General features: G+C 37.4%; 91 protein-coding genes, 1 riboswitch and 1 other annotated feature (1 of these 93 running past the window's edge). Of the genes, 32 read left to right on the top strand and 59 right to left on the bottom strand.

Going from position 1 to position 85270, the window contains the following annotated elements; genetic code table 11:
• Positions 1-198: 198 nt before the first annotated feature.
• The 5 genes from ACE198_RS15260 (at position 199) to ACE198_RS15240 (ending at position 4611) form a co-directional block, all read left to right on the top strand.
• Positions 199-921 carry an alpha/beta hydrolase gene (locus ACE198_RS15260; protein WP_098572477.1) on the top strand — a complete coding sequence of 241 codons (723 nt, stop codon included), beginning with the start codon at positions 199-201 and terminating at the stop codon, positions 919-921.
• A gap of 111 nt (positions 922-1032) precedes the next feature.
• Positions 1033-1281 (top strand): hypothetical protein, encoded by a 249-nt coding sequence (locus ACE198_RS15255; protein WP_251456436.1) that lies wholly within the window; start codon positions 1033-1035, stop codon positions 1279-1281.
• Positions 1229-1741, top strand: coding sequence for a YjcG family protein (locus tag ACE198_RS15250; protein ID WP_098572476.1), 513 nt, complete (start codon positions 1229-1231; stop codon positions 1739-1741). The genes ACE198_RS15255 and ACE198_RS15250 overlap by 53 nt, the downstream gene beginning before the upstream one ends.
• Before the next feature lie 5 nt (positions 1742-1746).
• Positions 1747-2169 (top strand): GNAT family N-acetyltransferase, encoded by a 423-nt coding sequence (locus tag ACE198_RS15245; RefSeq protein ID WP_375376110.1) that lies wholly within the window; start codon positions 1747-1749, stop codon positions 2167-2169.
• Positions 2170-2307: 138 nt separating this feature from the next.
• On the top strand, positions 2308-4611 hold the full coding sequence (locus ACE198_RS15240; protein WP_375376109.1) for a UvrD-helicase domain-containing protein: 2304 nt from the start codon (positions 2308-2310) through the stop codon (positions 4609-4611).
• A gap of 24 nt (positions 4612-4635) precedes the next feature.
• Here ACE198_RS15240 and spoVIF read toward each other — a convergent pair whose 3' ends face one another.
• From spoVIF to ACE198_RS15205, 7 genes are all read right to left on the bottom strand, one after another.
• Entirely contained in the window at positions 4636-4890 is a 255-nt protein-coding gene (gene spoVIF, locus ACE198_RS15235; RefSeq protein WP_251456753.1) for a sporulation-specific transcription regulator SpoVIF, read from the bottom strand.
• Positions 4891-5059: 169 nt separating this feature from the next.
• On the bottom strand, positions 5060-5179 hold the full coding sequence (locus ACE198_RS15230) for a YjcZ family sporulation protein (RefSeq protein ID WP_098572473.1): 120 nt from the start codon (positions 5177-5179) through the stop codon (positions 5060-5062).
• 107 nt (positions 5180-5286) lie between these two features.
• On the bottom strand, positions 5287-5643 hold the full coding sequence (gene spoVAE, locus ACE198_RS15225; RefSeq protein ID WP_026566163.1) for a stage V sporulation protein AE: 357 nt from the start codon (positions 5641-5643) through the stop codon (positions 5287-5289).
• 4 nt (positions 5644-5647) lie between these two features.
• Positions 5648-6673 carry a stage V sporulation protein AD gene (gene spoVAD, locus ACE198_RS15220; protein ID WP_098572472.1) on the bottom strand — a complete coding sequence of 342 codons (1026 nt, stop codon included), beginning with the start codon at positions 6671-6673 and terminating at the stop codon, positions 5648-5650.
• Positions 6674-7153 carry a stage V sporulation protein AC gene (spoVAC, locus tag ACE198_RS15215; RefSeq protein WP_098572471.1) on the bottom strand — a complete coding sequence of 160 codons (480 nt, stop codon included), beginning with the start codon at positions 7151-7153 and terminating at the stop codon, positions 6674-6676. It abuts the gene before it with no gap.
• A 16-nt stretch (positions 7154-7169) separates the two neighbouring features.
• Positions 7170-7637, bottom strand: coding sequence for a sporulation protein (locus ACE198_RS15210; RefSeq protein WP_098572470.1), 468 nt, complete (start codon positions 7635-7637; stop codon positions 7170-7172).
• 373 nt (positions 7638-8010) lie between these two features.
• Complete coding sequence (locus ACE198_RS15205) at positions 8011-8367, bottom strand: DUF1360 domain-containing protein (protein WP_098572469.1); 357 nt, start codon at positions 8365-8367, stop codon at positions 8011-8013.
• Positions 8368-8498: 131 nt separating this feature from the next.
• Here ACE198_RS15205 and ACE198_RS15200 point away from each other — a divergent pair, with 131 nt between their 5' ends.
• Complete coding sequence (locus ACE198_RS15200; RefSeq protein WP_098572468.1) at positions 8499-9008, top strand: CotY/CotZ family spore coat protein; 510 nt, start codon at positions 8499-8501, stop codon at positions 9006-9008.
• 44 nt (positions 9009-9052) lie between these two features.
• Here ACE198_RS15200 and ACE198_RS15195 read toward each other — a convergent pair whose 3' ends face one another.
• The 3 genes from ACE198_RS15195 to ACE198_RS15185 form a co-directional block, all read right to left on the bottom strand.
• Complete coding sequence (locus ACE198_RS15195; protein ID WP_375376108.1) at positions 9053-9565, bottom strand: CotO family spore coat protein; 513 nt, start codon at positions 9563-9565, stop codon at positions 9053-9055.
• Positions 9566-9687: 122 nt separating this feature from the next.
• Positions 9688-10458: an enoyl-ACP reductase FabI gene (gene fabI / locus ACE198_RS15190; RefSeq protein ID WP_251456444.1), complete on the bottom strand. Its 771-nt coding sequence runs from the start codon at positions 10456-10458 to the stop codon at positions 9688-9690.
• A 100-nt stretch (positions 10459-10558) separates the two neighbouring features.
• The gene (locus ACE198_RS15185; RefSeq protein WP_375376107.1) at positions 10559-12415 is read right to left on the bottom strand and encodes a monovalent cation:proton antiporter family protein; all 1857 of its coding nucleotides are present in this window, start codon (positions 12413-12415) and stop codon (positions 10559-10561) included.
• An 89-nt stretch (positions 12416-12504) separates the two neighbouring features.
• On the opposite strand from ACE198_RS15185, the gene prpE reads away from it, so the two are divergent.
• Positions 12505-13242 (top strand): bis(5'-nucleosyl)-tetraphosphatase PrpE, encoded by a 738-nt coding sequence (gene prpE / locus ACE198_RS15180; RefSeq protein WP_098572464.1) that lies wholly within the window; start codon positions 12505-12507, stop codon positions 13240-13242.
• 32 nt (positions 13243-13274) lie between these two features.
• On the opposite strand, the gene ACE198_RS15175 is transcribed toward prpE, so the two are convergent.
• From ACE198_RS15175 to ACE198_RS15160, 4 genes are read right to left on the bottom strand one after another with little or no spacing between them, the layout of a single operon-like run.
• Positions 13275-14180 (bottom strand): RluA family pseudouridine synthase, encoded by a 906-nt coding sequence (locus tag ACE198_RS15175; protein ID WP_375376106.1) that lies wholly within the window; start codon positions 14178-14180, stop codon positions 13275-13277.
• Positions 14181-14198: 18 nt separating this feature from the next.
• Positions 14199-14993 carry an NAD kinase gene (locus ACE198_RS15170; protein ID WP_098572462.1) on the bottom strand — a complete coding sequence of 265 codons (795 nt, stop codon included), beginning with the start codon at positions 14991-14993 and terminating at the stop codon, positions 14199-14201.
• Between the two features lie 52 nt (positions 14994-15045).
• Positions 15046-15684: a GTP diphosphokinase gene (gene yjbM, locus ACE198_RS15165; RefSeq protein ID WP_375376105.1), complete on the bottom strand. Its 639-nt coding sequence runs from the start codon at positions 15682-15684 to the stop codon at positions 15046-15048.
• 25 nt (positions 15685-15709) lie between these two features.
• A complete protein-coding gene (locus ACE198_RS15160) occupies positions 15710-16072 on the bottom strand; it encodes a UPF0738 family protein (RefSeq protein ID WP_375376104.1) in 363 nt (120 codons plus the stop codon).
• A gap of 122 nt (positions 16073-16194) precedes the next feature.
• Between ACE198_RS15160 and ACE198_RS15155 the strand changes: the two genes are divergently transcribed.
• The 3 genes from ACE198_RS15155 to ACE198_RS15145 all read left to right on the top strand — a co-directional run bounded on the left by ACE198_RS15155 (position 16195) and on the right by ACE198_RS15145 (position 18259).
• Positions 16195-16791, top strand: coding sequence for a CYTH domain-containing protein (locus tag ACE198_RS15155; RefSeq protein ID WP_375376103.1), 597 nt, complete (start codon positions 16195-16197; stop codon positions 16789-16791).
• 201 nt (positions 16792-16992) lie between these two features.
• Complete coding sequence (locus ACE198_RS15150) at positions 16993-17403, top strand: globin domain-containing protein (RefSeq protein ID WP_375376102.1); 411 nt, start codon at positions 16993-16995, stop codon at positions 17401-17403.
• Positions 17372-18259, top strand: coding sequence for a ClpXP adapter SpxH family protein (locus ACE198_RS15145; protein WP_375376101.1), 888 nt, complete (start codon positions 17372-17374; stop codon positions 18257-18259). Before ACE198_RS15150 ends, ACE198_RS15145 begins: the two co-directional genes overlap by 32 nt.
• 599 nt (positions 18260-18858) lie before the next feature.
• On the opposite strand, the gene pepF is transcribed toward ACE198_RS15145, so the two are convergent.
• The 5 genes from pepF to spxA form a co-directional block, all read right to left on the bottom strand.
• Positions 18859-20682 carry an oligoendopeptidase F gene (gene pepF / locus ACE198_RS15140; RefSeq protein WP_375376100.1) on the bottom strand — a complete coding sequence of 608 codons (1824 nt, stop codon included), beginning with the start codon at positions 20680-20682 and terminating at the stop codon, positions 18859-18861.
• A 142-nt stretch (positions 20683-20824) separates the two neighbouring features.
• Positions 20825-22021, bottom strand: a complete 1197-nt coding sequence (locus tag ACE198_RS15135; protein WP_375376099.1) for a competence protein CoiA — start codon at positions 22019-22021, stop codon at positions 20825-20827.
• 99 nt (positions 22022-22120) lie between these two features.
• Positions 22121-23635: a cardiolipin synthase gene (gene cls / locus ACE198_RS15130; protein ID WP_098572725.1), complete on the bottom strand. Its 1515-nt coding sequence runs from the start codon at positions 23633-23635 to the stop codon at positions 22121-22123.
• A 79-nt stretch (positions 23636-23714) separates the two neighbouring features.
• A complete protein-coding gene (gene mecA, locus ACE198_RS15125; protein ID WP_375376098.1) occupies positions 23715-24386 on the bottom strand; it encodes an adaptor protein MecA in 672 nt (223 codons plus the stop codon).
• A 304-nt stretch (positions 24387-24690) separates the two neighbouring features.
• Entirely contained in the window at positions 24691-25086 is a 396-nt protein-coding gene (spxA, locus tag ACE198_RS15120) for a transcriptional regulator SpxA (protein ID WP_026566143.1), read from the bottom strand.
• Between the two features lie 562 nt (positions 25087-25648).
• Between spxA and ACE198_RS15115 the strand changes: the two genes are divergently transcribed.
• Positions 25649-25834, top strand: coding sequence for a hypothetical protein (locus tag ACE198_RS15115; RefSeq protein ID WP_026566142.1), 186 nt, complete (start codon positions 25649-25651; stop codon positions 25832-25834).
• A 68-nt stretch (positions 25835-25902) separates the two neighbouring features.
• On the opposite strand, the gene ACE198_RS15110 is transcribed toward ACE198_RS15115, so the two are convergent.
• The 5 genes from ACE198_RS15110 to ACE198_RS15090 all read right to left on the bottom strand — a co-directional run bounded on the left by ACE198_RS15110 (position 25903) and on the right by ACE198_RS15090 (position 31722).
• Positions 25903-26841: an ABC transporter ATP-binding protein gene (locus ACE198_RS15110; protein WP_251456455.1), complete on the bottom strand. Its 939-nt coding sequence runs from the start codon at positions 26839-26841 to the stop codon at positions 25903-25905.
• Positions 26842-27936 (bottom strand): ABC transporter ATP-binding protein, encoded by a 1095-nt coding sequence (locus ACE198_RS15105; protein WP_098572452.1) that lies wholly within the window; start codon positions 27934-27936, stop codon positions 26842-26844. It abuts the gene before it with no gap.
• Positions 27937-27953: 17 nt separating this feature from the next.
• Positions 27954-28982 (bottom strand): oligopeptide ABC transporter permease, encoded by a 1029-nt coding sequence (gene opp3C / locus ACE198_RS15100; protein WP_098572451.1) that lies wholly within the window; start codon positions 28980-28982, stop codon positions 27954-27956.
• Positions 28979-29911: an oligopeptide ABC transporter permease gene (gene opp3b / locus ACE198_RS15095; RefSeq protein ID WP_098572450.1), complete on the bottom strand. Its 933-nt coding sequence runs from the start codon at positions 29909-29911 to the stop codon at positions 28979-28981. The genes opp3C and opp3b overlap by 4 nt, the downstream gene beginning before the upstream one ends.
• Positions 29912-30024: 113 nt before the next feature.
• Positions 30025-31722, bottom strand: coding sequence for a peptide ABC transporter substrate-binding protein (locus ACE198_RS15090; RefSeq protein ID WP_251456458.1), 1698 nt, complete (start codon positions 31720-31722; stop codon positions 30025-30027).
• 221 nt (positions 31723-31943) lie between these two features.
• Here ACE198_RS15090 and ACE198_RS15085 point away from each other — a divergent pair, with 221 nt between their 5' ends.
• Both ACE198_RS15085 and trpS read left to right on the top strand, forming a co-directional pair.
• Positions 31944-32300, top strand: a complete 357-nt coding sequence (locus ACE198_RS15085) for a DUF3899 domain-containing protein (RefSeq protein ID WP_375376097.1) — start codon at positions 31944-31946, stop codon at positions 32298-32300.
• Between the two features lie 55 nt (positions 32301-32355).
• Positions 32356-32610, top strand: a binding site (T-box leader).
• 48 nt (positions 32611-32658) lie between these two features.
• On the top strand, positions 32659-33651 hold the full coding sequence (gene trpS, locus ACE198_RS15080) for a tryptophan--tRNA ligase (protein WP_251456755.1): 993 nt from the start codon (positions 32659-32661) through the stop codon (positions 33649-33651).
• A gap of 57 nt (positions 33652-33708) precedes the next feature.
• Here trpS and ACE198_RS15075 read toward each other — a convergent pair whose 3' ends face one another.
• The 12 genes from ACE198_RS15075 to ACE198_RS15020 form a co-directional block, all read right to left on the bottom strand.
• Positions 33709-34455: a YjbA family protein gene (locus ACE198_RS15075; RefSeq protein ID WP_375376096.1), complete on the bottom strand. Its 747-nt coding sequence runs from the start codon at positions 34453-34455 to the stop codon at positions 33709-33711.
• A gap of 163 nt (positions 34456-34618) precedes the next feature.
• Positions 34619-35530 carry an oligopeptide ABC transporter permease gene (gene opp4C / locus ACE198_RS15070; RefSeq protein ID WP_375376095.1) on the bottom strand — a complete coding sequence of 304 codons (912 nt, stop codon included), beginning with the start codon at positions 35528-35530 and terminating at the stop codon, positions 34619-34621.
• Between the two features lie 13 nt (positions 35531-35543).
• Positions 35544-36509, bottom strand: a complete 966-nt coding sequence (opp4B, locus tag ACE198_RS15065; RefSeq protein WP_375376094.1) for an oligopeptide ABC transporter permease — start codon at positions 36507-36509, stop codon at positions 35544-35546.
• 129 nt (positions 36510-36638) lie between these two features.
• Positions 36639-38354 (bottom strand): oligopeptide ABC transporter substrate-binding protein, encoded by a 1716-nt coding sequence (gene opp4A, locus ACE198_RS15060; protein WP_375376093.1) that lies wholly within the window; start codon positions 38352-38354, stop codon positions 36639-36641.
• Between the two features lie 74 nt (positions 38355-38428).
• Positions 38429-39397: an ABC transporter ATP-binding protein gene (locus tag ACE198_RS15055; protein WP_375376112.1), complete on the bottom strand. Its 969-nt coding sequence runs from the start codon at positions 39395-39397 to the stop codon at positions 38429-38431.
• Positions 39398-39435: 38 nt separating this feature from the next.
• Positions 39436-40461 (bottom strand): ABC transporter ATP-binding protein, encoded by a 1026-nt coding sequence (locus tag ACE198_RS15050; protein WP_375376092.1) that lies wholly within the window; start codon positions 40459-40461, stop codon positions 39436-39438.
• A gap of 136 nt (positions 40462-40597) precedes the next feature.
• The gene (locus ACE198_RS15045; RefSeq protein WP_375376091.1) at positions 40598-41398 is read right to left on the bottom strand and encodes a DUF2268 domain-containing putative Zn-dependent protease; all 801 of its coding nucleotides are present in this window, start codon (positions 41396-41398) and stop codon (positions 40598-40600) included.
• Positions 41399-41515: 117 nt separating this feature from the next.
• A complete protein-coding gene (gene fabF, locus ACE198_RS15040; RefSeq protein ID WP_098572441.1) occupies positions 41516-42754 on the bottom strand; it encodes a beta-ketoacyl-ACP synthase II in 1239 nt (412 codons plus the stop codon).
• A gap of 45 nt (positions 42755-42799) precedes the next feature.
• The gene (locus ACE198_RS15035) at positions 42800-43732 is read right to left on the bottom strand and encodes a beta-ketoacyl-ACP synthase III (protein ID WP_098572440.1); all 933 of its coding nucleotides are present in this window, start codon (positions 43730-43732) and stop codon (positions 42800-42802) included.
• A 163-nt stretch (positions 43733-43895) separates the two neighbouring features.
• Complete coding sequence (locus ACE198_RS15030; protein ID WP_251456757.1) at positions 43896-44084, bottom strand: ComZ family protein; 189 nt, start codon at positions 44082-44084, stop codon at positions 43896-43898.
• Positions 44085-44176: 92 nt separating this feature from the next.
• On the bottom strand, positions 44177-45016 hold the full coding sequence (locus ACE198_RS15025; protein ID WP_375376090.1) for a hypothetical protein: 840 nt from the start codon (positions 45014-45016) through the stop codon (positions 44177-44179).
• Positions 45017-45095: 79 nt separating this feature from the next.
• On the bottom strand, positions 45096-45818 hold the full coding sequence (locus ACE198_RS15020; RefSeq protein ID WP_375376089.1) for a serine aminopeptidase domain-containing protein: 723 nt from the start codon (positions 45816-45818) through the stop codon (positions 45096-45098).
• 237 nt (positions 45819-46055) lie between these two features.
• Here ACE198_RS15020 and ACE198_RS15015 point away from each other — a divergent pair, with 237 nt between their 5' ends.
• Positions 46056-46241, top strand: coding sequence for a YjzD family protein (locus tag ACE198_RS15015; protein WP_026566124.1), 186 nt, complete (start codon positions 46056-46058; stop codon positions 46239-46241).
• 36 nt (positions 46242-46277) lie between these two features.
• Here the strand turns inward: ACE198_RS15015 and clpB are convergent, their stop codons facing one another.
• Complete coding sequence (gene clpB / locus ACE198_RS15010) at positions 46278-48875, bottom strand: ATP-dependent chaperone ClpB (protein WP_375376088.1); 2598 nt, start codon at positions 48873-48875, stop codon at positions 46278-46280.
• 155 nt (positions 48876-49030) lie between these two features.
• Positions 49031-49210, bottom strand: coding sequence for a YjzC family protein (locus tag ACE198_RS15005; protein WP_026566122.1), 180 nt, complete (start codon positions 49208-49210; stop codon positions 49031-49033).
• Positions 49211-49479: 269 nt separating this feature from the next.
• Between ACE198_RS15005 and ACE198_RS15000 the strand changes: the two genes are divergently transcribed.
• On the top strand, positions 49480-50172 hold the full coding sequence (locus ACE198_RS15000) for a Crp/Fnr family transcriptional regulator (RefSeq protein WP_375376087.1): 693 nt from the start codon (positions 49480-49482) through the stop codon (positions 50170-50172).
• Positions 50173-50211: 39 nt separating this feature from the next.
• Here ACE198_RS15000 and ACE198_RS14995 read toward each other — a convergent pair whose 3' ends face one another.
• From ACE198_RS14995 to ACE198_RS14980, 4 genes are all read right to left on the bottom strand, one after another.
• Positions 50212-50430, bottom strand: a complete 219-nt coding sequence (locus tag ACE198_RS14995; protein WP_375376086.1) for a hypothetical protein — start codon at positions 50428-50430, stop codon at positions 50212-50214.
• Positions 50431-50843: 413 nt separating this feature from the next.
• Positions 50844-51572: a YwiC-like family protein gene (locus tag ACE198_RS14990; RefSeq protein WP_375376085.1), complete on the bottom strand. Its 729-nt coding sequence runs from the start codon at positions 51570-51572 to the stop codon at positions 50844-50846.
• 121 nt (positions 51573-51693) lie between these two features.
• Positions 51694-52242 carry a molybdopterin-guanine dinucleotide biosynthesis protein B gene (gene mobB, locus ACE198_RS14985; RefSeq protein WP_375376084.1) on the bottom strand — a complete coding sequence of 183 codons (549 nt, stop codon included), beginning with the start codon at positions 52240-52242 and terminating at the stop codon, positions 51694-51696.
• A complete protein-coding gene (locus ACE198_RS14980) occupies positions 52230-53495 on the bottom strand; it encodes a molybdopterin molybdotransferase MoeA (RefSeq protein WP_375376083.1) in 1266 nt (421 codons plus the stop codon). The genes mobB and ACE198_RS14980 overlap by 13 nt, the downstream gene beginning before the upstream one ends.
• Before the next feature lie 240 nt (positions 53496-53735).
• On the opposite strand from ACE198_RS14980, the gene ric reads away from it, so the two are divergent.
• Entirely contained in the window at positions 53736-54431 is a 696-nt protein-coding gene (gene ric / locus ACE198_RS14975) for an iron-sulfur cluster repair di-iron protein (RefSeq protein ID WP_375376082.1), read from the top strand.
• 66 nt (positions 54432-54497) lie between these two features.
• On the opposite strand, the gene moaA is transcribed toward ric, so the two are convergent.
• Positions 54498-55514 carry a GTP 3',8-cyclase MoaA gene (gene moaA / locus ACE198_RS14970; RefSeq protein ID WP_375376081.1) on the bottom strand — a complete coding sequence of 339 codons (1017 nt, stop codon included), beginning with the start codon at positions 55512-55514 and terminating at the stop codon, positions 54498-54500.
• A gap of 283 nt (positions 55515-55797) precedes the next feature.
• Here moaA and ACE198_RS14965 point away from each other — a divergent pair, with 283 nt between their 5' ends.
• Positions 55798-56496 (top strand): Crp/Fnr family transcriptional regulator, encoded by a 699-nt coding sequence (locus tag ACE198_RS14965; protein ID WP_098572430.1) that lies wholly within the window; start codon positions 55798-55800, stop codon positions 56494-56496.
• An 83-nt stretch (positions 56497-56579) separates the two neighbouring features.
• Here ACE198_RS14965 and ACE198_RS14960 read toward each other — a convergent pair whose 3' ends face one another.
• Both ACE198_RS14960 and ACE198_RS14955 read right to left on the bottom strand, forming a co-directional pair.
• A complete protein-coding gene (locus ACE198_RS14960) occupies positions 56580-57710 on the bottom strand; it encodes a TIGR04053 family radical SAM/SPASM domain-containing protein (protein WP_375376080.1) in 1131 nt (376 codons plus the stop codon).
• 161 nt (positions 57711-57871) lie between these two features.
• Positions 57872-58180 carry a metal-sulfur cluster assembly factor gene (locus ACE198_RS14955; protein ID WP_098572428.1) on the bottom strand — a complete coding sequence of 103 codons (309 nt, stop codon included), beginning with the start codon at positions 58178-58180 and terminating at the stop codon, positions 57872-57874.
• A 281-nt stretch (positions 58181-58461) separates the two neighbouring features.
• On the opposite strand from ACE198_RS14955, the gene ACE198_RS14950 reads away from it, so the two are divergent.
• The 3 genes from ACE198_RS14950 (at position 58462) to ACE198_RS14940 (ending at position 59726) form a co-directional block, all read left to right on the top strand.
• On the top strand, positions 58462-59274 hold the full coding sequence (locus ACE198_RS14950; RefSeq protein WP_375376079.1) for a Cof-type HAD-IIB family hydrolase: 813 nt from the start codon (positions 58462-58464) through the stop codon (positions 59272-59274).
• A 111-nt stretch (positions 59275-59385) separates the two neighbouring features.
• Complete coding sequence (locus ACE198_RS14945; RefSeq protein WP_180230019.1) at positions 59386-59538, top strand: hypothetical protein; 153 nt, start codon at positions 59386-59388, stop codon at positions 59536-59538.
• Positions 59539-59540: 2 nt separating this feature from the next.
• Entirely contained in the window at positions 59541-59726 is a 186-nt protein-coding gene (locus ACE198_RS14940; protein WP_375376078.1) for a DUF3813 domain-containing protein, read from the top strand.
• A gap of 162 nt (positions 59727-59888) precedes the next feature.
• Here ACE198_RS14940 and ACE198_RS14935 read toward each other — a convergent pair whose 3' ends face one another.
• A complete protein-coding gene (locus ACE198_RS14935; protein WP_335694176.1) occupies positions 59889-60731 on the bottom strand; it encodes a YitT family protein in 843 nt (280 codons plus the stop codon).
• Between the two features lie 124 nt (positions 60732-60855).
• Here ACE198_RS14935 and ACE198_RS14930 point away from each other — a divergent pair, with 124 nt between their 5' ends.
• On the top strand, positions 60856-61722 hold the full coding sequence (locus ACE198_RS14930; RefSeq protein WP_375376077.1) for a DegV family protein: 867 nt from the start codon (positions 60856-60858) through the stop codon (positions 61720-61722).
• 177 nt (positions 61723-61899) lie between these two features.
• Here the strand turns inward: ACE198_RS14930 and ACE198_RS14925 are convergent, their stop codons facing one another.
• Together ACE198_RS14925 and ACE198_RS14920 are read right to left on the bottom strand one after the other, a co-directional pair.
• Positions 61900-62031, bottom strand: a complete 132-nt coding sequence (locus ACE198_RS14925; protein ID WP_081825501.1) for a DUF3941 domain-containing protein — start codon at positions 62029-62031, stop codon at positions 61900-61902.
• A 66-nt stretch (positions 62032-62097) separates the two neighbouring features.
• A complete protein-coding gene (locus tag ACE198_RS14920) occupies positions 62098-62961 on the bottom strand; it encodes a CvfB family protein (RefSeq protein ID WP_375376076.1) in 864 nt (287 codons plus the stop codon).
• A 188-nt stretch (positions 62962-63149) separates the two neighbouring features.
• Here ACE198_RS14920 and ACE198_RS14915 point away from each other — a divergent pair, with 188 nt between their 5' ends.
• Both ACE198_RS14915 and ACE198_RS14910 read left to right on the top strand, forming a co-directional pair.
• Positions 63150-63647 carry a YajQ family cyclic di-GMP-binding protein gene (locus tag ACE198_RS14915; protein ID WP_251456499.1) on the top strand — a complete coding sequence of 166 codons (498 nt, stop codon included), beginning with the start codon at positions 63150-63152 and terminating at the stop codon, positions 63645-63647.
• A gap of 321 nt (positions 63648-63968) precedes the next feature.
• Complete coding sequence (locus tag ACE198_RS14910; protein ID WP_251456501.1) at positions 63969-64841, top strand: SDR family oxidoreductase; 873 nt, start codon at positions 63969-63971, stop codon at positions 64839-64841.
• 28 nt (positions 64842-64869) lie between these two features.
• On the opposite strand, the gene ACE198_RS14905 is transcribed toward ACE198_RS14910, so the two are convergent.
• Both ACE198_RS14905 and asnB read right to left on the bottom strand, forming a co-directional pair.
• Positions 64870-66381 carry an alpha-amylase family glycosyl hydrolase gene (locus tag ACE198_RS14905; RefSeq protein WP_098572421.1) on the bottom strand — a complete coding sequence of 504 codons (1512 nt, stop codon included), beginning with the start codon at positions 66379-66381 and terminating at the stop codon, positions 64870-64872.
• A gap of 113 nt (positions 66382-66494) precedes the next feature.
• Positions 66495-68342, bottom strand: coding sequence for an asparagine synthase (glutamine-hydrolyzing) (gene asnB / locus ACE198_RS14900; RefSeq protein WP_375376075.1), 1848 nt, complete (start codon positions 68340-68342; stop codon positions 66495-66497).
• A gap of 79 nt (positions 68343-68421) precedes the next feature.
• On the opposite strand from asnB, the gene ACE198_RS14895 reads away from it, so the two are divergent.
• Positions 68422-68646 carry a hypothetical protein gene (locus tag ACE198_RS14895; RefSeq protein WP_251456507.1) on the top strand — a complete coding sequence of 75 codons (225 nt, stop codon included), beginning with the start codon at positions 68422-68424 and terminating at the stop codon, positions 68644-68646.
• 102 nt (positions 68647-68748) lie between these two features.
• Positions 68749-69312 carry a DUF2777 domain-containing protein gene (locus ACE198_RS14890; protein WP_098572419.1) on the top strand — a complete coding sequence of 188 codons (564 nt, stop codon included), beginning with the start codon at positions 68749-68751 and terminating at the stop codon, positions 69310-69312.
• A 67-nt stretch (positions 69313-69379) separates the two neighbouring features.
• On the opposite strand, the gene ACE198_RS14885 is transcribed toward ACE198_RS14890, so the two are convergent.
• The 3 genes from ACE198_RS14885 to ACE198_RS14875 all read right to left on the bottom strand — a co-directional run bounded on the left by ACE198_RS14885 (position 69380) and on the right by ACE198_RS14875 (position 71976).
• Complete coding sequence (locus ACE198_RS14885; protein WP_098572418.1) at positions 69380-69736, bottom strand: YisL family protein; 357 nt, start codon at positions 69734-69736, stop codon at positions 69380-69382.
• 137 nt (positions 69737-69873) lie between these two features.
• A complete protein-coding gene (locus ACE198_RS14880; protein ID WP_375376074.1) occupies positions 69874-70782 on the bottom strand; it encodes a fumarylacetoacetate hydrolase family protein in 909 nt (302 codons plus the stop codon).
• 153 nt (positions 70783-70935) lie between these two features.
• Positions 70936-71976, bottom strand: coding sequence for a TadA family conjugal transfer-associated ATPase (locus tag ACE198_RS14875; RefSeq protein WP_483870309.1), 1041 nt, complete (start codon positions 71974-71976; stop codon positions 70936-70938).
• Between the two features lie 155 nt (positions 71977-72131).
• Positions 72132-72218: riboswitch (cyclic di-GMP riboswitch) on the bottom strand.
• Between the two features lie 249 nt (positions 72219-72467).
• Between ACE198_RS14875 and ACE198_RS14870 the strand changes: the two genes are divergently transcribed.
• The 6 genes from ACE198_RS14870 to ACE198_RS14845 are packed head-to-tail and all read left to right on the top strand — an operon-like array spanning position 72468 to position 74469.
• Entirely contained in the window at positions 72468-72689 is a 222-nt protein-coding gene (locus tag ACE198_RS14870; protein ID WP_375376073.1) for a spore germination protein, read from the top strand.
• A 17-nt stretch (positions 72690-72706) separates the two neighbouring features.
• Positions 72707-72937, top strand: coding sequence for a spore germination protein GerPB (locus ACE198_RS14865; RefSeq protein ID WP_098572416.1), 231 nt, complete (start codon positions 72707-72709; stop codon positions 72935-72937).
• A gap of 58 nt (positions 72938-72995) precedes the next feature.
• The gene (gene gerPC, locus ACE198_RS14860) at positions 72996-73610 is read left to right on the top strand and encodes a spore germination protein GerPC (protein ID WP_375376072.1); all 615 of its coding nucleotides are present in this window, start codon (positions 72996-72998) and stop codon (positions 73608-73610) included.
• Positions 73607-73783, top strand: a complete 177-nt coding sequence (locus tag ACE198_RS14855; protein ID WP_098572414.1) for a spore gernimation protein GerPD — start codon at positions 73607-73609, stop codon at positions 73781-73783. The genes gerPC and ACE198_RS14855 overlap by 4 nt, the downstream gene beginning before the upstream one ends.
• A gap of 5 nt (positions 73784-73788) precedes the next feature.
• The gene (locus tag ACE198_RS14850) at positions 73789-74196 is read left to right on the top strand and encodes a spore germination protein GerPE (RefSeq protein ID WP_375376071.1); all 408 of its coding nucleotides are present in this window, start codon (positions 73789-73791) and stop codon (positions 74194-74196) included.
• Between the two features lie 54 nt (positions 74197-74250).
• The gene (locus ACE198_RS14845) at positions 74251-74469 is read left to right on the top strand and encodes a spore germination protein (protein ID WP_251456517.1); all 219 of its coding nucleotides are present in this window, start codon (positions 74251-74253) and stop codon (positions 74467-74469) included.
• 46 nt (positions 74470-74515) lie between these two features.
• On the opposite strand, the gene addA is transcribed toward ACE198_RS14845, so the two are convergent.
• From addA to ACE198_RS14820, 5 genes are all read right to left on the bottom strand, one after another.
• On the bottom strand, positions 74516-78310 hold the full coding sequence (gene addA / locus ACE198_RS14840; RefSeq protein ID WP_375376070.1) for a helicase-exonuclease AddAB subunit AddA: 3795 nt from the start codon (positions 78308-78310) through the stop codon (positions 74516-74518).
• Positions 78303-81797 carry a helicase-exonuclease AddAB subunit AddB gene (addB, locus tag ACE198_RS14835; protein WP_375376069.1) on the bottom strand — a complete coding sequence of 1165 codons (3495 nt, stop codon included), beginning with the start codon at positions 81795-81797 and terminating at the stop codon, positions 78303-78305. Before addB ends, addA begins: the two co-directional genes overlap by 8 nt.
• A gap of 346 nt (positions 81798-82143) precedes the next feature.
• Entirely contained in the window at positions 82144-82698 is a 555-nt protein-coding gene (gene lepB / locus ACE198_RS14830) for a signal peptidase I (protein WP_251456525.1), read from the bottom strand.
• Positions 82688-83353 (bottom strand): TVP38/TMEM64 family protein, encoded by a 666-nt coding sequence (locus tag ACE198_RS14825; protein ID WP_375376068.1) that lies wholly within the window; start codon positions 83351-83353, stop codon positions 82688-82690. The genes lepB and ACE198_RS14825 overlap by 11 nt, the downstream gene beginning before the upstream one ends.
• A 42-nt stretch (positions 83354-83395) precedes the next feature.
• Positions 83396-84331 carry an LCP family protein gene (locus ACE198_RS14820; protein ID WP_098572193.1) on the bottom strand — a complete coding sequence of 312 codons (936 nt, stop codon included), beginning with the start codon at positions 84329-84331 and terminating at the stop codon, positions 83396-83398.
• A 271-nt stretch (positions 84332-84602) separates the two neighbouring features.
• On the opposite strand from ACE198_RS14820, the gene ACE198_RS14815 reads away from it, so the two are divergent.
• Positions 84603-84968 carry a YhjD family protein gene (locus tag ACE198_RS14815; protein WP_375376067.1) on the top strand — a complete coding sequence of 122 codons (366 nt, stop codon included), beginning with the start codon at positions 84603-84605 and terminating at the stop codon, positions 84966-84968.
• Between the two features lie 20 nt (positions 84969-84988).
• On the opposite strand, the gene ACE198_RS14810 is transcribed toward ACE198_RS14815, so the two are convergent.
• On the bottom strand, positions 84989-85270 hold the 3' portion of the coding sequence (locus tag ACE198_RS14810; protein WP_375376066.1) for a competence protein ComK. 321 nt of this gene lie beyond the right edge of the window; only the last 282 of its 603 coding nucleotides appear in the window; its start codon lies beyond the right edge, outside the window; its stop codon occupies positions 84989-84991.

The raw sequence follows: 85270 nt of genomic DNA, 5'->3' as shown, positions 1-85270 counted from the left end.
CGCCCTTGTTAAAGGAACCTCAAACCATTGGTGTGTTTGTCAAGAGCGATTGCGGGTACCTCCACTACAAAAAAGAGAGAAGAAAAAAACTTCAGGTCACTTTTTCATAGAAGTTTTGACACTACCTATTAAAAGCATTTCCACTTTAGTTTTGTTATAATGCAGTGGTAGAGATCGAATCACAGGGGGTTTTATCACATGGAGTTTCCAAAAGGAACCATCAAAGAACTTACCATTTATAGTGCAGAACTTGGAGAGGATGTTCAACTCCTTGTTTATCTGCCAGCAAACTTCTCACCATTATATAAATACTCGCTGTTAATCGCCCAGGATGGCCGAGACTATTTTCAGCTTGGTAGAATTGCGCGATTGGCAGACGAGTTTCTTTTTCAGAGAGAAATTGAAAATTTAATCATTATAGGGGTACCCTATAATGATGTAGAAGACCGCCGCAAGAAATATCATCCCAAAGGCTCTCAGAATCAACAATACATCCGGTTCCTAGCCCATGAATTAGTTCCATTTCTTGACCAAGAGTTTCCTACCTATCAAATGGGCTCAACAAGAGCACTAATCGGCGACTCCCTTGGCGGTGCTGTCTCTTTAATGACAGCGCTTCAATACCCGCATACATTCGGAAAAGTCCTTTTACACTCTCCATATGTGGATGATAGTATTTTGAGCGCCGTTAAAAACTTCTCGGAGGGACAGTTATTACAACTCTATCATGTAATTGGGAATCAAGAAACCGAAGTTCAGACAACAGACGGCAGTCTTAAAGATTTCCTAACCCCGAACAGGGAGCTTTCAAAAATAATTTCAGAGAAACCCATTACATATTTTTATGAAGAGTTTAGTGGTAATCATACCTGGACCTACTGGCAGCCTGATTTACGGCGCGCCCTTAAAATGTTGTTTTAATTAACCCCTATCAACATCATGATAAGTCATTTAATATATTTTGAAAATTTGCTATAATATTAGGAAGGTTAATTTTTGTTTTTATTATAAAGGCTGTGTTAGAGGTTAAAGTTGATTTTTAGCACTCTGTTGATTGGAGTGGAAGGCACGAAGACTCCTGCGGGAGTACGGGGCAGGGGAGACCCCGCAGGAGCAAAGCGACGAGGAGGCTCCCCGGCACGCCCGCGGAAAGCGAAGTGCCTGGAACGGAAATCAACAGACAAGTTTAACACAGCCATTATAAGTTCATCTAAATGGAGGTATACGTATGAAATTTGGAGTTGTTATTTTTCCATCAAAAAAACTACAGGATTTAGCTAATTCCTATCGAAAACGTTATGACCCGCATTATGCTTTAATTACGCCGCATCTAACATTAAAAGATGCATTTGAGGCGTCCGAAGAAGAAGCGAAAGAATATGCTGATAAATTAAGAAGATTAGCTGCCCATCACCAGGCATTTACACTAAAAACTTCGAAAATCAGCTCATTTAAACCCGTAAACAATGTTATTTATTTTAAAGTTGAAAAATCGGACGAACTAACCGCTTTGCATAACGAAGTTAATCAAGAATTTACCGAGCAAAACTTAGAATATGCATTTGTTCCGCATATTACCATTGGTCAACAGCTTTCCAATGATGAACATTCTGATGTATTTGGCTCTCTCCGTATGACAGCGATTAACCATGAAGAAACGATTGATCGTTTCCATCTTCTTTATCAATTAGAAAATGGTTCCTGGACTGTTTATGAAACATTTCGTCTTGGAAAGGAATAGTTTAAGTGAATGTAAAGATTGTTGAAAATCAAAAAGAACTTGAAGATGCTTATTTTATTAGGAAAACTGTTTTCGTTGAAGAACAGGCTGTCCCACTTGAAGAGGAAATCGACTCCTTTGAAAACGATGCAAAACATTTTGTCATGTACCATGAAGGATCTCCAGTTGGTGCTGGCCGCTTTCGTTTCGTTGATGGCTATGGAAAAGTCGAACGAATCTGTGTTTTGAAAGAGGCAAGAAAAACAGGGGCCGGAAAAGCGATTATGAATAAGATTGAAGCCTATGCACGTGAAAACGATATTCATCAATTAAAGCTTAATGCCCAAACCCAGGCCATTCCATTTTACTCGGGACTTGGTTACGAAGTTGTTTCAGAAGAATTTATGGATGCAGGAATTCCACATAAGACGATGGTGAAAAAAATATAACCTCATGAAGCACTTGACGCGGCAGCGTTAAGTGCTTTTTTGGTAATTCCATCAATGTCAAAGAACCTCTTTTAGTTCCTCCAAGGTTTTGATATGATAGAACATGTCTTGATTTTTGGATATAGAGGATAAAAAATTATGAAAACAGCGATTTATCAAAATCAGAATATTGTCCTTGAGCAATTAAGCAGGGAGCAATATCAGAAAATATTTCTTGCCGGAAAAAATGGTCATTTAAGTTGTCCAATCTGTAACCAAAACGTTCGCTTGTTTTTAGGTATACACAAGGAACCACATTTTTTCCATACACATTCACCTGAAAAACATTGTCCAGAGCCCGAAATCGTGATCGATGTCAAGGCTGATATACAACCAACCACTGAATTGAATGGATTTAGCATCCCAAAGGGTAGGACGATTACAATACCCCCGCAAAGCATTGACCAATTCAAAGCCGCTAAAACGATTGAATATTCTGTTCCATTTAACCTGCCAGATAAAAACAATCTGGAGGAACTCTCACCTTTTTTACAACAACTTGCAGGAAATGGAGTTGTTCTTGATGAAAGTCAGGCTGCCGCTGTCAAAGAGACGGATGGCTCACTGTTGGTACTTGCTGGTGCCGGAAGTGGTAAAACTCGGGTATTAACAGTCCGAACAGCATATATGCTGGCTGAAAAACTCATCGACCCGAAAACGATCATGCTTGTCACTTTCACATCAAAAGCGGCAGCAGAAATGAAGCATCGGCTGCTTTCCTATCCACAAATAAAACGCGATAAAATTAATCAACTTGTTACTGGTACTTTTCACAGTATTTTTTATCGCATCCTGATGTTCCACGACGCACATAATTGGTCATCAGACAAACTATTAAAAAAAGAATGGCAGCGTGACAAAATCCTGAAGGAAGCAGGAAAAGAACTTGATCTATCTGAAAAAGAGTTTGCCTATGATTTAGCTCTTCAGCAAATCGGCCTATGGAAGAACTCTCTGTTAATGCCCGATGAAGTGAAGCCCAATACTGATTGGGAAGAAAAAACCGCCTTTTTATATAAAAAATATGAGGCCTATAAGAAAAAAGAGGGACTGTTTGATTTTGATGATATGTTGATTGGCTGCTATCATCTGTTTATCTCATCCCCCTCCCTGCTTGACCAGTACCAAAATCGTTTTCATCATTTTTTAATTGATGAGTTTCAGGATATAAATAAGGTTCAATACGAACTCATTAAACTATTATCTGCAAAACATAAAAATGTTTGTGCAGTTGGAGATGATGATCAAGCCATTTATTCATTTAGAGGAAGTGACCCAAGTTATTTACTACAGTTTGAAAAGGATTTTCCCAATGCAAAAATGGTCACACTTGATCAAAATTATCGATCTTCACATGAAATTGTTTCCTCTGCAAACCAGATGATTGCTGCGAATAAAATCAGAAGACCAAAGAAAATGAAGGCACAGTTTTCTTCAGGAGCACTTCCAAAGTTATTTTTTCCCTATAATGAAGAGGAAGAAGCAACGATGGTTATCACAGATATACAAGAGCGTATTTCTAATGGAGCAAACCCTTCCGACTTTGCCATTCTTTATCGAACCAATGCCGGCTCGCGTGCGGTGTTTGAAAGATTGGCCGGCTCCAACCTTCCATTTAAGATTGACCTAGATGCAGAAGCTTTTTACGATCGTTATATTGTTAGAAGCGCCCTTTCCTTTCTAAAGGTGAGCCTAAATGAGGATGACCCACAGGCTATGTCTGAGATATTACCTTTGTTATTTCTAAGGCAAACGGTCCTTAAAGAATTAAAAGCACAAAGCATCTTGAAGGATTGCAGTATGCTTGAAGCGCTTAGCCACTTAACTACCGCTCATGCTTTTCAAGAAAAAAAATTAAAAAAAGCGGTCACAATTATTCGGGGATTGAAGCATTCACCCCCACACTCAGCACTTGAAAAAGTCGAAAAAGATATAGGCTTCCTTGATTTTTTAAAAAAACGGGGTAACGAGTCAAATAAGCTTGAAAAAGGCTCTGACGATCTAAAAGACTTAAAAGTGGCTGCAAAAAGCTTCGATAAAATTGAAGCGTTCCTTGCTCATGCAGAACATATGTCGGCAATGAACAAAGAAATTAAAAATTTAAGTAAACATTTTCATGAAGCTATTAGTCTTAGTACGATTCACCGCTCAAAAGGTCTCGAATATAAAACGGTTTATATTGTCGGTGCTGTCGACGGCAGTTTACCGCACGATTTTGCACTGGAAGCGTATCGAAATGGCGACTTTATTGCACTTGAAGAAGAAAGAAGATTATTTTACGTAGCGATGACTCGAGCTAAAGATCAGCTTTTTATCTCCATTCCAGAAAATAGACGAGGCAAAAAGGCACATCGCTCGCGCTTTATAGCGCCCCTTAATAAAAAGAAGAAGACCACTTCCTAATTTAGGAAGGAGGTCTTCTTCTTTTTATTTTTTATTAATCATATTAGAGATTGTATTAAGATCCAGTTGCTTTCCATCATTAATAATGGATTTAACAATTTGATCTTCCATTTCTTGACTTACCGGTTTATTTGCAATTTGAGAAACACGACGAATTACATTGCGGACAGTTTTTTCATCCTGAAAATTGGCGTTTTGTAATGAATTAGCTAATTCAAAGATATCTTTCATATTCACGCCTGTTTTCTTTTCAATGTTTTTAAAAAATCCATTATCCATATTCAAAGATCACGCTCCTTCATAAACTACTTCTATTGTATGAAGGATGGGTAATTTGGTGAATAAAATTGGAAAAGCGTACGTGCCTCTAGGCACTATTCAGTAAAAAAAGTGAAAGGGCTGGCTTCTTTTTCAGGCCAACCCATTTCCCTACAGCAAGCACTACCTATTAATAGAAGCTTGCACCAACGATGATTAAAAGGATGAATAATACGACGATTAATACAAAAGTTGAACCGTAGCCAAATCCACCGCCGTAACCGTAACCACAGCCGCCATATCCAAACATAGAATGTCACCTCACTTCTGTAATCTCATTAATAACATATGAAATTACATTCTACTGTGTGTAGGCGCGCCATCTATTTCAGTAAATTGGATTCAAAAATGTTTAGTTTAACCCTTAGGTTTAAATATTAATGCACCGATAAATCCGAAAATAATCGCTGCTGAAACACCAGAGCTGGTCACTTGAAACATCCCAGTCAACACGCCAATAAGGCCATGTTTCTCTGCATCCTGCATGGCTCCATGAACTAAGGAATTACCAAAACTGGTAATTGGAATGGTAGCACCAGCCCCAGCAAAGTCAACGAGTGGTTCATAAAGTCCGAAACCATCTAATACAGCGCCAATTACCACGAGCAAACTCAGTGTATGGCCAGGAGTAAGCTTTGCAACATCAAATAAAAGCTGCCCAATTACGCAGATTAGCCCGCCAATTACAAATGCCCAAAAAAACATTGCTAACATAGGATCACCCCTTATCTTCGTTCATTTCAATAGCAACAGCATGTGCAATACATGGAATGGATTCGTTTTGCTGAAAGCTGAGCGGGGACAGCAATGCACCTGTTGCGACTACTAAAATCCGTTTATATGTACCCTTTTTCAATTGGTTCAATAAATGTCCGTACAAGACTGTTGCTGAGCACCCAGCCCCACTTCCTCCAGACTGTACCGGCTGATCATCCTTATACATTAATAACCCGCAATCTTGGAATTGTCCTCGTTCTAATTCGAGTCCACTTTTGTTTATTAATTCAAAGGCTGTATCATGACCGACCCTGCCTAAGTCTCCTGTAACAATCAAATCATAATAGGAGGGGTCTAATTGCAAATCACGGAAATGAGCAATAATGGTATCAGCTGCGGCAGGAGCCATCGCCCCTCCCATATTAAAGGGATCTGTTAATCCCATATCAATCACTTTTCCGATCGTAGCCGCGGTTGTAACCGGAAATACCTGCCCAGGTTCATTAGGCTGCACAAGTGCCACGCCTGCTCCTGTTATCGTCCATTGTGCAGTCGGCGGTTTTTGACCTCCATACTCGGTTGGGTAGCGAAACTGTTTTTCAACCGCTGCATTATGGCTCGATGCACCTGTCAGGACGTAATTTGCTCCCTGGTAATTTACAACAAATGAAGCCAGTGCCAACCCTTCCATGGATGTAGAACATGCACCAAATAGACCGAAATAAGGAATCTGCATGGTTCTTGCGGCAAAACTTGTTGGTGTTATTTGATTAATTAAATCTCCAGCAAATAAAAATTGGATCTGTTCCTTTTCCATATTTCTTTTATTTAATGCTGTTTTAATCGCCTCTTCTAATAGTAACCGGTGTGCTTTTTCATATGTTTCCTTCCCCATCCATAAGTCTTCATATAGTAAATCGAAATCCTCTGCTAAATTACCATTGGCTTCAAACGGTCCACCAGTAACTCCGGTAGAAGTGATCATTGGCCGATTTGTAAAAATCCATGATTGGTGCCCTTTTAACAATTACAATACCCCCCAAATCACCAGCAGGGTCTTAATCAGTGCCACAACAAATGCCGAGAAAACACCGAAGAGTATGACTGACCCTGCAAGCTTAAACATATTTCCACCCACTCCTAAAACAAAGCCTTCTGTTCGATGCTCTATTGCTGCAGATATTACTGCATTTCCGAAGCCTGTAACGGGCACAGCACTCCCTGCCCCTGCAAATTGTCCAAGTCGATCGTATACTCCAAATCCAGTTAGTAACATAGACAAAAATACCATGGTTGCTACCGTTGGATTTCCTACACTCTGTTCAGTAAAATCAAAATAATAAATATAAAAATAACTGATGGCTTGACCGATCACACATATTATACCGCCAACAAAAAATGCTTTTATACAGTTCTTCAGAACAGGCCGTTTAATTTCATGCTTCTGTTGAAGTTGTTGATAGTTGCGCTGCTGGGGTGTCATATTTTTTTGTTTACTCGTTGCCATCTATTTTCTTCCTTTCTTACTTCAATTCTTTTGTCATCTTAACGATTTCGTTAAAACGTTTTTCAGCTTTCTTCCCTGTATATTTTGAGGATTTCATTTTCTCATCAAGTCTGACTGTTTCTAGAAAAATTTTATAGTCACTTGAGATTGTAAAGTTTTCATCTGGATATTTTCGTTCCAGCATTTTGTTGATATTTTTTTCAATTTTTTTCATTTTAAATCGATATAAATGTTTAACTTTATAAACAACTAGTGTATCTTTCTTTCCTTCCACAACAGCCACATCATATAATTCTGGAAACGAGCTGACATCCTGCTCAATGTCTTTAATCTGATCTTTACTTTTATTCTTTTGTGTTACGATTGGGCTAGGATTCGTTTTTTTCATAAGTGTTAATTGGCTATCCGTAACCTGTTGGTTTTGATCACAGGAGGAAAGTAACATTAAACAAGCAAGTAAAACCCATCGATGAGTAGCTCTCATATGATTCCCATCCCTTGTTCCATTTTATATTTACCGCTACTATATAGTTTTTTCGACAATGATTAAAATTATGAGGAATAACTTTTATTTTATCTTTTGTTTTAGAAAAATAAAAAACTGCCAGCTAATCTGACAGTTCCTCTTACTTACTTTGAAGTTTTTTTCCCACAGCCACAACCTGTTCCTTTTTGCTTTATCGATTTTGATGGTTGATACATGTTAGTTGATTGTGACGATTGAATTGATTGTGAATACTCAGTTGATTGAACTCTCCTTTTCTTTTGACTCATGGATACTCTCTCCCTCGCTCTTAATACTATGTCCACTGCTATAGAATATGAACAACCTATAATCCTTGTCTCAGCGAAAAACACTATTTTTCGATAAAAAACTGCACAATCGACTCCATTATGGATGCACATCCCGCAACCGCCAAAATTAAGATAATTGGAAACGAAAAGTCCGGGAATAACATTGATAAACAAACAATTCCAATGGAAGTCCATATTCCTGTACACCAATAACAGCTAATAAGTTCTCCAAAAAATTTTTTAACTCCCTTATCTTTCGGTACGTAATAAACTTCCATTTCTCCGTACTCATTTTTTTCTTTTATTTCATTGAAAAACGGAACCCGAATAAACTCGGTAATCTTATCAAAAACAAGTAACCTTGTCAGCCTAAAGCTCGCCAGCGATAGTAGAAGTAAGTTTAATAAGGTTATTTTCATTTTAGAGGATCCTTTCAAAGAGCTTTTCTTAGCCTAATTTGCTTAAATAAGGCGATTGTCCGTGTCCCAAGAGTGCTCTGTGAAATATGTTAGTATTGTAAGATAAATATCGGAATAAGGAGGAAAAATAAATGGGTTGTGGAAATAATCATGATTTTCGTCACGGGAATTGCGTTTGTGAAGTCGTTCGTGCCATTAAGGACATCCAGGACAATGCAGTTGAAGAAGACGAATGCCCTGAGTGTTCCAGTTGTTTTGCTGAGCCCCTCGGGTCATTGGTGTCTCCCGTAAGGAGAGATCCTGTCGATACTCGCGTATTTGTATTAAGTACTGCAGATGGCTCTCCATTCCATGCATTCTTTAGTAACGAAAATAATGCATGTGTGTCTATCTACTTCCGTGTAGAAGATGTATTTGATAATTGTTGCGCTACACTTCGTGTGTTAGTACCAGGACGCCGCGAAGGTGGTACTTTCTGTCCAGTTAACTTGGTTTCAGGTGGAGATAAATGCTGTATCAACCTCGATAAAGTTTGTCAAGTTGAACGTTTCCGCGCAAGTAATGACTGTATTACAGTTGACTTAAGTTGCTTCTGTGCAGTGCAATGTATTGCTGATGTAAACTTAGGAATTTGTAACTAAAAATGTAGCCAGTCGGTAAAACGGCTGGCTTTTTTATGTTCCAACTATTTCCCTATCCCAATCAAGATGATATTTGTAAGTTCATGTACGGGCACAGTTTTAGTTGTTTTATCATGAAAGCGAATGGTCACATCTTGACCATCGTAATCGATCAGATACCCTTGATAATTATTTTCCTCCGTAACAAAAACACATGGAGCAGGCGGGAGGACCTTCGGATAGTTCTTTAAATATTCTATGCGTTCTTCTATACTCATTTCTTTAAAAGGCTTAACCCGCTTAAAAGATGTAAGCTGCCTTTTTTGAGGTGGTTTAGATGCTGTACCCTGTGAATTCGTGTGTGGTTTTGTAGATGGATTCTCTATTTTAGATCCTATCTCTTTTTTTGCGAGAGAAATTTCTTTATTATTATTTTCTTCATTTAACGGCATTTCTTTCTCTATGTCCACTAGTAGTTCCTGTTTTGCAGTGAATATGTCCTGCATATTCATGGCAGGAGTTCTTGAAAACGGTTGATGTATATAGAGTAGTGGTCCATTGCTCTTTTTTGTCGACATGCTCAGTACCTCCATTTACGTAATCCTACAATTATATTTATGCGGAATGCCTAATCGCGTTCATACGAAAACTAAGAAATTTCTACATAAAAAGGCCCGCATTATTCTGCGGGCCTTCAAAATTATAGGATATGGTATCCAGAATCCACGTGAATGTTTTCTCCAGTAATTCCTCTTGATAGATCACTGAAGAGAAACACGGCAGTGTCTCCCACTTCTTCTGGAGTGGTTGCTCGGCGTAATGGAGCTCTTTCTTCAATTTCTTTTAAGATGGAATTAAAATCACTTATTCCTTTTGCGGATAAGGTACGAATTGGACCTGCAGAAATCGAATTAACACGAATGTTTTCTTTACCAAGGTCTGCAGCTAAGTAACGAACACTAGCATCAAGAGAAGCTTTAGCTACTCCCATAACATTATAGTTCTGGATGGCACGTTCGCCGCCTAAGTATGTCAATGTGACAATACTTCCTCCCTCAGTCATTAATCCTCTTGCTTCTTTCGCTACAGCTGTTAAGGAATATGAGCTGATATTGTGAGCGAGCAAAAAGCCCTCTCTAGTTGTGCTTAAATACTCCCCGCTAAGTTCTTCTTTATTTGCAAATGCGATGCAGTGTGCTACTCCATGAATGGAACCAACTGATTCTTTGATTTCAGCAAAGCATCTTGCAACTTCTTCATCGTTTGTTACATCACATGGTAAAACAATTGTCCCTTCGGCTTCTAACGAACCTGCCAGTTCTCGGACACTGCTTTCTAACCTTTCACCTGCATAGGTAAAAATTAATCTTGCTCCTGCATTGTGCAATGAGCGGGCAATTCCCCACGCGATACTGCGTTTATTGGCTACACCCATTACTACGTATGTTTTTCCAGATAATGAAAGGTTCATATAAAAAAGTCCTCCTACAATTACACATGATATTAGTACTTGGTACTAATTTTACACTAATTTGTCATAAATGAAAAGTTTCCCTTTTTCAAAAATAAACTCAGGTTTCGCAGAATTCCAATTCTCTTTTCAACTCATCAACATATTCCTTCGAGCCTGTAACGATTAAACGGTCATTCATCTCTAGTTCTGTATCTCCATGCGGAACGATGGAATCCTTTCCCCGAAAAATTCGGACAAAAATAATATCACCCGTAAACGGAAACCTCCTTATTGACATCCCATCAAATTGGCTATTCATCATGACAATTTCATAAAGTCCTGTCTCTTGGTTGGTAAGTATATTGATTAGGGTTGGAGATTCAATCAATGCCCGAAGTAACACTTTTGTCGACATAAATGTAGAAAATACCTCTACATTATGCCCTCGTAAGTTTTCCTCTATATCTGGACTTTCAATTCGCGCAATAACCCTAGATACTCCTCTTTCTTTCGCAACAACGGACAATGCTGCATTCACCTTCTCATCACCAGTTGATAATACGACAACTTCTGATTGAAAGACTTTTGTATTCTCCAACGTTTCGAGTGAATAGTCTGGAATTTCAACGATATCAAATAGTGAATCGGCAATTTGTTTTTCTGATTTCTCCATTCGGGTATGATAAAGGATTGGATCATACAGTCCTAACTTTAATTCTCGTGAAACAGGCATTGTCGTCTGATTGGCACCTAAGAATGCTATACTAACTGTTTTATTTGCAACCACTTCTTTAGGAAATAACTTTTTAAAAACAATGGGTGTAAAAATAGAGGTGATTACTGCCACTAAAATTAGTGTTCCACTCATCTCCGCTGATATGATTTCTAGTCTTTCTCCAATTGTAGCGGCCGCGATGACCAGTGAAAGAGTAGAAGTAAGCAAAAAGCCAGACGCAATGACCGTTTTCAAATCATACCAAATTTTTAATAAGTAAACTGGTAAGAGTTTTGAAAAAAGCAACCCTACTAATAAAAGCGGTATTAATAACAAAAGCTTTTTTTCACTAAAAAGCGACCAAATATCTAAATTTACTCCTACCATCACAAAAAAGATAGGAATCAAGAAGCCATACCCAAAAGAATCTAACTTATGTATAAGCTCTTGGTTGGGTGCTAACAGGGATACAAGTACTCCCGCTAGAAAGGCTCCTAAGATATTTTCAGCACCTACGGTTTCAGAAAGCCCCACTAAAACAATAATTAGTGTAAAAACTGCCCTGGTTCCAATTTGGACGGTCCCCGTTGACAAAGATTCAATAAATGTACGATTTTTAAATCTTTTTCCAAGAAAATAAAGAACGATACCAGCCGCAAACAAAATAAGTAACAGCCACGTATTCCCATGTCCTGATTCATTTAACGAAACAAACACAGCGAGTAAAATCATGGTCACTAAATCTGCAATGACCGCAACCAATAAAATAATTTGGCCGATTCCAGTTTTCATCAAATGGGCCTCTTTCAAGGTTGGAACCACTACACCCAAAGATATCGTCGAAATGATTAGCGTCATTAAAAAGGCATTTTCAATAAAACCTGCCATGACAAAGACAATGGATAGACCGAGAGAGAAGATAAAAACCCCTGCAAAGATTAGTGACGCCACAACAAATGAATTGGGCTCCTTTTTCCCATTTGGAAGCACCTTACGCTTATTTCCTCCAGCAAAAGCTTTAAAATCGATTTCAAGACCGCTTAAAAACATAAGAAAAATAAAACCAAGTGTTGATAAGGTGGAAAGCCAAATATCTTTATGAACTACATCGAAACCACTCTTCCCTATGACAAGTCCCATAATTATTTCAGCGACCACTACAGGGATAAAATTCAATTTAAATCGATGTAAAAAAATCGGGGTGATAAATGCCATTGTTACTACAATTAATAAAGAAATAACTGAAACATTTTGCTCCATATTATGACTCCCTTCATTCATTAGGTAGGAATTCTTTTTATAAAATCCAACGCTTCGACTAAAAATATGGTGGACAAGGAGTTGATCCAATGAAAATTGATGTAATCGGTGATATCCATGGATGTTTAGCAGAATTTAAGGAACTCACCTTAAAGCTTGGCTATAAATGGGAAAATGGAATCCCCCTTCACGAAAACAGAGTACTTGGTTTTTTAGGTGATTTAACAGACCGTGGACCTGCTTCACTACATGTAATCGAAATTGTTTGGCAGTTGGTGATGAAAGAAAAAAAGGCTTACTACACACCAGGGAATCATTGTAATAAGTTATATCGTTTCTTCCTAGGCAACAAAGTTCAGATTGCACATGGGCTAGAAACAACCGTTGCTGAGTATGAATCATTATATAAAAAAGAACAGCAATCCATTCGAAAAAAATTTATTGAACTCTACGAAAACGCTCCACTCTATTTAGTATTAGACAACAAGAAGCTTGTTATCGCGCATGCAGGGATTAAACAAGAATTTATCGGACAATCCCATGGAAAAGTTAAGGATTTTGTTCTTTACGGGGATATCACAGGGAAAAAGCACCCGGATGGTTCTCCAATTCGAAGGGATTGGGCAAAGGAGTATCATGGTGAGCCATGTATCATTTATGGTCATACGCCAGTTAAAGAGCCAAGGTACATAAATAATACGTACAATATTGATACTGGCGCTGTCTTTGGCGGAAAACTTACGGCCTTAAGATATCCCGAAATGGAATTGGTGTCAGTTACATCTACTATGCCATATGTGGAGGAAAAATTTAAACAATTTGATTAGGAGTATTTCTAATACACAAAAAAGGCTGCCTCTTAATCAAGCAGGTCAGCCTCTAATAAGTTAAACATATCTTTAGGTAATGGAGCAGTAAATATCATTTCATCGTTTAAAAATGGGTGAATAAAGGATATTTTTTTACAATGTAGTGCCTGTCGATTTATTTGTGATACATCTCCTCCATATAAATCGTCTCCAAGTAAGGGATGCTTCAAAAAAGACAAATGAACTCTAATTTGATGGGTTCGCCCCGTGTCAAGCGTAAGTTCCAAATGCGTAAACCCATTATATCTCGCAAGAACCTGATAATGAGTACAAGCATATTTTCCATCCTTACGAACTTCCCTCTCAATGATACTGTCATCTTTACGGCCAATAGGAGCCTCTATCGTATCATTATCTTGTTGCATTTCCCCCTCAGCGAAAGCCTCATATGTCCGCTTAACTTGACCGCTCTGCTGCATTAAACTAAACAAATGATGTACATGACGGTGTTTAGCAATCAGGACAATTCCTGAAGTATCCCTGTCGAGCCGTGTGACAATGTGCGTAGTAGCTTGTAGACCACAACGTTGATAATAGCCAATCAGCGCATTTGCCAAACTGCCTGCAGGATGTTCCCGCGACGGAATCGTGTTCATTCCTGCTGGTTTATTCACTACCAACAAATACTCATCTTCATAAAGAATCGGTAAAGGAATATTTTCACCAGAAAGCCCCTCGCTCGGACTTTCACTGGGAAAAATCACCGTTAATTTATCTCTCCATGCTAAACGATAGCGGACGTTTACTTCTTTTCCATTTACTAGGATATTACCACCTTTGAACTTTATATCTGTTAAAGCTGTTCGAGAAATTTCTTTCTCTTTTAAAAATTCCCTAACCAATTTTCCTTCACTGCTCTCACCAATGACCCACTTCATTTGAAATTGCTGAGACATTACAACGACACCCGCCTCTTAATCTGAAATAAAAGAATCATGAACTCTTTTCCAAAAGGGAAATGGGCGGAAGCGAGCAAAGCGAATTTTTTCTTCTGGCACTCTAAATTGAATTGATTTAACATCTTTATGAAGCATTGTCAGATGGTCAATTGTTACCTGAAAATCTGATCGATTGACTGGCTTAAGCATACAATTATGGTGAGCTGGAAGAATTAGCGGCGAGCCAATCGTCCTAAAAACCTTGTTATTAATCGATGCCATCTCCGCAATTTGTAGGGCTGCTATTGATGGATGAATAATCGCCCCGCCAAGGGCCTTATTATAGGCCGTACTGCCTGAAGGGGTTGAAACACATAAGCCATCACCACGAAACCGTTCGAAATGCTGTCCACGAATCTCCACGTCCATAACTAGTGTTCCCTCGACACTTTTTACAGTTGATTCATTTAAGGCAAGATACCTTGATTCCTTTCCAGCATGAGAATAACGAATTATGACCTCTAACAGGGGGTATTCGACAACCTGATACGGTGTTTTCGCAATCGCAATCACTAGTTTCTCAATTTCATCTGGAATCCAATCCGCATAAAATCCAAGATGTCCGGTATGAATTCCAACAAAAGCAGTTTTATCTAAACGGCTGCTATAGCGATGGAATGCATAAAGAAGTGTACCGTCACCACCAATGGAAACAACTATATCAGGTTGGTCTTCATCGTATATAAGATCGAAATCAAGTAAATACGTCCTCATTTTGTGCATTAATATATTTGATTTTTGATCTCCTTTTGATGTAATCGCAAATTTCATAAATTATTGGCTCCTTATGCGAATGGCTTTTCAATCGACGATCGTATTTTGCTCAACCCTTCTCTTCTTGTTTCAATTCTTTCTTCCTTGTAAAAAAGGCCTGGGCATCTTGAATTTCACCACGAATCAATGACATTTCCTCATCTAAACGAAATGCTGCTTCAGCTGCTCTCTGCAGCCGCATTTGAATATCACTTGGAAATAGCCCTTTGTACTTATAGCTCAATGTATGTTCAATTGTCGCCCAAAAATTCATCGCGAGCGTTCGTATCTGAATTTCCGCAAGGATATTCTTTTCACCATGAATGGTTTGAACAGGGTAGCGAATAACAACATGATACGACCGATAACCACTTGTTTTTTTATGTGAAATATAATCTCGAACTTCAACGATTTCAAAATCATTACGATTTTGGAGTAAATCGACAACTGTGTGAATGTCATCAACAAATTGACACATAATGCGCATTCCCGCAATATCCTGCATTTCTTCTTCTAGTCTTTCAAGTGGTATCCCTTTTTGATTTGCCTTATCAAGGATACTTGCAATGGGTTTAACTCTTCCCGTAACGAATTCAATCGGTGAATGAGTAGCATCAAGTTCGAACTGACCTCTCATCCCCTTTAATTTTACTTTTAACTCTGAAACTGCCTGTTTATAGGGGGCTAGAAATTGGTCCCAATGCTTCATGTTTTCACCTCTAAGACAAGTTATGTTAAGAAAATACGCTTTCTACTTTTGTAACCATTTCTTTCCCATAATTACTATTACCCGAAATATTAGTTAGCACATAATTAAATTCATCCTGGAAGTTTTCTAGTTCCTTTTTCTCTTCGTTGAAAGTAACCCATACAGGTAATTTTTTTTCGTTTGCAATCTTTAAGAGCGGCCAGAATTGTTCATGTAGAACGATATATGTATAATCATCTTTATCTTCCATTAAATAAATGAAAGAAAATTGGTCAGAATCTACAAGAATCTGCTCTCCAGGAACCAATTCAAGGATGCTCTCATTTGTTTCTAACATTAGTTTCTCTTCAATTATGTATGACTTTTCGATTAAAATTCTTTTCTTCATTGTTTATACCTCCATTATTCACCACCTTATTTTAGCATAATTCACGATTTCTCCCAAGGATGATGTTGAGGTTAGAAAAGAGCTAATAAAGATGATCCCCCTTTAGAAAGGTTGATGAAAACATGACGCAAAATATTGAAATTGAATTTAAAAATATCCTAACTAAAAGTGAATATGAACGTTTGCTTAGGTTTTTCAAGGTGGATAAAAATCAAATTTTCAAACAGGAAAACCATTACTTTGATACACCAAATTTTTCTTTAAAGAGTAAAGAGACTGCACTAAGGATTCGTAAAAAAGGTTTAAACTACGAAATGACTTTAAAACAGCCAGCAACGGTCGGTCTTCTAGAGACCAATCAAACAATCAGTGAAGATGATGCACAATTGGCCATTCGTACGGGAAAACTTCCAACAGGAATCATTCAACGTCTTATAGAAGAAAGTGAGGTTCCTTATTCAACAATTGAATACTTTGGTTCATTAATAACAGAACGAGTTGAATTTGAGTATCAGCAAGGATTATTGGTATTGGACCATAGTATCTATCTAGATACAGAAGATTATGAATTGGAATACGAGGTTGAAAACTATCAGAATGGAGAGAAACTCTTTATTGAACTTCTAGAACAATTTAAGATCCCTACTCGTTTAACAGAAAATAAAATTCGCCGTTTCTATTATCGAAAATACCTGCAATCAAATGGGAATGAATCTTAATTGTATTTAAATGTAGAAATAATTTAGTTGGAGTTATTTCCAACCTCCTAATTCTTGCTTTTTCTATTAAGAATTGCTTATTTAACATACATTATAAATATGTTTAATTGACAAAATTCCATTTTTAAAGCAATTCATTTGAGATATGAAATATGCATTGATAAAATAAATCTACATACTACATTTAAGGGAGTTGGCAACATGATTGAAAGAAAGCTTTCACCATTTGAATCCATTGGTGAAGAAACATTACACCGTCTTGTGGACACTTTTTATGGCCTTGTTGCACAACATCCTGACCTAGCTCCAATATTCCCAAATCAATTTACAGAAATTGCTCGGAAACAAAAGCAATTCTTAACTCAATATTTAGGCGGTCCTTCATTGTATACTGAAGAACATGGCCATCCGATGATGCGTGCACGTCATTTGCCATTTCCAGTTACCCCTATACGTGCCAAAGCCTGGCTTTCATGCATGTCACAAGCTATGGACAAAATAGGCTTGGAGGGTCCCTTAAGAGATGAATTTTTTTCACGACTTTATCTTACAGCACAACATATGATTAATACGCCTAACGATGGCGAGACAACAGGTGAAGATAGTGAATAGTTCAAAATCTTCGGGTGCAAAGCGGCAATGCAGTGATAAAAAGCCGATTGAGATTTACATGTTTATTGATCCTTTATGTCCTGAATGTTGGGCACTAGAGCCGATTTTAAAGAAGTTGCAAATCGAATATGGACGTTATTTTTCAATTAAGCATATTTTAAGTGGACGATTAGCCGATTTAAATATAAGTAAGAAAAAGAATTTTGAGAATATCGCTCAGGTGTGGGAGAAAACTGCTAGCAGGTCAGGGATGTCATGTGATGGAAGCCTATGGTTAGAGAATCCTGTCGATTCTCCCTACACTGTTTCCATCGCTTTAAAAGCAGCAGAATTACAAGGGCGAAGGGCTGGACTTCGTTTTTTGCGGAGAATCCAAGAGGGATTATTTTTAGAGAAACTAAATGTTTCTAAACTTGAGGTGTTAAAGGATTGCGCTCGGAGCCTTGGTTTGGATGTAGAGGAATTCATGTATGATATCCATTCTGAAAGTGCAGCAAAAGCTTTCCAATGTGATCTGAAAATTACTTCAGAAATGGATGTACAAGAGATTCCTACCCTAGTATTTTTTAATGAAAATGTGGAGGATGAGGGAATTAAGATTACAGGTTCCTACCCATATGAGGTATATGTCCAAATCTTAGAAGAAATGCTTTCTGAAAAACCAATCCAATCTCCTCCGCCGCCTTTAGAAACGTTTTTGAAATTTTTTAAATTTGTAGCATCAAAAGAAATTGCTGTTGTTTATAATATGTCGATTTCACAAATTGAAAAGGAAATGAAAAAACTTCTTTTAAAGCAAGTGGTGGAACAAATTCCAGCAAAGTATGGTACATTTTGGAGATATATCGAACAATGAAGCATGCCTTTCAATGGTATGCTTTATTTTTTTAACAGCTCTGGTATACTGCCTGCTGATTTTTGCTCCAATCAACAGGGTGCCAAAATAAACAGTAAGCTCTAACCTAGCCTTTTCTATAAACAAAAATGCCTTGCAGATTTTACTGCAAGGCATTTTTCTATTATACGAACAAAGGGGATGGGAGAAATTTTTCACTGTCAAACAAAGGGGTTTGTGTTTGTTGTGATCAACTTCATGTATATAATATAGCACGCTATTCTTAAGTGCGGCAATAAGTTTGTGTTTTATTTCACATAATTGTCAAATTATCATAAATTCACGGAATGGACAATAGACATAGGAGTAAGAGTAATGAAAACTCACTTTTATGAGGGGAGCCTGTTTATATGAGAAAATTCCCTTTAATGCTTATGATTGTTTTTATTTTAATTGCCTTCTTTCTTCAAATCCTTGCTTTGTTAAAGATTTTCCCTTTATTGTTAAGTATCCCCATATTATTTGTTTCAATATTTATCTTCGTTAATTATCTTAACGATCGGAAAAAATTTAGAGGATTTTAAAAAGGGATGGCAGCCAGTTTGGCACCATCCCTTTCATTATGCTTGAGTTAATAATTGCTCTAATTCATTCAATTTTTCTTCAAAAACCTTACAAGCATTTTTTATTGGCTCTGCACTAGTCATATCAACTCCAGCTTTTTTCAAAACCTCAATCGGATAATCTGAGCTTCCTGCACTTAGGAAGTCAATATACCTTTTCACAGCAGGTTCGCCTTCTTCTAAAATTTGCTTGCTAAGGGCTGTAGCTGCACTAAAACCAGTTGCATACTGATAAACATAATAATTGTAATAAAAATGTGGAATTCTCGCCCATTCTAATCCGATTTCCTCATCTATCACAATATCTTCTTCGCCAAAATATTTTTTATTTAATGCGTAATAACTTTCAGTTAATGCCTCAGCAGTTAAGGCTTCATTATTTTGTGCTTTTTGATGGATCATATGTTCAAACTCAGCAAACATTGTTTGACGGAACACGGTCCCTCTAAATCCTTCTAGGTAATGGTTGAGTAAGTATATACGTTTTTGTTCATCATCAATTGTTTTTAATAAATAGTCGTTTAAAAGTGCTTCATTACATGTCGAAGCCACCTCGGCAACGAAAATTGAATAATTGCCGTAAGGATACGGTTGTGATTTTCGAGTATAGTAACTGTGCACGGAATGGCCAAATTCATGGGCAAGCGTAAATAAGTTATTTACATTATCCTGCCAGTTCATTAGAATATATGGATGTGTCCCATATGCTCCTGATGAATAGGCGCCGCTCCGTTTTCCTTTATTCTCATGTACATCAACCCAGCGGTTTTCAAAGCCCTCAGTTAATATTTTTGAATATTCCTCACCTAGTGGGGCTAATCCTTTAATGACTAAGTCCTTCGCTTCTTCGTATTTGATTTCCATTTTTACATCTTTAACAAGAGGTGTAAATAAATCATACATATGAAGTTCATCAAGTCCCAGTACTTTTTTTCGAAGCTTTATATATCGATGTAATAAATGAAGGTTGTCGGTTACCGTATTTACAAGGTTGTCGTACACACTTTCTGGGATATTGTTAGCAGAAAGCGCAGCATGTCTAGCTGAATCATACTTTCTTACTCGTGCATTAAAATTATCCTTCTTCACATTGCCGCTTAATGTACTTGAAAATGTATTTTTAAAATCACCATAGGTCTTGTATACAGCTTTGAAGGCATCGTGTCTTACCCGCGGGTCTTCACTTTCCAAAAAGCGAATATAGCGGCCATGAGTAATTTCTACCTCAGTACCATTTTCATCTTTAATAGATGGAAATTCAAGGTCTGCATTATTCAACATCCCGAACGTATTACTAGAAGCATCCATTACCTCGCTGGCTTCTGCTAGCAATGCTTCCTGTTCTGCCGTGAGGACATGGGGTCTTTGCAGATTAATTTCAGCTAGTGCATGCTCATAGAGCTTTAATTCTGATTTTTCACTTAAGAAACTAGTTACTTGGTTCTCATCTAAAGAAAGAATTTCAGGGACAATAAAAGCTAATTGGCTGGCAGCTTGAGAATACATATTTTTCATTCTGTCATCCAGGCCTTGATAAAAAGAGTTTGTTGTATCCTGGTCATAGCGCATATGCGAATATGTATACAGCTTTCCAATTCGTTCTAACAATTTATCTTGAAATTGAAGCGCCTTATATAGCGTCTCTGCACTTTCACCTAATTTCCCTTCAAATTCTTTAATTCCCGGGATTTGGCTTTTTACTTCTTGAAATTCCTTTTCCCATTCCTGATCATTCGAAAAAATATCTTCTAATTTCCATGTATCTTGTTCAGGGATCTCACTTCTTGCAGGCAGTGATTTTATTGCTGTTTCATTTGCCATCCTTCATCCTCCATTCTATATTTACCTGTGATAGGAAGTATCATTACATAGTATTCTCCTTATCTTTCCAATCTCCTTTTAGCAATTCACAGAAAGGAAACTATTTACACCTTTTATAGTATGCCCTTCTGTTAGTTTTCATTTATCTATTCGATAGGAAACGCTGATATTTTTGAAAAAATAAAACCTTCGCTTCTTCTTTTTCGCGATTTGTCCTAGGAATAAATATTTTCTGTTTCAATTGAAATGTGCTTGCTCCCATTTTCGAAATAATACCTAATTGCTCTAACAATAAAAGGTAATCAAGTATCACATATAACGATTTCCCTGTTTTAACCTGTGGTAAATTTCTTAAGACAATTTCTTTTCTACGAATCCTTTTATTGAAATGGAAGGATACTTCCTGCAGGGTTATTAAATCACCAATATTTTTGTTGTCAATACAATCAATAAATAAGTAGGTTTGCCATATAATCGGTGAAGTTTGAATGACTAACGAATGAGGGATTGGAAGGCCAATTTCAGGTGGTAGTAGGAAGAGATTAAGGTTTCTTTTATAAATTTCATGGAGAAATGAATGATGCTGTTTACTAGGATGTAAGGTCCAATTAAGAAGAAATTTTTCAATTTGCTTGTTCCAACTAGAAAAATCTATTTGTTTGTTGATCTTTGGTTCTAATAATTCATTCATGTTCATTTTTCGTATTGGATAAAAAGTATGATGAGCAAAGGCATTTTTTATCGAGTAAGGGGAAACGGATCCAATAAAATGAAATTGCTGTTTTTCAGGGCAATAGGAAGGTATATAAAACATTCCTGCAGTAGACGTTCTTAAAAATAGGTATTGAAAGTTGGACAAAGTAACCATATTATTTCTTTTCGTATGGATTTGGCTGCTAGATATAATCCATATGGGATGATATCCGTTTTGAAGATATGAATTGGTCCTTTTGATAAGTGTACTTTCTGGAATCGTTGAACATTGATACTCTAATGCAAATTTCTCTCCATTAAACTTGAACATTATGTCAGGTCTCTGCTGAATCTCTTTATCATAGTACTCTAATATTGAAGGGATCTTTTGTTTCACCAGCCACTGATACAGTTGACGTTTGCCCTCCATGTGATAAATGGATTCATTCTCATAAAAATCATGACAAACTCCGCCTTGCTTATGGGCAAAATGAAATATGCGCTGATCGCCTAATTTGAGCAAAACGCTTTCCCCACAAATAGGGCAAAAAAATTCTTCCTTACTGCGAAGTTCTAAAAGAAAATCTTTTTTGTAATCAAGGCCAAGACAGATACATTCACCCATTTTTGTTTGAGCCGTTAACAATTATTCCACTCCTCCTTTCTCTATCTAAATTCGTCAAAATTCGATAAAAACCTTTTAAAGCATAAAAAAAAACTCGCCAATTGACGAGTTTTTTATAGTTTAGAGTAACGGCGAAAGTAGTCTCGCCGTCGATTCCAGTACCTTAAAACCAAGATGTCTGCCATCAAAGGTTTCTTTATCCAATTGTTTGGAAAATTCAAGGTCATTTAAATATTCCTCAACGAGCTGTTGTGTGCTATTTGTACGGAATAAGAAAGCATTTACCTCGAAATTTAAATGAAAACTCCTCATATCCATATTGGATGTACCAATCGAGGCCAATTCATAATCAACAATGACAATCTTACTGTGCATAAACCCCCGCTCATATTCATAAACTTTAACTCCTGCGTCCAAAAGTTCTGGAAAGTAAGACCTTGAAGCATGAAAGACAATCCGTTTATCCGGTTTATTTGGTACAAGAAGTCGTACATCAATGCCACTAAGTGCAGCTACTTTTATGGCTGAAAAAATGTCTTCATCAGGAATAAAATAAGGGGAGGCAATCCAAACTGATTTCTCTGCACTTGCAATCATGGAGAAAAAAATATTCTTAATCACACTCCACTCATTATCCGGTCCTCCAGCAATGAGCTGTACCCCGCCATGACTTTCATGATCAATTTGAGGTGATAGGTATTCGGCCGTTAAGAAACTGTGATTGGTCATATAATACCAGTCTTGTAAAAAAATTAACTGCAGCGTTCTTACTGCCTCTCCTCGAAGCATTAGATGAGTATCACGCCAGAACCCTATCTGTTTATTTCTCCCCAGATATTCATCTCCAATATTTAGCCCGCCTACAAAGCCGATATTTCCATCAATGATGATCATTTTACGGTGATTACGGAAATTAAATTTATTATTTAAAAACGGGAGTTTTACAGGTCCAAACGTGACCATTTCAATCCCCTCATTTTTGAGTTCACTAATATAAGATTTTGAAAGCTGCCAAGAACCCACTGCGTCATATAAAAAACGTACCTTAACACCTTGATGGGCTTTCTCAATCAGTAGATTTTTAATTTCCTGCCCAATATGATCGTGACGAACAATATAATATTCCAGATGGATATGATGTCTAGCCTTTTTTAATTGCTCAATAATATGCTGAAAGGTTTCCTCACCGTTTGTTAATATTTTTGTAGCAGTGTCAAAGGAGATTGGGCTATTCCCTAGTTTTTGAGCCAAGTTAAATAATTTCCCTTGATGTTCACCCATTAAACTAAGTTTTTCATCATTTCTCGGATCTTCTTCCCCTTCGACAGTCAAAAAAGCTTGCTTATCTAGGAAATATTTTTTTCTAAACATCTTTTCCTTACGATAGTTTCTTCCAAAGAGGAGGTAAAAAATAAAACCAACCAACGGAAAGCTGCCTAATACGACTAACCATGTAATCGTTTGTGTTGGATGGCGGCGGTTTTCAAGGAAAATTACAAAGCCTATGAATATGACCGACAGTGTAACAAGTACACTCAGGATTCCAAATATTCCACTAGCTAAACGATCCTTAAAGAAAAACCAAAGTATGGATAATACCAACAAAAATAGAATAACCCTTACCGTGTTTTTCAGTGTCCTCACCTGCCAGAATTTATTTCCAAAATAATTAATGCTAAAAATACCGATTTCAAAATTGAAATCGGTTCATTAGTTAGCGGAAATGTTTTCGTAATTCAACAAAAACATTATCAGAAATTATCTCTTTCCCATACTCTTGAATTCGATGTATCGTAAGTTGTGTCTCAAAACCGTATTCAAGCAAAATACTTAATATATCATCAATTTCATCTTCTTCAAATAAGTCTTCAGGAAATTCTGTAAATAGATAATATTTCCCCTCAAAATGATAAAGCCTTGTGACTAAGTCATCTAAACCTGCCCGATTAGATAAACTAATGACATCCTCAAAATCTCTAAAACCGATAAGGAATTCTAAGGTTTCTTCCTCATGCAATATATCTTCCTCATCTGTATGATTAGGATTGAAATGATGATCCAGAATCTCATCAATGTGTTCATCAACTGGAAGGTCTTTTAGTTTGTCATTTGGAATGGGTAATTCAAACTTTTGACCATCCTTTGAAAGTTGTGCTTTAGTAACCAGGATTTCTAAACCTTTATCAAGTGCTTGAACTTGGATCCATAGAGGGCCTTCAATAACAAACTCTTCTTCATCATGAACTTCATCCATCATTTCCCAAAAGAGTTCTTCACTTCGTTCCCGATTGTACCAGATTTCCTCACGGTCAAAGCCTCGTTCTTCTATATCACCATATGAAATGTAAAATTTTACTGTATTTTCATTAATGCGTTCAATCTCCATCTAAACCTCTCCCTTCCGTTTGCCAGATTGAAGGGACTAAATACCCCCAAGCAGATACTGCCTTAGCATTTACTTATATCTAAAAGAATTATCAAAGGGCTAAAAGTAAATACTCGTGTACTTTATTTTATGATAAAAGTACTAATAAGGGAAATAAAAAAGGCTAAAATCTAAAAACCGTGATAATGCCTAAAATTAGCAGTACGATATTCTTTTTATTGTAGCAAAGTCACACTGAAACTACAAATAATAACCTATAATTTTTAAATACAAAAAAAGACCTCCTATATGAAGGCCTATTTATTTAATTAACCATTCGCTGTGCTTCGCGCAGCTGGAACGTTCTGACTCTTCTTGGAAGGAACCGTCTGATTTCATCCTCATTATACCCAACCTGTAATCGCTTTTCATCAATGATGATCGGGCGTCGTAATAGCCCTGGATTTTCTTTGATTAACCCAAATAAATCTTGTAACGGCATGGCATCCAGGTTAACGTCTAATTTTTGAAATGTCTTTGATCTAGTAGAAATAATTTCATCGGTACCATCTTCGGTCATTCGAAGAATCTCTTTAATCTCTTCCATGGTTAATGGTTCTGAGAAAATATTTCTCTCTGTGTATGGAATTTCATGTTCTTCTAACCACGATTTTGCTTTTCTACATGATGTACAACTTGGTGAAGTGTATAGTGTTACCATTCGATCTTCACACTCCTCTTTTAATTGAGACTATTATTTAATATCCATTATATTGAATCAAACGATTTGGTTATAATCAGGTAATACCAATTTCAATAATAATTATAAATAAGTAATTTATATCATTGATTATACACCACTGTTTCTTAAAAGGGTATCCCTTTTTCCAAAAAATATTGTTAGAGCAAAACATTCAAAAATTTCGATTATACTATATTAGACGAATAATTCACCTAAAAGTTTCATATTTTTTAATTAATTTATCTGTATTTTTGCACTCATAATTATTCATCTGTTATAATGTTCGCCTACAATAATTGATAAAACGAGGGTCTTCATGAAATAAATTACTTATAAGATTGAGTTACCCTACTTTCAAGAGAATTAAACCTTAAATCTATTCTCAATTATAAAATCGAAATGAAAACGCATTCATTTGATTATTGAAAACTTGTCGATGTAATTTAATTTCCTCTTTAAATCAACGGTAAGTTCTTTTACAATAAAGTAGGGGATATTAAATTTGCACCACAAATATCTAATTAATGGAGGGGTTATTACCATGGGCTCATACATATTGGATTTAACGATTGTTGCTTTATTAATTGTAGGAATCACAGCCTTAATGGGTGTTATTACGAACAGTTTTGGTGAGAAGGTATTCGGTGGTAAAAATCGAAGTGAATTTGTTGATGAAAGTGCCAAATACCAGACTGGATGGAAAACAGTTGGGGGAAATCGGAAATAAGAACCCTTAAATATTGCCATTAACAGGTAAAAAAAAACGATCTCAAAAGCGAGATCGTTTTTTTATGATTATCTAGATTGTGCTTGGTATTGTTTGAATTCTTTCTCAGAACATAATACAAAGTGACCAGGTGTAACTTCTCTAAATTCCACTGGTTCATTAGGATCGTAATTATGACTTGCCGGGTCATACGATTTCCGTTTACGAGTCCGTTCACTGATTGGATCTGGTGATGGAATTGCTGATAAAAGTGATTGTGTATAAGGATGAAGTGGGTTTTTATAGAGATCATCCGCAGATGCAAGCTCGACCATTTTACCAAAATACATAACACCGATCCGATCACTAATGTATTTAACCATTGAAAGATCATGAGCAATAAACAGATAGGTCAAGCTCTTCTCTTTTTGCAGTTTTCTCATCAGGTTTACAACCTGAGCTTGGATAGAAACATCCAGTGCTGAAATCGGTTCATCAGCAATTATAAATTCAGGTTGAACAGCAAGGGCACGTGCAATTCCTATCCGTTGACGCTGACCACCACTAAACTCATGTGGATAACGGTTTGCATGCTCTCTATTCAAGCCCACGGTTTCTAGGAGCTCATATACTTGCTCCATCCTGTCTTCCTTAGACTTTGCTAAACCATGAATATCAATTCCCTCGGCAATAACATCTGCTATTTTTAATCTAGGATTTAAAGATGCATAAGGGTCTTGAAAGATCATTTGCATTTTTCGGTTGAATTCTTTTAATTGTTTCTTTGATTTTTTCCCATGAACATTTACTCCATCGTATAAAACTTCTCCACCAGTAGCATCATACAAACGGATAATTGTACGTCCTGTTGTGGATTTACCACAGCCTGACTCACCAACAAGGCCCATTACTTCACCTTTATAAATATCAAAGGATACATTATCAACAGCTTTTACTTCATTTGTTTTACCTTCATTAAAATATTGCTTGAGATTTTTGATCTCAAGTAATTTTTCATTTACAGCCATTTATTTCCCCTCCTTATTTTCAGGGAATGAAGCTTGACCAGCATTTCCAACTTTGACTAAATCAGCATTACCAGAAAATTGATTTTGCCGTCTTAGAACAGCAGCTGGCGGTTCGACTTTTGGTGCATCTGGATGCAGCAGCCATGTTGCAGCATAATGCGTATCCGACACTTTGAAGAACGGTGGTTCTTGCTCTAAATCTATCTTCATTACAAATGGATTACGTGGGGCAAACGCATCCCCTTTTGGTGGATCTAATAAATCTGGTGGTGTTCCCGGAATAGAGAATAGTTCATCATCTTGGGTATCCATATCAGGCATCGAACTAATTAATCCCCATGTATACGGATGCTTTGGATTATAGAAAATCTCATCAGCAGTCCCAATTTCAACGATTTTTCCTCCGTACATAACAGCAACACGGTCAGCTACATTTGCCACCACACCGAGATCGTGTGTAATAAAAATAATTGATGTATCAATTTTCTTTTGCAAATCTTTCATTAATTCAAGAATTTGTGCTTGAATGGTTACGTCAAGTGCAGTTGTAGGTTCATCCGCAATGAGTACTTTCGGGTTACATGCCAAAGCAATAGCGATAACAACCCTTTGTCTCATACCACCAGAGAACTGATGCGGATATTGATCCACACGTAACTCCGCCTTAGGAATACCAACTAGCTTTAATAATTCAATTGCTCTTTCCTTTGCTGCGTGTCTGCTCATGTTTTGGTGCTTAATAAGTGGTTCCATAATCTGGTTGCCAATTTTCATAGTTGGATTTAAAGATGTCATCGGATCCTGAAAAATCATTGATATATCTTTTCCACGGATTTTTTGCATGTCTTTATCTTTTAATTTTGTTAAATCCTTACCACCAAATAAAATCTGTCCGCCTTTAATCTCTGAATTGTGCTCAGGAAGTAAACGCATGATTGATTTCGTGGTTACAGATTTACCTGAACCAGATTCACCTACAATAGCTAAGGTTTCACCATTATATAAATCAAAACTTACGCCACGGATAGCTTTAACTTCTCCTGAAAAAGTATGAAACGATATATTTAAGTCTTTAACTTCTAAAATTTTCTCCATTTACATCCACCTGCCTTCTAATCACGCATTTTTGGATCCAATGCATCACGTAATCCGTCTGCAACAAGGTTGAAGCATACCATGATTAACGCAATCATAATGGAAGGAATAATCATTTGATAAGGAAAAGCAATCATAGATTTAAATCCTGCATTTACTAATGTTCCAAGAGATGCATGAGGTTCCTGTAATCCTAACCCGATAAAACTTAAAAATGCTTCGAAGAAAATGGCATTCGGGATAGAAAACATCGTATTAATAATAATTACTCCAAACATATTTGGAATCATGTGTTTAAAAATGATAGACGAATTTGATGCACCTAAGGTTTTTGCTGCAAGTACAAATTCCTGACCTTTAAATTTTAATACTTGCGCACGTACCACACGAGCCATACTAGTCCATCCTGTAATGGTTAAGGCAATAATAATTGGGATAATACCTGGTTTTAACACGAGTATCATCAATACAACAACAATCAGGTTCGGAATACCCACAATAACCTCGATAATCCTCTGCATTACACTATCTATTCGTCCACCTAGATAACCCGATATGGCTCCATATGCAACCCCAATAGCCATATCGATTAACGCAGCCATAAAAGCGATAAATAACGATACTTGTGTACCTTTCCAAACACGTGCAAATTGATCTCGGCCTAAATTATCCGTACCGAACCAATAATAGGCATCCACTTTACGAACTTCATACGCGTTATAAACAGTACCATCTCTTCTTGACAATGTTCCATCAAAAGGAAGCCAGTGAACATCTTCTAAACCTTGAATTCGCGGTGGTAAATTATTATGTTTTGTGTTTTGCGTATCGTAAGAATATGGCGTAATCATTGGACCAACAAAGGCCATTAATATCATTATAACTAGAATGACCATGCTGACTACAGCACCTTTATTTTTCCTGACTCTTAGCCATGAATCTTGCCAGAAATTCAAACTTGGTTTGGCAATCTTTTCACTTTTTGATGGATCAATATGGACAGGAGCAAACATATCCTTTGAAATTGTTATGTCTTTGTTGCTCATTTAGTTTTCCCCCCCGATACACGAATACGTGGGTCGATGATTCCATAAAGAATATCAACAATTAAGATTACTACGATAAATAGGACCGCAAATAAAATGTTAGTACCCATAATAACGGGGTAATCATTCATATTAATAGATTTAACGAACTGCTCACCAATTCCTGGGATTCCAAAAATTTGCTCAATAACAAGTGAGCCAGTCATTAAACTAACAGCTAATGGCCCTAAAACAGTAACTACAGGTATTAACGCATTTCTTAAAGCATGCTTAAAGCTAATCTGCCAGCGGCTCGCACCTTTAGCTCTCGCCAAAGTTATATAATCAGACCCTAATACTTCAACCATTTCAGTACGCATAAAACGCGCTGCAATCGAGATTGGAAACATCGCTAGTGCAATAGTAGGAAGAATTGTATATTCAGGTCCTTTCCATAACATTACTGGAAGCCAGCCTAACTTTACCGAAATATAATACTGCATTAATCCAGCAAAAATAAATGATGGGATTGATTTACCAACTACTGCGATAAAAGTAGAACCGTAATCTATCCAAGTGTTTTGCTTTAGAGCAGCAATTACACCTAATAAAATACCTAAAATTGAGCCTACAACCATTGCTTGAAAACCTAATTGTGCAGAAGGTCCAAGGCGATTAGCAATAAGTTCTGTCACAGGGGTATTATCAAATTGGAAGGAAACTCCTAAATCCCCTTTTACCAAGTTCATCATATAGTTAAAATATTGAACAGGCAGGGGGTCGTTCAAGCCATATTTATCCAGCAAAATATTTCGCTGAACTTCAGATAGCTTTTCGAAGTTATTAAAAGGACTACCTGGAATTAGCTTCATGAGGAAAAAGGTAAGCGATGTTACAATAAAAAGTGTAATAATCATATAGCCAACACGTTTTAGTATATATTTGACCATGCCTACACCTCCTAATTATTTTGAATTTTCGACATCTTACGACAATTCTAACACAGGTAAAAAGAGAGTATATTGGTAAATATACTCTCTTTTTATTTGATTAGTTATAGTTACTATTTTGTGATTTTAATCCACTGGTAACTATAGTCAGGACCAAATGCATGGTGAGCAAAACCTTGAACCTTAGGATTGATTAATAGGTTCACTGAACGTTGGTATAATGGTGCGATAGCCGCATCATCTTCTAACAAGATTTTTTCTGCATCTTGAAGAGCTTTCCAACGATCTTGTGGCTTAGCTACAAGTTCTTCACTAGCTGATTTGATTAACTTATCAAATTCAGGATTGCTATAGCTCATGTGGTTTTGTCCGCCGTTAGTTACCCATAGATCCATATAAGTCATTGGGTCAGCGTAGTCAGGTCCCCAACCACCCATTAATAAATCATAATCTTCAGCATCTTCACGAGCGATACGAATTTTGAAAGGAACTGCTTCGATTGTAATTTTTAATCCTGGTAAGTTTTTCTCTAACTGATCTTTAACGAATGCATCAGTTACTTTTGAAGTTTCAGTATCTTGACCTACATAAGTAAACTTAACTTCTTTAAGTCCTGTTTCTTTAAGACCTTGTTCCCAAAGCTTTTTAGCTTCTTCTTTGTTAGTGCTTAAGTAAGTTCCTGTAGTTTCACGGAAGTCTTTATTATTTGTGTCAAAAGAGAATCCTTTTGGAACTAAGAAATCAGCAGGGATGGATCCGTTTGCTAATACATCTTCAGTTAAAGCTTTTTTGTCCACAGTTAAAGCAATTGCTTTACGGATATTAACATTCTTTAATGCTGGGTTCTTTTCGTTCATTTTTAACCACCAGATTGATGGTTCTTGATAGCGAAGTAAATCTTTTTGTCCTTCAAATTGTGAAAGAATTGCCGCTTGTGCAAGTTTTGGTGTGATATCAGCTTCACCAGCAGTATACGCGTTTGCAGATGCTTGTGGATCTTTAGAAACGTTAAAGTTAATTTTCTCTAAAGTAACGTCCTTTGCATTTACATAATCAGCATTCTTTTCTAATACCCACTCAGTTCCTGTTGGACCATCCCATTTAGTCATTTTAAACGGACCATTGTAAAGTAGGTGTGTTGCATCTTTCGCATAGTTATCGCCTTCCGCTTCAACAAACTTTTTGTTTTGTGGGAAGAACAATGGGAAAGTTAAGTAAGATTCGATGTATGGAAGTGGTCTTACTAATGTAATTTCCAAAGTATAATCATCTACTGCTTTAATACCTAAATCATCAAGTTTTGCTTTTCCAGCAACAATTTCAGATGCATTTTTGATTTTGCCTTCCATGAAGTATGCACCGTATGGAGCAGCAACTTTAGGATCAATTGCACGTTGCCATGCAAATACAAAGTCATGTGCAGTTACAGGGTCACCATTTGACCATTTTGTATCTTGTTTTAATTTAATTGTGATAACAGATTTATCATCATTATAAGTTGGTGCTGCTTCAGCAACGCCAGGAATAACTTTTTGGTCTGGATCTAAACGATATAAACCTTCGTTTGTAGCATTTAACATTGTGAAGCTCAATACGTCTTGAGACATTACGCTGTCCATTGAAGGAATTTCTGCAGACTCAAGAACATTTAGAACTTGCTCATCTGCTAATTGGGTTTCTTCAGTGCCGGCTTTATTATCGCCTTCATTTTTGGACGTACCTTCATTCTTGTTTCCGCCCGAACATGCTGCAAGGAACATGCTGAGAACTAGTGATAGTACTAATAGTAGTGAAAGTTTTGATTTCTTCACTAGTAGACCTCCCTTTTCTATTATTCTGAAAAATTACTACATTCTCTATTATACATATTTTCTTGAAATTGTACATTATTTTTTTGAAGTTTATTTACATTTCAGAAACATTCTTTACGTTATCATTACATTTTCCTATGTTATAATTTAGACTTATACGGATTTTTAATATAATATACTTAAGTAAACCCCTATTAAATCAATCTTTTGGAGGTTATTTAGTGAATTATCAACTTAAAAAAAAACTCCTAATTATAGCATTCATACAACTAGTGATTATTTTTATTTCTTTTATTAATAATCACAAAGTGTCCTTGTTAAGCTATATCAATATATCTTTTTATTTTTCAGCAGGACTCTTGCTTACTTCCTTGCTTGTTTATACTATCCATTCAGGCTTTTATGACGTCATTTCAAAATCTTTCAGTTTTGCGTTTCAAAGAGGTCATAATAAAAGACGATTTGATGAAATACCTCCTTTATCAGAACTTGTTACATTCAACCAAAAGCCCTTAGCTTTTTACGGGCTTATTAATGGACTGTTTATGATTATTGCCCTTGTCATATATTATTTTTAACTGACTTGAAAATAATTATTCGTTTCATTATAATAAGTACAATTGTATAGTTGCTTAAAAGGCGATGATAAAGAGTAGTACGTATTTACATTCGGATCAGAGAGTTTGTGGGTGGTGGAAACAAACACGAATAAATACGGAATGGACTTTGGAGCCTCTATCTGAACAAATTATTTCTATGTTATATATAAGTAGGATTAGACGTAACCTTGCGTTAAAAGGTGGCTAAATTGTCTTCGAGATGGTTTTAGCAATGAGTGACTCTTTTTTGAGTAATTTAGGGTGGTACCGCGAACCATTCGTCCCTATTCGTTTTAGGGGATGAATGGTTTTTTTATATATTTTTTAGGAGGAAATGATTATGAAAACGATTTTTTCTGGTATTCAGCCAAGTGGAACGATAACACTCGGTAACTATATTGGAGCGTTGAAACAATTTGTAGAAATGCAAAACGAATACAATTGCTTTTTTTGTATCGTAGACCAGCATGCCATTACCGTTCCGCAGGACCCAGGAATTCTGCGGAAAAATATCCGAAGTTTAGCTGCATTGTATCTAGCAGTTGGAATTGATCCAAACAAAGCCACATTGTTTGTTCAGTCAGAGGTTCCTGCTCATGCTCAAGCGGGATGGTTGATGCAGTGTGTAGCCTATATCGGAGAATTAGAAAGAATGACTCAATTCAAAGATAAATCCACAGGGAAAGAGGCAGTACAGGCAAGTTTATTAACTTACCCTCCTCTTATGGCAGCCGATATTCTTCTATATAATACGGATTTAGTTCCTGTTGGCGAAGATCAGAAGCAGCATATGGAATTAACTCGTGACTTAGCAGAACGTTTTAATAAAAAATACAGAGACATTTTAACTATTCCTGAAATAAGTATTCCTAAGGTTGGTGCAAGAATTATGTCTCTGCAAGAACCAACGAAAAAAATGAGCAAATCCGATCCAAACCAAAAAGCTAATATCACACCTTTAGATGATCCAAAGCAAATGGTGAAAAAAATCAAGAGTGCTGTGACAGATTCTGAAGGGATTGTTAAATTCGATAAAGAAAACAAACCTGGCATATCAAACCTATTATCAATTTACTCTATCTTGGGTGGAAAAACTATTTCTGAAATTGAAGGAATGTACGAAGGGAAAGGCTACGGTGATTTTAAAAGTGACCTAGCCGATGTCGTTGTCAACTTCTTTACACCAATACAAGAAAGATACTATGAATTACTTGATTCACCCGAACTTGACCGTATATTAGATGAAGGTGCAGAAAAAGCAAACTTAGTGGCTAATAAGACATTAAAGAAAATGGAAAACGCTATGGGGTTAGGCCGTAAGAAGAGGTAGAATTTAAAAAAGCCTGAATCCCAACAGATATGTGTAGCTATCTGTTGGGTCAGGCTTTTAATTTACTTTTGGACCGTGTTCCATTTCCCAAAGTTTTTCAAAAAACGGCTGTCCTTTTATTAGATTTTCACAAAATGTTTCATGCCTCTTCGACCATCCATACTTTGTTTCCTCAAATAACTGTTCCCATGCGGCTTCAAAATTTAAAGCTTGAATCGTTGAATAATTTTCCGGACACCATTCAGTGTACCAATACCTAACTTCTGCCTCATTACTCGATGAGAGTAATTGGTCAAGTGCCATAAATAATAGTTGTTTTAATTGACGCTCTTTTCTTGTTAAACCTCTCATTAATTCCGGCTCAGGTGAGAGAATGTGATAGTCTTTTGATTTTGGCTGCTCATAAAAGTGGTATTTATTAGCCTCATGTTGACTTATCATTTCGTAAACTAACTGCTCTTGTCTTGGAATTAATCGGCTTTTACGGATTGGAATATTATAGCCAATGGTATCAATGGCTAATATACCAATTCCATCTGTAACTACAAAACAATAGTCAAGTTGAACTCTTTCATGATTCTTCCTCAAATACGCTTTCTGAAAGATATCATCTAAGAGCTGTTGAGGTAATTCTGACAAATCATTTTCAATGTAATTAAACATAATCGGTTCAACTTTCATCAATGGTACTTGGTCTAATAACTCCACACCATCATCCTTACGCCATTCATGGAAATGGCATACATTGTAACCGTTTTCTTCCCCTTCAAACCAATTCACCCATACATCATGAAGATACAACATTGTACAACCCCTCACTTCAAGAAACTGTTTGTAAATCAGTATGGGCAGACCTTAGTTAAATTATTCCTTTATATATATTTTGCTCCAATTACATTTATGAACTGCAATCAACAATGAATTTTAAAATGCCAACAAAAAAAATCCACCAGGTAATGGTAGATCTTTAACGTTTAGATTTTGGATTAAAGGCATCCTTTAGACCTTCACCGATAAAGTTAATAGATAAAATGGTTATTGTGATGATTAATGCTGGCGGTACCCAAATCCAAAGTTTGAATTGAAGAACATCAGGCTCATTAGCTGAATTCAACATATTTCCCCAACTCGGAATTTCTTGCGGTACACCAAAGCCAAGAAAACTTAAACCTGTTTCAGCAACAATCATCGTTGCAAAGGTAATCGTTGCTTGAACAATAATAGTAGATAAAATGTTGGGAAGAAGATGTTTCACAATAACTTTTGTTGGTGAACAACCTATAGAAATGGCTGCTGTAATGTATTCATTTTCTTTTTCGGCGAGAATCTTACTGCGGACAATCCGGGCAATCCCCCCCCAACTTAGCAAGCTTATTGTTCCAATTAATACCCACAATCCGTTAACTTTTCCAAAAAGGATAGCATTTAGAACAATGACAAATACAAGGAATGGAAAGTTTAAGATAAAATCGGTAAATCTCATTAATAAGCTATCAACCGCACCGCCGAAATACCCTGAGATTGAGCCGATTAAAGTTCCCAGTATAATAACAAAAAATGTACAACTGATCCCTACTAACAAAGAGATACGTCCGCCATAGAGCAATCTTGTAAAAACATCGCGTCCAGATTTATCTGTTCCCAGCCAATGTTCACTACTTGGCTCTAACGACATTTGCCCAATGTTGATTCTAGTTATATCTGCCGTAGTGATATAGGGTGCGAGGATTGAAACAATCGTAACAAGCAGTAAAAAGAAAAGGCTAATCATTGCCAATTTATTTTTCACAAATTTCTTTCGTGCTATTGCAAAAGGAGATAAACTTTTTTTCGGGGGTGTTACTAACATATTTTTCTCATTTTGCGTTGCTATTTGCATCTTTTCCTCCCCCTTAATCAAGCCTAATTCTCGGATCTACAACACCATATAAGACATCCGCTATTAAATTGCCGATTAATGTTAAGAACGAGAATAACATTGTCAATGTCAATAATACTGGATAATCCCTCGTCCCTACAGACTGTAGGAATAGTTGTCCTAAACCAGGATAAGTAAAAATTGTTTCAGTAATAATGGCACCACTAATAATGGCTACGATATCAAATCCTAAAAATGTTATAAGTGGAATAATTGAGTTTCTTAAAATATGAACATTATAAATCTTTCGTTCCGGTGTACCCTTTGCACGTGCTGTGCGGACATAGTCCTTGCGGCTATTTTCAATAATATCGTTACGTAAAAATTGGGTATAACTAGCTGTACTTAATAATCCTAGTACGACCGCAGGCAGAAAGACATGATGTAAACGGCTTAGCCACCATTCAATGGTTCCCTCGGTCACACTAATATCGACTGAACCATTGGATGGAAACCAGCCTAGCGTAAAGGAAAAGAAGAAGATAGCGAATACCCCAGCAATAAAGGATGGGATGGCCAATCCTATGTAGTTTAATCCTCCAATTAGATTATCAGTCAGGGTATAAGGCTTTCGTCCTGCATAGGAGCCCATTATAAATGCGAGAATATAGGTTATTAATATGGATGAAAAACCTAAAAGTATTGTGTTAGGGAGCCGCTCACCAATAACCTCGGATACCTCTATTTTGAAACGTGTTGACTTTCCAAAATCCCCCTCAACGAATCCACTAATCCAACGGAAATACTGCTGAGGCACCGGGTCATTATACCCCAATTTCTCTCGCATTTCTGCGATATACTCAGGATTCGTATTTCTAGGATCTATTTCTCCACTTAGTGAATCGCCCGGCATTAATTTTGCCAATGTAAATACTACAATGGAGGTAAGGAGTAACATTGGAATCATTCCCAATATTCTTCGAAATGCATATTTCAGCATGTGCATTCTCCTTGTCTATTAAGCTTTGGTTCACACTCTGTGTAAACCCAATACCAGGTTATTCAAATGGGAGAAGTAAGCCTTCTCCCATTTGAAGATTAAGATTGTGTTAGTATTTTTTAGCAGAACCTATTGCTTAATCCACCATTCGTTTGGACGATTCATACCAGATACATCAAATTTAACGTCCTGCACTCGCTTGCTGACTGCCATTGTTTCTTCTAGTTCAGCAATTGGTAATGCTGGTAGATCTTGCATGAATAGCTTTTGCCATTGGACATAAAGATCCTTACGTTTATCGTTATCTGTTCCTACAATATTGATATCAAGTGCTTGATCTAGCAATTTATCACTATCAGCATTTACCCAGCGTGGGTAGTTCCAAACTGCTTTCGATCCCCAAAGTGGAGTCGGATCTGGGTCTGACCCAGTTGACCAGCCACCGAAGAATACTTCCATTGATTTATCAGCTTTATCAAGCATTTCATAATAAAGGTTTACATCTGTCATTGTTAATTTCGTTTTCAAACCAACTGCTTCCCAATATTGAGTCATTGCCTTAGCGCGCGATTCAAATGTAGGGTTATCCGTTGCATAGTGGCTGAAATTAACAACAAATTTCTTCCCATTTGGATCTTCACGGAAGCCATCGCCATCAATATCTTTGTATCCCGCTTCATCTAATAATGCTTTAGCTTTTTCCGGATCATATTTGTATTGCTCTAAATCTTCATTAGGGGCTGCAATCCAATGGTTTGTAGGTATTGGACGGTTGACTGGCTTACCTACACCAAAGAAGAACGCCTTAACCCATTCCTCTCGATTGATTGCATAATACATTGCTTCACGAAGCTTCTTCTCTTGGTATTTAGGTTCGTTCATGATGTTTTTCTCGCCATCCCAGGTACCTAATCTGAAACCAACATAGTAGTAGCTTACGCCTGGATAGGTAACAGCATTTACATTATCGAGTGCTTTGACTTGATCAATAATACTAGGATGGAAAGAAGTCATATCAAGCGTCCCGTTTTTAAGTTCTCCAACAGAAAGTGAAGGATCAATCACTTTGATAACTACTTTTTCGATATGTGGTTTGCCGCCAAAGTAATCATCAAATCGTTCCATTTCTATGGATTCACCTGGAATTACTTTCGTTACTTTAAATGGTCCTAAACCAACTGGCTTGGTCCGAACTTGTGCGGATGCCATCATATCTTTTACTGCAAGTCCTTTAAATTCCGTACGGTTCATCGGGTATGTCCAAAGATTATCCAAGTTGTTTACACGAGCTTTATCAAAAGTAATTTGGATGTGGTAATCATCCACTACTTTGATACCAGCGATTTCTTTCACTTTGCCGTCATGATAATCTTGTGCACCTACAATGTTTCTTACGTTATCAAAACGTGGACCATCATAATCCTTGTCGGCGATAACTTTCAATGCAAATTCCCAGTCTTTCACTGATAACTCATCGCCATTGTGCCACTTTACACCTTGCTTGATTTCGAAATCAAAAACTTTATTGTCTGTTGTTTTCCATGAGGCGATATGAGGCTGTGCTTTTAAATTCTCGTCATAATCAATTAGGTTTTCATCAAAGAAATCAATGACATACTGATCAGATGCATTACCATAAAAAGAATAGTTAAATTTACCCTCTGGTGCGGAATCTAATGCATAAACTAGTGTCCCGCCATCTTGTGGTTTTCCGGCCGTTTCGCCAGTCTTACCATCATCTTCGTTTTTGCTTGTCCCTGTTTTTTCTCCGCCGCTGCAGGCCGCTAAAAATGCGGATAGAACCAGCATCAATGCGGCTAGCATAAGCATACTTCTCTTCTTCATTTGTTTACCCCCCTATAGTTTTTATTTTTCCTTTCGTTACTGTCTAGTGAAAGCGTACATGTGCATTCGCTTTTCTAGTAAAGGTGGCAAGCAACTCGATGAGAGGGCTTCACCTCCTTTAATACCGGCAAAATTTTAGAACATTGCTCCATTGCCATGGGGCAGCGGGGATGAAATCGGCATCCTGTTGGAGGATTAATTGGGCTCGGCACATCACCTTTTAAGATAATCCGCTCTTTTTTCACCCTGGGATCAGGAGATGGAATTGCTGAAATTAATGCTTGTGTATATGGGTGGAGAGGTACAGCATATAAATCTTCTTTATCCGCAACCTCGACCATATTACCTAGATACATAACACCAATTCGATCACTCATGTGTTTAACAACACTTAAATCATGTGCTATAAAAAGAAAGGTAAGATTAAATTCTTCCTGCAAGTCTTTTAACAAATTTAAAACCTGAGATTGGACTGAGACGTCGAGTGCTGAAACAGGTTCGTCGGCAATAATTAATTTCGGCTTTAATGCTAATGCTCTAGCAATTCCGATTCTTTGACGCTGGCCCCCAGAAAATTCATGTGCATACTTGTAATAGGCATCTGGCGGTAATCCTACTTTATTTAACAAATCCATGACTTCCTGTTTTAATACATCCTTACTTTTTTTAGAAAAGTTATAAATAGGCTCAGCGATAATGTCCCCAACCATTTGCATCGGATTCAAAGAAGCATAAGGGTCCTGAAACACCATTTGCATATCCTTTCGAATCTCGCGAAGTGGTTTGCCTGATACTTTGGTAATGTCTTTACCATTAAAAAGAATTTGACCCTCTGTTGGTTTTAATAGTCGAAGGATTGTTCTGCCTGCAGTTGATTTACCGCATCCAGATTCACCAACTAGCCCAAGCGTTTCCCCTTTTTTAATCTCAAAAGAGATATTATCCACTGCTTTTACATTTCCAATCGTGCGTTTTAAAAATCCGCCTTTAACAGGATAATAGGTTTTAAGATTCTTAATCTCTAATAGATTCTCTGACTTCATGGGAGAATGGTCATCCTGTTTATGTACTGTAACAGTCTTCATGAACTCACCCCTTCAATTGGTTTACTTGTTTCATAGAGTAAACATGCAACTTCGTGGCCATGTTCTACCTCTTCAAGTAAAGGGGTATTTGTCGTGCATTCAGGCATTGCTTTTGGACATCGATTTGCAAAACGGCAGCCCACTTTTGGCATATTAATAAGCGAGGGTACGATACCCTTTATCGAACTTAACCGTTCATCTTGTCCATCCATTTTTGGGATAGCCCCCAATAGTAGACTAGTATATGGATGTTTGGGATTATGGAAAAGCGTATCAACATCCGTACGTTCAACAATCCTTCCGGCATACATCACCATAACTTCATCACACATTTCAGCAATCACGCCTAAGTCATGGGTTATTAAAATGATAGACATGTCATTTACTGCCTGAATTTCCTGAAGAAGTTCTAATATCTGAGCTTGAACAGTAACATCCAGTGCAGTCGTTGGTTCATCAGCAATTAATAATTTAGGCTGACAAGCTATGGCAATTGCGATCATCACTCTTTGTCTCATCCCGCCGGATAGTTGATGTGGATACTCATCAACCAGTTTTTCAGGTCGTGAGATTCCGACACTTTTTAATAAGGCAATTGATTTTAGCCTGGCTTCTTGCTTCGAAATTTTTAAGTGATTAAAAAGGACTTCCTGTAATTGATAACCTATTGTAAAAACTGGATTTAATGAAGTCATTGGCTCTTGGAAAATCATCGAGACGTCTTTCCCTCGAATTTTATTGATTTGAGATTCGGTCATTTTCTCAAGATTTAATCCATCAAAAATAACCTCACCTGTTTTTATTTTTCCGCTCCCCTTAGGCAAAAGCTTCATTATTGAGAGACTCATAACGGATTTGCCACAACCGGACTCTCCAACAATTCCAACAACTTGACCTGGCTTAACATTAAATGAAACATTATCTACTGCATTATAATCAGTTCCGTCAATATCAAATGCCGTCTCTAAGTTTTTCACCTCGAGCAATGGTGCCTCTTTTTGCAACGATCTTTTTGTGCTCATAGTACACCTACTAACTTTTTAAATTATTCTGTTTATTCAAACTATTTACTTGAAATTTTATTACGGAATTGTTACAATTGCAAGATTTATTTGAATTTTATATAATATATGTCAGTCTATTTTTATAAGTCTAGTTTTATTGGCTTTTTAGGATGTCATTCTTATAGTGTTCTAGGTACTTTAATGCGGGGATGGAAAAAGATAGTTTCGTAGAATAATGATTGGTTTTGTAAAAGTGTTCAACAATATCATATCCAAAAGAGTAACCGAGAAGTCTTGGCAGTCTTCCCCCTCCGTATAGTATTTCATCATGTCCTCTTTCATTTTTCTTCGTACTTAGTTGTTTTTTAATATATTTATCCCAAAATTTTAGTAACTCTTTTTTATTATACATACGGCACCATGTGGCTAAATATTCCGAACCACAATTTTTTAAAACGGCATATTCTGCAAGTCCTTCTATAATTATCGAATCAAGCAAGGTATAGTCTTCCATTCTTTTATTCAACTTACTTAGCCTGCAGACGTGATGATATTCATGGACCATTAGTGCCTCTATTTCTTTAGGATTCTCAAAATGCGAGAGAAAAAGAAACATTTTATCAGGAAACGAGACACCAGCTTTACTTTTAACTTCCTTAAGAAAGAAACCGCCTGCTTGTGCTACGGGAAAAAGAAATACTGGTATGTCAGGACCATTCCATTTCTCTTTATAGTGATTAAAGAGTTGTTCCACTTGAGCCCATGCCTTTTGTTCTTTCATTCGGTCAATAATAATCCGAGCAGATCTAGAGGGTCGGTACATACCAAAATTCAATAATTGATTGTATATTTCCTTTGGCGTTTGCTTTACAAAGAATGGCTCTAGTTTTTCACACAGCTTTAAAGGTCTCTCAAACTCCTCTTCTATCCAATAATCTGTTCGAATAATTCCCATTTTTACACCCCATTTACCTAGCCTCTTCTGAACAGTTTATGAAGGTAATCGAAAGAGGTTCATAGATAAAATGGTAAAAAAACGACCAGATATATTTGTCTGGTCGTTCGTAGGTGTTTATTCGTATTTTTTAAATACAATCGTAGCGTTGTGTCCGCCAAAACCTAATGAATTACTCATTGCTGCTTTAATTTCCTTTTGACGTGCTTTATTTGGTACATAATCTAAATCACATTCTGGATCTGGTGTTTCATAGTTAATGGTAGGTGGAAGCATACTGTCTCTTATCGCTAATACCGAAAAAATTGCTTCTACACCGCCAGCCGCACCCAGAAGATGCCCTGTCATAGATTTTGTTGAACTAATCGCTAATTTATAAGCATGCTCACCGAAAACCTCTTTAACAGCAAGAGTTTCAAACTTGTCATTATATTCTGTACTAGTCCCATGGGCGTTAACATAGTCAATTTCATCAGGATTTAATCCGCTATCATTAATGGCCATTTTCATAGCACGGGCGCCGCCTTCACCACCTGGTGCCGGTGCCGTAATATGGTAGGCATCCCCAGTTGCACCATAGCCAACAATTTCAGCATAGATCTTGGCACCACGCGCTAAGGCATGTTCAAGTTCTTCTAAGACAATAATTCCTGCACCTTCGCCAATGACAAATCCATCACGATTTTTATCGAATGGTCTACTAGCTGTTTTTGGGTCTGGATTGGTGGACAAAGCAGTATTTGCACAGAAGCCTGCGACCGACATTTTTGTAATCGGTGCTTCCGCTCCGCCTGTAACCATAGCATCTGCATCACCGCGTTGAATGACTTTAAAGGCGTCACCAATCGAATTTGTTCCAGTTGCACAGGCGGTTACTGTACATGAATTGAAGCCTCTCGCACCTAATGTAATGGAAACTTGTCCTGTTGCCATATCTGGAATTAACATTGGAACAAAAAATGGACTAACACGCTTGTATCCTCTGTTTTGAAATATTTCAAATTGCTGTTCAAAGGTTTCCATTCCGCCAATTCCAGAACCAATCCATACTCCTACACGATGGGAGTTTTCTTCGTTAATTGTTAAATTAGCATCTTTCACTGCCATTAATGCCGACGCAACCGCAAATTGTGTAAAACGATCCATTTTACGTGCATCTTTTCTATCCATAAATTCCTCAGGATTAAAATCAGTGGATTCAGCAGCAACTTTTGCCGGATATTCATCAGCATTAACTCTTGTCAGCGGCCCAACCCCAGATTGACCTTCTAAAATATTTTTCCAAGTAGTTTCGGCATCATTTCCAAGCGGCGTTACTGCACCTATGCCTGTTACTACAACCCTGCGCTTTTCCATATTATCTATCTCCTTCATTTCTTATCTTTTTGTTCATACTGTTCTTTATCTTCCCCATTTGATTGCAATGGCACCCCAAGTTAGGCCTCCACCGAAACCTACCATGACAATAATGTCATCATCCTTAATTCTTCCCTCTTCCAAATCTTCTACAATAGAAATGGGAATCGACGCTGCAGAAGTGTTACCGTATTTATTAATGGTTTTTGACATTTTTTCAACTGGTAATTCCAATCTTTGTCTAGACGCTTCCATAATTCGAATATTTGCCTGATGAGGAATGAGGAAATCGACATCATCTTTTGATAAACCTGCTTTTTCGAGAACATTAATACAGCTTTCCCCCATTTGCCTAACAGCAAATTTGAAAACTTCTCTACCGTTCATAATAATATATTCATCTTGGTATAGATGCTTAGATCCTGTCCCATCAGCTCCAAGTTCGAAGGATAGAATTCCACGGTCTTCTGAAACAGGTCCGATAATTGTCGCTCCAGCACCATCCCCAAATAATACGGCCGTATTGCGGTCAGACCAATCTGTAATTTTCGAAAGTTTTTCCACTCCAACGACAAGTACATATTTATAAACTTCAGTTTCAACGAATTGTTTACCCGTCACAATACCGTACATAAAACCAGCACAAGCTGCACTTACATCCATTGCTGCAGCCTTCTTTGCTCCCAATCTTTCTTGAATTCTGCATGCAACCGAAGGGAACGGAGTGTCTGGAGTTACCGTAGCTACCAATATTAAATCAATCTCTTCGGCAGTGATCCCCGCATCTTGAATCGCCTTTTGGGCAGCTTCAAATGCCATGTCTGAAGTGTTAACATCGTCGGCTGCGATTCTCCTCTCTTCAATTCCTGTCATTGTACGAATCCATTCATCAGATGTATCCATAATTTTTTCTAAATCCTTATTGGTGACAATTTTCTCTGGTAAATACCTACCGATACCTACAATCCCTGCTCTCATACGGTCCATCTCCTTTATTTATGACAACATTATATATCCTATTGTTTAATATCAATTATTATGACTTGGTCCTAATTTTATCAAATAAAGTCCATTTTAAGCAACTGTTTAAGGCAAATATTGAAAAAGAAATAAGCTCCCGTGTCCGAGAGCTTATTTCTTTTTACATTTCTTTACGCCCCTCAGCTAAACCAAGTTCGTATGCCTCTTGCATAACCTTTGAAAAAAGATTCATAAACGGCTGAATTAAATCCATTGATAATTCAACACCAGCCTTGTCCAATTCTTCCTTAGCCTCTGGTAAGTACTTCATCGCGATCTGCATAAATTCTAAAGATTTATCCTGACTAATCATATTATCTCCTTCTAAATGTCATTAGCGAAATGAATCCTATCATTCATCATCCCTATTTCCAACATATTCTATACAAAAATCAGGACACTTTACAACTGATTTGCATACAATCGCTGGACATGATCCTTTTGTTCCTGAATGGACTTTTTTAATGAAGTTCCTTTTTTAACGGAAACTTTTACGATGTCAGAATTCAAATCCAATGATTCATAAACATTTTTAACCCGATGATTTTCAGCGATATTTAGATAATCAGCACATCTCAACCATTGATTCTTCTGGCCGCTTTCAAGCACAAAACTACCTGGCTCTCCTGTTTCAATAATATCTACAATAGACTCTAGCGCATCATTAATAAAAAGGACATCATTGGACCATTCCCTTTCATCAGACGTAATCTCTATTTCTTGATATTTTGAACTTAATACTTTTTGAAATAAAAAAGTATTCGTTTGCCATGGGCCATAAACTGCGGGTAAGTAAATAGACTGCGTATTATTTCCTACTCCCTTTATTAAATCTAGGAATCCCTCTATTTCCTTACCCCTAAATGTACTCGTCAGCATTTGGACAGGGAGAATAAGAACATTATTAACTTCATTCCTATTACCCTTCAGATATTGAACCATCTGCTTAGTTATATTTCCATCCTCTAAAATTTGTTCTTTTTTGCTCATAAAAAGATCATATATTGAAATGATTAGACTGGTATTGGGTGTGGATTTTTCTTGGTCAATCCCCCACTCCGATAATGATTGTTCTATTAAGTTTGCATTTCGGCCTACTTCAAGCCTTTTTTCTTCTAGAAATTCTATTTGACCTGTCTCTGCTAGATGAATACCCGTTACCTCTAGCCCTTTATTTAACAAACTCTTGCAAATATGAAAATTCACAAAGTCAAACAAACCAAAAAGAATTGCCTTGTCCATATATTTTTCCTCCCCACACTAACCTTAATGAATCCTATGCGCATCGTTAAGGAATTATTTCTTGTGGGGAGGATGAAGTTTATAAGACCGATTCATGTCGGTTAAAGAACTTTATCATAATTATCGCTAATTGTTGTTTTTTCTCTGGAAGAATAAATGTTGGATTTATCTCGGACCCACTAATTAGTTGTTGATACAATTTAGACTGGTTATAAGATTTTGCCCCAGCCAAGACATGGATTATTTTAACTGGACAGTCAAATAGTTGTTTAATGGTTTCTTCCCTGCTAAGAATTGTGTTTTCAAGTACGTTCTGCTCCATTTGATGCGCTAATGATAATTCCCTCAGCAGCTTCTTATAAAAAAATTTATGTTCCTTTTCTTGTTCAAGATGATGTTTTAAGGATAAAATCGGATTAAGTAAAATAATCGACCTAATCCTGTGCTTCATCTTTTCCATTAGTTTCAAAGCAACCAATGCTCCCATACCTTCTGCCAAAACATGAATTTTGTTATTTAGGATCTCGCTTCGGATTACATGCTGATATAACCTCTCTGCGAGTTCAACAGCATTATCGCTCCCCCAGTTTCGCCCATAAAGATTCGAGGAAAAAATGGTGTACCCTTTTTCTTTTAGCTGGTTAATAATTGCCAACTTACCTTCGTTTTGTGTCCAAAAGCATTTACAGTCATCGACAAAATGCCTTTCATCTCCAAGTATTAAGATCCCAAATCCTGTGGGCTTCTCAGGGTAATGAATAATATTCCATTGGGTATCCATCTGAAAATTACGATTTTCCATCGTTAAATCTCCTTTTCCATATTTCCTCACAGTATTGTATGCCGGCATATTAAAGTTGAAAGGGGTTTTGCCTATTTATACGCGGCACAGATGGAATTCAAGCAGAAAAAAAAAGAAGAAGAGCACGGTAAGCCGGAAAGGACAACTTACCACGAAAGGAAGTTTAGCTTTATCATTTCTGAATCATATGATAATATAATTAAAGATGTAAAATAGGTTGTTAGAGGTGAAGAAATAATGCGATTTTTTTGGACCCTTTTCTGGTCATTTCTATTAGTGCAAATGCTTACATATGTAGTGAGCTCAATGACTGCTGGTGCAAAATATGATTTCGTTACTGGTACTGTTGCTGCAGTTGGTGTAACTATTCTAATTTACGTAGTAACTGCATTGATTCCAAATGAGCCAGTTTCCAAACATTAAAAAAAGTCATCCAAGCGGATGACTTTTTTTAATGGATCACGATTTAACAGCTAATGAAATTTCTCCATTGTTAATACCTATCTCCACTTTGGATTGATCAAGTAACTTTCCAGCAATTATTTCACGAGCAAGTTTTGTCTCGATATTTCTTTGGATAAAACGTTTTAACGGTCTAGCACCATATATTGGATCAAATCCATTTACAGCAATAAATTCTTTAGCTTCCTCATTGATGAGAATATCTATTTGTTGATGTTTTAAACGATATTGCAATTCTCTCATCATTTTTGCAACAATATTCTTTATTTCATCTAGTGATAGTGGCTTAAAGAGAATTGTTTCGTCTATGCGATTTAAAAACTCTGGGCGGAAATGCCCCCTCAATTGACTCATCACTTTTTCTCGCACCACATCAGAGATTTCACTTTCATTTTCACTTCGTTCTAGCAAAAATTGTGAGCCAATATTTGATGTCATAATTATCACTGTATTTTTAAAGTCAACAACACGCCCTTGCGAGTCTGTAATTCTTCCGTCATCTAGCGCTTGAAGGAGAATATTAAAGACCTCAGGATGGGCTTTTTCAATTTCATCCATTAAGATAACCGAGTATGGTCTTCTCCTCACTGCTTCCGTTAACTGTCCACCTTCTTCGTAGCCAACATATCCAGGGGGTGCACCAATCAAGCGGGAAACGGCATGCTTCTCCATATACTCAGACATATCAATCCGGACTATATGTTCTTCACTGTCGAATAAAGACTCCGCAAGGGCTTTTGCTAACTCCGTTTTTCCAACCCCAGTTGGACCTAAAAATAAAAATGATCCGATTGGCCGGTTAGGGTCTTTAATTCCAGCACGAGCCCTTAGGACCGCATCTGCCACTAAATTTACAGCTTCATTCTGACCAATCACTCTTTCATGAAGGATCGATTCTAATCGGAGCAGCTTCTCTCTTTCGCCTTCGACTAGTTTAGAAAGCGGAATTCCCGTCCATCTAGATACGATGTTCGATATTTCCTCACCTGTTACTTCTTCACGAAGTAATTTTTCATCCTTAACTGAGGCGGTTTCGAGTTCCTTCAGTTCTTTTTCTGCTAATGGAATTTGACCATGCCGAAGTTCTGCCGCACGATTTAAATCATATTTATCCTCTGCTTGTTGAAGTTCCCTGCGAAGTTTCTCTAAATTCTCCCTTTTCTCCTGCAATTTCTGAATACTTTGTTTCTCATGGAGCCATTTTGCCTTCATTTCATTAGCTGTCTCTTTTAGGTCAGCAAGTTCCTTTAGAAGTACTTCCAGCCGTAACTTGCTTCCTTCATCCACCTCTTTACTTAAAGCTGCTTCTTCAATTTCTAATTGCATAACTCTTCGTGTTACTTCATCCAATTCTGTTGGCATGGAATCTATTTCAGTCCGGATTAAAGCACATGCTTCGTCAACAAGATCAATGGCTTTATCGGGCAAGAACCGATCCGTAATATAACGATCTGATAATGTTGCCGCTGCCACCAAAGCATGATCATGGATTTTTACACCATGGTGTACTTCATACCGCTCTTTTAAGCCTCTTAGTATTGAAATGGTATCTTCTACGTTTGGTTCTTGGACGAGTACCTGCTGAAATCTTCGTTCAAGTGCAGGATCTTTTTCAATATATTTTCGGTGTTCATCAAGTGTTGTTGCTCCTATGCAATGAAGTTCACCACGTGCAAGCATCGGTTTTAACATATTTCCAGCATCCATTGCACCTTCCGTTTTCCCTGCGCCAACAATCGTATGAATTTCATCGATAAATAATAAGATCCTGCCTTCACTCTTTTTAACCTCATTTAATACCGCCTTTAATCGTTCTTCAAACTCACCCCTAAATTTAGCACCAGCAATTAACGCACTCATATCTAATGAAAAAATGGTTTTATCCTTTAAACCCTCTGGAACATCTTTTCGAACAATCCTTTGTGCCAGCCCTTCTACAATGGCTGTTTTTCCTACACCAGGTTCACCGATTAACACCGGATTATTCTTTGTTTTTCTTGATAAAATCCTAATGACATTTCGGATTTCAGAATCACGTCCAATAACAGGATCCATTTTTCCTTCTCTAACCTCTGCAACAAGATCCCGTCCATATTTTTTTAAGGCATCGTATCCTGCTTCGGGATTTTGTGATGTCACTCTTTGATTCCCCCTTATATCTTTTATCGCTTGTAAAACATGCTCTGGCTGCTTTCCTAAAGCTCGTAATATCTTTCGCATTTCTGTGTCATCTGTATAAGCCGCAGCTAACAGAATATGCTCGACAGATAAATACTCATCTGAAAATTTTTGCATATATTCTTCAGCTTTTACAAGTAACTTTTGCAGCCTTGCTGTAATATACAGTTTTCCTTGTTCAACACCACTGCCTGTAACCACTGGTTTTTTTGACAGAGATTCCATAAAGTTCTTTTTGGTTCTTTCAGAAGACACTCCCGCTCTCTCTAATATGCTAGAAATGAGGCTATCTTCATGCTCCATTAACGAGATAAATAAATGAGGTTCATCAACCTCTTGATGATTTTTCTTTACCGCTACCGATTGGGCATCCATCATTCCTTTCTGTAACCGTTCTGTCATTCGATTCATATCCATTTTTCAACACCCTCTTTGACCAATTTTGACCTTTATTTTTATTATAAAACAATCCCGTCTAAAAAGGAAATTTTCACGTTTTAGATAATACAGTCTTTAGTCGAGAGTTACACAAAAGAAAAAGCCACCCAATGGATGACCTTTTCTGTATTAAATTATGGTTTTCTCTGATATGTCCAAACTCGTTCATCATTGGAAGTCTCTGGGAATGCATCCCCTGCTTTTAACTTGATCTTTTTCGGATTATTGACATTGCTTCCCGTATCTCCCACTTCAATATAAACACCATTATTAGGTGCTTTACTTCCAGATTTAAACTGGCGATTTTGACCCATTCTTTTTCCCTCCTTTTCTTCACATTGTTATTATTTCCGTTTCAGGCTCTGTCATTATTGGCATTTCTTACAAATTCCTATACTAATCGACATTATTTCCTAAGAAATAAACAAAGTCGGCACGAAGTTATGACGATTGTATGAACTTATTGCTCATTTATTGCTAATTATTCTTTGTTAACAATATAATTATAGTATTATCTTGTAAATATAACCTTGACTGTCAATTTTTTAGACAAATTTTCGTACCTTTAAAGGTGGTTATGAGTATGCAGTCAGTAAGAGAAATACCGGTAACACTGTCCCATCTTTTTGATACAGTTCACCATATAAAGAAAGTTGAAAAAGGGAATTTTTTATTTCAGGAAGGATCTACTGCTGATGAATTGTACATAGTACAAAGTGGAATTCTTCAAATCAGCAAAATCATTCCTGACGGAAGGGAGCTCACTCTGAGAATGTGCTCGAGTGGTGATTTTGTCGGTGAATTAAATTTATTCTCTCCTTCTTCCAGATATTTATTAAGTGCTCGTGTCGTTGAGAGTGGAGAGGTAGCCGTTATTATGAAAGACACACTTGAAGAAAGACTATCACAAAACCAATCACTTTCATTCGAGTTCATCAAGTGGATGAGCCAACAATACCGAAAGACCCAAACAAAGTTCCGTGATTTGGTACTTCACGGTAAAAAAGGGGCTTTGTACTCCACACTTATTCGAATTACCAATAGTTATGGTATCAAGACCAATAAAGGAATACTTATCGAGCTGCCGCTTACCAATCAAGAGTTGGCCAATTTTTGCGGTACTTCACGGGAAGTTGTCAATCGCTTGTTAAGCGATTTACGAAAGAACGGAATTGTATCCATTGATAAGGGCATGATTACCATTCATGATTTAGACTATTTAAAAAGGGAAATCGATTGTGAGGACTGTCCAATAGAAATCTGTAAAGTGGATTAGGAATTCTTTAAGCAAAAAAATCGGTCATTTGACCGATTTTCAGGTTATCGAAACTTTCGATAGCCTTTTTATTTTAATATTTAGGCTTTGCGACAAGTCTGTTGATTTGCGCTCCAGATGCTTCGCTTTCCGCGGGCGTGTCGGCGAGCCTCCTCGTCGCTGCGCTCCTGCGGGGTCTCCCCTGACCCGTACTCCCGCAGGAGTCTTCGCACCTTCCGCTCCAATCAACAGTTGTAGTAATAAAGATCTGCAACTCAATAAATAATAATTCAATTTTTAAGCCAAAAGAATATAACCAAATTGAATATGAATATGTCTTTAATGATGAATGAACAGGTTCTCCTTACTGTAGCCTTCAAAAGTATAATAAAGATTGCAAAATTTGGCTAGGGTAGCAAAAGTGTGTGGCAATGCTTGGGTTGACTTGACACCCTGTTGATTGGAGCGGAGGACACTCGACTCCTGCGGGATATAGAGGTCACTGGAGACCCCGCAGGCGCCAATGCGCCGAGGAGGCTCCAGGACCTCCCCGCGGAAAGCGAGTGCCCGGAGCGGAAATCAACAGGCCCAATAGCAGGGACAAAATCAAAAAATTGTTTCAGATAAAGAAAAAAATAGCCGAGAAAAGTTCCCTTTCTCGACAATCTGAATTGGTCATTTGACCGAATTTTTTATGTTAATATGCTTAGTTGGATGGCTGATATCGTAAAGAATACTGCTGAATTAATAATTTCGTAAATGCCAATTTGTTTTGGGGATAAGGACCTGCCGTAAAAACCAATTGCTCTTAGTAAACTAGGGATAAATGCTAAAGCAACAATCCAGACACCAAAACCGAAGCAAGAAATGACTAACACAATATGGTAAAACCATGAAATCCATTTAAATTGAGTGTTCTTCTTTTCCCTAATCATTGTTTTTACATAAAAGGTACAACCAACAAAAAATAGGACCGATGTTAAAAAGGTGAAAACAAGTGTCTCGAAATTTATTTCTCCATTTGTTAAATAACTGCTTGCTAATCCGGCAATTGAAAAGGCAAAAACCGCACTGAGATCATTCATAAACGCCCGGTCTTGATTCTTTGAAGTATAAATAGCATTAATTATAAAAAATGGCAGCATCAGAAGGCCAAAATATATTATTGTCGGTCTTTCCAACAAAGGAAAAAGTAAAAAAAGCAGCGAGGGAATCATGTATAAAAGAGTCCATTTAGTATAAAAAGTGAGTTTTTTCCTTTTACATAAAAGGAGCATCGGATAGGTTGCCAAGTACAATAAGAGCCAGCCGATGAAAAACGGGATATGTTGCCAAATAAATCCTCCATTAATAACACCAAGCCAAAAAGGGATGATTAGCATTGCCCATGCACCATGTTGTTTCGGTAAAAATAACTTCATTATTTTCACTCCTTTATCCTAACTAGCCTAAATATAAGCTAGCTAAGCAAAAAAATATGTGAAACACATCACATATTTCCCCAAAAAAAGAAGGCTATCGCCTTCTCTTTGTGACATTTTCTTAACTATTTTGATCTATTTTTTGTACAAGTTCTTGAAGTAATTTAAAAGTCCAAGTTATCGCCCTTTTATCATCAATATGAAAACAAGGAATATTGGTTTTCAACTTGATTACCTTTTCCATTTTCTCTTTCCAGTATACAATAGCAGCAATATTGGAAACGCTTTTTAATAAAGAAAAGTCATTTTCATCTCTTAATAACAGCAACTTTGGAAAAGCCTCTAGTTTGTAGCCTTCGATTAAAATCACATCTGGCTGAAAAAACTTCATCAATTCTATCTGGTCTTCAAGTGAATAATAATGGTTCTCGGCTTGGAGGAGCAAACTTCCATCTCCTTCGACGATTGATGCAATTGCTCCTGCCTTTATATGTTTTTCTGTATCTTTCAGAGGTAGATAGTCTGGTCTGCCACCATGTCCGTGGTGCTTTATGGTAACTGTTTTTACCCCATTTTCTGTTAAAAGATTAATCAACTTTGTAGTGATTGTTGTCTTTCCACTATTTTGATACCCGACCACTTGAAAGATGACAGGAGTTACCAAGGCCATTCACTGCCAACTTGATCTTCAAGCAGCAGGACATCTACTTCACTGCCAGCAGCATAGCCTCTGGTTCCGCCCGGAAGAATCATCAAGGAATTAGCTCCAGAAAGGCTCATAATGATGTTAGACTTGTCCAGCCCACTCGGTGTGGCCTTAAGTCTTCCCGCATCGATAAATGTTGAACTTCGAACAAACCTAGTGAATGGATTTGCTTTAGGAAAATCCACCTCTAAAAGAGCTTTTTCAATTCGAAGATGCGGTTTTTCTGAAAATAGCATTCTTCGGATGATGGGACGGGCAAACAATTCGAACCCTACATAACATGCTGATGGATTTCCCGAAAGCCCAAATAGAAGTTTGCGATTATACTGTGCCACCGTCGTCACACTTCCAGGCCGCATGGCAACTTTATTAAAGAAAACCTCCGCACCAAGCTTTTCATAAATAGCAGGCAGATAATCAAAATCACCCACTGAAACCCCGCCGGTTGTAATTAACAAGTCAACATCGTTTAATGCATTTTTCACTGCTTCAAAGCAAGTTTCAAACTCATCCGGAAGTTTGCCTAAATAGCGGACAATCCCTCCTGCTCTTTCTATTTGCGCTGCAATCATATGGGAATTACTGTTTCGAATTTTCCCAGGAACTAGGGGCTCGTTCACCTCTAATAATTCCGTGCCTGTGGCAAATAAACCTACAAGAGGTTTTTTTGCTACGGCTACACGGTCATATCCAAATGTTGCAAGCATGGCTTGTATCCCTGGATTGATCAACGTCCCTTTTCTTACCAAAATTTCTCCTCGCCTAGCATCCTCTCCACTGAATGAAACATTATCGCCTTTTTTAAAGCTGCGTTTAATTGACATATAGGGAATTCCATTCTTTTCGTACCCCTGTGTAAGTTCGAACATAACCACTGCATCTGTACCCTCAGGCATCATCGCTCCAGTCATAATTCTTACAGCTTGGAATGCACCAATTACTTTTTTTGAAACCATGCCAGCACCAATATGATCGACAACTTCAAACTCAACACTATTCGTTTGTGAGGCATCACTGGTATCGATAGACCTGACAGCAAATCCATCGTAGGGAGCCCGATCAAAATGAGGAACATCACTTGTCGCTATTAAATCCTCAGATAAAAAGCGGCCATAGCTTTCATTTATTGAAATCTGTTCGGTTACACCCGGTAATTGGTATTCCATAATTTTTTGGACAGCTTCCCCAACGGGTATTGGTTTTCTTCTTTCAAACAAAATCATCAACTCCTGCCTTAACCATATTTATTTTTGATATGTATCATTAATCATTGAATAATCTTCATTATAAGCTTATTAGAAACTTAGAAACATATCAAATGTCACAATTCAAATGAATTCAGACATAAAAATGTAAATCATATCGAATGTGTGATTTAGGTCACCTAATTTTTTGCTTTTTTACATTATGATTAACGTAGATTTACTCAACAGGATTTTTTTAAGGAGGAATATACGATGAGTTTCACTATTACTGCAAATTCATTAGTTAAAGATATTGTAAATGAATTACCAAAAACAAGTGACGTGTTTAAAAAGAACAGGATTGATTTTTGCTGTGGAGGGAACATTCCACTAGCAACTGCTGTTTCTCAAAATAATCTTAATCTCGATACTTTATTAGAGGAATTAAAAGAAGTATTTGAAACCTATGAAAATGCCGAAAAAGACGTTGAAGTTTGGACTAACTCTGATTCAACTACAATTATTAATCATGTCATCTCCAATTACCATCGTGTATCAGAAGAGGAATTAACGATGCTTAGTCCGTATGTAACAAAAGTATCACGTGTACACGGTGATAACCACCCCGAATTATTACAGGTGAATGAACTCTTTTATGAATTTAAAAAAGAATTGATGGAACATATGGCAAAAGAGGAAGCTGTTGTATTTCCTTTAATTAAGCAGCTGGCCGATGGAACGGTTGAGAACCGAGAAGAAGCTATTCAAATGATTGTTGAATTAGAAAAAGAACATGACCATGCCGGAGAAATTTTAAGGAAAATTCGTGCTGTTACATCTGACTTTACTCTTCCTTTGGATGCTTGTGGTACGTATCGTCTTGTTTATGCCCGTTTAGAAGCATTAGAAGGATTAACTTTTATGCATGTGCATCTTGAAAACAACATTCTATTTCCTAGATATATTTAATGATAAAAACAGCCTGTATCCCAGGCTGTTTTTCATTTGAAAAAACTCTCTTCTGATGAAGAGAGTTTAACCGCCAATATAAGACATTTCTATTTTTTTACGATTTTTGTACGTTTCGGCAGTTCTTTCGTCTGAATATCGATCATCTCGACCATTCCAAATCGCAGTTACTCGTTCCCGGATTTCTGCATCAGTGGCACCATTTCTCATAAAGTTACGAATATCATGCCCATTCCCATTAAACAAACATGTAAAAATCTGACCATTCGCTGATAAACGAGACCGTGTACAACTTGTGCAAAAAGATTCAGACACAGAAGTAATGAATCCCACATTCACATCTTTATCTTTATAACGATATAGTTTCGCCACTTCCCCATAATAGGCAGGGTCTACTGGCTCGAGCTCAAATCGTTCTTTTAATAGATAATAAATCTGTTTCTTAGTAATGACATCATCCATTTTCCAGCCATTTGTAGAGCCAACATCCATATATTCGATATAACGCAACTCCAGTCCATTCTCTTTGCAATATTCTGCCATAGGAATGATTTCAGTATCATTCAAGCCTTTCTTTACAACCATATTAATTTTGACCCCAAGCCCAGCTTGTTTGGCAGCTTCAATGCCCTCCAATACAGGTCCAGTGGCTACCCCGCGCCCGTTAATTTCCCCAAACAATTCATCATTTAAAGTATCAAGGCTGACATTAACGCGTTTAAGACCGGCATTCTTTAACTCTTTTGCCAATTTTGGCAAGAGTACACCGTTTGTCGTTAATCCGATATCATGTAAATCCTCAATTGCGGATAATTTCTTAACAAGAATAGGTAAATCTTTCCGAAGAAGAGGCTCCCCTCCTGTTAAACGAATTTTTTCCACTCCCAAACTTACAAATATTTTCGCAAGGCGTTCAATCTCTTCATATGACAGCAAAGCGCTTTTTGGAAGAAATTCAAAATCAGGCCCGAATTGGTCTGCTGGCATACAGTACTGGCAGCGGAAATTGCATCGATCGATTACAGAAATCCTTAAGTCATGCAAGGGTCTATTTAATTTATCTTTAATAATGGTTTTTTCCATTAATCTCAACTCCATTATTTTTAAGGAACCTGTTTTTAGTGTATCAGTCATTCGTAGAAAAGACTGTTACATTATTCACTATGACAATACTTATAATTGTATAAGTCTTATCTTAGCAGAAGTTTGCCTATCTAGAAATACTTTAGGTCCTTATAAGTTTTCACTATATTGTCATTGTTTACTTCTATTTTATGCCTTCTAATAGGATAAAATATTATTAACAAACAAATCATGAAGATTTCAAAATAGATGGTTATTAAAATGATGCGTAGAGGTGAAACCGATGACAATACCAATGAAACCAACTCATTCCATTGAAATAAAAGAATTACTTAGATTTGCAGATCGGAAATTTAAAAGTGAAAGAGGAAGCTTTTTATTTCAAGAAGGAATGGTTGCTGAAGAACTTTATATTATCATTTCTGGAAAAGTTCAAATTAGTAAAATCACATCAGATGGTCGTGAACTTTCGTTAAGAATTTGTGGAGAAAATGATATTTGCGGAGAATTAACCCTATTTACGGATAATCCTAGGTATTTATTGAGTGCAATGGTTCTTGAAGAAGGAGAAGTTGCTGCAATAAAAAAAGATGTCATTGAAAGCGAAATTTTTCAAAATAGTAAACTTGCCTTTGAATTCATGAAATGGATGAGTGATCATTTCCGTAAAACGCAAACAAAGTTTCGCGATCTTGTCCTAAATGGGAAACGAGGGGCACTATTTTCAACTCTTATCCGAATGACAAATAGTTATGGTATTCAAAAAGATAACGGAATTCTAATTGATCTTCCGCTTACAAACCAAGAACTGGCTAATTTCTGCGGTACATCCCGTGAAAGTACAAACCGGATTCTAAGTGAACTAAAAAAGGATAAAATCATTTCTGTTAAAAAAGGAAAAATATCCATTTTGGATTTACAATACTTAAAAAATGAAATCGATTGTGAAAATTGTTCGGCAGTCTATTGCAATATTGAATAGTATGGCATGCCGTCTTTTTTTATTTTCCATAACATTACAGACAAGGCTGTCTCATTATAATGGGCCAGCCTTGTCCTATTTATCTAATTATCCTGAACTTGCTTCTCCCTTAATGCTTTTGGAATATAAACGCAGAATGGTTCGCTTTCTAGATAATCTCCTGTCATCGCATAGGCCCTTGACCTTGACCCTCCGCACACATGACGGAATTCACAAACACCGCATTTTCCTTTAAAGAGGTCAGGGTTCCTTAGTGATTTAAATATTGGTGATTCACGATAAATTTCTGCCAAGGGGGTTTCACGAATATTCCCCGCTTTCACTGGTAATAGTCCACTTGGATATACATCTCCAATATGGGAGATAAACACAAAACCGTTACCATCATTAACACCTTTTGGAGCCCGTCCCAATCCGTCAATGGAACCTGTTAATCCTTTTTCTGTTAAAGCACTTAAATACTCGATATCATCGGTTGTTTCTTTCGCTTCACGCATTTTCTGTTGAATCACAACCCGTCGGTAGTGCATTGCCTCTGTCGTTTTGATATCAAAAGAAACGCGCTTACTTAAATCGTATAACCATCTGAAAACTTTTTCATGTTGAACAGGAGAAATCATATCCGATTCTTGACCTCTTCCTGTTGGAACTAGGAAAAAGACACTCCAAAGCACACAGCCTAATTCCTCTACCATTTTTGCCATTTCATCAAGATAGTCAATATTGTAACGGGAAATTACCGTATTAATTTGAATAGGTAATCCTACTTCATGCAAATATTTTATTTTTTCCATGGTAAGGTCGAAGGAACCTGCCGTTCCCCTAAAATGATCATGAATCTCAGCTTTAGGACCATCGATACTAAATGCCCAACGTGCTAGACCGACTTCTTTCGCCTTCTCAATAGCTTCTTTGGTTACATTCGGTGTCGCACTTGGCGTCATTGATACCCGTACACCTTTTTCAACTGCATATTTTGCAATTTCAAAAACATCTTCTCTCATCAACGGGTCCCCGCCTGTAAAAACAAGCATTGGATTGTTCATTTTATATATTTGGTCAATTAAATTTTTTCCTTCTTCTAACGATAGTTCACGTGGATCTCTTCTATACTGGGCATCCGCACGGCAGTGCAGGCACTTTAATTGGCAAGCTCTAGTGAGTTCCCAAATAACGATAAATGGGTCTTTATTAAAATCTCGGCTATAATTCATATTGAATATGCCTCCTAATACTGGCTTTTAATCAGATAGCCTTATTAAAATGTATTATAAAGGTGGTTATGTTCGAAAAAAGTGAACTTTCTCACATTCCAAGCAAATAAATATGTCTAAAAAATGAAGAATAAAAAAAACAGCAGAAAATTCTGCTGTTTCTAGCGAATACCTAAGGCAATTTTCGCATAACGTGACATCATATCTTTATTCCAAGGAGGATTGAAAACAATATTTACTTCAACCTCTTTTATTTCTGGGATATCAGCCAATGCTCGTTTAACTTGGTCCACAATCGTACCCGCAAGCGGGCAGCCCATTGATGTTAATGTCATCGTAATGGTTACGTTCCCTTCTTCATCCATTTCCGTATCATATACTAACCCTAAGTTTACGATATCTACTCCTAGTTCAGGGTCAATAACTAACTCTAACGCACCCAATATATTCTCTTTTAGTTCTTCATTCATTTTCTTTCACTCCTCAAATGTCTTTGACCTAAAATTATTATAGCAAATATCTTTGATATCATTAAAATTGAGACTTCATAAAAAAAAGTATATAGTTTTTTTATACCTTTTGGTGTGAATTTTTTTACAGTTTCGTTATAAACTTGTTAACATAGTGAATATAGAAATAATAAGGGTCCTTGGAGTATGAAAATTCTTTATTAGCAGTGTATCATGAATATAAAATTTTTCCTAAAGCACCATTTATATTAGCGATGAAATTAATATTAGAAGGAGTTCTTATGGCAAATAGACACTTAATTGCATTAGATTTAGATGGAACTTTATTGAAAGATGATAAGACAATATCTTTAAAAACAAAAGAAATTATTAAAAAGGCAAGAGAATTAGGTCATATCGTCATGATTGCAACGGGGCGGCCTTTTCGTTCCTGCGAGACGTACTATCGTGAATTGAATTTAGACACACCGATTGTTAATTTTAATGGTGCGTTTATGCATTACCCCGGAAAGCCAAACTGGGGCTATCACCAACCACTAGATATCAAGGTTGCACATGAAATTGTTGAAGCGTGTAGGAGCTTTCATTTTCATAATATTATCGCTGAAGTAATTGATGATGTGTATTTCCACTATCATGATGAAAAGCTTTTAGACATTTTTAATTTTGGAAATCCTAACATTACTACCGGAGATTTAGCAGATTATTTAAAGGAATCACCCACAAGTTTGTTAATTCATACAGATGAAGATCAGTTAAAAACCATTCGCGATCATTTATCTGCAGTCCATGCGGAAGTGATTGATCACCGTAGTTGGGCAGCACCTTGGCATGTGGTTGAGATTATTAAAGTTGGCTTAAACAAGGCTGTCGGGCTAAAAAAAGCGTCTGATTACTTTGGCATTCCTGCTGAGCGGGTTATTGCGTTTGGCGACGAAGACAACGACTTAGAAATGCTTGAATATGCCGGTCACGGAATTGCGATGGGAAATGCCATTGATAAGGTAAAAAACATTGCCAATCATGTTACCTTAAGCAATGAAGAAGATGGAGTGGGTAAATATTTGGCAGATTTGTTAAATATAAAATTTTAACCCCCTTCGCCATTGTTTACCTAAATGAACAGCCCCATTTTGGTACATACTATTTTTTGAGGCAGCGATGCTGTTTCAAAAAGAAGCCTTGAGCATATTGGAGGGATTCGAATGGGTAAACGAAACAAATCAAAACGCTTTGTCCAGCAAGGAGCGGATACGGTCAGTAAACATGCGGAACGTATTCCCTATCACATGACCTATGCTGAAGCGGAAGCTCAGAAGATGGCCAATGTGCAAGAATCCTCGCTTGGAGGAATATAATCATGGGAAACCAATTGTTCCAAGAAGCACAAAGATTTGTTGAAATGGCAAACTCAGCCAACCCTGCTGAACTTGATTCTGCTGTGGCGAAAGCGAAAAATGCATTAAGTTCTGCTTATGCAAATTCCACTGTAGCAGAGCAGGCACAGCTCCAACAAATGCAACAAGAGCTTGATCAACTGTCTTAACCCGAAAAGCGGAAGCGCCTTGCACAGGGGCGACAGGCATAAGACGAGCAGGCGTGAAGGTTGCTTTTTAACCTTCATGACTGATTGGCTTATGACCCCGAGCCCCTAGGCGCTGCAGCTAGACAACCCGAAAAGCGGAAGCGCCAAGGCGTTTCCGCTTTTCTACTCTTTTCGAAAGAAGCCATAAATGTTTGTTGTTTGTATGATATTTGTAAATGCATTTGGATCTACTTCCTTAAGGATTCTTTCCAAATCAAACAGTTCGTATCGTGTAATGACAATCATTAACATTTCTCTCGCTTCGTTTGAAAATGCCCCTTTGGCAGGAAGGATTGTAATTCCTCTTACAAGTTTTTCTTGTATGGCTTTTTTCATTACATCCGCCTTTTTTGTAATAATCATTGCCGTAAGTTTTGCATGCCTAGTATGGATAGCGTCAATCACTCTTGTCGAAGTATATAATGTTACAAGCGTATAAAGAGCTTTTTCCCAGCCATACAAAAATCCTGCTGTTAAAATAATCACTCCATTTATGACCAACATATAGGGTCCAATCGGCTTGTCTTTCATTCTCGATAAAACCATAGCAATGATGTCTACACCGCCTGTTGATGCTCCCCATTTCAACGTAATTCCAACACCAACGGCTTGGATGACTCCACCAAAAACTGCATTTAGAAGGATATCATTTGAAACCTGTTTAATTGGGATAAGTATCAAAAATAATGAAGACAGTGCAACGCTAATAAAGCTGTATACTGTAAAAGATTTTCCTACCTTTTTCCATCCTAAAATAGCCACAGGAATATTCAGCAATAATAATAAAAATCCTAGAGACACATGTATTGGTGTATAGTCACTTAACACTTTTGAAAGTAATTGGGCTATTCCTGTAAATCCACTTGAGTAAATATTTGCAGGTACCAAAAATAAATTCATCGCTAAGGCGCCCAACAAGGAACCCGCTGCTACCACTCCAAGCTTCTTTATCTGAAGCCAAATCATATCTATTACCCCTTTACCTGAGAGAATATGAATCCATTGAAATGTTTTCTGTGATAGATAATTGTATTTTTATTGTTAAACCGATAAACTGAAATTATAAATTGTTTGAAAGCAGGTGAGCTATATGCAGGTACGAATACTAGCTGATAGCGCATGCGATTTACCAAAAAGTTTTTATGAAGAGCACCAAGTGACATTATTTCCTTTAAAAGTAGAGATTAATGGCAATGAGTATGAAGATGTAAAATCAATTGATCCGAACACTGTATATGAAACAATTCGTAGTGGAATTGTTCCAAAAACATCTCAAGTCTCTCCACTTCTGTTCGAGGAAGTATTTACCGAAATGGCAGAAAAAGGTGAAGACGGGATATACATAGCCTTTTCTTCAGAATTATCTGGTACATATTCAACTGCTGTTATGATTCTTGACCAAGTGAAGGAAAAATATCCAAATTTTAATTTAACAATTGTCGATACCAAATGTGCTTCGCTCGGAATTGGTCTTGTGGTTCGAGAAGCAGCCGTTCTTGCTGCTAAAAATATTGAAAAAGAAAAAATCTTAGAAGATGTGCAATTTAGATGCACTCATATGGAACATCTTTTTACAGTGGAAGATCTTGATTATTTAGCAAAAGGAGGGCGGGTATCCAAAGCCTCTGCATTTCTAGGAGGATTATTGAATATTAAGCCTATCCTCAATGTAGAGGACGGCAGACTCGTCCCAATTGAAAAAATCCGCGGGAAGAAAAAAGTGATGCGACGGATCATTGAAATCATGAAGGACCGCGGCTCAGAAATGAATAATCAAGTCATTGGAGTTAGCCACGCTGATTGTGAAGAATACGCTATAGAAATGAAAGCGATGATTGAAGAAGAATTCCATCCGATCGAAGTTTTTATATCATCAATCGGTTCGGCTATTGGGTCCCATACTGGTGCTGGTACCATCTCCATTTTCTTCTTAAATAAAATACCAAAAAGTGAGTGAGGCGGATTCCTCACTCACTTTGAAAATTGTCTAGCTCCAGCGCCCTAGCGGCTAGTGTCCTTCGCTCTCCGCCCTACGATAAGTCAACATCGATTCGCCTCCGGCTCTTCGTGTTTCCTTTATCTCGGTTGGAGCGCTCCAGGCCATACGCCGCTGAACAGGGCGCTTCCGCTTTTCTTATTTATGATCTGTCTTCTTGGAATATTGATTTTTTCCAGCTTGACGGTTTTTTTCACGCATCATATTCTTTTCATGGCGAAGGGCATTGTTGTCTTTCGCTTTTTTGTCGTTGTCTGAAGTGTGCGGCATAACCTTACCCCTTTCAAATAGTTTCACACTTAGTTTCTGTCAATTTGAAAAGAGTATGTAAAAACATTAATCTTTCTTCACATATGTCCAGCTGCCCTCTTGGTATACCCTGCCCTCTTTCATAAGTTTTCCAAGCGCTCGTTTAAAGGCACCCTTACTTAAGTTAAATCGATCTTTGATATCTTCAGGCATGCTTTTATCGTTATATGGCATAGCACCATTTCTGCTCATCAAATACTCATAAATTCGTTCCGCATCAACATCTTGCGTTTCCTCTTTTCTTGCCAGCAAGGAAACATTGATCGTACCATCTTCTTTTACATCAATAATCCGCCCTTCAACTTTTTCTCCAATCCGCGGCTCTTGCTGTCTTTGCGACTCATGTATGAATCCTTTAAAACCTTCGATGGTGTAAATCCAACTTCCGACTTTGGCCGTTCTATAAATATGTCCTTGCACATTTTTATTAAAATTTGCTCTTGTCGCTTTTACAGAAATAGATTCAATCACTGGGTCCGTGGCTAGCTTTGCGTAAAGGAGATAATTGCTGCTTAGCTTTAAGGTAATATAAACTAAATCTCCAGGTTTGGGCCAAACGGATTTATGTACAGGCAAATCATCAATACCTAACAAGATATCCTTTGGAAGTCCAATATTTAAAAAGACACCAATCCTTGGATTTGAGTCGGTTACCTTCACCCAAGCATAATGTCCAATCGCTATATCAGGAATATTGGTTGAAGCAGAGATTCGACCTTCTGAATCAACATATAGAAAAACCTCAACTTGATCATTTTCTTCAAATTCTTGATGGGCTTGATTAAAATGAAGTAATACATCCTCATTTCCATCTGTTAAAAAATACCCAAACGAAGCTTTCCTAGCTACAGTTAATGTGGTTGTTTGACCAATTAATTCATTTAAAGACATATATATATCCTCTTTTCTTTTCACGGAGAATTAGTTTATCTCATTCGGAGCGCCTATTTATCCGTTTGAACGTGCGCTTCCTTTTTAAATAGTTGTTTGAACTGCTATATTTTACTATAATGTACCCATAAAGGGAAACTTTAGCAGGCATGATCTTAATATAATGTTTATAAAATGGAGGTTTTGTTATGTCCAAAGATAGTTCATTTGATATTGTATCTCAAGTTGACTTATCGGAAGTGTCAAATGCGATTGCCCAAACAATGAAGGAAATTGGTACACGCTATGATTTTAAAGGCAGCAAAAGTGAAGTCTCACTGGATAAAGATAAAGAGGAACTGGTCCTTGTTTCCGATGATGAATATAAAATGGACCAACTAAAGGATGTTTTATTTAGCAAATTAATAAAACGTGGAGTTCCAGTAAGGAATCTTGACTACGGAAAAGTCGAAGGAGCATCAGGCGGAACCGTTCGTCAACGAGCTAAACTAGTTCAAGGAATTGACAAAGAAAATGCTAAAAAAATTAATACCATCATTAAAAATAGCGGCGTCAAGGTGAAGAGTCAGGTTCAGGACGACCAAGTACGTGTTAGCGGTAAAAACCGGGATGATTTACAAAAGATCATCTCCCTTGTTCGCGAGGCTGACTTAACAGTGGATGTCCAGTTTATTAACTATCGATGAAGAACAAAAGGCGCAAGCGCCCGTTTAGCGGCGTATGGACTGGAGCGCTCCAACCAAGATAAAGGAAACACGAAGAGCGATAGCGATTCGATGTTGACTTATCGTAGGGCGGAGAGCGAAGTACACTAGCCGCTGGGCGCTGGAGCTAGATTCAGAGAACTATTTCTATTTATCCACAATTAAATATTTTATTATTTACTATAAAGTAAAAACGGCGGAAGGATGAATAAATCCTTTCGCTTTTTTTATCATTATTATTTTTCATAATTTGACCCATTTATCTAAAACTAATAAGGAGTAAACACTTGGAGGTTTTAGGTAATGAGCAATAATAAAAATCAACAAAAGAAGACCTTTCCAGCACAACATCAAAATCATCAGCCTGGCATAGAAAGTGAAATGAATCCACTGCCCATCTCGGTCGACCCCAATTATCAACCAAGTGGAAAATTAACTGGGAAAACTGCGATTATTACTGGTGGTGACAGTGGGATTGGCAAATCAGTTGCGATTTATTTTGCCAAAGAAGGGGCAGACGTAGCGATTATTTATTTGGAGGAGCATCAAGATGCAGAAGAAACCAAGCAGTTAATTGAAGCGGAAGGACGAAGATGCCAGCTTTATTCCGGCGACATAGGCAGTGAAGATTTTTGTAAGGATACCGTGAATAAAATTCATTCTGAATTTGGCAGGCTAGATATACTTGTTAATAACGCAGCGGAACAACATCCGCAAAAAAGTTTATTATCAATCACTTCACAACAATTGGAAAAGACGTTCCGAACAAATATTTTCTCCTTTTTCTATATGACCAAAATGGCTCTCCCTTTTTTAAAAAAAGGGGCATCGATTATTAACACTGCTTCCATTACGGCCTACAAGGGGCATGAACAATTAGTGGACTATTCTTCAACCAAAGGAGCAGTAGTTTCCTTTACCCGCTCTTTAGCACTGTCCCTTGCACCTCAAGGAATTCGGGTAAACGGTGTGGCTCCAGGTCCAATATGGACACCACTGATTCCTTCGACTTTTACAGCAGATCAAGTTGCTACCTTTGGTTCAAATACGGCAATGGGTAGAGCAGGACAACCGTATGAATTAGCAGCCAGTTATGTTTTTCTTGCCTCAGATGACTCATCCTATGTGAGTGGGCAAATGATTCATGTAAATGGCGGGGAAATTATTAACGGATAAAAAAATGTCGGGGAAAGCCCCCGACATTTTATCGCTTGTTTTTTCTTAATTTAAGAATAAATAACGTAAATAACAGGTAAACAACAACTAACCCTGCAATTAATGGAAAATTGATGCCGCTTTTTTCAGTTGCAACATACACTTCCGAATTATCCCGATCTAAAATAATCATATATTTATTATCATGACTATTAACTTTATCTCCTCCAAGTAAGCCCCTCAGTTCTTTTCCATCTTCAATTTGTTCATTTGTTAATGTTACGCTTTGAGACTTACTCGAATTATTGATCGCAATAATGGATGTTTCCCCTTTATACACTCGTTTATAAACAGCCATTCCTTTTTGATCATAGAGCATCTCCATGGTTCCTCTAGTTAAGGATGGAAGTTGATTCCTTAATTCGCCCACCTTGGTAATGTAATCAATCAATTCTTTTTCAGCCCTGAAGCTCATTTGCCCGCGGTTATCCGGAATACCTCCTCCATTTAAAGCAATTTCGGTCCCATAATTAATAATAGGAACTCCCGGGGTGGTATAAAGGTACAACAATGCTGTTTTCCAGCGTGAGCCTGGGAATTGTTTTTTTGCGACAATGTCGCTCGTAAATCTTGTGGTATATTCGTTATCCAAAAAATTTGGCCTTAAAAATGATTGCTGATTTTTATCTACATCCGAGTATAGTGAACTAAAGGATTGATCAGTACTTGCAAAAGTATTTCTTAATTTTTCACTATATTGATACGTAACAACACTGTCTATCCCAGCACCTGTATATGCTTGCATATCTATAGGATTATCTTTGGAAATGACCCCTAACAGGAAAAAGTCTTTCTTTACCTTCTTAACTTCAGTTGAAAAATCAGTCCAAAAGCTGAGTGGAACATAATTTACTTCCGGTAAGCTCATCCCATCAATATCTGTTTTATTGATCCACCATTTTGCTGTGTCTATTAAGTATTTCTTTACTTCTGGGCTGTCCTGATTAAGATCGGGCAATCCATCAATCCAGCCTTGCTCAAGTTCCTTCTGATTTTCATTTCCAGATGCGATATCTTGTTTTACATGAAACCAGTCTTTTTTGCTGGTATCACTTAGCCAAGGATGGTCAACTGCTACATTATTTGTAACAAAATCAAAGATCACTTTCATTTCTCGTTTATGAGCTTCTTTTACTAACGTTTGGAAAGTCTTCATAGTTCCAAAATGTTCGTCAACTTTGTAGAAATCCTTAACCCAAAAGCCGTGGTATCCATTCTTACCATTGTCAAAAATGGGGGTTAATCGAATCGCAGTAAATCCCATGTCATGTATGTAATCTAACTTATCTATAATTCCCTGAATATCTCCGCCATTATATGTTAATGGATCTTTTGCATTTACATCAATGTCATTATTCCGATCTCCATTGTTGAAACGGTCAATCATAATGGAATAAACCGATTCATCCTGCCATAAGCGTTCTTTCTTTTCAACGGCCGCATGTGCAGAAAGCGATGAGTTTAGTAATAACAAGATTAAAATAAGTGTAATTTTTTTCATATAGTTATATCCTCCTCTAAAAAAGGGAAGAGGATATCCTCTTCCCTACACTATTTTAATCTAATCAAGTTTTTATTCCAAATTTAAATTCTTCCTTCTCTCAGAAAATCAACCTAATTCACTAGGTTAATATTATACTCCTTAAACCATGTGTGCAGTTGCACAAGGTACGCCAATAATTGAGGACCTGTCATCAACTGACCAAACCAAGGTTCTTGAAATGAATTTCCACCAGACTTCACGATATTTTCAAGTTGCTCTTTATTAAAAAATTCATGTAATGCGGAGGATTTATCCTGTAAAATATTCTCCACCTGTTTTTGGACAGCAATGGTATAAGCAGGATTGTGGGTCTTCGGATAGGGGCTTTTTTTACGATACAGTACTTCTTCCGGTAAAATACCTTCAAATGCTTTTCGGAGGATCCCCTTTTCTCTCCCGCGATACATTTTAATTTCCCACGGGATATTCCATACATATTCTACAAGTCGGTGATCAGCAAATGGAACCCTGACTTCTAGACTTGCACCCATGCTCATCCGGTCTTTCCGATCAAGCAATGTAGTCATAAAGCTTATCATATTAATATAAAATAGCTCTCTCCGTTTTGATTCCTCCACGCTTTCACCATCTAATCTTGGCGTTTCGGCGATCGCCTGATCATACTTTTCCATAACATAATCATTCAATTTAAGTTTATCCCGCCAATGTGATTTCAACAAATTTTGTCGTTCCACTAATGACCGCATCCACGGAAACCCTGCTCGTTCAAGGTCTTTTTTTCGATGAAACCAAGGGTACCCGCCGAAAATCTCATCCGCACATTCCCCTGAAAGACTGACAACAAAATCCTGTTTGATTTCCTTACAAAACCAAAGTAACGAAGAATCAACATCTGCCATCCCAGGAAGGTCTCTTACATGGGTCGCTTCCACCAAGTCATTAACCAATTGCTCCTGAGTAATAATTTTGTTATGGTGAATGGTATTAAATTTATCCGTAATCATTTGAATATATTTTCCATCCGCATCTGGTTGAAATTCAGTTGAGGAAAAATATTTGTCATTTCCTTCATAATCAATGGAGTAGGTGTGGAGCTGCCCTTTGTTTTGGTCCTGAAAACCTTTCGCAGCAATCGCTGTAATGATGCTTGAATCTAAACCGCCAGACAAAAATGTACTTAATGGAACATCCGAAACTAGCTGCCTCGTTACAGCATCTGTTACTAAATAGCGGACCTTTTCTGCCGTCTCCTCCACGCTGTCCTTATGTTCTTCACTTTTTACATTCCAATAACGCCAAATTTTTAGACCATTCTTGGATAATGTTAGAGCATGTGCTGGTCTTAGCTCATTTATTCCCTTAAAGACTCCGGAACCTGGCGATCTAGATGGACCAATTCCAAAGATTTCAGCAAGACCTTCTTGATTGATTTCAGTTTTCACCTCAGGATGGGCTAAAATAGCCTTGATTTCAGAAGCAAATAAAAGACCCTTCTCATGTTCCTTGAAGAATAAAGGTTTTACCCCTAAACGATCGCGTCCAATAAAGAGCTGTTCCTTCTTGCTATCCCAGACAGCAAATGCATAAATTCCGTTCAAATAATTTACACATTCTTCCGCCCATTCTATATAGGCAGATAATAGAACTTCTGTATCAGAATGACCTTTAAATGAATATCCTTTAGTATGGAGAACTTTGCGGATATCTTCTGTATTATACAATTCCCCATTATAGCAAATGGTGTAATTATATCCGTCTTTTTGTTTGGACATTGGCTGTCTTCCCCCTTCAGGGTCAACAACAATCAGTCTTTTATGACCAAAAGCCACATTTGCATCAGACCAGATGTTTGTTTCATCAGGGCCTCTTTTTGCCAGAGTATTCGTCATTTTGGTCAGTGTTTCTACTTCGTTTTTGAGTGACCTATCAAAATTAATCCAGCCTGTAATGCCACACATTTCCTTTCACACTCCTCATTAACAGAACTACTGTACATGAATCATGTTTTATAGTATTCAGCCCATAAGAATTGGTTAATTGTCCAAAAAAAAAGCGGAAGCTGGTAAGGAAGTCAGATTTTTAAGATTGGCTGTGTTAAAGGTTAATGATGATTTTGGCTCTCTGTTGATTGGAGAGGAAGGCACGAAGACTCCTGCGGGAGTACGGGGCAGGGGAGACCCCGCAGGAGCAAAGCGACGAGGAGGCTCCCCGGCACGCCCGCGGAAAGCGAAGTGCCTGGAACGGAAATCAACAGACAAGTAAAACGCAGCCTTAAGATAAAAAAATAATACTTTATTTTTCAGTTATAAAATCCCATGAAGATGTCTAAAAAGAATATGATATCATCTGGCACGGAGGTTAATAATGAATCGACAACAACGAATGAGACTATACGATTATCAAGAGAGAGCCTACACAGAAGGAACGGTTGAACAAATTAATGACCAATGGATCTTCTTTGATGAGGAAACGGAAGAAGCTGAAATGTTAGATGATTACCTTCAGCAAGAAATTGAAGTCTTCCGAATGAACCGTTGGAAGAAAGGTAAATTGTATGAAACAGGAAAAATCCGGATTGGAAATGAAGCAACCATGCTCCGAAATCATGATTTAGTCAGGATTAGGAAACATTTAGTTTATTCGCTTGAAAGGCTTTTAGATGGGGTAAATGATGATGCTTTTTTTCAATTTGTTACCACTCTAAACTCCTTAAACTTTTCCATTTACGATTGCATCTACTGTTATAATCATTTATCTTTCTTATCGGATGAAAATCGCAAAGATGGGGTAAATTTTATAGTTTTCGATAATCAGGATCAAATTTGTAATGTCCAACACCATTTTTGCTATTACGAAAAGGTGAATGATCGATTTGAATTTACATTAAATACAGGAAAACGATTAGTGATAGAGAAAATGATTTCATAGATAAAAGGCATGGGAAATTCAAAAGGCTGCCGAATTGTTCGACAGCCTTTACAAGATAACATTAAAATTATGGGTTTAAAAATGACATTGGCAATCTTCCACCCAGATATAAAACAAGAACCCATGCAACGACAAACTGAATCCAAAATACAGAAGTTCTTCTGTTATTAGCCACACGGCTAAGAATCATTTCGAATAATCCGATTATCCAAAGTCCGACAACCGCTTTTAAAACATACCAAACATCAATTTTGTAAACCGAAAATAGAAGCCCTGCACCAGTTGCAATAATAAGCAAATATAATACTCGTAAAATCATTTTAACAATTTTTGCACCTTTTTCTTTTCCACCCTTATGTAAAAAAAGTGCTACTACAAATAGAATTAATGCTAAAAGCCAAGCCGTAATATGACCGTGAATCAAGTTAGTTCCTCCTTTTGTATAAAATTTCTTTTAATTCGAACCTTATCATACCATAAACAGTTTATAAACACGAAAAAAAGCAAGTCAAATAAAGTTACAAATAGGAGAATGCTATAAATTATTTTTCAAGTATAGCTTTATTCTTGAATAGTATTCTTCAGTGTCCCAATTTTTTCAATTGTGACTGCCATCTGATCACCTGGAGATAAAAATTTAGGGGGCTTAAACCCTTTCCCTACACCAGCTGGTGTCCCAGTTGCAATAATATCACCAGGTTCCAGTGTCATTCCATCTGATAAAATGGAGATAACCTCTTCAATCGGAAAAATAAAATTCTTAGTATTTGAATTCTGTCTTAATTCTCCGTTTACTTTCGTCTCGATATTTAGGGAATTCGGATTATCGATAGAACTTTTATGAACAATGCAAGGTCCCATCGGACAGGTTGTGTCAAGGCTTTTGCCGATGAAAAACTGCTTGTGCCTCGATTGCAAATCTCGTGCGGTTACATCATTAATAATGGTATAGCCAAAAATGTAATCCAATGCCTTATTTTTTTTTATTGCCCGCCCCTTTTTACCAATGATGACGGCAAGCTCGCCTTCATAATCAAGTTGAGCCGTTATATTTTTGTGATTTAGGACCATTTCATTAGGCCCAATAACTGTTGTTGGTGCTTTTGTAAAGACCATAATATGTTCAGGGATATCGGCTTCACTCCCCATTTCAATCGCATGTTCTGCGTAATTTTTCCCGACACAAAAAATATTCTTACTTGGTCTCGGAATAGGAGCAAGCAAAGTTACCTGTTCAATTGGGACGAAAAAAGATGAAGTTTGTCCGCAATTAGTAACCCAATCCAGAACCTCTTTCACCTTTTTAATAAAGAGATCTCCTAAGTCGATACATTTAAGCAGGGAAGGAGGAAAACTTCTTATGCCCATTCTTGCTTCTTCAGCAAGGTTTAACAAAAGGACTGCGGCCTCAGTTTGGTCAAGCAATCCAACGAACAATTCATGGTTATATTCTACTGTCACAAATTTCACTCTTTTTCACCTCAATATGATTGTCTCACAATTAATATATTAAAAGAAATAACTCCCTCGAACAAATTTAGTGAACAAGAAAAAGCCGAACCCTATTTAAAGGAAATTCAGCCCCTAATCATTCATAAATTTAATGCCTCTTATTACCTGAGATTATTTAAACAATGACGCTGGAATATGAATCCCTGATGCCTCTAGGCGATCATAAAATTTGGGGCGGACACCAGTCGGTATAAGTTGTCCAATAATTTTCCCCTCAGAATTAATTCCTTTTTGTTTAAAGGAAAAGATGTCTTGCAGAACGATATTTTCTCCTTCCATTCCTTGAACTTCAGTAATATTGATAATTTTCCTTGTTCCATCCATTAAACGAGTTTGCTGGATAATCACATCGATTGCTCCTGCAATTTGCTCTCGAATGTCTTTAATAGAATTATTCAATCCTGCTAAAAGGACCATGGTTTCCAAACGGCTAATCATATCCCTTGGACTATATGAGTGCCCTGTAGCAAGTGAACCATCATGGCCAGAATTCATTGCCTGAAGCATATCAAGCGCTTCTCCACCACGGATTTCTCCGATAATAACACGGTCAGGTCTCATTCGTAACGATTTCTTGAGAAGCTCTCGAATCGAAATGGCTCTTTTACCTTTTATTTCGGAAGGTCGAAGTTCTAGTGAGATTACATGACCCTGTCCCAACTGAATTTCGGCAGCATCCTCAACCGTTACGATTTTTTCTTCATCAGGTATAAAATTGGAAAGGGCATTCAGAGTGGTTGTTTTACCAGACCTCGTACCACCGCTAACAAACATATTCAAGCGGGCTTTCACGCATGCATCTAGAAAAAATGCCATTTCTTCTGTCACTGTCCCAAAGTTGATTAGATCTTCAATTTGGTAGGGATCCTTTGAAAATTTCCTGATTGTAATGGCTGGTCCATTTAATGCAAGGGGAGGAATGATGGCATTAACACGTAAGCCATTAGGCAGCCTAGCATCTACCATTGGCGAACTTTCATCGATTTTCCATCCAAGTGGGGCAAGAATTTTGTCTATCATTGTCTTGACATGTTCATTGTCACGGAATTGTACTGACGTTAATACCAATTTTCCTTTACGTTCACAGTACACCTGGTTAGGTCCATTTACCATAACCTCTGAAACATCTTCATCTAAAATAAGGGGATTTATAGGTCCAAAACAGGTTAAGTAGTCGATTAGTTTCCACCTCCATAAAATAGAAATAACCCCGCCTTTACCAAAGGGGGGATAGAATTCATAGAATATTCATAGATACATAGAACAACTATGCAGACATGAATATCCATTATGAAACACCCTAATCTTTCGGTAACTGGCTGGCTTAGTGCAAATGCACCTTAGCCCCTATAGCTTTGCGTCACTGATTTTCATCAGGTTTGCCTTTATCGAGAAACAGTGTTTATTTCCGACTGATCTCTTACTCATATAATAGTCCCTTTCTAAACAACCGAAAACCCAACTTATTTATTATTTTCTGTACAAGCAAATAGGTAATTATAACTATTTCTAATCGATCGTTCTACAAATGAATATTAAAAATCGTATCGGATTTTTGATTTCAATAATTTTGGGCGTATCAATCACATTACCTTTACCCATACATAGGATGTAGAAGATACTATGAAAAAAGGGTGTTGAAAATGCCAGCAATTGTTGGAGTTGCACAGGTCATTACGCTTGGCAGCAGTTCTGTCTTCCATATTGGCGATGTATATAAAATCATGCCATTTTCTACCGCAAAAACATTTTCTGGCGCTGGTTCCTTTAACACTGGGGATAGCTTACAACTTCAAAATAATGTAAGTTCCACTAATACAAGTGATTCAGATGTTTACGATCAAGGGATTGCACTTAATGCTTAATGAATGGGTGATTTTAAATGAACTTTTATATCCAGCAGTCCATTCAGATTAATTTCATAAAAATTGGCGGGATTACCAATTCCTCAGTCTTACAAATAGGTAGTGCTGGGATTATTAAACCGATGGCTCATTTATATAATACTGGCGGATTTACTGGACCTGCACCACAAACAATCAAATCTTCAGGCTCTTTATTAGGGACACCATCAGTGCCCCTACAAGCCGCAGTAAGAAAACAGGATAAATAGGCCGCCGATCTTATGATAATCAATACGTTTATTGGAGAAATAATTGTGAGGTGATTATATGTATCAGGATTATTCCCAATATCTTCAATGGCTGCAGATGTGTATTCAAGCTCAGGAGCAAAGAATTCAGTCTTTAGAGAGCACTCTCCAAAAAATGCAAGCAGAAATCAAACAATTATATGAAAAACAGGCCATCCATGTAGACAAAATTGAGTATAAATTTGATCAACTAAAGGTAGAGACTCTTGAAGGTACGTTAAACATTGGTCTAAATCCATCCGAATTAGCAGGAATTGAAGACTTTGCCGTACAAAATCAATCCTTATCCACCCCAATATCACCAAAAGATCAAATGCAAAGATCAATGAAAATCGAGGAAGCCATTTATAGATATTTAGAATCGGATTTACCTCCTATAGTGGAAGCTACTCAGAGAGAATTGAACGTTCTGCCAAATGACGAGTATTTAGCATTCATAAAACAAGACATCATTAAACAGCTTCCGAGTAGGATAGAACATCATTTAAACACCCATCCTGCGGACAATCGCACGATTGCAGATGCCCCTTCAGATGATTTAATTATTGAAGCATTAAAGAAGGAAATACAAAACGGGGTAATGGTCTTTTTTAGTAATTTACCTGATAACCTGAAAGGGATGCATACAGAATGAACTTTGTAGTTTATAACCGTGAACTCTTTGTCCAAAACATCAAAATCACCGGGGTGGCAAGTTCCTCGTTAGTAATGGTGGGAGATACAGAAACAATCCAGTTAGCCTCTACTTTTGATACCCCTGCGGAATCATTAATTATAGGTCCTTTTGTTCCGCTATCACCGGAGTGAACAACATGCTGCAGAGAACCTCTTGTGTAGATACAATTAATATTAAAATCGTCTCTTTTTCCTCTACGGTACAGATAGGGGATTCCTGTATTATAAATGGTCTTTCAAGAGCACTCGCGGTCCAAAGGGAGAGCGAAGTGTTTTATGGAAATGAAGGGAACTTATCCTCTTACCAGGTCTATTCCGAACCTATTCCTTTTCTCCCTATTAATGAATCTTACACATATTCCCGTCAAAATCCTAACCCACTAATTAAGGTTGGCCGAATTGATATTACGGGGATATCTTCAGCTTCCCTCTTGCACGTTGGGAGCAGCAACCATGTTTCCATGGAAGCCAGAATTAAACATATTCGACAGTTATATCCCAGTCCTAGAAATGGCGAAAACGAAGGAGAACAAGGACAAAGATAAATGCATAAGTTACTCATAAGGATAAAAGTAACTTTTCTAAAAAGGATGTTTGTTATGCCAGCGATTATCGGTCCCGTCCAAATCGTTAACGTAGGTGGCGGTATTGTTCAATTTGGCGATACTGTATATATCTCTCCAAAAAGTGCCTCTAAGACAAATGCAGGCTCAGGTGCATTTAACACCGGGGGAATCGTCGTAACGAATTCTGGATTAAGTGGCACCAATGTACTTGATACGAACTTAATCGATCAGCCAATTGTGGGTAATAATTAAAAAAATGACATAAACCATAAGATGGTCTATGTCATTTTTTATTGAATTAATCTCTTTCAACCTTCAAAATATGAGCCCCATCAAAGAAAAACAAATACCGCTCATTGACCTTCCTTTTCCAGATTTGTTCAATTGCACGGGTATATAAGTTAATTTGCATCTTATAGCGGTTTTCAAGAATTGTCTTGGCTTGGTCAAACCCGCCTTTATAGCGATCAGTTATCCGATCTGACTTATAATCCACTAAAACCAGCCCATCTTCATCCTCTAAGATACAGTCAATAATCCCCTGAACAAACACAGATTCATCTTCCTCGTTCCAATTAGGATACACATCACGAGCATGCATGGAAAGTGTAAATGGAACTTCTCTGTTGAGTGTTTTAGCATTAAAGTATCTTCGTCCCAATTCGGAATCAAAAAAATGAATAATCAAATTTTTATCGATTACTGCAGCTTGTTCCAGGGTTAATAATTCACTATTGACCATCCATGTTAATTGTTCCTGAAGAGATTCTTGATTCACTGGCTTAGTTAAATCGACGTGCTGCATGACCATATGCATAGCAGTGCCTCGTTCGGCTGGGCTTAATTGCTTTTCCTGCATAAATTTAGGACGTTTTACTATTGATTTTTTAAAGTGGTTCACTAGATCGGTCCCACTTTGTTCATCTGCCATTTCCCTTTGTCGCTTTATTTCTGAAACAGATTGTTTCGAACGATGGCTTGCTGCATTCGAAAAAGAATATTCCCAATCTAAGCGGGCCCGAATTTCTTCAGTAAATGGTGACGCAGTCTCGACAAGTTCCCCTTTTTGTACTCGTTCAAGAAGTTGATTTTCTTCTAGTTCTTCTTCTGTTTCTTTCTGTTTCACCTCTTCAGCACTTAGCAAAGAGATTTTCCATAAAGAAGGGTGACTCGAGATATCTTCAGGTATGAGGGGATTTATCGTTTCTTTATTCCTTAATTCTTTACTGTCCTGATGACGAACAAGGGCCGGACCAATCCAATCAATATAGCTTGAAACAGCTGCCCGTTCGTAATCTTTCAACAGCCATTCAGTATTTGCTGCCACATCATTCCATTGGTCAATTCTTTTGAGTGTATCTTTTAATGTTGCAGTTAAATAAAGTTTTTCTTTTGCCCTTGTCATGGCTACATATAAGATACGCATTTCTTCGGCGAGCATTTCCATTTTCTTTTTTCGCTTAAAAGCAATTTGTGGTAAAGAAGGATACGAAATTCTTTTTTCTGCATTTACATACTTAGAAGCAAATCCATATTCTTTATCAAGCATATATGGTTTACGAATATCTGCCATATTAAAGGTTCGAGCCATTCCCGCCATGAATACGACAGGAAATTCAAGCCCTTTGCTGCTATGAATAGTCATAATTCGAACTACATCCTCTTGCTCTCCAAGTGCCCTTGCTGCCCCAAGGTCATCCCCTCTTTCCATCATACGTTCAATAAACCGCAGGAACCGGAACAGACCACGGAAAGAAGTGTGTTCATATTGCCGTGCTCGATCATATAGCGCACGCAGGTTTGCTTGACGCTGCTTTCCTCCTGGTAAGCCTCCGACAAAATCATAAAACTGGGTATCTCTGTATAACTGCCAAATTAACTCAGACAAAGAACCCTGTCTTGCCATAGAGCGCCATTCTGTTAAAAAGTCATAAAAGCGGCGCAGTTTTTCGTAAAATGCAGCCGTATTTTCAGCTTGTTTACTTTTGCAAAAAGCGGTAACTGCTTCCCAAAATGAACCTCGCTTTTGTTGAATACGAATGATGGATAGTTCCTCCTCATTCAACCCAACGATGGGGGACCGTAATACAGCGGCAAGAGGGATGTCTTGGAATGGATTATCAATAACACGCAGGAGTGATATCATAATGGCCACTTCCGTTGCGTTAAAGTACCCTGTTGAGAGGCTGGCATAAACGGGAATCCCTTGCTGCTTGAATTCTTCAATGATCTGCGGTGCCCATGTCATCGAACGAAGTAGAATAACTGTATCCCGATACATGAGCGGCCGAGTAGATTTCGTTTTTGGATTATATACTGGTGCTCTAGTAGCAACTAATTCCTTGATCTTAGAAGCAATAACCCTTGCTTCGAGTTGGGATTGTTCCAGTCCAACTGCATCAAATTCTTCTAGTTCTGCGTCTGCCCCTGCCTCACCTTCAGCTGGCGCAGTTGATGATTCCTTTTCTTCAACGTTTTGGTTAATAAGCAGAAGTTCAACCGGAAAGGGCTCATCTTCTGGATAGGGTGCGCCAGCACGTAACTCTGCTGCCTCGTCATATTCGATTTCGCCAACCTTGACACCCATAATTTGTTTAAATAAATAATTGGTCGCATCAAGTACTTCACTTCTGCTTCGGAAATTGCGTGCTAAATCAATACGTAATCCTGTTGAATCTCCGTCAACTTTAAAGCGGGTATACTTGCCTAAGAAAAGATTCGGCTCAGCTAATCGAAAACGGTAAATGGACTGTTTAACATCTCCGACCATAAACATATTTCCATTGCGCTCTTCTTTCTTCGTGACAAGTTTCAGGATGGTTTCCTGCACCATATTTGTATCTTGATATTCATCACAATAGACTTCTTTAAAATGCCTTTGGTATGCCAGAGCCGCTTCCGATGGGAGAAATTCACCCTCAGTTGAGATTTCCTTTGTCAAAATGCCAAGGCAGTAATGTTCTAAATCAGCATAATCGACAAGTCCTTTTTCTCTTTTAACCTTTGAAAACCGCTGAGAAAATTCCTTCACAAGATGAACCAATGTTTCTATTAACGGCCGCATCTCTTCCATATCACGTAAAAAGCTTTCAGGTTTTCGAGAGAATAATTCCCCTTTTATATCTTGAATTTTTTTCTTTGCCTTATCGCGAAGTTTTTGGGCCTTCTCCGTTAGTTCTTTATCAAAGTGATCACCTTTCACTTGTTTTGCCCGTGAAAAAGACCAGGTCATTAATGCTTGATAAAGTGTTTCCCAAGAATCCTTTTTGGCAAGCAGGAGAGTATCAATTACCATTAAATCATCTAGAAAATTTTCGGCCCTAGGTGCTGGTCCACCTGGAAGCTTCGTTAATTCTAACCCTCGGTTGATCATTTCTCTAGCCGCTTCTAATTGTAGTTCAATATCAAAAAGCAGGTCCTTGATAAAGGGAAGATCCTCAATATTATGAATCGATGAAACATCATACATATTTATTATTGACCGTAAATATTGATCTGGCTCTGGATTTGAGCTTGCAAAATCGTAAATAGACCGAACAATATCCATTAAGGCAGCATCGCTGCGGTCATTAGTGAATGAATCCACCAGGTTAAAAAAGGCTGCATTATCTTTTTGGCCATATTCATCTTCAAATAACTCGTCCATCACTTCATCCCGGATTAATTGCGCCTCTGTTTCATCAGCAATTCGAAACCCTGGATCTACGTCGATTAGGTAATAATATTTTCGGATGACTTCCATACAAAAGGAGTGAAGAGTTGAAATAGATGCTTTGTTTAATAAACTAAGCTGCTTTCTTAAATGGCGAGAACTTGGGTCCTCATCAATAGCTTTTTCTAGGGCCTCCCCTATTCGATGCCGCATTTCAGCTGCCGATGCATTCGTAAAGGTCACTACTAATAATTCATCCACATCAATCGGATCTTCCTTTGAAAGAATTTTTTGAATGATTCTTTCTACGAGGACTGCCGTCTTTCCCGAACCAGCCGCTGCCGCGACGAGTATGTCTCTATCTTTTGCCATTATTGCCTTCCATTGGTCATCAGTCCATGTTGCATTTTCTGGCTTGGGCGGAATAACAACCTTACTCATATTCTCGAACCTCCTTCCTAATCAATTCTAGTACATCTTCCTTCGAGTGCGGTGTGAGAACCCGGAATTGATTAGTCTCAATAGCCTCGTCAAATTGACAAACTGATTTAAAAGAACAAAATGTACAAGGTGTTTTATCCTTTAATTTATATGGTGCTAGATCAATCTGACCATCGATAATAGCGTTACCTGTTTTTAGATATAATTTACGGACATAAGTTTTCAGGTCATCAAACTCTGATAGACTGGCAACTTTTGATTTTTTCGATAAATTTCCATCTTTTTTGATGCCAGCTGCAATAATTTCTGAATCACCCGATTCGAGTGTTTTGTCCATAAGCCGAATTACGTTTTGATCACTTACCATTAATCCGTTCATTTTAAACTTTTTCATCATTTCCTTTTCGATTTCATCAATCGTCAACATTTTGGTTGTATTAATAAAAGGATTATGAACATGGAAATAGAGAACACCTGCAGGACTGGCTTTCATTTCTACCAATTCATTCGAATGGGTCATGACAATATCAAGGTAGGTTAACATTTGCAGTGCAAGCCCATAATACACTTCGCTAAAATTGACGTCCTTTTCACTTGACTTGTAGTCGATAACTCGTAGAAAGACACTGTCATCTGCAGCTTTTGCCTGATCGACTCGATCAATTCTACCAGCTAACTCCATTCTTTTCCCATTTTTCAGTGAGAATGATAATGGCGGCAGTTTTCCGTTTGGTCCAAATCCTAATTCCAAACCAATAGGTGAAAAACCACTCACTTTAGCATGCTCACTTAAAACAACAGAGGCACGGGTAATAATTTGCTCCAATTTCCTTTTTATATAATGATGTCTCTCTGAACTTAATAATATTTCATTTTGCAGTTTAGGGGCTAAAGTCATGACTGCTTCCTTCGAGAGCTCTTCACATTGTTTCCTTGAAAGCTCTGCCCAAGAAAGGTTTTGTTCATTGACAATATCCGCAATCTGTTTTAAGGCTGCATGAAACAACTCCCCTATATCAGGAGCCTCTAACCGATATACTTGGCGGTCGCGGAGCTTTAAACCGTGCTGAGCGAAATGAGAAAAAGCACAAGAGTTATATAGTTCCATTCTGGAAACACTCGCTTGAATGGCTTCGCCATATAATTCATCTGCTGTCTCTGTTGAAAGTTTTACGACTGGGTTCGAATAAAACAGGCTTGAAAACACTTTTTGGGCCTTGTCCTTCCCTGAACTCTCGAGATAGTAGTTATAAACATCCCACCAAACATCAGAAATAGGATATCCTCGTTTTTTCCATTGCAGTTGGGAATTGAGATAAGACAACGTAGTTGTAAAATTTGAAATAAAACCTAGTTGACTCCGTTCCGAAACTTGTGATGGATCTGAAACGTAGAAAAGCTCATTTGCATTTGGAAACATATCTTTTAATCTCTTAATATACGATGAAGGAATTAACGCTTTTCCTTCATCATTCGCAAGTGGAAAACACACAAAAAGAGCTTCAGATGGTGCGGTAAAAGCTTTATAGGCTAGATAGTTTTCATCGAGCAACCTTGTCCTGCTGCTCGGTGCAATATTGACCCCAGCTGCCAAAAGCATTTCCCTGTCTTCATCTGAAAGAATCCCTTCATCCGAAATTTTCGCCGGCAGTATTCCTTCAGTGACACCCACCACAAAGACAATTTTTATTTCATTCAGCCTTGATTTTTCTAAATCCCCAACCAAAACCTGGTCCAGTGCAGGTGGAATAAGTGAAAAATGTAAGGATTCAAAACCTGACTCTAACACCGCCGCGAATGACTTTAATGAGACTGGCTCATCCCCAAGTATTTCAACATATTCATCGAGCAGATCAATGACAGCATTCCAGACTTGTTCGTGCTCACGCATTTTTACAAGATTACCCTTTTTCTCGGCATCTGCCTTCCACTTTTCAAGCTTTGCGGGGACATCCAATTCCTCTAGTAATAAATAGATGGCTTCGCAGAGTTTTCTTCCTGAATCCGCTTTTTTCAATCTTCTTGATAGACGTAATAACGGCGCTGTTATCATCAGTTTTAATTCATTTAACTCTTGTTCCATTTCTTTTTCTGCATCAGTTTGAGAGTTAACCTCTAATTCCAGCCCTCTAATTCGTCGATAGCTCCAACGATCTTTTTTCGTCCATTTACTTCCGTTTATTCCGTAAGCCAGACAATAATTTTCTAGCTTGTCCATTCTCTCGCGCATTTTTGCGGTATTTTCCTGGATAGGGAATAATAATTCTGTCTTAATCACTCTAAATACCGGTTCATAGCGCCAATAAGAATTAATCACTTCAAGACTTGATCGGATTAATTCAATTAAAGGATGGTTCATCATCGTCCTTTTTTGATCAATAAAATAGGGAATCTGATGATCGTTGAAAACTGGTTCAACAATCTCATGATAGTCCCCCCCATTTCTGATTAACAATGCGATATCCCGGTACCTGAAACCCTTTGTTCTAACAAAATCACGAATCTCTCTGGCAATCCCTTCGATCTCGGCTCTTCTATTTACTGCTTGGCAAATATTAATTTGGGACGTATCCAAATATGGTACAACAGGCCGCGTATCAAATTTTTCTTCCAGATGACGCAATGATGGCTCAGTCCACTTTTTTTGCTCTTTTAAAAAGACTGGCTGCTCCATCTCGATCCCGTTTGCTTTAGCTAAATCATAAATGGAAAAACAAGTTCCACCAGATAAGCGGAATAAGTCTAGTTCATCAGGAGCTGAACCAACGGATAATTGATCGGTGGTTAGTGCGATTGATACGGTTTTACAATGCTTCATTAATTCCAACATTACACCATATTCCTGAGGTGAAAAACTATCAAAACCATCGATATATATTTCTGCATCCTTTAAATAGGTTGAATGGGACACTTTCTCCGCTAAGAGTGTAAAGTAATCCTCTGAATCAATATATTTACCAAAAATTTCATCCTCGAACTTTTTATAAATAATTTCTAAATCTTTGATTTTATCATTTAAGGCATTAGCGGCCGTTGCATCACCATTTGATTGAAATGCGTTATGAATTAACTCCTCTGGCCTTATACAATATCTTTTAAATTCAGTTATCATTTGCTCAAGCTGTTTGATAAATCCAGTTTTATCGGCAGCACGCTGAAAAAGTCCTAGCTGTTCCTTTTGCTCTTCAATAATTTTGCGAATGAGCATACTCATGCCTACACTGCTTAAATGAATTCGGCTAATCCCGCCTGTTTCTTGCAAAATCCGCCACGCTAGTCGTGAAAAACTATATACTTGAGCGCGGATCATTCCGCCGATAGCAGGGTCTGTTGCCAAGCGATATTCAGATAAAAAAGTCATCTGTTCAGGAACAATATAAATGATCGGTGTACCTTCTGGCTTTTCTTGCAGCCGCTCCTTTATTTCTTCTATGAACATAGCAGTCTTGCCGCTTCCTGAACGCCCGATTACCATTCTTAATGACATGTAAAAACCTCGCTTTCCACAACCACTCTTAAACTTTTATATCTCCCATTCTATCACAAAATAAGCACAAACGTTTGGAATACCCATATACAGATTCAAGCCATAAATGGTAAATTCTACGGTTCTATAACAGGAAGTTGATCTCCGCTCCAGGTGCGAGCGGTTCGCGGGCGTGCCGGGGAGCCTCCTCGGTGCTTAAGCGCCTGCGGGGTCTCCCCTGCCCCGTACTCCCGCAGGAGTCTCGCACCTTCCGCTCCAATCAACTTGTGCTAATATCAATAATGCTTAACATGCCAAGACAAAAAAACACGATTGTTCATCGTGTATAGTGCCTTCATCTCTTTATTTAAAAATGGACGTCCATTTCATTTAATGGCCAGTAGCGTAAATCGACTTTCCCTACTACTTGACTAGCGTTTATAAAACCAAATTGTCGGCTGTCCCAACTTCCTAAACGATTATCACCAAGAACAAATAATTTTCCGTCAGGGACTGTATTTTCACCGGTAATTTCTTTTAAGCTGAAATCACCAGTAATCCTTATTCCAGGAGATTTTTGTTTATACACATTTAAAAACGGTTCATCATACTTATGCCCATTAATATACAATAGGTCATTTCGGTATTCAATCTTGTCACCTGGCAGGCCAATAATTCGTTTGACAAAATCCTCTTTTTCATTGGCATGAAAAACAATCACATCGAATCGATTCAATTCCCCCACTTGATAACCCAGCTTATTAACTACCAGCTTGTTCCCATCCTGAAGCGTTGGCATCATTGATTCGCCTTCTACTACATAATTTGAAAAGAAAAATGTACGAATAAAAGCAAAAATAATGATTCCAATCGCAAAAGCCTTAGCCCATTCCATGCCTTCCTTTTTCCATTCAATCTTCATTAACGCTCCTCCGTCTCTCCTGTTTATAGTTTCTATCTATTTCACCATTATGGTCAGTTTCCATGCTCTTATTCATTCTGCCCTCAATTCTTTTACCAACAAACCAAAGAATGAATATAATAAGCAATACTACAACAGTCCGAAGCGGCTTCGTCAGCAATGACTGGATATCATAGCCTACAAAACTAATTGTGAATATCATCACCATCTTCCCGATACACACAGCTAGCATGTATTGAGAAAGACGAATTTTAGAAAGACCTGCAACTATATTCACTACAGCTGAGGGGGTAAATGGAAAACATAGCATTAAAAAGAGGGGGCCGAATCCATGACGATCCAGCCAATCCATTAATTTACGAACCTGAGGGTGCTTGGACAAGAAAGATAATAACTTTTGCTGCCCAAACTTTCTGACAAGTAAAAATACGAGCATAGCCCCCATACAAGCACCGAACCATGAGTATAAAAATCCTAACCAAAGTCCAAAAGCACTGGCATTAGCCATTACAAATATAAACAATGGGAGAAACGGCAAAAATGCCTCAATGACAATAAGCATTATGCCAGGTATGGGGCCAAGGGCTCGGTATTCCCGAATTAAATTCATTATATGTTCAAGCGTAAACCATGCTCTTAATGATTCAATATCCATCCTATTTCTCCTCATTTTTTTACGAATTAGCAGTGTAAATAATTACTTTGTGATAAATTGATGAAGTGCCTCTTTATTTTTTTCAACATTGATATCTAATACGGCTCCTTCTCCAGCTATACGCGCATCTGAATAGCTATTTTCAACAGGAATTCGTAACGTATCAATATTTCCACGATCATTTGAAAAGAAATCCTTCGCCATAAATGTTATGTCTGAAGTTTTCATATTTGTATTCACATAAGGAGTCACTACACCAATCAGTTTAGGGAGCTTTGGAATTGTTTGCAGTCCCATCAATTGATCCCCGATTGCCTTAACCGCCTTTTGTTGACGTTCTACCCTTCCAAAATCCCCGATAGCATCATGACGGTAGCGGACATAACCAAGCATTTCCTCTCCATTTAATTTTTGCAGACCTGGCTCTAAAGTTACATCAATATTTTTTGACATTTTTTTCTCTACATCGATTTCTACCCCATTTGGGAATGCTTCATCAATAAGTTGCACAAAGCCTTGAAAATCGACAATGACATAATATTGAAGGTCAATATCAAAATTGTGCTTAATTGTTTGCCTCATTAATTCTGGTCCACCGCGTGCGAATGCTGAATTAACTTTGTGTTTACCATGCCCTGGAATTTCGAGGTAACTGTCCCTCATAATTGAGGTTAATTTAAAGGTTCCTTTGTCTTCATTATAATGAACAATCATGATAGTATCTGCGCGAGACTTTTCTTTTCCTCTTGCATCACTGCCAAGCAAAAGGATATTCGTTCCCCCATACTGATCTTTTTGCCCTTCGAAGGTATAGACAACATTTGATGCGTTTTTATCAATTTTTTTTAATGATTGGTTAACGCCCTGCTTGTACTGAAAATAAGCATAGCCTGCAACTGCCCCAATTAAAAGTAAGAATATCAGTAACACTGATGGCCATCGTTTCTTTCTCTTCACTTGATGTTTATCAGATCTCATTTGATTATCACCTATTCATCCATGTTTTTTATGCTCCTATTTATAAGACTGTTTTTTCTTTTTAGGGGTTTCTTCATTTAATTCATTTTCCCCCATCAGATATCCTTCTATTAATAAAAACTTTCTCATATAACAACTGCAATTTTCAATAAATAAAACTCGACCAAATGACGCGTTTTGTTTATGTATAGTCCTATTGCTTTTAATGTTCCTTTTTTGTAAAATAAAAAAGGAACATTTGTTCCCATAAAAGTGAAAGGTGTGGCTGAAAATGACCAGAATCCCCGAAGATGATCGAGACATAATGGAGAAGGCAATGTATTTGCCAATGGTTCTAATTATCTTAAACCGGGATTTATCCGTTGTCGAAAAGAGCCCTTTTAAACTCAAACAACCCTATTTAGATTTGATTGAGGAAACGATGAAGGAAATTCAGAAGGAATTGGCGGAAGTTAAACAATATATGAAAAAAAATAAACTTCAAGTAATTGAAAAAAAACGGGACGATGCTTTTACTTTATACAGGTTTATTTATAAAGGCTACGAAGAAAACCATAATTACTTTAACCCAAGGATACGTAATAAGGTCCAAGAAATAATGGAGGCCTACTTATTAAAAAAACATCTGTCCCATTAATTGTATAGAAATAACCAACCTTATTCGGGACCCTTCGAATGGGCATCGTACTCTAGGGAGCTTTCTAGAGCATTTATTAACTGGGGTCCATTTGCTTTATTAGAGAACTTTCTCCCATTACTTTCTATTCTTTGCATGAGCTTTGTTTTTAATAATGATGTTCTTAACATCTGTCCTTCTATTGTACTTACCGGAACTGGAAATATATGTGATTGCTTGTTACGGAAAATGATCATTGTCTTTTGTGCGGCTACGCGGCGATAACATTCCACATGTTCAAATGCTATCCAAATACACTCAGG

The sequence above is a fragment of the Neobacillus sp. KR4-4 genome, assembly GCF_042136325.1.
GTDB lineage: Bacteria > Bacillota > Bacilli > Bacillales > Cytobacillaceae > Neobacillus.
Note: the sequence above shows the minus strand (reverse complement) of the source record. Positions and strands in the feature narration are given on the sequence as shown.

Excerpts from the sequence above, each read along its gene's own strand:
- ACE198_RS15260 (WP_098572477.1), top strand. The coding sequence starts at position 199 with ATGGAGTTTCCAAAAGGAACCATCAAAGAACTTACCATTTATAGTGCA.
- ACE198_RS15250 (WP_098572476.1), top strand. The coding sequence starts at position 1,229 with ATGAAATTTGGAGTTGTTATTTTTCCATCAAAAAAACTACAGGATTTA.
- ACE198_RS15240 (WP_375376109.1), top strand. The coding sequence starts at position 2,308 with ATGAAAACAGCGATTTATCAAAATCAGAATATTGTCCTTGAGCAATTA.
- spoVIF (WP_251456753.1), bottom strand. The coding sequence starts at position 4,890 with ATGGATAATGGATTTTTTAAAAACATTGAAAAGAAAACAGGCGTGAAT.
- ACE198_RS15230 (WP_098572473.1), bottom strand. The coding sequence starts at position 5,179 with ATGTTTGGATATGGCGGCTGTGGTTACGGTTACGGCGGTGGATTTGGC.
- spoVAE (WP_026566163.1), bottom strand. The coding sequence starts at position 5,643 with ATGTTAGCAATGTTTTTTTGGGCATTTGTAATTGGCGGGCTAATCTGC.
- spoVAC (WP_098572471.1), bottom strand. The coding sequence starts at position 7,153 with ATGGCAACGAGTAAACAAAAAAATATGACACCCCAGCAGCGCAACTAT.
- ACE198_RS15210 (WP_098572470.1), bottom strand. The coding sequence starts at position 7,637 with ATGAGAGCTACTCATCGATGGGTTTTACTTGCTTGTTTAATGTTACTT.
- ACE198_RS15205 (WP_098572469.1), bottom strand. The coding sequence starts at position 8,367 with ATGAAAATAACCTTATTAAACTTACTTCTACTATCGCTGGCGAGCTTT.
- ACE198_RS15200 (WP_098572468.1), top strand. The coding sequence starts at position 8,499 with ATGGGTTGTGGAAATAATCATGATTTTCGTCACGGGAATTGCGTTTGT.
- ACE198_RS15195 (WP_375376108.1), bottom strand. The coding sequence starts at position 9,565 with ATGTCGACAAAAAAGAGCAATGGACCACTACTCTATATACATCAACCG.
- fabI (WP_251456444.1), bottom strand. The coding sequence starts at position 10,458 with ATGAACCTTTCATTATCTGGAAAAACATACGTAGTAATGGGTGTAGCC.
- ACE198_RS15185 (WP_375376107.1), bottom strand. The coding sequence starts at position 12,415 with ATGGAGCAAAATGTTTCAGTTATTTCTTTATTAATTGTAGTAACAATG.
- prpE (WP_098572464.1), top strand. The coding sequence starts at position 12,505 with ATGAAAATTGATGTAATCGGTGATATCCATGGATGTTTAGCAGAATTT.
- ACE198_RS15175 (WP_375376106.1), bottom strand. The coding sequence starts at position 14,180 with ATGTCTCAGCAATTTCAAATGAAGTGGGTCATTGGTGAGAGCAGTGAA.
- ACE198_RS15170 (WP_098572462.1), bottom strand. The coding sequence starts at position 14,993 with ATGAAATTTGCGATTACATCAAAAGGAGATCAAAAATCAAATATATTA.
- yjbM (WP_375376105.1), bottom strand. The coding sequence starts at position 15,684 with ATGAAGCATTGGGACCAATTTCTAGCCCCCTATAAACAGGCAGTTTCA.
- ACE198_RS15160 (WP_375376104.1), bottom strand. The coding sequence starts at position 16,072 with ATGAAGAAAAGAATTTTAATCGAAAAGTCATACATAATTGAAGAGAAA.
- ACE198_RS15155 (WP_375376103.1), top strand. The coding sequence starts at position 16,195 with ATGACGCAAAATATTGAAATTGAATTTAAAAATATCCTAACTAAAAGT.
- ACE198_RS15150 (WP_375376102.1), top strand. The coding sequence starts at position 16,993 with ATGATTGAAAGAAAGCTTTCACCATTTGAATCCATTGGTGAAGAAACA.
- ACE198_RS15145 (WP_375376101.1), top strand. The coding sequence starts at position 17,372 with ATGGCGAGACAACAGGTGAAGATAGTGAATAGTTCAAAATCTTCGGGT.
- pepF (WP_375376100.1), bottom strand. The coding sequence starts at position 20,682 with ATGGCAAATGAAACAGCAATAAAATCACTGCCTGCAAGAAGTGAGATC.
- mecA (WP_375376098.1), bottom strand. The coding sequence starts at position 24,386 with ATGGAGATTGAACGCATTAATGAAAATACAGTAAAATTTTACATTTCA.
- spxA (WP_026566143.1), bottom strand. The coding sequence starts at position 25,086 with ATGGTAACACTATACACTTCACCAAGTTGTACATCATGTAGAAAAGCA.
- ACE198_RS15115 (WP_026566142.1), top strand. The coding sequence starts at position 25,649 with ATGGGCTCATACATATTGGATTTAACGATTGTTGCTTTATTAATTGTA.
- ACE198_RS15110 (WP_251456455.1), bottom strand. The coding sequence starts at position 26,841 with ATGGCTGTAAATGAAAAATTACTTGAGATCAAAAATCTCAAGCAATAT.
- ACE198_RS15105 (WP_098572452.1), bottom strand. The coding sequence starts at position 27,936 with ATGGAGAAAATTTTAGAAGTTAAAGACTTAAATATATCGTTTCATACT.
- opp3C (WP_098572451.1), bottom strand. The coding sequence starts at position 28,982 with ATGAGCAACAAAGACATAACAATTTCAAAGGATATGTTTGCTCCTGTC.
- opp3b (WP_098572450.1), bottom strand. The coding sequence starts at position 29,911 with ATGGTCAAATATATACTAAAACGTGTTGGCTATATGATTATTACACTT.
- ACE198_RS15075 (WP_375376096.1), bottom strand. The coding sequence starts at position 34,455 with ATGTTGTATCTTCATGATGTATGGGTGAATTGGTTTGAAGGGGAAGAA.
- opp4C (WP_375376095.1), bottom strand. The coding sequence starts at position 35,530 with ATGCAAATAGCAACGCAAAATGAGAAAAATATGTTAGTAACACCCCCG.
- opp4B (WP_375376094.1), bottom strand. The coding sequence starts at position 36,509 with ATGCTGAAATATGCATTTCGAAGAATATTGGGAATGATTCCAATGTTA.
- opp4A (WP_375376093.1), bottom strand. The coding sequence starts at position 38,354 with ATGAAGAAGAGAAGTATGCTTATGCTAGCCGCATTGATGCTGGTTCTA.
- ACE198_RS15055 (WP_375376112.1), bottom strand. The coding sequence starts at position 39,397 with ATGAAGTCAGAGAATCTATTAGAGATTAAGAATCTTAAAACCTATTAT.
- ACE198_RS15050 (WP_375376092.1), bottom strand. The coding sequence starts at position 40,461 with ATGAGCACAAAAAGATCGTTGCAAAAAGAGGCACCATTGCTCGAGGTG.
- ACE198_RS15045 (WP_375376091.1), bottom strand. The coding sequence starts at position 41,398 with ATGGGAATTATTCGAACAGATTATTGGATAGAAGAGGAGTTTGAGAGA.
- fabF (WP_098572441.1), bottom strand. The coding sequence starts at position 42,754 with ATGGAAAAGCGCAGGGTTGTAGTAACAGGCATAGGTGCAGTAACGCCG.
- ACE198_RS15035 (WP_098572440.1), bottom strand. The coding sequence starts at position 43,732 with ATGAGAGCAGGGATTGTAGGTATCGGTAGGTATTTACCAGAGAAAATT.
- ACE198_RS15025 (WP_375376090.1), bottom strand. The coding sequence starts at position 45,016 with ATGGACAAGGCAATTCTTTTTGGTTTGTTTGACTTTGTGAATTTTCAT.
- ACE198_RS15020 (WP_375376089.1), bottom strand. The coding sequence starts at position 45,818 with ATGGAAAATCGTAATTTTCAGATGGATACCCAATGGAATATTATTCAT.
- ACE198_RS15015 (WP_026566124.1), top strand. The coding sequence starts at position 46,056 with ATGCGATTTTTTTGGACCCTTTTCTGGTCATTTCTATTAGTGCAAATG.
- clpB (WP_375376088.1), bottom strand. The coding sequence starts at position 48,875 with ATGGATATGAATCGAATGACAGAACGGTTACAGAAAGGAATGATGGAT.
- ACE198_RS15005 (WP_026566122.1), bottom strand. The coding sequence starts at position 49,210 with ATGGGTCAAAATCGCCAGTTTAAATCTGGAAGTAAAGCACCTAATAAT.
- ACE198_RS15000 (WP_375376087.1), top strand. The coding sequence starts at position 49,480 with ATGCAGTCAGTAAGAGAAATACCGGTAACACTGTCCCATCTTTTTGAT.
- ACE198_RS14990 (WP_375376085.1), bottom strand. The coding sequence starts at position 51,572 with ATGAAGTTATTTTTACCGAAACAACATGGTGCATGGGCAATGCTAATC.
- mobB (WP_375376084.1), bottom strand. The coding sequence starts at position 52,242 with ATGGCCTTGGTAACTCCTGTCATCTTTCAAGTGGTCGGGTATCAAAAT.
- ric (WP_375376082.1), top strand. The coding sequence starts at position 53,736 with ATGAGTTTCACTATTACTGCAAATTCATTAGTTAAAGATATTGTAAAT.
- moaA (WP_375376081.1), bottom strand. The coding sequence starts at position 55,514 with ATGGAAAAAACCATTATTAAAGATAAATTAAATAGACCCTTGCATGAC.
- ACE198_RS14965 (WP_098572430.1), top strand. The coding sequence starts at position 55,798 with ATGACAATACCAATGAAACCAACTCATTCCATTGAAATAAAAGAATTA.
- ACE198_RS14960 (WP_375376080.1), bottom strand. The coding sequence starts at position 57,710 with ATGAATTATAGCCGAGATTTTAATAAAGACCCATTTATCGTTATTTGG.
- ACE198_RS14955 (WP_098572428.1), bottom strand. The coding sequence starts at position 58,180 with ATGAATGAAGAACTAAAAGAGAATATATTGGGTGCGTTAGAGTTAGTT.
- ACE198_RS14950 (WP_375376079.1), top strand. The coding sequence starts at position 58,462 with ATGGCAAATAGACACTTAATTGCATTAGATTTAGATGGAACTTTATTG.
- ACE198_RS14945 (WP_180230019.1), top strand. The coding sequence starts at position 59,386 with ATGGGTAAACGAAACAAATCAAAACGCTTTGTCCAGCAAGGAGCGGAT.
- ACE198_RS14940 (WP_375376078.1), top strand. The coding sequence starts at position 59,541 with ATGGGAAACCAATTGTTCCAAGAAGCACAAAGATTTGTTGAAATGGCA.
- ACE198_RS14935 (WP_335694176.1), bottom strand. The coding sequence starts at position 60,731 with ATGATTTGGCTTCAGATAAAGAAGCTTGGAGTGGTAGCAGCGGGTTCC.
- ACE198_RS14930 (WP_375376077.1), top strand. The coding sequence starts at position 60,856 with ATGCAGGTACGAATACTAGCTGATAGCGCATGCGATTTACCAAAAAGT.
- ACE198_RS14925 (WP_081825501.1), bottom strand. The coding sequence starts at position 62,031 with ATGCCGCACACTTCAGACAACGACAAAAAAGCGAAAGACAACAATGCC.
- ACE198_RS14920 (WP_375376076.1), bottom strand. The coding sequence starts at position 62,961 with ATGTCTTTAAATGAATTAATTGGTCAAACAACCACATTAACTGTAGCT.
- ACE198_RS14915 (WP_251456499.1), top strand. The coding sequence starts at position 63,150 with ATGTCCAAAGATAGTTCATTTGATATTGTATCTCAAGTTGACTTATCG.
- ACE198_RS14910 (WP_251456501.1), top strand. The coding sequence starts at position 63,969 with ATGAGCAATAATAAAAATCAACAAAAGAAGACCTTTCCAGCACAACAT.
- ACE198_RS14905 (WP_098572421.1), bottom strand. The coding sequence starts at position 66,381 with ATGAAAAAAATTACACTTATTTTAATCTTGTTATTACTAAACTCATCG.
- asnB (WP_375376075.1), bottom strand. The coding sequence starts at position 68,342 with ATGTGTGGCATTACAGGCTGGATTAATTTTGATAGGTCACTCAAAAAC.
- ACE198_RS14890 (WP_098572419.1), top strand. The coding sequence starts at position 68,749 with ATGAATCGACAACAACGAATGAGACTATACGATTATCAAGAGAGAGCC.
- ACE198_RS14870 (WP_375376073.1), top strand. The coding sequence starts at position 72,468 with ATGCCAGCAATTGTTGGAGTTGCACAGGTCATTACGCTTGGCAGCAGT.
- ACE198_RS14865 (WP_098572416.1), top strand. The coding sequence starts at position 72,707 with ATGAACTTTTATATCCAGCAGTCCATTCAGATTAATTTCATAAAAATT.
- gerPC (WP_375376072.1), top strand. The coding sequence starts at position 72,996 with ATGTATCAGGATTATTCCCAATATCTTCAATGGCTGCAGATGTGTATT.
- ACE198_RS14855 (WP_098572414.1), top strand. The coding sequence starts at position 73,607 with ATGAACTTTGTAGTTTATAACCGTGAACTCTTTGTCCAAAACATCAAA.
- ACE198_RS14850 (WP_375376071.1), top strand. The coding sequence starts at position 73,789 with ATGCTGCAGAGAACCTCTTGTGTAGATACAATTAATATTAAAATCGTC.
- ACE198_RS14845 (WP_251456517.1), top strand. The coding sequence starts at position 74,251 with ATGCCAGCGATTATCGGTCCCGTCCAAATCGTTAACGTAGGTGGCGGT.
- addA (WP_375376070.1), bottom strand. The coding sequence starts at position 78,310 with ATGAGTAAGGTTGTTATTCCGCCCAAGCCAGAAAATGCAACATGGACT.
- addB (WP_375376069.1), bottom strand. The coding sequence starts at position 81,797 with ATGTCATTAAGAATGGTAATCGGGCGTTCAGGAAGCGGCAAGACTGCT.
- lepB (WP_251456525.1), bottom strand. The coding sequence starts at position 82,698 with ATGAAGATTGAATGGAAAAAGGAAGGCATGGAATGGGCTAAGGCTTTT.
- ACE198_RS14825 (WP_375376068.1), bottom strand. The coding sequence starts at position 83,353 with ATGGATATTGAATCATTAAGAGCATGGTTTACGCTTGAACATATAATG.
- ACE198_RS14820 (WP_098572193.1), bottom strand. The coding sequence starts at position 84,331 with ATGAGATCTGATAAACATCAAGTGAAGAGAAAGAAACGATGGCCATCA.
- ACE198_RS14815 (WP_375376067.1), top strand. The coding sequence starts at position 84,603 with ATGACCAGAATCCCCGAAGATGATCGAGACATAATGGAGAAGGCAATG.